This is a genomic window from Cytobacillus oceanisediminis (assembly GCF_022811925.1).
GTDB lineage: Bacteria > Bacillota > Bacilli > Bacillales > Cytobacillaceae > Cytobacillus > Cytobacillus oceanisediminis_D.
Genome location: NZ_CP065511.1, coordinates 2294632 through 2409974 on the forward strand (window position 1 = coordinate 2294632; position 115343 = coordinate 2409974).

Consider the following 115343-nt stretch of genomic DNA (forward strand, 5'->3'; position numbering starts at 1 on the left):
CGAGATGCATTCTTCCAATGGTTTACCGAGGAAGAGAGGGACTTATTAGTGCAATTATGGCAGGAAAATAAACGGATTCCTCAGGAAGTCTTAACTATTGAAACATGGAGGAGATGGATGTGAACGAATCATGGGAAGGGTTCGCCCAGAGGATGCAGCGTTTAAATCCGCTGTTTGAGCTCGGGAGAGGAATGGAAGTCGGAGAGCTGAAGCCTCATATCCAAACGATTCTGATGCAGGTGCTCCTCACCATTTTTTACCGGGAATTGAATGATGATGATCATCGGAGAAAATCGGATATCAAGTATATGGTCGAAGATTCAATCAAGCAAATGAAGCTTTTAGCCGATGAGAAGCAGATTGAACGGATCACAAGCGGGCTTCTGTATCAGGGGAAAGAGGAATACAGCAGGCCGTTTGAAGCCCTGTATTACGATGAAATCAGGCAGTCATGGGAGACGCAGGTTTTCCGCTACGTGACAATGGATGAATTATATACAAACCTGGAGATGGGCGGATCGATCGTCTACAAGCTCACAGATGTCTCACAGGAAATGATTTTCATGAGCAGGGAAATGGCTGAGGAATTCTCGATCACCATTGAACAGCTCTACAGTATGCAGCTGATTAAAAACGGTAATTTCCGCAAAGCTACTCGAAACCTCGATCACCTCATTTCACGGGTCAACCGCTTAATGGCAAAAGAATTCTCCTTTCAAAAAGAAATGATCAACAATCCCAAAATCTTATTGATGGAAGAAGAAATGCAAAGGGCTGATAACCGTGCGGAAATTGAAAAGCAATTTGAAGAAGAGAAGAATCACTTCCGTACCATCAGCAGCATGATTGAGAAGACGAAACGAAGAAATGAGGAAGATGATCTCATTCAAAAAGAATTGATCCTTCTCCAGGAAAAGATTGGCCATACGAGGCAATTGCATGACCGTTTTGCCAAGCTTGTGATTCAAAATATCTCCTATGAAATGAAGCTGAAAGCGGAAAATCCATCCCTGTTTTGGGAAAAGAGCCTCGTTTCATTCAGGGAGCATATTTACGAGAACTGGTTCATGAAAGAAGGGTTTTCTTCCTTCGATAGAGTTGAAAAAGTATTAGGTCCTTTATTTTCGCCAAAAAATGAATTTATTTTGCCTTTGGATTGGATTTGGGGAGAGCAGGAATTTGATGAAACGCAGCTGACAGAGACAATGGAGGAAGAAGTGCAAGAGGAAAGCTTTACCCATCAGAGGGTAACGAACTGGGATTCTGTCATCAAGGCCTGGAGCTATGTTTTTCAATATTTGCAGACATACGGAGAGTTTTCCCTGGCTGATTTAACGACATTGCCGCTCGAGGTTCAGGATTTATGGTTTGAAGAATCAGAAACGATTGATTTATGGATGATGTTTGATAAAAAGCCGCTGAAGGTTCAGGTGCTTCATCGGAAAGAAAAGACGTTAAGCGATGAACGGGAGGTTCTCCTCTATAAACTGATGCAGGAATATCCGCAGTTCCAGGTGTTTGAAGGCTTGAAAATATATACCGAGTTTGATCATCGGGCGGAACCTTTCCTCTGGTATCAAATGAAAATCACTCCGTTTAAAATTTGTGTAAAGGAGGAGAAATGATGAGTGCAGAAAGTATCAAAAAAGCATCCGCTGTTTATTTTACGCTTTTAAAAGACAAAGTCATCGACGAAAACAGCGAGCACTTTCAGGCGTATTTCGATCCTGATGTAAGACAGACGGTTCTGTTATTGGCAGACGAATCCGGGACCTTTATCATTGAATCGCCAAAACGGATTCAGCTCGTCGTGCAGCCGACCGGCTCTGTTTTTGCTACAAATTTTACTCATATGAAGGATCGGCATAAGCAGGTTGAAACGAAGAAACACTTTCACCTGATGAGCGTAGTCATTATGGCATTCCTGGCAAGCATCGACCGAAGCCAGGCGGCTAAAATCCGTACGAAGCGCGAAGGGATTAGCTACTATACCTTGGAACGGCAAGTCAATGATGTCATTATGAATTGGGATAGCATTCTTAAAGCAAAACCGGATTTCGGAGAAGATGAAAAAATTGATATGAAGGACGTCGTGACAACATGGAAATACATGGAGGTCGAAACGGATGATTATGGATCTAAGAAAGCCAATCGCAGAACGCGTATCGGTTTGATTGCAAGCAGCATGCGTCTTTTGGAGACAGAAGGACTCATCGTCATTCTCGATCGGGAGGATATTCCAAAGGCGATTCCGAAACAGGAATTATTTGAGCGAATTGAATATCTGTATCACGATTATGACCGCTATGAAATGTTCAAGGAATTAATGAAGACAGAGGAGGATCAGCATGCCGAAAATCCATCGAATTAGAATTGCCGGCCTCAAATATGATGGCATGCAAAAGCAATACAAGGATACAACATTTAACTTCCATAATGAGGAGACCTCCACAAATGGCCTTATTTCCATGATGAATGGAGGCGGGAAAGGGGTTTTCCTGCAGACCATCTTCCAGATTCTTAAGCCAGGAACGTCTTGGGGAAAGCAGAACAACCGCTATTATCAGCAATTCTTTTTTAATAATAAAGAGCAATTCATTCCTTATACCTTTCATGTTCTCATTCAATGGGAGCTCGACGGGGCTGACCGCAGGCATTTGGTGACGGGCGGAATGTTTTCAGCAGAACAGCGGATTTCCATGAACGAAGAAGGCGGAGAAAGCAAAACGCTTGAACAGGAAGCGAAAATTGTCCCGAATATCACGTTTTATACCAGGGAGTTTGAACGGAAAGAAGAAGCATCACTTGATCATATTCCACTTTATGAAGATGGTGAACTGGCTGAAACAGAAGGCCTGAAGGATTATTTAAAATGGAATGGATATGATGTCTACCGGGATACAAAGAAGCACTACCGCATTCTTGATACATACGGCATTAACCGCAAAGACTGGGATATTATGAAAGACATTAACAAGGATGAAGGCGGTGTTGGAAAATTCTTTGAAGGCGCTGAAGATGATCACTCCCTGTTCCAAAAGCGTATTATTCCTACAGTCAGTCAGGTCCTGCACAGGACGGAGCATCAGAAGAACGATCTGGTGGAGATTTTTAAGAGTCAGGCAAGTATTGCAAAGGACCTGCCTGTTTTGCTAAAAAGAGAGCAGGCTCATAAAGAGTTCCTGGAAGATATTCTTCCATTTGAAGAGAGTCTGGCAAAGGGCATCGAGCATAAAGAAATTGTTGAGGACAGCATTAAGGTCGGGAGACAGCTGCTTGGTGCTTTGGAGCATTTGAAGAAAACGGAAGAAGAAACACTCATTGAGCTGGAAAAGGAAATCGAAAAATTATTAGGCAGGCAAGTGGAACTGCGCTTTCAGAAAGATAACCTTGAGTACGCAAAAGCTCACCGGGAAGTGCTGGATTGGGAGAAGAAACTAGGGGAAGAACAGAAGAAGCATACGATCCTGCAGGAAACGGTGAAAGAAAAGCAGGAGCGAAAAGATGAGCTGGCTGTTCAGCTTTTATTGAAAGAATGGCATGAAGGGGAACAGAGCATCCGCGCTCTTTCCCAGCAGATTGTGAAGCTTGAGCAAAACAGCGGCTTAGAGCAAGTGAATCAAAGAATGGATGAAATCAAAAAAGAAGCGGCGCACCAGTGGGAAAAATCCACCGCGGCTATTAGGGAAGCCGTTCAGCATTATTCCGGATATCAGAAGTTTTTAAAGAAAAAAGCAAACGACCTGTCTAAGCAGGATAAACAAAAGACCCAGGAGATTGCCCAGCTCCGTACGGAAATTGATTTTCTTTATACTCAAATTCATGAATTTGAATCAAAAGAAGAACATCTTATCAAAGAATTCGGTGATCGCTTAACCTACGATATACAGGGCTTTATCGAAAATCTTAACAAACAGATTGAAACCAAAAAAGCTGCTCTCGAGGATTTGCAGGCAAAAGAGAAACAATCCAATGATAAGCAAAATCAGCTTGCATCTTCACATGGCACGCTCGCTCAATCCATTCAGTATTCTGAAGAAAAGTGTGAAGAGTTAAAGATGAAAAGCGAAGAGCAGCAGCGAAAAGAAGTGAAGCTGTACGATAAGCTGCAAGGTGTGCTGGATGATGTCACAGCGCAGTTTTCGAACGCTCTTTTATCCAAATATGCCCTGCAGGTGGATGGGCTGCTCGTTCAAAATCGTGAGCAAGGGGAAGACATTAAAAAAGCGCTCTGGGAAACGCAGCTGGACTATGCCTTGAATGATGAGCATTTCTGGATTGCGAATAATGATGTGAAGGAACTGAAGGAATGGATTGATGAGAAAACAGGCATAGATGTGTTTTACGGCTCACAATTTCTCCAATCCTTAAAACCGGATGAAATCGTGAGCCACATGCTTTCTCATCCGCTCTTGCCATACGGCTTAGTTGTCAGCAGGCCGCAATGGGAAAAAATGAATAAGCAGGTCCTTGCCGGAAGAATGTTTAAGAGCCCGGTTCCGATTTTTATGCGGGAAGAAATGACGGGCGAAAATCAGCAGAATTCCTTTGTGATGATCACCGGTACGGAGAAGGAACTGCTAACAGATAAAAATCAGTTCACGAACTGGAAAATTAAGATTGCGAAACAAATAGAAGAAAAGAAAGATACACTTCTAGAAATTGAAAAAACGGAGAGCTCTCTCCGCCGTATTTTAAAAGAAATCGACCGTTTCCTTTCCCATGACCTTGCCGGTGATATCGAAAGAGCACTGCTTCAGGAAAAGGAAGCCCTGCTTTCCAAGAAAACGGAATTGCAGGCCATCATCGTGCAGGAGGAAAAAGAAAAAGAACGGCAGCTGGGACTTAGAGAACAGCTGGAAAAGACGAAGGTAAAGATTGAGAAGCTATTAAAAGATGTGGAAACATTAGAGAACTTTAACCATGAAAAGTCGCTGCACCAGGAAAATAAACGGGTAAAGCAGGAAAAAGAGAAACAAAAGGAAGCTTTCGAAAGTGTACAGAAAGAGCTTGGAAACGAGCATCAGACCATCGTTGGCCTGCAGGAAAAGTGGAGCCAAACCTATTTGGAATGGAAGCTATCAGCCGAGCAAAATATTAAGGAGATCAGCTTCTTTATAGAAGGTGCGGTTTTTCCAGCCGCTGAGAAAGCAGAAGCTTCTGAAGAGGTTCCGCGATTATCACCGCATATGTTAGAAGAAATTAATGGAAGCATTGAGGAGCTCAAACAGCTGCAAAAATCAAAAGAAGAACAAGCCAGTGAATTGCTGGCGATTCAGGCGACAAGAGAATCGGAGCAAAAGCAGCAAAAGAAGCTGGAGAAAAAACTTCTTGCTCTTAATGAAGAGTGGAAAGATGCGTCTGTACCGGATGAACCAATGAGTATTTTGGAAAATATGGTACAGACAGCTGCAAAGGAAGCAAAGGCAGCAGAGAAAGAAGAGCGTGAGCAGGGAACAGCTGTAACTGTAGCCGATACATCCTTAAAGCATGCGAAGGCGCAGCGTGATAAAACTGCTAAAAAAGTGGCCAAGCATGATAAACAGCCTGAAGAATGGGCAGAGCTTGATCTGGAAGTGAAGACGGTTGAGATCGCTGACCAGACCAAACAGACGAATGCAGAAATAAAGAAAACGGAAGAGCGCAAAAAAGAGACCGAACAAAACATTGCTGAGTTTGAAAACAATCAATTGCATCTATCCGTAATCCTTAAAGAGGAAGCAGCAGCTTTTGCGGATGAAGATATTGAAAAAATAAAGAGTCAAGGAAAGCAAAGCATCATTTCCTGGAGTGAAAAACATCAGGGTATTCAGGATGAAGGCCAGGAGAAGCACGCAAAAATTGAACAATCCCTGCGCAATTTAAAGCTTAATATTGAAGGCAAGGATTGGGAAATCCGCTTTAAGAATGAAGTCTTAACTACGCTTGATCATATGGATACCAGGCATTATGCGCATATTCAAAGTGTAGTCCAAAACATGAAGCGCTTTTCACAGAGCGGCTTAGAGCAGCTGGAACGCGATAAAGAACGGGCAGAAAAAGCGCAGAACTTCTGGGCCAGCCGAGCGAGCATGAAGGTGATGAGCATTTCAGAAGCGATTCGCTCGATGATTGCGAAAATGAAGCTGAAGAATGAACGGGGTTCTTTCCCGCTTGTCCAGCTCAAAGAAGACATCCTGCCTAAAAAAGCGGAAGATGTTGAACCTTTACTGAAACAGCATTTTGTTTCAGCCATTAACAAAATTACAAAGCGATTCGAGATGATTGATGACAATAATCTGGAGCTTGATCAGGAAATTAAACAGCTTATCAGTGATGAGCAGATTTTATTTGTCTCTCTCAGAAATCGTTACCCGGAACTGTTGGTTTATAACATGCGTACTGATAATGCCTTCATGTACGGAAAACCGCAGCGTGAGCATTATTCAACCTGGCAGACGATCAACCAGGGTTCAAAGACTAAATCTGATGGCAGCGGCGGTCAAAAGCTATCTGCCCGCATGGTCATGATGATGATGCTTCTTTCTGTTAAGAGTGAAACCGATCAAAGCTGGGTTCCGTTAGTCTGTGATAATCCGTTTGGACAAGCGGCTTCTGCCCATGTGCTTGACCCGATTTTCGCTGTAGCCGATAAGCTGAAGTTCCAATTCATCGTCGTCACTCCGCCTGAATTGGTGAAAACAGAGATCAGCCAGAGGTTCGATGCGTACTATAAATTGGATTTCATCCGGGAAAAAGGGAAAGAGATTGTGTCGGATACGATTGTACCTGCGTTTCGAATTTATCAGGGAGAGGAAGCTGTTCATTAGATTAAAAGAATTAAAGTATTGCCATTTAACAAAAACTATGCAATACTTGGTTGAAAATATATATTTTATACAAATTCTTATCCAGAGAGGTGGAGGGACTGGCCCTGCGAAGCCTCAGCAACCCCTGATTATGTCAGGAAGGTGCTAATTCCAACAGAGTTGACACTCTGGGAGATAAGAGGTCGTTTTTGATAGCAAAGGCCTCTTAAAATAAGAGGCCTTTTTTTGATGCTCCTTTATGATTTGAGCTTGGGTTAGATTAGAACGAAGAAAGAGGAGGAATGGCAAAATGGAAAACGGCGTTATACAGGTACCGGAAGCATATTCGAGGATATTACAGGAATCTGATTTGCTCGGCTTCGGGCAGTCATGTGATAGAAAAACAGGATTTTTACTGAAGGGGCTGGCTGCTTCAAAACCAGGAGGCAGTTTTTTGGAGCTGGGAACAGGTACGGGAGCGTCTGCTTCATGGATCATTGATGGGATGGATGAAGGCAGTAAGCTTACGACCGTTGACATAGATTCGACAGTGCAATCGATCGCGAGAAAGTACCTCGCGAATGACAGCAGAATCACATTTTGCTGTGAGGACGGAGCAGCTTTTATACAAAACCTGTCGGAGGGGTTCGATTTTATTTTTGCAGATACGTGGCCGGGGAAATTCGAGCTTCTGGACAAAACCTTGGATCATTTGAATATCGGCGGTTTTTATGTGATTCATGATGTGTTTCCGCAGCAGAAATTGCCAGAAGAATTTAGGATCAAAGCCACTAAACTTCTAAAAACTCTGCGGGACAGACCTGACCTTGACATAACAGAATTGGATTGGTCTACCGGGCTGATACTTGCAGTTAAAACAGCGGTTTGATAGATGAAATTATTCATTGAAACTAAGGGGGATCGTTCCATGAATAGTATTAAAAATCAGGTTGAACATCTACTTCATGAGGATGAAAACATTATTGAATGTTTAACCTGTTCATTAGTTGCCCATTACTGTTTAGCACCGCATGCAGGCTTCTTTGCGGCAACGAACAAAAGACTGCTATTCTATGGAATCCCGGTATCAGATACAAACAAGGAATTAGTTGAAGAATTTGCGTATAGCAATATTACTTCCATTGAAGAAAAAAGGGGAATCACCGGGAAGCATATTCATATGTACTATAATCAAGACTTTTATAAATTCCAGCAAATCCAGGGGATGAATATGTTTGATTTTTTGGTGGCTGTTAAGGAAAAGATGTGCATGTTTACCACTTCAGCAAAAGAGCGTTATCCTGTAAGATAAGTGCTCTTTTGAATGATTGAATATATGGCTTCCTTATTTGCTTAGATAACTTTTCCATGCATTGGCGATTAAATGGACTCCTCTCTGAATGTCGATCATGGAAGGGGCGCCATATCCAAGCATCACTTGATTGTTTGGCTTGTGAAGATGATACATAGGTGAAACAGCATCGATTTCAACTCCCGCCGACTTTGCCAGTTCAATTGCTTTAGATTCATTCAATCCTTTGGGTAATGTCACGATGATATGCAAGCCCGCTGTATCTCCAATTATGTCAAAGAGTTCTCTTAAATGTTTTGACAGGCTTTCTATTAAACAGCTCCGCTTGGCTCGATATAACGTTCTCATTTTTGCTATATGAGATGTATAAAGTCCTTCTTCCATAAATTTTGCAGCAGCTCGCTGATCGATTCTTGAAACAGTCGACTTTTGATAAGCATTAAATTTTTCAAAGTCTTGCTGCAGTGCTGCTGGCAGAATCAGATAGCTAATCCGAAGTGATGGCAGCAATGTTTTTGAAAAGGTGCCGAAGTACAGAACCCTCCCGGTTGAATCCAGATGGGATAATGCTGGTATTGGTGCCCCTTTGTAGCGAAATTCAGAATCATAGTCATCCTCGATAATGTAAGCATCCTGTTTGATTGCCCAATTTAACAGTTCAACCCTTCTGGCAATAGACATAATTGTACCGGTAGGATATTGATGAGCAGGTGTGGTATATAATAATTTTACAGGCTCATCAGAATCAGGCATACAGCATCCTTCCTCATCCACAGAAATCGGATAACATGGTAGCTGTAATTGCTCAAAAATAGATTTAGCCCGAATAAAACCTGGGTCTTCTATTCCGATGGCTTCCCGTTTAAAAAACAAACATACATTTAGTAACTGCTGCTGAAATCCGTTGAAAATATACACTTGCTCCGGCTGGCAGGCCAGCCTTCTAGCTTGCTGTAAGTATAGTGCAATTTGGACACGCAAAGAATATTCGCCCTGCCATGGTGCATTGCTGGCATTAGATTCATTAAGCTCTTTTCTGTATAATCGGTTCCAATGTTTATAGGGGAAGGCGGAGGCATCGATCTGCCCATTTTTAAAATTAATGAGAAACTCATTCTGAACTTTTTTCTCCAAGTCCGTTGTATTAATCTGACTATAGTGCCATTCATCCTGAATTTCAGAAACAAAATAGCCTCTGCGTTCTGCTGAATAACAATACCCTTCACTCTGCAACTGTTCATAAGCCATCTGAACAGTTATGATGCTTACGTTTAATTGTTCAGCCAGCCGCCGCTTTGCAGGAAGTCTTGCATGAGCTGACAATTTATTATCTAAAATCGCCAGCCGAATTTGTTCATAAATTTCTTTGTACTTTATTCCATTTTCCGAAAGCAGAATTTGAAATTCCATCGAATCATTCCCTGGTATTATAATAAAATTCATTTTTGGTTATTTTTATCATACCAGAATTAGGTTTTAATTGATTCAAGGAGAGTGATAGCATGCAAAAATTAGAAAACAATGTTGTACAGTTAATTCCCATGGAACTTGAGCATGTTGAAGGAATTTATGAAGCAGCTCAGGATAAACGCATATGGGAGCATATGTCTGTTGATTTAACTGAGAAAAGCCGGGTCATTTATTATGTCAAAGATGCCATAAAAAAACGGGAGCAAGGCACCGATTTTGCTTTTGTCATTGTCCATAAAAAAACAGGGAAGATCATCGGCGCTACCTGGTTTCTCGATATTTCAACCCAGCATAAACATCTTGAAATCGGCTCCACTTGGATGAACCCTATTTATTGGCGCACGAATATTAATACAAACTGTAAATATTTATTGTTAACATATTGTTTTGAAGAGCTTTCCCTTAACCGTGTACAAATCAAAACGGGACATGAAAATGTCCGCTCACAAAAAGCAATAGAACGAATCGGTGCGGTAAAAGAAGGCGTTCTTCGAAATCATATGATACGAAAAGAGGGGACCATTCGTCATACTGTCCTGTATAGTGTCATAAAGGAAGATTGGGGAAAAGTAAAAAGACATTTCGAGGAGCACTTGCTTTTATAGGTTTTGTGGAGCATCTCAGGCAAGAAGTTTATAATGATTAATAAAACTGCTGGAAGGGTGTAGATTCAAATGAATGCTGGTTCTTTTTTTCCTGATAATATTAAAAAGGCGCTTCAGAATACTCCCCCTGGTGATTGGATTCCGGAGATTCCAGATGAGTGTATACGCCTGCATTGCGGCTATCCAGCACCTGCCCTTGTGCCTGATGAAGAGGTAAAGGCAGCTGTTAACAGTCTATTAGAGGAAGAACATGATTTGCCGCTCCATTATATAGGAAGTCCCAAGATTTTAAAACTCAAGCAACAGGTTTTAAAGAGATTGAAAGAGCGGGGGATATCTGTTACGGAAAAAGAGCTTTTGATAACTTCGGGTGCCTGTCAGGCGATCGATTTGATTGCCCGCATTCTCCTTGATGAGGAGTCAATCGTGGCAATAGAATCTCCCACTTATATGGAGGCTTTAGAAATTTTCCAGAATTACACAAAACATATATTTAGTATTCCTGTAGACAAGCACGGACTTCAAACAGATGTATTGGAAGAGATTCTAGAGGAAAGAAAGCAAAAAGGGCTCGCTCAGCCGCGTTTTCTCTACACAATCCCAACGTTTCAAAATCCTACAGGGACGACGATGACAGGAGAGCGCCGGCAGCATGTATTGGAGCTTGCAGACATATATAATTTCCTAATTGTAGAGGATGATGCTTATGGAGAATTATCATTTAATAAAAGACTCCCCACTCTAAAAGCAATGGATCAAAACTCCCGAGTTCTGCATGTCGGTTCGTTATCCAAGATAGTGGCCCCTGGCATGCGTATAGGATGGATAGCGGGAGCAAGTGAAATGATCCATGCATGCGCCTGGTTTAAAAAAGATCTGAACCATCCGTTTGCTCAATCTGCCATGGCTGTTTATTTTGTAAACACGGATTTTAATAATAAACTAGAAACCTTGAGAGATACATACCGGTCCAAATGCGATGTTCTGACCTCCGCACTGGAACAGTACCTTCCTGAATCAGCTTCCTGGTATGTGCCCGAAGGCGGGTACTTCGTGTGGATGAAAATTCCCGGTGCCGATACATCGGAACTGCTGACACATGCCCTTGCAGAGGGGGTATCTTTTATTCCTGGCAAATACTTTTTCATGGATCAGGCAGCTGGAACGGAATTTCTTCGCCTTTCCTTCAGTTATGCTGATGAGAAGGAAATAACAGAGGGGATTCGCAGGCTGGGGAGAGTCGCAGAGGCCTATCTTTGAATGAAAATATTTCTATGGAACTTGTAAAAATGAAGAGGAATAAAGTAAACAAAGCCTAATTTTCTCAGTATTGTATGCGGGAAATTAGGCTTTTTCTTTAGAATACCGGTAAGTGATCGCTTTATTTTTTAATAAATTATAGTCTTACCTGAACCTCAGTACCGTCCTTAGCTTTGATATCTACTAGCACGATTCCCTTATAATTTTTCAGTTCCTTGACGATAGGCATTAGCGTTTTTTTGTCTATTAGCGGAAAGGTGAAGTCCAGTTTTTTCCTTTCAAAGTGCTCTTTTGTCCATTTGTTTGCATTTTGCTGAATAAATTTTGAAGATAATAATGAAATAAAAATGGTTAATATAACATATGGAATTGGTATGGTTAACCGAAGGTCTTTTGCTTTCACTTTTACATGCAGCATAAGCAGTTCACTAATCAATGATGATCGAAACGGTATCTCCGTTTGCCGATTTAATATCAACAATTTGGCCATCTAATTCGTTTTCGATTGCTTCTATAATAAGGCTTATGTCTATATCTTTAACGTATTTTTCTGATTGGGGGATACTCGCTGCTATGCTGTGTCCAGCCATTAATACTGCCTTGACAAGTTTTATTGGCAAATTGACCGTGACGTTATCATTTTCGGCTGATACAACTCGAATTTTTAATGTTTTATCTAAATACTTGGCCGGTTTTTCTAATACCTTATTACCTGTCGCTTCTTTCTCTTTTAATACTTCGATCAGTTCTGAACCCTTATCGGCATCAATTTTCCCTTCTTGAACCATTGTTAACACTCTTGTAATTTCCTCTTTCATGATAAATTCCTCCTTATTCCTCTTTTAATAGCTTTATGGCTTCTTCTGGTGTGATTTCGCCATTTTCCAACATGGTGACAACTTTTTTCTCGTCTGCTTCATTTTTCTTCTTCTGCACATATCCGAGGGATGAAATGATGTCTGTTAGCTTGCCTCGAACCGTTGGATACGAAATACCCAGTTCCTTTTCAACTTCTTTGATATTCCCTCTGCATGTTAAAAATACTTCCACAAAATGAAGCTGATCCTTTGATAATGATGCCAGCTTAGATAATTCAAACTCATTTTCAATCGTCGTGTGACAATGAGAGCAATGCAGCTTCGTAATTTTCAATGTTTTACTGCAGACAGGACAATCTGTGATTAATTTATAAGCCATAATGAAATTCCTTCCTTTTATTTGATTTGATTATATAACAAAAAATTAAAAATATAAATAATTAAATTTAAATATTTTTAATAAAAAAATAAACAATTTTAATTGGATGTTTAATATTATTGATTAATAGGTGAAATTGCAGAGGTTTTATGAAAAGAGCCTAATAAAAGGGAAAATAAAATATTAATAGAAAGTAATCAGTGATGCACTTAAATATTTTCGCGCTGAAGGAGTGATTTTTCAATGCATTTTCGAAAAGCAAATGAAGAAGATTTACAAGCTATTGTCCGCTTGCTTGCCGATGATGAATTAGGAGCAAAGCGTGAGAGGTATGAAGAACCTCTGCCGGATTGTTATTATAAAGCATTTAAGACAATTGAAGCACAGTCGGGAAATCAGATCATTTTAGCTGTAGACGGTCAGACGGTGATTGGCTGCCTTCAGTTAACGATCATTCCTGGTTTAGCACGACAAGGGATGAAGCGCGCACAAATTGAAGGGGTCCGGGTCGATCAGCGCTGCCGAGGAAATGGAGTAGGGGAAGCCTTGTTTAAAGAGGCAATTGCAATAGCAAAGTCTGAAGAGTGTGGTCTTGTTCAATTGACGACTGACAAGCAGCGTAATGATGCTCATCGTTTTTATAATAAGCTGGGATTTTTAGCGAGTCATGAAGGGATGAAATTAATCTTTTAATTTGATAGCTTTATTCCACGGGCGCGATTTTTGGATCAGATAGAATACCAGCTAAATACTGCAAAATAATATTGAAGGAAGGCTGAATAATTTTTCATTATATGGAAATTATATAGTTGAATTCAAAAAGGAGGAATGATGTGGAAACCAGTATGAGTGTTGAAGAAGTATTAACCGGGATCTCTGAACTGTTGGAAAAAGAAGGGCAGCCGCCCCGAAAGAAGCAAGTAAAGAAATCAAATCCAGAGCTAATGAAAAATGCATTGTATTATTTTCCGAGCTGGGAAAATGCAGTAGAGCAGTCTATAGGATCTTAACCTCAAAGAGTACATAACATATCTGCTTTTTAAATTGGAGTGTCTTCGTAAGTGTTTGTCCAATTTAAAAGGAAATACTGAAACCACAGAAGATGCCTGCCTGATGGAAAAGTGCAGGCATCTTCTGTGGTTTTATAGATAGAATGAATTTTTCATTAGATGGGTAAGTCTAATGGGGTTTTAAAATACCCTGTCGCCATTAAAGATCGAATTCTTTACAATAACATAATCAACATGACGGATGGCATCCAGCTTGTTGCCGCCTGCGTAAGATATGGAGGACTGGAGATCCTGCTCCATTTCTTTCAGCGTATCTGCTAATGATCCTTTGTGCTCGACTAAAATTCTCTTGCCTTCAACATTTTTCTTTTCGCCTTTTTGAAATTCAGAGGCTGAGCCAAAGTATTCTTTATAAAGCTTTCCATCTTTCTCATTCTCAATGGTTTTTCCAGGTGACTCCTCATGTCCTGCAAACAAGGAACCAATCATCACCATTGTTGCACCAAATCGAATCGATTTGGCAATGTCACCATGGGTGCGAAGACCTCCATCTGCTATGATCGGTTTGCTTGCTGCCTTTGCACACCAGCGAAGTGCAGCTAATTGCCAGCCGCCCGTTCCAAATCCTGTCTTAATTTTTGTGATGCAAACCTTACCAGGTCCAATGCCAACTTTTGTGGCATCAGCACCAGCATTCTCTAATTCTCTGACTGCTTCCGGGGTTCCGACATTGCCAGCAATCACAAAGCTTTGAGGAAGGTGTTTCTTTATATGCTGAATCATTTGGATAACAGCATTGGAATGGCCATGAGCTATATCAATGGTAATGTATTCCGGTGCCAGCTTTTCATCAGCTATTTGCTGTATAAACTCATACTCGCTTTCTTTGACGCCAACACTGATCGAAGAGTATAATCCACGTGCCTTCATATCGTTCATAAAAGAAATTCGCTTCTCTGGTTCGAATCGATGCATGATATAAAAATACCCGTTCTCTGCTAAGTATATGGCAATTTTCTCATCTACAATCGTCTGCATGTTGGCAGGCACAACAGGCAGTTTAAACGCACGATCCCCCAGGAATACCGTTGTATCACATTCAGATCGGCTATTGACGATACTTTTTGCGGGAATTAATTGAATATCTTCATAATCGAATACATTTTCCATTGTAATCCTCCTATTGAAAACAAAGCTGAATACGTACGGCCATTGCAATGATAGGTTTTTCAGTTTCCATCCATCTTATACAAGCTAAGAAACCATCATTAAAAAAGAGCTTAGAAAATTCCTAAGCTCAATGGATAATAGGGGGTCGAATTGTGAGGGTTCGACCAATTTAATTTTATACAATTCTGTTTATTATTTCAACTTATTAAAGTAAAAACGCATAAAAGTGATAATCCATTAAAAACTTTCGCTCATTTTAGAAGTTCAACATAAGGGCTATCAGAATATTTTTTATTAATCTTGCATTTAAGAAAAAATTAGTTACGATATTAATCGTAATAATTACGATTTAAAAATGCTTCCAGCCTTCCCAGCTAAGCCGGAAAATTTAATATCGAGATATACATATTAAAGAAATAAAGAATTAGTTATATTTTTTAAATCGTAATGATTTTGATTTGTGAAGCGGGGTGAAAAAATTTCTTTTAATGCAATATAAATGCACAGTCCACTGCGAGGCAGTGAGAAAAATAAAATCAAGGGGGAAGGTCATCATTGAATAAGAAATTTTACATTAGCTTATTAATAGTTTTATTGACGCTGCTTACAGCTTGCTCAGCAGAAAACGCCAATTCATCTGCAGAAGGCAATAGTGGAGAAAAAAAGAAAGAGGTAACGTTCCTCTCCAATTTTCCAAGTGAAACACTTGATCCGCATCTGAATTATACAGCTGTCAGGGCAGGGATAACTGAGACACTTGTGAGAGTCAATCAGGACCAGGAGCTTGAAGGCTGGCTTGCGGAAAGCTGGGATACAAGTGATGGGGGACAGACATGGACCTTTCAAATTAGAAAGAATGTCACTTTTCAAAATGGTAAGAAAGTAGATGCAGAAGCTGTAAAAGCTTCTTTAGAACGAAACATACAAGTGAGCGAGGCTATGAAAACGGCATTGAAAATCAAATCAATGGAAGCGGACGGACAGACCTTGGCCATCACAACCGAGCAGAAATTGCCGCAATTTCCATCCGAGCTTGTCCATCCCAACACGGCAATAGTAGATAGCACACTTGAGAATATGGAACAAGAACCAATAGGAACAGGTCCTTTTAAAGTCGTATCATTTGAGCCGAACAGCAAGCTGGATCTGGAGAGATATGGAGAGTATTGGGACGGGGAGGTTAAGCTTGACCGGGCAACGATGACATTCAACGAGGATGCCAATGCACGGACAACAGCACTTCAGTCAGGAGATGCAGATATTGTTTACCGTCCGGCTATAGAAAGCCTTGAGGTTCTCAAAAGTGATCAATCTATCAAAACGAATGTGGTTTCCAGTCTGCGCACGCATCTTCTCATGTACAACTCTGGTAAAGAAACCTTTAAGGATCCTAATGTAAGAAAAGCTTTTGATGCTTTGATTGACCGTCAAGCGGTTGCGAATGAGATAATGGCGGGGCAAGCGACAGTGGCCCAAGGACCTTTCCTTGCAGACTCTCCATTCTCGCCAGATTATGAAAAAAAGCAATTTAGCATTGAAAAGGCCAAAAAATATCTAGAAGAAGCAGGATATGAGAAAAAAGAAGGAAAGATGGTAAAGAACGGCAAGCAGCTTACTCTTAAACTCATGACCTATTCCTATCGTCCTGAATTGCCGTTAATCTCCCAAGTGCTGCAATCCAATGCAAAAGAATTGGGAATCGCGATTGAAATTCAGCAGGTTGAAAATATAGACGAGTATTTGGCAGAGAAGACAGACTGGGATCTAGCCACCTACAGTCTTATTACTGCGCCAAGAGGAGATGCGAGCTATTTCCTTAATTCAGCGTATATGGCAGGAGGAGCAATCAATCCAGGGCAAATTCATAATGATGAGCTTGCAAAGCTTATAGAAGAGTTGAACCAAACATCTGATAAAGAAAGACGGAATGAAGTATCAAAAGAAGCAATCCAAATCATTGATCAGGAAAAACTGCATTCCTTTCTCGTTCATCCAAATAATTTTGTTGCTTATAAGGATCATGTCCTGAATTGGCAGACCAGTAAAAGTGAGTACTACGCTTTAACCAAGGATTTAGATGTGAGGACAAAATGAAACAGACTGGCAAAAGACTGTTTGAGCTTGTCATTTTCCTGTTTGTATTATCCTTTATCAGTTTTGTCTTCATGAAAGCAGCTCCGGGGGATCCTGTAAGATACATGCTGAATATAGATGATGTTTCCATTACAGATGACCGGATTGAAGAGCTTAGAAATGAGCTGGGCTTTAATGACCCCATTTACGTTCAGTATTGGAATTGGCTGATCCGGTTCTTTCAGTTTGATCTGGGGGAATCTTATATGACAAAACAGCCGGTACTGAATGAATTGATGAATAAAGTTCCTGACACACTTGCGTTAACCTTTTCGTCGATGGCGGTCATGATGCTGATCGCTGCACCGATTGGAACGCTAGCTGCACTCTATAAGAATAAATGGATTGACCATCTCAGCAGGATTTTTGCTTTAATAGGTGCTTCAGTCCCCAGCTTCTGGCTGGGATTGCTTTTCATGCAGCTGTTTTCAGTTAAATTGGGAATTCTTCCGGCTATGGGTAAGGGTACTTTTCTTCATTTGCTGATGCCTTCCTTAACATTGGGCATTGCGATGGCTGCTGTTTATGTACGGCTGTTGAGGTCCAGTCTGCTGGAAAGTCTCGGACAGGACTTTATCAGGTCAGCGAAGGCACGGGGGCTTTCGCAAGCGAGGATTTTTTTCTTCCATGCTTTTCGGCACTGCCTTACACCGGTTATTACCATTTTTGGGGTAAGTCTTGGGAGTCTGCTGGGAGGAACAGTCATTATCGAAGTTCTTTTTGCATACCCGGGGGTTGGCAAGCTGGTTGTAGAAGCAATCGTAAGGAGAGATTATCCTGTCATCCAGGGATATATTCTTTTTATGGGACTTTTTGTTGTCATGATCAATCTGCTGGTTGATTTTTCGTATCGATACCTGAATCCGGAAATCCGATTGAGGGGCGGTGACAGGCGATGACCAAACGATTGAGAATCACAAAGCCAGGGATGTTATTGATGGTTCCTCTTCTTATTGTCATCATTATTGCACCTATTATCGCTCCTTTTGATCCGAATCAGGTCAATATGGGTGATCGGTTAAAACCTATGAGTATAGACCATTTTTTTGGGACTGATCATTTAGGGAGAGATGTTTTTTCCCGGATACTGGCGGGTGCTCAAACAACAGTCGGCATGAGTTTTCTGGTCCTGGCCATTTCACTGCTTATAGGTGTTCCCATCGGGCTGGTATCTGGATTTGCCGGAGGAAAAATAGACCGTCTACTCATGAGGGTGGTCGATGCATTTATGGCATTCCCCGATTATATTGCCGCAATTATTTTGAGCGGGCTGCTGGGACCGGGTATGTTCAATTTGATCTTTGCCATTGTGATGGTGAAATGGGTCGGATATGCCCGATTAGCCAGGAGCACTGTGCTGACGGAAAAGCAAAAGGATTATATATTAATAGCTAAAGTGAATGGCGTTGGCTCTATGAATATATTGCGGAAGCATATGATCCCTCATGTGTTAGGGAATGTGATGGTACTCGCGACCCTGGATGCCGGAAAAATCATCTTAATGATTGCTTCTCTTTCCTATATAGGGCTAGGGGCTCAGCCTCCGACTCCTGAGTGGGGGGCGATGCTGAATGAAGCGAAGGCATTCTTTTATAATGCTCCGCAATTAATGCTCATTCCAGGTTTATCAATCATGCTGATTGTTCTAATCTTTAATTTAGCTGGTGATTATTTGAGAGATCATTATGATGTGAAAAATCAGAATGGAGGCAGATGATGTCGGTTCTACGGATTTCTAATCTAGCCATAAAACATGGGGAAGAATATTTGGTGCGAAATATTGGTCTCTCTATCCAAGAAGGAGATTGGCTGGCGCTTATCGGTGAGAGCGGAAGCGGGAAAAGCATAACAGCTTCTTCTATTGGGGGCCTTCTCCCGCGAGACCTCAGCATTTCATCAGGCAGCATCCATATTGGGGACGTAAATCTCGCTGACTTAAAGGAAAAAGAACGGCGGACCTATCGCGGGAAAGTCATTTCCTATATATTTCAAGATTATCAGGGAGCTTTCACTCCATTTATGACCATAGGTGCTCAATTCGATGAAATGCTGAAAACGCATACGAAGGATTCCAAACAACAAAGAAAAGTAAGGGTCCTGGAATCATTAAGAAACGTAAATCTTCCTGAAGAAAGAGTGTATAAAAGCTACCCATTTCAGCTGAGCGGAGGGCAGCTGCAAAGGGCTGCCATCGCCATGGCGACGATATTGAAGCCGAAATTGCTTATTGCAGATGAACCGACCACCGCTCTTGACAGCATTACCGCAGCCCATGTTCTTCAGCTGCTTGCTGATCTGCAAAAGCAAACAAACTGCGCAGTTTTATTTATTACACATGATTTGCGGCATGTAAGGAAATTCGCCAATAAGATGGCCGTCATGCGAAAGGGCCGGATTGTGGAATCGGGGAAAAAAACGGAGGTACTCAAGCATCCGCAGCATGTCTATACGAAAGAATTGATAGCTGCAGTACTTTCTTTGAAGACGACGAAAGAACGATTGGCAACCATATAAATTAGGGGGGATTAAATGAGTATAGTTGGACCAGACGTGCTGGTGGCGAAGAATATAATAAAGCAGTATTCGTCTGGACAGAAAGCGGTCGATCAAGTATCTTTTATTTTAAAAAAAGACGAATGTCTGGGCATTGTCGGGGAGAGCGGGAGCGGGAAAAGCACATTGGCCAGGTGTCTCCTTGCATTGGAAAAAGTGGATCAGGGTGAAATCTGGTTTAAGGATAAGACCTTGCATACGGCTAGTAAGGAGGATCTTCGCTCAATTAGAAGGGGAATCCAGGCTGTCTTTCAAAATCCTGCAGCCTCACTAAATCCGAAACTGAGAATCATCGATTCGCTGATGGAGCCATTGGATTTTCAAAAGAGTATCCAGCCGTCGTTTTTAAAAGGAATTCGGCATCATCGTGAAAAGGCAGCAGAGCATTTGCTTGAGATGGTAAAGCTTCCATCCAAGTATCTTACCATTTATCCCCATGAATTAAGCGGGGGCGAAAAGCAGAGGGTTACGATCGCCCGGGCGATAAGCATTGAGCCTTCGCTTATCATTCTTGATGAACCCACAGCGAGCCTTGATGTTTCAATTCAAGCTAAAATCTTGGATTTATTAAAAGCTCTTCAGCAGCAAATAGGCGTTTCCTATCTATTCATTTCGCATGATTTGGCTGCAGTGAACTTCATGAGCGACCGGATCATGGTGATGAAGCAAGGGAAAATAGTAGATGAATTCAGCAATTATGATTTATTTTCAGAGAAAAGGGATTCTTATACAAAGGAATTGCTTAATGTATTTGAAGGGTAAGGGGGATTAACATGAATCATAAGGCATATCTCGCTTTGGCTATTCCACTCATTTTATCAACCATTACCACGCCATTATTGGGAGCCGTTGACACAGCGGTGGTGGGCCAGATGGAGGATCCTTCATACCTTGCTGCAGTTGCAGTAGGAACGATTATTTTTAATACAATGTATTGGCTGTTTGGATTTTTGCGGGTCAGCACATCCGGATTTGCCGCCCAGGCTCATGGAGCAAAGGACGCGGAAGGAGGAATGCTGGCAATCGCCCGCCCATTCCTTATCGCTATTATAGCAGGAACGGTTTTGATTGCCCTCCAGTGGCCGATTATGCAGGTGTTCCTGCCGGTGTTAAGCCCGGATCAGCATGTACAGTCACTCGCGGATGATTATTTGCAGATTCGGATTTGGGGTGCGCCGTTTGCTCTCCTCAACTATGTCATTCTTGGCTGGCTGATGGGAATGTCTATGATCAAAATCTCTCTTTTTTTGCAAGTGTTGATGAATCTTATGAACATTGTGCTGGATATCCTCTTTGTATTTGGTTTTTCCTGGGGTGTTTCCGGTGTGGCAGCAGCGACTTTACTGTCAGAAATAACGGCTTTTACCATCGGATTGGTGATTGTTTGGAAAGCTTCTCCATTCAAAGGGACATTTCCATCCTTTCATAACGTGATTGACCCGTCGTCCTTCAAGAAAATGATGAAGGTGAACAGGGATTTGTTTATCCGGACGGTTTGTTTGTTAACCGTTTTTAATTTATTTACTTCCAAAGGCGCTTCCTTTGGAACGGAAACCTTGGCTGCAAATGCCATCCTGATCCAAATCCATTACGTCATGGCATATTTTTATGACGGCTTTGCCAATGCTTCCAGTATCATGACAGGAAAGGCAATTGGGTCAATGGATAAATCTCTGTATCAGCAGACACTCAAGTTATCCATGCAGTGGGCAATATATTCCTCTATTATAATAGCTAGTGTCTACTATTTGCTTAATGATTACATCCTCCGGTTATTTACTACTATTCCAAGGATTATTGAAACGGCTCAAAGCTATGAAATTTGGTTAATCGTGTTTCCCCTTGCCGCAAGTTTTGGAATTGTTCTCTTTGGAGTTTTCACCGGTGCAACCGAAGCCGCGCCCATTCGTGATTCCATGCTTCTTGCCTTATCCATCTTTTTAATTGTTTATTTTCTGGTGGTGCCTGTCGCCGGAAACCATGGATTATGGCTTTCCTTCATTATTTTTAGTGCAGGGCGTTCTGTGTTTTTAGCTATATTTGTACCACGGTTAACAAGAAAATTGTTTCCAGGTAAAATGCCTGCCTCCGATTGCGTTATCACGTAAAAGGGGGGCAGGCATTTTTTGCATTGTGTTTAAAACATCCCATTCTCATTAGGCGATTCCTCTGGTATAGGCTGCCCTACATCCCAAAGTTCAGCAATCATGCCGTCTCGAAACCGAAAGATATGTACAACTGCACCTCCAAGATCCTCGCGGTTTTGCTTCACATGGGAATGAACGGCAACTGTTTCATTCTCTTGAATCGCGAGTTTGACTTCAAGTATTTTGTTGGGGTTTTGCGCTGCATTCTCTTCCATCGCGAGCATGAGTGAATCGGCATCGCCTCTGAAATAGGGGTTATGGTGTGAAAAATCTGTGCTGATGTAACGCTGGTAAGCTTCACGGACTTGGCCTGATGCTACGAGCTGCAGAAACGAAACGGCTTTTTCTTTCAGTGATAGGTTTGACGTCGATTGTTGCTCTGTGCTCATTTGAATCATCCTCTCATATTTTAGGTATTATTAATTTTATTTGAAGTATAAGATATAGTTAAAATTATGACAATTACAAAATAAAAATATTAATGTGCAATGCGGATTTTTAATTAGTTAACAATTCATTTATGATATATTTTAGAAAAAGTTACGAAGGAGGCAGTTAGCTTGAGTATCCATTTTGAAGTGAAAAGATTCATTCAGGTATCTGCATCAAATGCCTACAAAGGTTTAATCGATCTTGATTCGGCAAAGGACTGGATGCATGGTCTAGTTGGAATAGAGCGGGAGGATAGCGGGCCATTAAAAGTGGGGAGTCAGTGGAAAGAGACAAGGAAAATGTTTGGAAAAGAAGCTGCTGAACATTTTGAAGTTGTCGAACTCGAGGAGCCCAATAAAATTGTGCTTCGCTGCGATGGAACAAAAGGAACAACAGGCAAAGGAGAATTTATATTTACATACATAATCGCTTCAGAAGGTGATGATTCAGTAGTTACTTTACTCGGTGAGATTAAGGGACTCACAGGCTTTTCAAAATTGTTTGGAAAGATGATGGCTGGAGCCTTTAAGAAAGCCTGTGCGAAAGACTTGGATGCTTTAATAAACTATTTAGAAAAGTGAAAGTAATAATTAAAAGGAGTAGTATGTTATGTCAATCATTGATAAATTAAAGCTTAATAAATATAATAATTTGGCTGTGCTCAACCAGCCAAGTGACTATGCTGTATTTAATGAATACAAAACCACTTTATCAGGTGAGCATGATGCAATCTTCATCTTTGTGGAAACCCTTGATGAAATGACAGAGTTTATCCGAAAAGTGATCACTGAGGAGCAGCTGCTCGAAAAAGGATATTTATTTTTCGCTTATCCTAAAAAAGGGAATAAACGGTATGATACATACGTTCATAGGGATGATATTTTTCCGGCAATGAAAGTGGGAGAAGATGGGTATGTGGAAAATAGCGATGTGAAATTCTCGCGGATGGTGAGTATGGATGATGTCTTTACGGTTGTTGGATTGAAGCGTGAAAAGAAGAAGGAGAAAAAATCATCCGCTCCTAGTCAATGTGTGGCTGATTACGAAAATAACGTGAATGATATTGAAAAGATTTTAGCAGACTACCCCAATGAATTGAAATTTTATCTGGAACTGACACCGGGTTATCAAAGAGATTGGGCGCGTTATATCTTTTCTGTTAAGCAGCAGAAAACCCGTGAGAAGCGAGAAGCGCAGATGGTGGAAATCTTAGCACAAGGGTATAAATCGGTTGATTTGTTTAGGCAGAAGAAGAAATAATAAAGGGATAGATACATTAAAAAAACAATACAGCAAAGCAAAGGGACAATTCTAAGTTAGAATTGTCCCTTTGCTTATTTATGTAATTTTCAATGTCATTGTGCATACATTTTTGAATTAACGTTTTATACAGCAATTGCGTTTTCAGTTTTTAGAAAGGTACTTGATATATAAGGAACTAAAATAAAAACTTATTACTTGAATTTTTAGTCAATTCTGAATAATATATATTCATAATTGACTAGGGGATATAAATGAGTCTATTAAAAAGTCCAGAATTGCTTGTTGAACACATTATTAATCATTCATTTGATGAAATTTTTGTGACAGATGCATCAGGAAATGTTCTGTTTGCAAGTTCTAGTTTTAAAAATTTATTTGGAATTCAAGCGGAGGAAATAATTAATCAGAATGTTTTTGTTTTAGAAGAAAAAGGCATCCTTTCTCCTTCGGTTACCGGAAAAGTTTTGAAAACAAAAAACAGAGAAACGATTATTCAAGAAACAAGGCTTGGCCGAAAGCTAGTAGTCTCAGCTTATCCAGTTGTCGGCCCAAATGGTGAGATGCATGGCGCCCTAAGTTTCTCAAGAGATATTACTGAGCTCGATTATTTAAAAAGAACGAATGAACAAGTTGCAAAAACGATTCAACTCTATGAGAAAGAGCTGGAAATAATGAGAAATAAACAAAATCATTTAAGACCAACAAAAAATAAAAAAATGGAACAGGTCTATAACATTGTAAATAAGGTATCTACACTTGATGTCACTGTCCTTTTGGAAGGAGAATCGGGAGTAGGGAAAAATCATTTTGCCCAGATTATACATCAGACTTCAGATAGAAAAGAGCATCCCTTTATTGAAGTGAATTGCGGAGCCATACCAGAATCTTTAATAGAATCAGAGTTATTTGGCTATGAAGAAGGGGCATTTACCGGAGCCAAAAAAGGCGGGAGAAAGGGCTACTTCGAATCAGCGGCCAAGGGCACGATTTTTCTTGATGAAATCGCAGAATTGCCAATAAATTTGCAAGTAAAGCTGTTGTCAGTTCTCCAAAATAGATCCATTCAGCGTGTAGGAGGCAACTCAAAAATAAATCTGGATTGCAGAATTATTTGTGCCTCTAATCAGGACCTTCAAAGTTTGATTAAGCAAAAAAAGTTTCGAGAAGATTTATATTACAGAATTAATGTTATAAAAGTCTTCATACCTCCTTTAAGGGAAAGGCGTGAGGACATTGCTCCATTGGTTTATGATTTGGCTGAGGAATTCAATGAAAAGTACCGAATGAATAAACAGTTCACTCCACAAATGATGACGTGGATTTGCAGACAAGAGTGGCCTGGTAACATCCGAGAGCTTAGAAATTTCATAGAAAGGACCTTAATTACTTCGAATAATAACCATATTGATTTAGACCAAATTGGTATTGATCTGCCATTGGGAGGAGAACTGACATTAGATCAGTACATGGAAATGATCGAAGAGGAACTAATTGTACGTATGTACAAGAAGTTTCCCAGCAGTGTAAAGTTGGCAAAAAGATTAGGGATTAGTCAATCAAAGGCAAATAGAAAAATAAATAAATATGTGAAAAAAGCCTAGTCACGAATGACTAGATATTTTTCTGAAAACGGTCTTCCTGGCGTTGGCATGAAAGTTGCATTACTAATAACTAGGCAGTATATCTTTATTCCTAGGAGGATCGCTTATGTCTAATCCATATGAAAAACAAGTTTTAAACCTTCCATTCACAGGTATTTGCTCTTTCGGAAAATATCCAATCTGTACCAACCTTGATGATCTATCTGCAGATGTTGCTGTGATTGGTGTCCCTTATGATATGGGGACTCAATGGAAATCAGGTACAAGAATGGGCCCGCGGGGAATTAGGGAAGGCTCTACGTTATATAGTTTTGGGCTAGAAGGGGCATATGATATCGAAAAGGACATTATGTATTTGGGACCAGATTGCAAAGTTGTCGATTGCGGAGATGTAGATATGGTTCATGGTGATTTGGAACAATGCTTCGATAACGTCGAAAAATCGATTCGGAAAATAGTTTCTAAAGGGACTATGCCGGTTGTCTTAGGCGGTGACCACTCTATAAGCATTCCTGTAGGCAGAGCATTGGACTCACTTGGCCCCGTCCACATAATTCATATTGATGCGCACATGGACTGGGCAGATCACAGATCAGGGCAAAGATATGGGCATGGAAGTTCACTTCGGAGATTAGCGGAAATGGATCACGTCGATAAAATTTTTCAGTTAGGGATCCGTGGTATTAGCAGCAGCAAGAAAGAAGATGTTGATGCAGCAAGAGAATATGGAAGTGTGATCCTTTCACCAAGACAGATGCGCAAAATGGGCATTGACTCGATAATAGACTTAATTCCAAAAGGTGAAAATTATTATGTGACCATTGATATAGATGGTCTTGATCCATCACTTGCACCAGGGACAGGCACACCATCGCCTGGAGGTTTATTTTACGATGAAGTGAATGAGCTAATAGAGGGAGTTGCGAAAAGAGGAAATGTAATCGGTTTTGATTTAGTAGAGGTATCCCCGCCTTACGACCCTACAGGGATAACTAGTCAAGTAGGTGCAAGAATAGTTCTTGATTTTATTAGTTTTATCTTAAAAGAGAGAGAAAAAAGCGGCAAGTCAGCAGTACAGTTAAGCAGGACCAATTAATTTTGGGATAGAAGGAGGAGGTTTACCTCCTCCGGAAAAATACTCTCGGAGGTGACTTGCTTGAGTGAAAATACTGTCATGGTTGATAGGAAAAAGGTATATGAGGACATTGAATGTGCCCAACACATAGATATTCCAGACCGTGATGACCCTAGCTATGTAGATTATATTACACTTGATAAGAAACAGTTTAAAATTGGTTTATTGAAGTCTGTTTTCTTTACATCAATCGCTTTATTAGTTTTTTTTGTCCCATTAAGTATTAATGGAAAAACGGATATTTTATTCGGCTATATTTATAATTATTTTGTTAATCTATTGGGAAATGCAGGATTATGGATTGTAACAATATTAATGGCTGTTAATACATTAGGTAGTTTTTACGGTAAATTTGTCGCTAAAAAGAATTCCTTTTTTTATCATTACTATGGTCATGACACAGTTTTCCATCCATTTTTATATCTGTTAGGAGCTATTTATACTGTTATCTACACTTTACACATAAATTTTGAGCAGTTTACAGGACCTGAATGGATAGTAGGCAGCGGTACAGGAGGAACCGTAATTCCAAGTATCGTTTTAGGGGTTCTGTGGATCATTATTGTTGGAGCATTTTTCATGCCTTTTCTGCTCAATTATGGAGGGATAGATTTTGTAGGATCTATCCTTGAACCAATTATGCGGCCGATTTTCAAGGTGCCGGGTAAGAGTGCAATTGATGCAATTGCTTCATTTGTGACTTCCTCATCCATGGCGGTAATCATCACAAGTAAATTATTTAAAATGAATGTCTACACTAAAAAAGAAGCGGCCATAATTGCAACCTCATTCAGTGCTGTGAGCGTAGGGTTTGCTTTACTTGTTATTAATACAGCTGGTTTGGGCGACCATTTCCTAAAAATCTACCTATCATCACTTTTAATTACTTTTATCATTTCATTCTTTATGGTACGGATCCCACCTCTATCTAAAAAAATGTCTGTTTATTCAAGCGGTAAAATACAAACGGATATTGATAGAATGAGTGAAGCTAGATTCGAACGGGGAATTGTCAAGAGGGGTATTGAGCGTGCAGCAAAACGGGCCTACACTGCTCAAAGTATTTATAAAGAAATATTATCTAGTTTAAAAGATGGGTTCCAGGTTATTCCTAAAGTCTTAACATTATTAGCTGCTGCGGGAATTACTGGTTTAATTATTGCTGAATATACGCCCATCTTTCATTGGATTGGACAGATTTTTGTACCGCTATTAAATATATTGGCTGTACCCAATGCACAGGAAATTGCACCATCTATCCCTGTAGGATTTGCTGAGATGTTTCTTCCAGTCTTGCTTATTGCCGATCAAGTAGATGTAATAGAAATTGGGGCAAGATATTTCATAACAGTTCTCTCGATGGTACAGATCATTTTCTTATCTGAAACCGTAGTGGTCATGCTTGCTACTAAACTGCCAATTAGATTTTGGGAACTTGTTGTATGTTTCGTTCAGCGTACATTAATTGCAATTCCGATAGTTGCAATATTCATGCATATATTGTTTTAACAGGGAAATATTGAGAAGATGCCTGCCAAGGGTTACTTAAGTAAATTGATGGCAGGCATCTTTTTAAAGCACTATAACTTATTTAACTCAACTAGAAATACATCTAATTCATCATCAGAAGTAAATTTATATGCATATCCATAGCAGATCGGTTCATTGCCCGTATGTTCCCGTTTTGGGAATTCCCGGAGAGCTGTGCTATGCCGCAGACCTGTTGATTTTTCCTCCAGATCCTTCTTTCCCTCAACAGTTTTTGGGTTTAAAACGATCGTAATTTCCTTGTTTGGAAGTAAATAAATGACTTCATCGTTTACAATATTTTTAAATTCAACAGCTTTTGAGGTTTCTATCATCGTCTTAAATTTGTTTAATCCAAACGTATTATGTATGTTTCCCATATATCATTCACCTTTCGAAATAATTACATGCCTAATAATATTATAAGGTACATATCTTATCAAAACTTTTTAATAGAAAAAGATTGTTTATGAAAAGGATTGCTTCATCCTGATATCCTTTCAAAGGTTTTACGCTTTTCCTTTTTATAGTTGTTTTATAATGCTTTTCACTTCGTTCCGTCTTTAACATTGTATGCTCATTTATTTCACACCGGATGGAAAAAATAGATTTGCGAACTACTAAAATCTGATAGAAATGAACTAGATTTTCATAGGCTCCTGCATCAGAAATATCTTTTGGTAATTTTTTACTATAAAATCGACAGTTGTTTTAATATATAAATAATTCTTATTATTCATCCGAATTAGAACCTCCTATTCTATAATTTAGAGTATCTAAATTATAGGAGGTCCAAAGATTGAAAAAAAAGCTGCTTGCACCCGTATTGTTGTCATCCGCCTTATTGGCGGGTTCGATCCCGGTAAATGTTTTTGCCCAGCCGGCAGATTCGGCAAAGGTCCATCATCTAGAAGCTTCCAATGAGTGGAATGAAAAAGCAAATGTTCCTTTATTTATGAAAGAGCGATTTGCAGAGAAATTCTCTTCCAGCTCTCCTTCCAATGCATTAACTTATTTAAAGAAGCACCAGGATGTAACAGGTATCAAAAACCCTGATAAAAATTTGAAAGTGAAAGATGTACAAAAGGATGACCTCGGTATGACTCACGTCCGTTTTAATCAGACAATCAATGGTGTGGCCGTAGAAGGATCCGAAGTAATTGTTCATTATAATAAGAATAATGAAGTAGTAACCGTTAATGGAAGAGTAAATCAGGCAATTGCCGATGATGCAGTGGACACGGTTGTTTCATTAAGCAGTGATGATGCAATAAAAGAAGCGTTATCCGCTGTCAATGCACCACAAGAACTTACATATGAGCCAGCTTCGGAGCTTGTTGTCTATCCATTTAAAGGGGAAAATCATACAGCTTATAAAGTAAATGTAAACTTCATGGGGAATGAGCCTGGAAACTGGTTTGTGTTTGTAGATGCAAAGACAGGTAATGTTATTGATAAATATAACGGCTTAATGCACGCTGAAGAAAATAAAACACAAAAAGGTTTTGGTAAAGGGGTTCATGGGGACCATAGGGAGCTGCATATTACCCGAGCGAAGGAAGAGGGAGCAGGAACAAAGTTTGCGTTAGCGGATTACTCTCATGAAAATCTTGATGGGATCTTTACATTTGATTCTAAAAATGATTGGGATTCAAATAATGATGCTCTTTATGTCGGGAATTCCGCTGCATTTATAGGGGATTATGACCGAGCTGCAGTAGATGCACATTACAATTCCGAGAGGGTATATGAGTATTTCTTAAATGAGCATGGCCGCAATTCTCTCGATGGGGAAGGAATGGCTATCAATTCTTATGTTCACATGGGCACAGATTACAATAATGCTTTCTGGAACGGCCGTTATATGGCTTATGGCGATGGGGATGGTGAGTTTTTCATTTCTTTATCAGCCGGCCTTGATGTTGCTGCCCACGAAATGACTCATGGAGTAATCTCTCATACTGCTAACCTTGCATACCGAAATCAATCTGGAGCCCTAAACGAATCATTTGCTGATGTTTTTGGTGTACTTGTTGACGATGGAGATTGGGAAATGGGCGAGGACATTATGGCGCCTGCTGCTAAAGCTGACGGAGTAACGAGATTGCGCAGCTTAAGTGATCCTAACAGTGTTGTCGTAAGTAATCCGCAAAGAGCAGCATATGGCAGCGGAGTCTATCCAGCACATATGGATGAATATTACGACATGCCTTTAAATGTCGATAATGGCGGAGTCCATGTAAATTCTTCCATAACAAACCATGCTGCGTACCTAATCGGACTGGAACTTGGCAGGGGGAAGCTGGGAAAAATTTATTACCGTGCTTTAACTGTTTATTTAACCTCTAATTCTGATTTTAGCGATGCACGTCAGGCTATTGTTCAGTCTGCCATTGATCTTTATGGGGAAGGAAGCGGGGAAGAAGCTGCCGCTGCTGCTGGATTTGATGCCGTGGGGATTTACTAGGTTAATATAAGGTGAAAAGGCATTATTCATCCGGGTAATGCCTTTTCACCGATTTTAATCAACCTGTAATCAGGCCATCGCTCATTTTTATTATACGATCGGCAAAAGAAAGCATTTCTTCATCATGTGTAACGATTAGGGTGGTAATGTTTAGCGTTTTCGTTAAATCCCTGATTAGCAGCATAACATCTTTAGATCTTTTTGAATCCAAACTTGCAGTGGGTTCATCTGCGAAGAGCACTTTAGGTTTATGGATGATTGCACGGGCAATTGCAACCCGTTGCTTTTCCCCGCCCGACAATGAAAACGGGTAAGCTTTTTTCCGATGGTCCATTCCAACTAGTTTTAGAACTTTGTCAATTTCTGCTTTTTGTTCATCCTTCTTTAATTTCAACTCAGAAACATCCAGCATTAACATTAGCTGTTCTTCTACTGTGAGAAACGGAACAAGATGAGCAAATTGAAACACGAAACCGAATTTACATGCCCGTATTTTTCGGACTTGCTCCGGACTCATGGTAATCATATTTTTCTCTTCAAATATTACTTCTCCACCTGATGCGGGTTGAAGACCAGCTGCGATTGTAAGAAGTGTACTTTTACCAGAACCTGATGCACCCACTAACGCAGTTATCTCACCTTCTCTCAGAGAAAGGTTAACTCCTTTTAGTATCTCTTCCTTCACTTCACCATTAGAAAATGTTTTTCTCACTTCATCAATTGTAAATACAGACATATTAAACCTCTCCTTGCTGAATCGCCTGTAATGGTTCTACTTTTTTTATTTGTATACCTGATAGAGTAGCTCCAATAAAACCTATAATCAAGAAGACCAATGACAATAGCCCTGTTGTATTAGGGGTTAGACTAAAAGGCATTCCTTTAGGGGCAATCATATTAAAAACTTGACTAAATGTAATAGAGAGTAACAGTGCAATGATTGTAATAAAAAGCATTTGTGTCCACATCATTTTAAACAATGAACTTGTTTTTACACCAATAGCTTTTAAAATACCGTATAAACCAATTTTTTGAACGTTCATCATGTAGAAAAAGATAGCAAACAGCATTCCGCTAATTACTACTAAAAACCACACAATCATATTTAAAGACATTTGTTCTGCATTATAACTCGGAATGGTATTGAGAAAATCTTTCTTTGAGAATGATTGTAAATCAGGAAAATTTAGTGTCAGATCCTCTCCGGGTATGAAAATTAATTGCATTTCTTCTACTCGGTAAATTTCCTTGTAATCTTTCAAATTTATATAAGCAACAGGGGCATGGCTATATTTCTTTTGATCCACAAAGCCTTTTACAACAAACTTGCCGCTGTATTGATTATTAGTTAAAGTATCTCCAACCTTGATGCCTTCTTCTTCCAATGAGCGATCAAGCACAATTTCCCCGCTTTTAACACTTTCAAAAAGCTTTGAGCCTGTGGATGCAACAAAGGCGACGCTTCGCTGCTTATCCGTTTCATCATTCAAAAAGCCCATTTGTATGGAAAGCGCTGCAGCATCCATATGTTTGTTTAATATTTCATCCTGGATACTGCTGTCTATTCTTGACAAGTTATAGGTTTCCTCAGCTTCTTCATTCATATAGAATACACCGTTTGGTAAGTCTTTAATTAATGCAGCATTATCTTGTGATAATCCATTTGCCAAACCTGAAATAATAAAAGTTAACAAACTGACTAGAAAAATGATTGAACCTAATATTAAAAACCTAATTTTATTTCTTTTGATTTCTTTCCATGCAATGTTCATTAAATCTCCTCCAATCTCCTTTGACATCCTTAGTCTATAATTCTTATATGAACGGAAAATGAACAACAAGTTACAAATTGCAGGGAGCGGGGCAGGAGACATTTTCGAATAGGGGTCCCATAGAGATGAGCGGAAGGTGAAGAAGAGTATACAAAAAAGTGTCAGACATGATCAGTGGGGGGCCATGGAAAATTCCTGACACAATGAATGACTTTATTAACGAATAGGCAATTCAACAACAAATGCAGTGCCTTCTTTTTCTTTACTATTCACATGTATATGACCATCATGCAGTTTAACAATGGTGGCAGCGATTGAAAGCCCAAGCCCTGTCCCCTCAACTGAACGCGTGCGTGCGATATCTGCCCGGTAAAAGCGGTCAAATATTCTATCTATTTCTTTCTTGTTCAAGCCTATTCCTGTATCTGCAAAGGTGACAAAAACTGATCCTCTTCTTTCTTCAATCGATATTTCAATACTGCCAGCGGGATTATTATACTTAATGGCATTCGTTAATAAATTATCCCAAACCGTATTCAGTAAAGAGGGGTCACCCGTAATTTCTGTATCTGGGAAGGAGCAGTCAAGCATAATGCCTTTTTCATTTACAACCCATTGATAATTTCGAATCAATTCCTTAATTTGCTGGGCAACATTAAATGTTTTTTTGTTCATAATATCTTCATTGCGATCTAATGAGGCAAGAAGCAATAATTGTTTTGTCAATGTCGAAAGCCTGCTAATTTCACCGTTTATGACAGAGATATATTTTGTTTTTTCTTTATAACCAAGAGATTCCTGTGACAATAGATTGGTGTACCCTTTTATATTAGATAAAGGTGATTGAATGTCATGAGAAATGTTTGAAATGAATTCCTTTCTCATCTCATCCAACTGTTCCAATTTACGCGACATGTGTAAAAAACTATTCGAAAGTTCTCCTAGTTCATCATTCCGACCAATATCAAGCTGAACCTGAAAGTTTCCTTTCGAAAGTGACTTTGTGGCCATTGTCAATCTAGATATCGGCTTCACTAAATATTTTGTACTGACAACGACCATCAAGATGCTTAAAACAATCATTAATATGAGCAGCCAGCCAAATAGAATATGCATCTCATTAAAAAGGAGCTTAATATCAGGCCGAATAAAAAGAGCATAGTTTATGCCGTTATGCGTTAAAGGGACACCTATCGTATTCTTTAATTCATTTGCAAAAAAGCCTGTCACAAAAGTTTCCTGCGGAAAATGGATAATACCATGATAAATATCACCATTTAATACCTGCTCTTTAGTGGAAGAATAGAGGGTATTATCCCTGAATTTTGCGCCAAAATAGCTTTCTCTTCCAGAATCGTCTGCCAAGTATATTTGATATCCAATTGCAGAAAGATTCTCTAAGTACTCCTTCAGGCTGATATCCGGATGTTCTTCAGCAAACGCAGCTATTTCCAGTGCAATTTCTGTGTTTTTTTTATCATTTATAGGTTTTAATTTCTGCTGATAATAAGTATTGGAGATTAAAAACGCCAAGATTCCGCTTAAAATCATGATTCCAGTAGTAATCACTACAAATTTTACATAAAGAGACTTCATCAGCGTTTTGCCTCCAATAAATATCCAATCCCGCGCACAGTCTTAATGTTAAAATCATCTGTCAATTTCGAAAATCGTTCCCTTAATCTTTTTACATGAACATCTACAGTTCGTTCATCCCCCTCATAATCCAAACCCCAGATCTGTTCAATCAGCTGTTCCCGGGAAAACACCTGCATAGGATTTGAAATGAAAACATATAAAAGTTCGAACTCCTTCAAGGGTAAAAATATAGTTCGATCCCCAATTTGAACTTCATAGCTTTTTTTGTTTATCGTCGTATTTCCTGTACGAATGATTGATTCATCATGTTGTTTATTATACCGCCGCAGCAAAGCCTGGATTCTAAAAAGTAATTCTTTTGGTTCAAAAGGCTTGACTATATAATCATCTGTCCCGGATTGAAACCCTTTTTCCTTATCTTCAATTTGATTTTTAGCAGTTAAAAGGACGACAGGAATATCATACTCATACCGGATGTTTCTCGTTAAGGCAAAACCATCCATATATGGCATCATCACATCCACAACTGCTAAATCAATCTTATTATTGCTTAAGATGCTTAAAGCTTTTATCCCATCCTGAGCTTCGTATACTTTATATCCTGCTTCAGATAAATGAACATCAACAAGCTTTAAAATATTGATATCATCATCGACAATTAGAATATTAATCATTTTAAAATACTCCTTATGCAATTAATAGCATTCACTGACAGAAAATACCATCACTCTTACCGATGTGCTAATTTTTAGACCTATATACCACTTTCTCCCGATTATCCAAAGCATAACCGATAACTGCCGCCAAAAGTGCCGGGATAGTCCAGCCAAGACCATTTCCGTGCAAAGGAAGGAGAGTCAAATAAGGTTTTAAAACGTTAACCTGAATATTAAAGGTATCCAGCACCTGGAAAATCGCAAAAAATGCTGAAGCTGAAACGGAGAATATGTACATTTTTTTACTTTCTCCAAAAAAGTACTGGAATAGAGATAGGATCACTAGCACGATTGATACTGGGTAGATAAGAACAAGTAATGGTGCTGCAACCTGGAGAATCATTTCCAGGCCAAAATTTGTGAATAGTAAACCAATTATTACGAAAATGAATACAAAGTTTTTATAAGAATATCTCGGGAAAATCCCATTAAAAAAGCGGGAACAGGCACTAATAAGACCTGCACAAGTGGTTAAGCATGCAAGGATAACAATGACTCCGAATAACACATTCCCGCCATATCCAAATAATTGCTGAGAAGCTAATACTAATATTTTAGCTCCATTTTCAAGCGGCTGGTTATGCGGCAGTACTCGTCCAATCCAGCCAAGGGATAGATAAACATGATTATGCCACCTGCAGCAATAAGGCCAGCATAAATGGTTCCATGAATTATATCCTTTTTCTTTGTTACTCCTTTATCTTTTAATCCATTGATGATGACAATCCCAAAGGCAAGAGCAGCGACTGCATCCATTGTGAAATATCCTTCCAAAAATCCTTTAAGAAAAGGATTGGCTTGGAACTTTTCAGAGACTGGTGCATCTGTATAAGTAAATGTAAAAAAGGCGCGAATAAATAGAATGGCCAGACGCCAAGTAATGCAGGTGTAAGGAACTGGCCAATATGGTCAATGATCCTTTTAGGATTGATGCTAAGTAAATAGGTTAAGCCAAAGAAAACAACTGAGAACAAGAATAAAGACAGCCGGACTTCGGCACTGTACACCTGCATAAAGCCTAACTCATAAGCAACATTCGATGCACGCGGAATGCCATAAAAGGCGCCGATGGACATATAAATAACGATTGCAAAAGCAAGACCAAAGACGGGGTGAACACGTTGCCCAATAGATAAAAGACCATTATTGGATAGCAATATAGAAATAATTGTAAGAAAATGCAAGAAGACAGCAGTTAAAATGAAACCACCGATCGCAGCAATAAAATGGATGCCTGATTCCTGGCCGAGCTGAGGCGGGAAAATTAAATTTCCTGCACCGAAAAATAAAGAAAAGAGCATAAATCCTGAAAATATGATATTTTTTCTACTCATTTTAAAATCCCTCCTATAGATTAACGAAAACACCATACAAAACATCACTAAATTAAATTCGGTGTCCTTTTCTTCTGTTTTTTTGCATAAAAAAACCCGCCCCTAAATAGGGACGAGTCTGTGCTCGCGTTACCACCCTTATTCCAAAAGTTTCTTAAAAAGAGACAATCCGGCTCTCAGTCAACGTACTGTCATACGTGTTCCATGTAACGGTGGAAATCCGTCAAAGCTTACTTCATTTCAGCTTTACATCTCGGAGATGATCTTCAGATAAAATCTGTTCATCGGTTTCCACCCAACTCCGACTCTCTGCAGAACAGGTTTTTATCTTACTCTTTCCCGTCATAGACTTTAATATTTAAGACTAATTTATTGGAATAATTTAGGCCTGTCAATAAATTTTGTGAATATAAAAATATTTAGTTAATTCCGGATTTCCTTCAGCTGCTAATGATTCGGATTATGTTAGTTGTCTCCTTCTTCTAGTGATCATTTAATTTCTGTAGTTTTCAAAAAATTTAAAATGAGTTGAAAAAGTATTTGACAAATAATTTTATTACTGATAATTTTAAAATTAATAAATTTTGGAAAATAAAAAATTGATGACGAGAAGAGTAAGTTAAGTGCCCTGATCCCAAGAGAGTCGGCATATGGTGCAAGCCGATGTTCAGAACTTAACCGAAAATCATCTCCGAGATGCAATGCTGAACTTTTTTTCAGTAAGTATTGCCGGGTGGTCCCCCGTTACTAAGGAACACGTATGATTGTACGTTGATTGAGTGCCGTTATGTGGATCTTTCTATCCGCAAACGGAACTAGGGTGGTATCGCGAGCAAACTCGTCCCTATTATAGGGGCGGGTTTTTTTATTTTTCCAAAAATATGTATTGGTTTGACTTCCACCACCTAATCGAAACTATTCACATCCGCAGATACTTGGTGGAATTTTAAAATTTAATTCTGAAAAGAAGGTGGTTGAGTTGGATTCAAAACAGGCAATGGTAAATCTAGATCCTGAAAAGCTATTACTGACCGGGGCAGACCTTTTTGTTCAAGCGCTGAAACAGGAAGGTGTAGAAATATTGTTTGGTTATCCTGGCGGGGCGGTTTTGGGTATTTATGATGCTTTATACAGGTCACCGATTAAGCATGTTCTTGCCCGGCATGAACAAGGTGCAATCCACGCGGCTGAAGGATATGCCCGTGTTTCAGGAAAACCAGGTGTTGTGGTGGCTACATCAGGGCCAGGTGCAACGAATATAGTGACAGGCATTGCGGATGCCATGATGGATTCATTGCCGCTCGTTATTTTCACAGGCCAGGTTGCCTCTCACGTAATTGGAACGGATGCCTTTCAAGAAGCCGATGTTGTTGGAATGACGGCACCTATCACCAAACATAATTATCAGGTGAAAAAGGCAGAGGATCTTCCTAGAATCGTGAAAGAAGCCTTTCATATTGCGACAACCGGAAGACCTGGCCCTGTACTAGTAGATATACCCAAGGATTTAACAGCTCAGCACACTGCTGCATCCCTTGAGGCTGAGATCAATCTGCCCGGGTATGGCCCAACCGCCAGACCTGGTCCATTACAGTTAAAAAAATTGCTTGCAGCACTGAGTGAGTCCAATAAACCTGTCATCTTAGCAGGAGCAGGCATTTTGCATGCAAATGCTTCTGAAGAATTGCTTAAATTTTCTGAGTGTTATCAAGTACCTGTAGTCCATACTCTTTTAGGACTTGGCGGATTCCCGGCACAGCATCCTTTATTTTTAGGGATGGCAGGCATGCATGGCTGTTATACCTCGAACATGGCCATTTATGAATGTGATTTATTAATCAATATAGGTGCCCGCTTTGATGATCGGCTAACAGGTAATTTGAATTCTTTTGCACCAAAAGCAAAGATTGCCCATATAGACATTGATCCATCCGAAATCGGGAAAAATGTCGAGACTCATTTTCCGATTGCAGGTGATGCAAAAGCAGTTATACAGATGATGATGAGTCAAAAAGTGAAAGGGCCAGTTACAATGCCCTGGCTAAAGCGTTTAGAACAAAATAAAAAGGATTATCCATACTGGTATACCGATTCGGAGGAGTTCCTTGCGCCCCAGCAATTAATAGAATTCGTACACAGATATACAAATGGCAATGCGATTGTCACTACGGATGTCGGCCAGCATCAAATGTGGGCGGCACAATATTACTCCTTCTCTCTTCCAAACCGCTGGGTTACCTCCGGCGGATTAGGCACAATGGGACTTGGATTTCCGGCTGCCATTGGCGCGCAGCTCGCAGAACCTGATGCAACCGTAGTTTCGTTGGTTGGGGATGGCGGCTTTCAAATGACACTCCAGGAATTAATCTTACTCAAGGAGTGGGGGCTACCAGTAAAAGTGATTATCGTAAATAACGGATCGCTTGGAATGGTCCGCCAGTGGCAAGAAACCTTTTATGATAAGCGATTTTCACAATCCGTCTTTTCCCAGCAGCCAGATTTCCTAAAACTAGCCGAATCTTATGGGATAAAAGCTTATAGAGTGAGCACGAGGGAGGAAGCGGAAAGGATATTTCCCGAAGCTCTAACAGACCGGGAACCAGTACTGCTTGATTGCTGCGTGAATCCTGCTGAAAACGTCTATCCTATGGTAGCACCAGGGAAAGGGTTACATGAGATGATTGGGGTGAAACCATGAAAAAGCGGATGATCTCGGTAATCGTCTATAATCAAAATGCTATTTTAACTCGTCTAATGGGCTTGTTTACAAAGCATCAATTCCAAATTGAAAGTCTTGCAGCAGCAGAATACAAAGAGCTGAAAGAATTTACTAAAGTATCAATAATCGTAGAGGCGGAGGATGATCATAAATTCCTGCAGCTGGTGAAGCAAATAAATAAACAGATTGATGTCCTTTCTGCAACAGATATAACAGACCAAAATGTCATTTCCAGAGAACTGGCATTGATAAAGAAGGTACTGGTATAAGAACGTACGTATCATTTAATTATCGAAAAGAGGAGAGATTAGATATGGTAAAAGTTTATTATAATGCTGATATAAATGTGGAAGTTTTAAATGGGAAGACGGTTGCCGTCATTGGTTATGGTTCACAGGGTCATGCACATGCTTTAAATTTACAGGATAGCGGGCATAAAGTAGTAGTCGGATTACGGCCAGGAAAATCATGGGTTTCAGCTGAGGAGGACGGATTCCGCGTGTTACCTGTCAAGGAAGCGGGTGAAGATGCCGATGTGATCATGGTTTTATTACCCGATGAGATACAGCCATCTGTTTTTGAAAGGGATATTAAGCCTTCCTTATCTGCGGGAAAAGCACTTGCTTTTGCCCACGGGTTTAATATTCACTTTCACCAGATTGTTCCGCCTGAAAATGTGGATGTATTTTTAGTGGCACCTAAAGGACCAGGGCACTTAGTCCGGAGAACCTATGTAGAAGGAGCAGGTGTTCCAGCCCTAATCGGTGTTCACCAAGACGTAACAGGCCTGGCAAAAGAGCTTGCATTAGCTTATGCAAAAGGGATCAGCGCGGCTAGAGCCGGTGTGCTGGAAACGAATTTTCAGGAAGAAACCGAAACGGACCTATTCGGTGAACAGGCAGTTCTTTGCGGCGGCTTGACATCACTGGTAAAAGCGGGATTTGAAACACTTGTTGAGGCTGGATACCAAAAGGAAGTTGCCTAGTTTGAGTGTATGCATGAGCTTAAATTAATTGTTGATCTTATGTATGAGCAAGGGTTGGAAGGAATGAGATATTCCATTTCGGACACAGCACAATGGGGAGATTTTGTATCCGGTCCAAGAGTGATTAATGCTGAAACAAAGGCACGGATGAAAGAAGTATTAGAGGATATTCAAACGGGTAAATTTTCAAAGGGGTGGATTTTAGAAAATCAAGCAAACCGGGCTGAGTTTAATGCGATTAATAACCGAGAAAAGCAGCATCCGATTGAAGTTGTTGGCAAAAGCCTGAGAAAAATGATGCCATTTGTTAAGCAAGAGTTAAAAAGGGAAGTATCAGGAAGTTTGAATAAATAATAAGAATATAAAATTTATTCGAGGTGAGCCCATTGAGGATTTATTAAAGAGTGTTAAAATTGGCGAGGCAATGGAAACATTGATAAAGTGCATCAAACTCCTTTAAAGCAAAGTACAACATTAAATTACTTAACGAATGTTAATTTCTATTTATTACCATACAATAAAAGATTTTAAATACGAAAGGATGGTCCTAAAAAGTCATCATAATACTTTCTAGGACCATCCTGTATATGATTATTTAACGCCTACTGCATCAAACGATTTATTTACGGAATCTACTTCAGCAGAGTCAGCACCATATAAGTCTGCAGCAGCCTGTACTAAAGCAGCGCGAGCTTGGCTAAATGTAGAAGAAGCTGTTAAGTAAACCGTATTAGCACGATAGTAGATTTGACCGACTTTATCATTATCAATACCCGGAACTGTAACGCCGTAATGAGTGCCGCCTTTCGCTAATAGATACGCAGCTTTATTGATGATCCCGCTATTAATGTGCACTCCACCGTTGTCCTCAGAATCCGTATAACGTTTTGAGTAGTGGTCAGGATCTCCATTCTTTGTTGGATCACTCATAGAAAGAAGAGGATCGTTAGGGATATTAGGTGTATAAATGTCTTCTACCATAATAGTTACATTAGGATGAATGTAACTATTATTACAGCAATGTTAATTCTTAGTGGGTAAAGGGGTGTGCTGAATCATGTGTAAGGAGGATCTAATTGAAATTGCTCGCAGAAAAATGATTAAAAGTATAAGGGAAAATGGATTCTTGAGTAAAAAGACCATTCAACTCAGTCAGGAATTGGACGTGTATTTATGGGAGCAACAAAAGCAAAAGATAGGTATGGAGTTTCTGAAGAAAAAGTAATTTTTGTGTAGATGTAAGGGCAGTGCAAAGCGTATCATTTAGAAGGTTCTAATATCGAGAGTTTAAATATATCAAAAACAAACATCTTAAATCACACTTTCGAAGCCGAAATTGATTCTTTGCCAAAGGAAAAAGAAATAATTGTTGCCTGCACAACGGGAAATTCCGCTGCTGGGTGTGCAGCCATCCTTACTGAAATTGTTTTAGAGGGTGGGATTACAGCTTGGAAGGAGTTTATAAAATATGAATAAATGATAAAAGCTATTGACTTAAAATAATTATTGGTGCTATAGTCTATTTAAATTCAAAAAATTCCGGCGATTGCTGCAGGAAGTTACAGCCTAGAGGTGTGTTTTGTGGTTAGATTAAAGGATATTGCGGAGTATGTTGGAGTTTCTATTTCTACTGTTTCCAGAGTCATTCAGAATGACCAGACACGGAATGTTAACCAGGAAACGAGAAATAAAATCTGGCAGGCTGTCAAAGAGCTGGGGTATACACCCAATCAGCATGCAAGAAATCTGGTTAGCAACAGACAAAATAAAAGTGATGCCAGAACAATGAAAATTGGCTGGGTTGCCAATCCTACACAGGCTGAAATAAATCCATACTTTTCTAATATCTATACTGGTATTCGTGATACTTTAACAGAAAATGATTATACATTAATAAGTATTACGAAGGATGAGATTGAAAATGAGGCACTTCTTCTCAAGACAATTCATGATCTCGGGATTGAAGGACTGCTGCTGATCGACAGTATTGATGAGAGCTTAGTTGATTACATACAGAAAACGATCCCTGTTGTGGGACTTGACTTCTACTATTCCGATAAAGATATTGCCATTATAGATTATAACCGTGTGGCCGCATTGGAAAAAGTTGTACAGCATTTAGTGAATCTGGGTCATCGTGATATTGGGTTTATCGGCGGGGGAATTAATGAAGCCTTCCAGGACTTAAATGAAGAATTACGATTTAAAGGTTATCAATCTGCTATGAAAGAAGCAGACCTTTCTATTCGAGATGAATGGGTTATCAATACCAGATGGAAAATGGAAAACAGTTATGAGGGAATGAATCAGCTCATTAAAAGCAGTTCTGGAGACTTGCCGACAGCTATGGTTTGTGCAAGTGATTTAATGGCTCTGGCTGCAATGAGAGCAGTTATAGAAAATCAGCTGAGAATCCCCGAAGATATTGCTTTCTTTGGAGTGGATAATATTGAAATGGGGAAATATTCATCACCGCCGCTTTCAACAGTAGAAATCCCCAAATATGAAATGGGAAAAATGGCCGCGAAAACGATTATGGAAATGGTAGAGGAAAAAGTAGTTCTGCCAATCAAAATTATTTTACCATTTGAGTTAGTTATTCGTGAATCATCTTCTAAAAAACGGACCTAAGCGGTTCTTTTTTTAAAAACGTTTGGAAAACGTTTGGATTAATTACGGAAATTTTCCGGATTTATTTGGCTCAATAGAGAGGAGAAATTAACATGAAGACAATGACAGCGCTCCTTATAGGAGCTGGAGACAGAGGGGCGAGAGCATATGCACCATATGCGCTGGATTATCCGCATGAATTAAAGATTGTTGCTGTTGCAGAACCGAATAAGGAAAGGAGAGGGAGAATACAGCAAGAACATCAAATTCCAAATGAAAATTGCTATGAGTCATGGGAAGAGATCTCACAGCTGGACAAACAAATTGCTGATATTGCCATTATCTGCACCCTGGATAGAAATCACTTCAAAGTGACCATGAGAGCTTTAGAGCAAGGGTATCATGTCCTCCTGGAAAAACCAATGTCACCAGACCCCTTAGAATGTATATTAATGGAACAGCAAGCCAAAACATATAACCGGCAGCTGACCATCTGCCATGTGCTCAGGTATACCGACTTTTGGAAAGCTATTAAAAAGGTAATTTCCAGAGGGGGGATCGGTGATGTTGTATCTCTTCAATTAAATGAAAATGTTGAAGTTATGCATATGTCACACAGCTTTGTAAGAGGTAATTGGAATAACAAAGAAAAATCAAGTCCAATGATCCTTCAGAAGTCCTGTCATGACATGGATATCATTTCATATGTACTGGGAAAACCATGTAAAAGACTAAGTTCGTATGGATCCCTGATGCATTTTAAAGCGGAAAATGCCCCGGTAGGAGCCCCGCTGCGATGCTTGGATGGATGTCCTGCCGAGCTTGAGTGTCCATTCCATGCAGGACGGTATTATCTCGGTGAAGGAAGAGGCTGGGCAAAAAAATTCACAGAAGACTATACAAATGAAGGCATAATTGAAGCTTTGAATAAAACCCCTTATGGAAAGTGTGTATATCGTTCAGATAATAATGTTGTTGACCATCAGGTTGTCAATATGGAATTTGAGGAAGGAGCAACCGCTACCTTCAGCATGTGCGGTTTTACAAGAGAACAAACTCGAATCGTTCAAATAATGGGATCCAAAGGTGAAATCCGCGGAAACATGGTAGAAAATAAAATCTCAATTTTTGATTTCCTAACCAGGCAGGAAACAGTGATTAATTTTGATCAGCCAGTAGGCGGGCATGGCGGTGGAGACCGCGGAATTATGAGACTATTCCTGGAAGAAGTCCGGAATGGCAATAAAGAGGACAGTGTTTCTTCTGTTTCCGCATCTGTAAGAAGTCATCTAATGGCATTTGCGGCCGAAGAGTCACGGTTAAACCAGGGTCAGTCTATCAATATAGATGAATATTATCATGGTTTAGTTGGGAATATTCAAGTTTAAAAGTTTGTAAACACAGCTCTTTAAGCAGTGTTGCAATATATTTGACCAGCTAAGATTATATCTTAATGCAAAAACATGAGTGTTTGGAAAACGTTATCCAAGGAGGTGGTAAACGTTATAAATAACTCATCGTCCATAACATTTTTATTCATCTAGAGATAAACCCCTTATGTTTTGAGTTAGACAAACAAATAACTTTAGGAAAGAAGGGAAATGGGATGAAGAAATGGATCATCATGCTATTAACCGTTGTATTAGGTGTGATTGGCCTATCAGGCTGCAGTGATAGTGATACAGCATCCGGCGGAGATAAAGATGGCAAGGTTGAGATTACGTATGGATTCTGGGATAAAAAGCAGGTTCCTGCGATTGAAGAAATTATTAAGTTATTTAATGAAAAATATCCGGATATTCAAGTGAAAACAGAAATCACACCTTATGGCCAATACTTTCAAAAGCTCGAAACAGCGGCAACGGGCGGTGCTTTGCCAGATGTTTTATGGATGAATGGTGCACACGTTGTTCAGTATGCCAAAGGGAAGGTCATTCTTCCATTAAGTGAAATGGCGGAAAAGGACAACTATAGCTTAGATAATTATCCGGAATCATTGATTGATCTGTACACGGTAGATGGAAATATTTATGGGATTCCAAAAGATTACGATACAACTGGGCTATGGTATAACAAGAAAATCTTTGATGAAGCCGGAGTAGCCTACCCGGATGAAACATGGGATTGGGAAAAATTAAAGGAAGCTGCGAAACAGCTGAATGACCAAGAAAAAGGAATTTGGGGCTATGCGGCATTAATGGGCAATCAAGGCGGATATTATGATTTCATCTGGCAGAATGGCGGCTATATCATTTCTGAGGATGGCAAGTCCGCAGGGTTCGACAAACCTGAAGCAATCGAGGCATTAGAATATAATGTCAGCTTTATTAAAGAAGGACTCTCTCCAACTCAAGCGCAGATGACCGAAACGGCTGCTTCTGAATTATTCTCATCTGGAAAGATAGCGATGATGTTTGATGGTCCTTGGATGGTTCCTGAATATAAGAAAAATCCCGATTTAGATGTAGCGGTGGTTCCACAAGGGAAAAAACGTGCCGTTTCTATTCACGGGCTTTCCAATGTAATATCTTCGAATACAAAACATAAAGAAGAAGCTTGGAAGTTTGTTCAATTCCTTGGTTCCAAAGAAGCAGCAGAAGTTTTTGCCAAAACGGGAACCGTCATTCCGGCATTTAATGGTACACAGGATGCATGGAAAGAATCAGTCCCTAATTTAAATCTTCAGGCATTTATTGATGGAGCCGAATATTCAGTGCCTCTGCCAAGTGTGGAAAACACCGGGGAAATCTGGCAGTACGAAACAGATGTACTAAAAAAGGCCTGGAGTGAGGAAATAAGTATTGAAGAAGCAGCAGAAGAGCTGACAAAGAAAGCAAATGAGGCATTGTCCAAGTAATTACTAATTGAAGAGAAGAATTTTGCTATTCTTCTCTTCCATTTATATAAGGAGGGATGACTTTGAAGGAAGTACCTCTTCAGACAGAAGTAAAATCAGCCAAAAGGATAAAAGTTTCGAGCCTCGCCAAAACAAGGAAGCGTTCAGACTATTTTTGGGCTTATCTTATGATTGCACCTACAATGCTGGGACTGTTTATTTTTTATCTCTGGCCCATTGTTCAGAATTTTTACTTTAGCTTCACCGAATGGGGTGCATTTGGACAGTATGAGTGGACAGGCTTAGACAATTATAAGAGATTGCTTGAGGATGCAACTCTCCTGCAAGCATTTAAAAACACAAGCATCTATATCATTTTTACTGTACCGATTGGAATTTTCCTGTCCATTATTGTGGCTGTTCTTTTAAATCAGAATATCAAAGGTAAATCTATTTACCGGACTTTGTATTTTTTACCAGTCATCACTATGCCAGCAGCCATTGCGATGGTCTGGAAATGGCTGTATAACGCAGACTACGGGATGTTTAATTATTTATTATCCTTGGTCGGAATTGAAGGGCCGCAATGGGTAAGTGATCCTAAAATTGCTTTATATTCGATCATTGCGGTAGCGATTTGGAGCGGTATTGGCTACAATATGGTCATTTTCCTTTCAGGGCTGCAAGGCATTCCAAAGATGTATTATGAGGCAGCAGAAATAGATGGGGCAGGTCCTGTCACCGTGTTTTTTAAAATTACACTGCCACTGCTTTCACCGGTTATTTTCTTTGTGTCCATTATGTCACTGATAGGTGCCTTTCAAGTATTCGACTTGATTTTCATGATGATTGGAAAAAGCAGCACGGCGCTTGAAAGTACACAGTCCATTGTTTATTTGTTCTATCAGCATGCATTTGTACTAAACGATAAAGGATATGCAGCGGCTATTGCAGTTCTTTTATTAGCGGTCATTTTAATAATTACAGCCATCCAGATGGTTCTTCAGAAAAAGTGGGTTCATTATGATTAAAGGGAGTGATGCCGATGGACAGAGCACTTAAGCTTTTTACAAGTAGAACATTCCTTTTCCATTTCATCCTGATTATTGGGGCTGCAGCAATGGTTCTGCCTTTCTTATGGATGATCCTTACCTCGTTAAAGACGTATGCTGAATCGATTCAAGTACCCCCGGTTTTGATTCCCGAAGATTTTCAGTGGGGAAATTATAAAGAGGTATTTGGACTCCTGCCCTTTTTCAAATTTATGTACAATACCGTAATTATTACAGTTCTTCGGACAGCCGGCCAATTGTTCCTATGTTCATTAGCTGCATATGCCTTTGCCAGAATTGAATTTCCGGGGAGAAACATTCTGTTTTTGTTAGCGCTTACTGTTTTAATGGTGCCTGGGCAAGTTTTCCTGTTGCCGCAATATATGATTATGGTGAAATTAGGCTGGCTCAATTCCCTGCAGGCAGTCATTGTACCAGGGTTGTTCAGCGCGTTTGGCACGTTTCTATTGCGGCAGTTTTTCATGGGACTGCCCAAAGAATTGGAGGAGGCAGCCAGACTTGATGGCTGCAACCATTTTCAAATTTATTGGAAGGTGATGCTCCCGCTTGCAAAGCCGGGTTTAATCGCTCTTGGGATCTTTACAACGCTCTGGAGCTGGAATGAATTGATGTGGCCGATGATTGTCAATAGTTCTCCTGAGTCTATGACTCTATCAGTGGGATTATCCTCACTTCAGGGGCAATTTTTGACCAATTACCCAATTCTAATGGCTGGATCTTTCTTAGCCATCCTGCCAATGCTGATATTGTTTATCTTCCTGCAGAAGCAGTTTATTGAAGGTATTGCTGTTACGGGAGGGAAATAAGGGGGCATATTAGCTATTAGATCTTAGAAGCTTAACCGTACAAGCTATCCTCATTTTTTTTATCTCTAGGATGGGTTTTGGAAGCATTTAAATAAAATGTGCTTATGGTTGATAAGACAGTTTGCCTAATCTGTGGAAATAATTACTGTAAAAACATAAACATACAAAAAAGTTTTTGTCGAAAAAGAGTAAAGAAAAAACAATGTTGTTGGGTTGACACGTTAACAGGTAATGGTATAATTTAATTAAATTTTCGAACAATAGGTTTCCTAAAGCATAAACACGGAGGAATTTAGTTAAATGAAACATTTGCAGCACAATAGTATTATTCCGCTTTATCATCAACTTAAAGAGATTTTAAGGGAATCGGTTGACAATGGCAACTGGAATACAGGAGATAAAGTTCCTTCTGAGAATCAATTAATGGATGAGTATGGAGTAAGCAGGAATACAGTAAAAAAAGCGATCGAAGAACTTGTTCAGGATGGGGTTTTGTACAGAATTCAAGGTAAAGGCACGTTTGTATCAAAGCCAAAGTTTCAGCAGCCTCTAATGGGTTTCTATAGTTTTAGCAAAGTGCTTAAAGAACATGGAATGAATCCAAAAGATATTATTTTAGAAATTCGTGAAGTCAAGCCGACTGCAAAAATTAAAGAAGGGCTGCAAATGATAGGTGATGAAGGTGTCATTGAATTAAAGCGGTTGAGATGTGCGAATAATGAACCCATAATTCTTGAATCATCCTTTTTTACGAAAAAAACTGTCCCTGATATGTCCAAATTAAATGAAATTGGTCCAATTTCGTTATATGATTTGCTCGAACAGCAATTCAATGTTGTCATCACACGTGCCAAAGAAGCCTTTGAGCCTGTTTTAATCCGTGCTGATGAAAGCGAGCATCTTCAGACCAAGGAAGGTCTCCCGGCTTTATTGCTGGAAAGGACAGCATTTGATAAAGAGGGAAACCCTGTTGAGTTTTGCCGATCTATTGTACGTGGGGATCGCTGCCGTTTTTATACAGAACTAACATAACTGATTTTAATGACTCATAGTTTCAAGGCTATGAGTTAAATATTCTTTTAACTTGTACCAACAACCCCACTACCCGTTGACTGTTAATAATTAATGCTAAAAATAGCCGAGAAGAACATATAGAAAGGAGAAGGAGTAATGACAGCATTAGTAGCCGACATAGGCGGTACAAAAATTGCTTCTGCCTTGGTTTCTAATAAAGAAAAGTCTTTAAAACATCGAATGCAGGCTGATAGTGTATCACTTGATGCAAATGCGCTATTTGATTGTATAATCGCCATTTTTTTTAAAATCTTGGAAAAGGAGAAAATAAAATCTGATGAAGTTAAGTTCATCGGATTGGGGATTCCAGGCAAGGTGGACTCGGTAAATGGTCTTGCTGTTTATCAAAATAATCTTCCGTGGAGGAATTTTCCACTTAAAAACAAAATCGAAAAATACTTTCCTAATGCAGAAATAGCGATGGATAACGATGTTTATATGGCAGCTTATGGCGAATGGATTGAATGGAAGATGGAAAAGGAAACCTTTGCATATGTAACGGTTAGCACTGGTATTTCCGCATGTCTTTTATCAGAAGGCAAGTTTCTGCGTGGAGCTGGAATTGCTGGCGAAATCGGTCTGACTCTTTTAGAGAATGGTGATGATCTCAAAAGTTTAGAGAATCTTGCATCCGGAACTGCTATTAGGGAAAGTGCGAAGAAATTGTTAAATCCGCAATTAACCTCAGCTGGTGTTATGGATCTTTATTATCGGAAAGACCCTATGGCAGAGAAAATAATTCAGAGAGCTGCAAAGTGCATAGCAAGAGGATTACATCAAATTTTTACTTTAATTGATCCTCATTTAGTGGTGATGGGTGGAGGCGTTATTATTAACCAGCCTGAATTCTTATCTCTTATTAAACAGGAACTAAAACACATGGTGCAAAATCCGCTTCAAAAAGGGATTGAGGAAAGGATTCAGTTAAGCAAGTTAAAAGGTGATGCTGGATTATTTGGATGCCTTTATACAGCTGAGAGACAAAGATTGGAAAAGAATCCATCATAACAAAGTAATAGATAACTAGAACGGAGTGAAAAACTATGAGTTTTGTGAAAAGTTTAAATGATGAAGAAATAAAAGGGGCTAGACACACTGTAAAAGAGATTTGTCAACAACCAGATCTTTGGCTTCAGACAGTTGGAATTTTTGAAAAACAAAAAGTGGAAATTGAGGATTTTATCAGCGAAAAGATACATTCCAACAAGGCACGGATTATTTTTACTGGTGCAGGGACATCTGCATATGTAGGGGATACTTTATCGCCTGTGTTGAGAAAAGAACTCCCTAATCAAATTGACTCAATCTCGACTACCGATATTGTTACCAATCCTTTGAATTATTTTAAGAATGAAGTCCCCACCTTACTTGTCTCCTTTGCTAGAAGCGGAAATAGTCCTGAATCAGTTGCTACATACTTTTTAGCTAAGAAACTGATTAACAATATAAGCCAAATTATCATCACATGCAATCCTGAAGGACAGCTTGCAAAAGAAGCTGGAAAAGATGAGAATACCTTGGTCCTTCTAATGCCAGAAGAATCAAATGACCAGGGCTTTGCAATGACCAGCTCTTTTAGCTGTATGTACATATCCGCTCTCCTGACTTTCCAATTGGATCGATTGGAAGAGTTTAAGAGAAAAATAGAAGTAGTTTCTCAGAATGCAAAAAGAATATTAACCCAGCAATATAAAACGGTTAAGAATCTTGTCAGCCTCAATAAGAAGAGGGTTGTGTATCTTGGTTCGTCATCATTAAAAGGTTTGTCACAGGAGGCAAGCTTAAAGCATCTTGAACTTACATCAGGGAAAATACCAACTTTTCATGAATCGGTTCTTGGATTTAGACATGGTCCCAAGTCACTGGTTGATGACGAAACGCTGATTTTTGTTTTCCTATCCAATGATCCTTATACAAGGAAATACGAGATTGATTTATTAAAAGAGTTAAAGAATGACGGTGGCGGTAAAACTGTTGTGGCGGCTGCAAATACCAATAATGAAGAAATCGAAGAAATATGCGACTGCGCTTTTATTATTCCTCAGCAGGAGAATATTCACCTTGATGATCATCTGGTTGCTTTGAATTACTTAGTTATCGGTCAGTTATTTGCTTTGTTTAACTCCATCCACCTGGGCGTGACACCTGATAACCCTAGCCCAACCGGAATGGTTAATAGGGTAGTTAAAGGAGTTAACATATATAGCTATTAAAAAAATAGGGGGAATACAAAGTGCCAAATATTTTATTGACTCGAATTGATAACCGTCTTGTCCACGGTCAGGTAGGTGTAACCTGGGTTAATCACCTCGGGGCGAACCTAATTATTGTAGCCAATGATGAAGTAGCTGAAGATGAAGTCCAGCAGGATTTAATGGAAATGGTAGTCCCTGAAGCAATCGGTGTCCGTTTTTTCTCGATCCAGACAACTGCAGACATTATTCATGATGCATCTGAAGATCAATATATCTTCTTAGTTGCTAAAACTCCTCAGGATGTTCTGAGGCTAGTTGAAGGAGGTGTTCCGATCGACAAAGTGAATATTGGAAATATGCACTATTCTGAGGGGAAGACACAAATTTACTCGACCGTTTCTGTTGATGATGCTGACAAAGAAGCATTCCGAAAGCTAAAAGAACATGGTGTGAAACTCGAAGTGCGCCGTGTTCCTGATGAAAGGCCAGATAACATTTATAAATTCCTTTAAGGGAAAGGATGGTGTGAAGGATGGATCAGGAAATATTGCTTCAGGCATTGTTGATTGCCATTTGGGCAGGTATTGCCGGCATCGACTTGTTTAACGGTTTGTTTCACATTCACCGCCCCATTGTAACTGGAGTCATCGTTGGGTTAATTCTAGGCGATTTGCCTACTGGTGTGATGACCGGGGCTGCAATTGAATTAGTATGGGCAGGGATGGTACCGCTTGCAGGAGCTCAGCCTCCAAACGTTGTAATCGGTGGAATAATTGGTACAGCATTTGCGATTTTAACTGGGCAGGAGCCTCAGGTTGCGATAGGAGTTGCTGTTCCATTTGCCGTTGCAGTCCAGGCTTGTATCACCTTAATGTTTACGGCCTTTTCACCTGTCATGCATAAAGCTGACAAATATGCCGAAGAAGCAAATACAAAAGGAATCGACAGGATTAATTACCTGGGAATAGCAACTTTATTCGTTTTCTATTTTGTGGTTGCATTCCTTCCAATCTACTTTGGAGCTGATGCAGCCAAGAGTGTAGTCGAATCTCTTCCTGCCTGGATCATTGCAGGTCTCGGTACCGCTGGCGGTATGATGGCAGCCATTGGTTTTGCCATGCTGCTGAAAATTATGCTGAAGAAACAGTATATTGCCTATTTTATAGTTGGATTCATCCTTGTTACTTATTTACAAATGCCGATTATTGCTGTTGCGCTGATCGGTCTGGCAATTGCTATGTATGATTTTTATAAAACATCTGGCGGCCAGGGAGCTGCTATGAGGGGGGCGAGAGGCCGTGGCATCTGAAAATGCAGCGATTGAACCGGAAATTTCTGTTCAGGCAAACAATCCTGAGTTTTATGAAGATTCTTCAGCCGAACAGGTGATTACAAAAAAAGACCTCAACAAAATGGTCTGGCGCTCACTATTGCTTCAGGCATCTTTCAACTATGAAAGAATGCAGGCAGCAGGCTGGCTATACTCTATTCTTCCAGGGCTAAAGAAGATTCACAAAAATAAGCATGACCTTAGTGAATCAATGAAAAGCCATATGGAATTCTTTAATACCCATCCTTTTCTAGTAAACATCATTATGGGAATTGTCCTCGCAATGGAGGAAAGGAAACAAAATCGGAATACCATTCGTGCTATCCGCGTTGCCATGATGGGTCCCCTGGGTGGTATCGGGGATGCCTTGTTTTGGTTAACACTTCTGCCTATTTGTGTTGGTATAGGTGCTTCGCTCGGGGCAGATGGCAATCCAATGGGTGCACTTGTGTTCCTTATTTTATTCAATGTCGTCCATTTTGGACTGCGCTTCGGTCTTATGCGATATGGCTATAATGCTGGAACCAATGCCATCAGCTCATTAAAAGAAAACACGAAGAAAGTGTCTCATGCTGCCTCTATCGTTGGCTTGACAGTGGTAGGCGGGCTTATTGCCTCATTTGTGCAGTTAAAGGCAAATCTGGTCATTCATGCAGGCAAAGCTGAAATTGCCCTGCAGGAAGATTTGCTGGATAAAATCATGCCAAACATGCTGCCGTTAGGCTATACCTTATTAATGTATTACTTGCTAAAAAGAGGCCTGTCCCCTGTTATTTTAATTCTGATTACAGTTGTTATTGGCATTATTGGCAAGATACCATTCCCATTCGGCACTATTCTTTAAACGGGAGTAAGGAGGAAAAATAATGAACGGTTTAATTGTTTCAGGGCATGGTTCCTTTGCTGCAGGCCTTCACTCTTCAGTGAAGTTGATTGCAGGGGAACAGCCACGTGTAGAGTATGTTGATTTTTTAGAATCAGATTCTACATCAGATCTTGAAGTAAAGATAAAAGCAGCATTGGCAAACTTAAAGAGCTGCAATGGGGTACTCGTTCTGTGCGACCTTGTGGGAGGTTCGCCCTTTAAAACGGCTGTTTCTCTAACAAACGACAAACAGGATACTGCTGTTATTGGCGGGGCAAATCTGGCAATGGTTATGGAAACCGCCATCATGAAAGACAATGTCTCCATAGACGAACTAAAAGAAATGGCCATCACTTCAGGAAAAGAAGCGATAAAATGTTTCCAGAAATCAGGGCGTCAAAAGAGAGACGGGGCAGGTATTTAATGGAGGCTATTTTTGCAGACACAATTTATACCCCTAACCGCCGAATACATTCGGGATATGTTGTTTATGAGAATGGATTAATCAAGGATCTAACGAATGAGAAACCAGACTGTCAGATACATGATTTCTCGGGGTTTGCCGTTATCCCTGGGCTCATAGATATTCATATACATGGAATTTCAGGTAAAGACACAATGGATGCAACACCTGAAGCTTTGCAGGAGATTTCCTTATCTCTTGCAAGGCATGGTGTGACTTCTTTTTTGCCCACAACCCTAACGGACGATTTTGAGAAAGTAAAAGCTGCCGTTAGAGAGATTGGCAGACAAATTGGAAATACTGCTGGTGCAGAAATCATTGGTTCCTATGTTGAAGGACCATATATAACCCCTGAGCATAGAGGGGCGCATCCTGTGAAATACATGCGGGAAATAACAATTGAAGAACTCGATGAGTTGATAAAAGCTTCGCAAAATACGATAAAAATTCTAACGCTGGCGCCGGAGAAGACTATGGCTATAGAGGTTATTCCATATCTGAAGGATAAAGGAATCCTTGTCTCGATGGGACATACAAATGCAGACTATGAAACTGCCAATCTGGCTATTGAATACGGAGCAAATATTTCAGTTCATACGTTCAATGGTATGCGCGGATTCAGCCACCGTGATCCGGGAAGTCTTGGAGCATTCCTGACAAATGACAATAATTTTTGTGAGTTAATAGCTGATCTGGAACATGTCCATCCTGCAGGAATTAATCTGCTTTACAAAACCAAAGGAGCAGACAAAATTCTTTTGATTAGTGACTCCATGGTTGCTGCGGATTTACCGGATGGGGAGTATAAACTTGGAAGCCAATCTGTCAGAGTAAGAGAAGGTATTGCCAGAACATTGGAGACTGGATCCCTGGCAGGCAGTACGACAAATTTAATGAGGTGCATAAAAAACACCAAGGAAGTTCTTGGACTGCCGCTTGAGTGTATTTTGCCAATGGCTACAATAAATCAGGCTAAATTGCTCGGTATTGGGGAAGAAACCGGCACAATTGAAATTGGCAAGAAATTGAATGTTGCTGTAATAGATGAAGCATTCAATGTAAAAGCCACCTTTGTTAATGGAAAAGTTGTTTTTATGGAGGAGAAAAGAAAATGGGCAATAATAGAATTGTAAATACAGTTGAAATGTTCCAAAAAGCCTCGGAAGAAAAATACGCGATACCAGCGTTCAATATTCACAATCTTGAAACATTCCAGGTTGTTGTTGATACTGCTGCAGAGTTGAACTCTCCTGTAATCCTTGCAAGCACACCAGGAACAATTTCTTACTCCGGCGGTGACTATTTGGTGTCAATGGGAAGTGCTGCAGCAGAAAGATATGAGATCCCGATCGCACTCCATCTGGACCATTTTGAAAGTTTTGAAGAAATCAAGAAATATATAGATTTCGGTTTTAAGTCTGTGATGATAGATGCTTCCCATCATCCTTTCGATGAAAATGTCAAGATCGTAAAACAAGTGGTCGAGTATGCGCATGAGCATGGGGTTTCTGTCGAGGCTGAATTAGGACGTCTTGGCGGAGTGGAGGACGACCTCGTCGTTGATGAAAAGGATGCAAAATTTACTAATCCAGAACAAGCTAGAGAATTTATGGAATTAACTGGGGTTGACTCTTTAGCGGTTGCTATTGGTACTGCTCATGGCTTATACAAGGGAGAACCCAAAATCGACTTCGAGAGACTGGAAGATATCCATTCTGTGGTTAATATTCCTCTCGTACTTCACGGGGCTTCCGATATCCCAGATGCGATGGTAAAGCGAACAATAAAACTTGGTATTTGCAAGGTAAACATTGCAACAGATCTTAAAATTCCATTCTCCAATGCCGTAAAACAATACTTTATTGAAAATCCTGACGCAAATGACCCTCGAAAATACATGACACCAGGCAAGGAAGCCATGAAGGAAGTAGTGGTTGAAAAAATCCTGATGTGTGGCAGCAATGGAAAAGCCTAGCATTTTAACCGTTACCCTTAACCCCGCTATAGATACTGTCTATCGCCTGGAATACCTTAAGACTGGAAGCAGCACACGTACGAAAAACCCCCTCAAATCCGCTGGGGGGAAAGGACTGAATGTTACAAGGGTTTTGAGCATTCTTGGAGAACGTGTGACCGCAACCGGTTTTTTAGGCGGAAGTAACGGAACCTTTATTCGGAATGAACTGGCAAAGCTGGGTGTGCGTGATGAGTTTGTTCAGATTGCTGGTGAAACAAGGCAATGTCTGGCCTTCATTGACAGCAGAAATAACCAAACAGAAGTTCTTGAGGAAGGGCCTTTTATTTCCAACGTAGAGCAGGAAGAGTTAAGGCAGCGCTTGCGTATCTTAATACCGGAAGCTCAAATCCTAATAGTAAGTGGTTCCCTGCCCTTTGGAGTATCGTCCAGTCTCTATCAATGGATGATAAGGGAAGCTAAAAATCATGGAGTCAAAGTTCTTCTGGATACAAGCGGGGAGGCACTAGCCGAATCCTTGCTTCTTGGCCCCTATTTAATCAAACCTAATCGCGAGGAACTTGAAGGGATTCTTGGCCGTTCTTGCCAGCGAGAAGAAGAAATCTGGAAAGCGATGGAGAAGATCGCTGAGAATGGCATAGAGGTTGTAATTGTTTCAGATGGTGAAAGGGGATCCCTAGTTTATTATAAAGGTGAAAAGCTGAAAGTAATAACTGCAGAAATTCGAGCAGTCAGCGCTGTGGGATCTGGAGATTCTTTCGTTGCAGGTTTTGCCACTGGACTTTCAAAAGGATATTCTCTTAGGGATACTCTGGTCCTGGCTTCTGCTTGCGGTGCAGCAAATGCACTGGAAGAAAGGACTGGATATATAAATCTACAAAACTTGAATACGTTGATTGAACAAATCTCAATAAACTCAACTTGGTCAGGCAGTTTATAAAATTTTTCAAAAGATCGCGGAGGTGCCGGATATTGTTAAGAAAGCGAAATAAACTGAAAAGATTTGCCTCTATATTTCTTTCATTCCTATTGGTCATATCGCTTATTCCAGTCAATGCAGCTGATGCTGAAGAAACTTCAAATACTTCTTCCATCGGCAAAGTTAGCGGGATACAAAAAGAAGGCAGTGATATTTATCTTGATTTCTCTTCTGGACAAGGAATTAAATTAAGCTTTCTGAAAGACAATGTTTTTAGGCTTCACCTGGATCCGAGCAGTGAATTTCCTGAATACCCAACACCAAACAAGCCTGACCATGTGACTAAAATCGTGGATAAAGATAAAAACGACTACCAAAAAGAATATGGAACCGTAAACGTAAAGGTAAAAGAAGATTCCGATTTTTTTAGGATATATACAAAGGTATTGGAACTGAAAATTTCCAAAACGGACTCAAGAATGAGCCTGATCAATAAACATAATAACAAGGTCATCTGGAGTGAAAAGGAGCCGCTTTCTCTTGAAGCGAATAGAGCCGTACAGACGCTAAATGCCAATGATGATGAATATTTCTTTGGTGGAGGCCAGCAAAACGGCTATTACTCCCACAAAAACAACAAAATTAATATCGCCATCGGAGGCGGATGGGATGCAGGTGCAGCATCAAGTCCTGTTCCATTTTACTTGAGCACTGAAGGATATGGAGTGATGCGAAATACGTTTAAACCAGGTGTATATGACTTTTCCAAGACGGCAACGTTCTCCCATCAGGAAAATCGCTTTGACGCTTATTATTTTGTAGAAGATTCCATTCCGGAAATTATCAATGAATATACCGAGCTGACAGGAAAGGCAGCATTAATGCCAGAATATGCCTTTTATTTAGGGCATGCTGATTGTTTTAATGGCACTCATAACGGCCATAAAGATCAGAGGACCCTGCTTGGTAAAGGCTTGGATACGTTAAATCAATATGTCACAAAGGATATGCCGCTCGGATGGTTTTTGCCGAATGATGGCTATGGATGCGGATATGGAGGGTTGGATAATTTAGGGGAATTTGCAGATGAAGCAAATGCCAAGGATGTGGAAGTAGGCCTATGGACACAAAGCAATTTATATCCAGACCCGAACCTGCCTGAGGACAGCCCATTACGCAGGGATCTTGATGGTGAGGTCAAGGCAGGAGTAAGAGCTATTAAAACGGATGTTGCATGGGTTGGACAGGGCTATTCCATGGCTCTTAACGCAACACGTCAGGCTGCAGAAGGAATCGAAAAGCAAGAGAATTCAGGCGGAGCACGCCCGTTTGTGATTAGTCTTGATGGATGGGCTGGCACCCAGCGTTACGCTACCCTTTGGTCTGGTGACCAGTATGGAGGGGAGTGGGAATACATTCGCATGCATATCCCAACTTACATTGGAGCGGGCTTATCCGGCAATCCGAATGTTGGATCGGATATGGATGGCATTTTCGGAGGCGATCCGGACATCCAGACAAGAGATTTCCAATGGAAGGCTTTCTCGCCAATTCAAATTGATATGGATGGATGGGCTTCATCCGGAAGCGATTACAGCAAATCAAAAAATCCATGGAATTATGGCGAACCATATACTTCCATAAACCGCATGTATCTGAAACTAAAAGCGCAAATGATGCCTTATATCTATACGATTGCAGAAGAATCAACCTCCACTTCTATGCCTTCTGTTCGGGGAATGATGCTGGAGTATCCAAAAGATCCATTTACGTATGGCACGGATACACAGTATCAATATATGTGGGGGCCCAATTTGCTGATAGCTCCTGTCTATAATGAAAAGGATCACGCAGCAGGCGTAAGAAACGGAATTTACTTGCCGGATTCTAAACAGGTTTGGATTGATTATTTTACAGGCGAGCAATATCAAGGCGGAGCTGTTCTCAATAATTTTGATGCGCCATTGTGGAAGACGCCAGTATTCGTGAAGAATGGTGCAATCATACCAATGGCTCCTGAAAACAACTCGATTAATGAGCTGGATGGATCTGAAGCTCGAATTTTTGATGTATATCCAGCTGAGAAATCTGAATTTACTCTTTATGAGGATGACGGTAAATCAACTGAATACAAATCTGGGAAGAATACAAAAACCAAGATTTCATCTGTAGTCGCAAATGATAAAGTAAAAATTACCGTTCACAAAGCAAAAGGAAAAGGCTACAAAGGAATGGTCAAGGAAAGAGGAACCGAATTCCTTGTAAATACACGCAAGCAGCCTGAATCTGTAAATGTAAAGGTTGGCGGCAAAAATATCAAATTGCGAAAAGCTTTAACAGAGGAAGAATACAGACGATCGGAAAATGTTTATTTGTACAATGAAAGTCCGGATCTTAATAAATATTCAACGGAAGACTCTGAGTTCGCCAAAACAAAGGTGACCACTGCTCCGAAGTTATTTGTAAAGATTGGGAAAACGGATATAACCAAGAATCAAGTGATGCTTACGGTAAATGGATTTAACAACACGCAAGAGAAAGAAATAAAGGATACAGAAGTACCTGATGTGCCTTCTGGACTCGGAGCCGCAGATGAAAATATTACAGATAAAAGCATAAAACTTAACTGGAATAAAGTTGAAGGTGAAAATCTTTCCTATGACCTTAAAATTAATGGAATAGTATACAAAAATGTTTATTTGGAAAAAGAAGAAACTGAGAAGCCGTTTTTCGAGCACGATGGTCTAAACTTTGACACAGAATACAGATATAGTATCCGGGCAGTTAATACAAAGGGTGCATCAGACTGGAGTGATGAAATAGCTGTAAAAACAAAGCTTGATCGATTCAGAAACGTTCCGAAGAATATGACAGCTAGTGCCTCAAGCAATCAGCCTGGGAGCGAAGCATCTAGAGCTGTAGACGGAGATGAGAAAACACAATGGCATACAGCTTGGGGTACAGGAAACGTTCTTCCTCATACGTTTGAGATTGATATGAAGCTTGCCTATCAATTAGATAAGCTGGAGTATGTGCCTAGACCTGATGCAGGGAATGGAACAATTCTTAAGTATGACCTGGATGTCAGTCTTGATGGTAAGACATACAAAAATGTTATTACCGATGGGACCTTTATTAGGAGCAATGAGACAAAGACCATTCTATTCAATGAACAGGTAACTGCACGGTATATCAAATTAACGATTAAGGATGCAGTAGGGAAATTCGGATCTGCACAGGAATTCAGGCCTTACAAAAAGGATAAAACTGAAGGAATTGTAGTCGGTGAAAACATACCTAATGGTGCCATCGACGAGGAAGACCTGCTTTTCTTTGCCAGTTATATGGGTGTGGACACCACAGATACTTCTTGGGATCAGGTGTCTAAAGTTGATATTAACTATAATGGCGTGATTGATTCTTATGATTTAATGTATGTAGCTGGACAACTTGGTGAGACACAGCTGCAGCCAACTAATCGTCCTGTAGCTGGATTGCTGAGCATTCGGCCTGATAAGCAGCAATTAAAAGCAGGTGAAGAGTTTACAGTCGAAGTTATCGGTGCAGGGCTGAAGGATATTAATGCTTTTAACCTTGAACTTGAAATAGATCCAAATAAGTATGACATCGTTAAAGAGTGTGAGGAAGAAACTGGCTGCGGCGAAAGAATTGTCAATTCTTCTAACACTACCCGGGATATGTTGAATTTTTCAATACTCGCAGGGATTGGCAATGATAAGCAACGAATTATGGCTGCTTTTTCAAATAAAGGCTCTCTAGAGACACTAGAAGGCACATCTACACTGGCCGCCATTAAGCTGAAAGCAAAGAAAGATTTGGAGTTTGATATTCCGATTACTAGATCCTTGCTTGTAAATACGAGTTTTGATGCCATCGATAAAATCGGCCATGTTTTAAAGCCTGGAGAAGAGCCTAGCGAAGTCGAGCAGCCTGAAGAGCCGAAGGAACTGCTTTTGACAGCAAGGGATATCGTCGTATCTGGTGAAGCGGATAAAATGCAGGATGGAGCTGAGGCATTTCCTCGATTGATTGACGGTGAAATAAGTGAATCTTCCCTTGCTGAGTTAAAGTGGAGCATCACGGAAGCCGATGGTATTTCTCTGCCATTAGAAGTTGATTTTAGCTTTAAAAGTCCTACAGTACTTACGAGATTTGAGGTATTCAACAGGCCGTTGTATACCAATGGAAAAATCAAAGTTCTCCGTGCAAAAGCTTATGATGAAGAGGGGAATGAGTACGATTTGGGAGAAAAGGAAGTCCTCTCAACAGATAAATCTGTAACCTACCATTTATCTGAATATACTCAAATTCCAGATGGGAAAAAGCTTGCCAAAGTGAAAATTATTTTTGAAGAATCTCATAGCGGACAGCTTATGCTTTCGGTTTCAGAAGTGCAATTCTGGAAGAGAAACGTCGCCAATTGAGAGCAATTATAAAAGAATTGAAGGAAGCCATGGATAGTTCCATGGCTTTCTTCGTTAGGATCTTAAGAGATCATTTAAAAAGGCATTCATATGTAAAAACGGATTTTTCAGACTAAATAGATAAAGGGGTTTCCATTGTTATCTTGACTGGTAATGATCGATATGTTACTATAAGGTCACATGAAACACGTTACCATTTGGTCACATGTTAATGATGATTATGGAAAGGGTCGATGGAATGGACGATGAATTATCCACCGTTTTTAAAGCATTGGGACATCCGATCCGCAGGGAAATTCTCGATATTCTTAAGATATCGCCAAGAACGACTGGAGAACTAGACGACCATTTTCCTGAAGTCACAAGGTATGCCATTATGAAGCATCTAAATATTTTAGAGGAAGGGAATTTGGTCCTGGTAAGGCGTGAAGGAAAATATAAAAGGCATTTTCTTAATGCGGTACCTCTTCAGGAAGTGCATGAGCGCTGGGTTGACAAATACATGCAATCTACAGCCAGCTCGCTGCTTAATTTAAGGAGGACAGTAAGAGAAAAAGGAGGAGAGAAAACGATGGAATCAACTAAGGATTTTCGCATTGAACAGGAGATCATTCTAGATGCACCACGTGAAGAAGTATTCAGAGCATTAACCGAAAAGGTGGAAGATTGGTGGGAGTTCCGCATAGCTCCAAAAGGAGTAGCTTCCCACTTTACTTTTGAGCCAGTTATAGGCGGCCAATTTATCGAAAAATGGGGCGAAAAAGAAGGTGCAGTGTGGGGGAATGTTTATTATGTGAATGCTCCTGAAGAAATACGGCTGCATGGCCATCTTGGCATGCAGGGAGCGGTAAACAGTGCCTATACGTATCGTCTTCTTGAAAAAGAAGGTGGTACACTGCTTCAGCTTTCCCATACAGCTTCTGGTGTTATTCAGGAGCAATGGGAAGAGGAGCATTCCAAGGGATGGGAATACTTGCTTGGCACCTTATTAAAAAACTACGTAGAAGACAATTAATTTAGGAGGCCGAGATGGTAGATGTTTTTACAGAAATAACAATTAATTGCCCTATTTCACAAGTTGCTGAATATGCCGCTAACCCAGATCATGCTCCTGATTGGTATGTGAATATACAATCTGTTGAATGGAAGACACCAAAACCGCTCCAACTAGGCTCCCAAGTTGCTTTTAAAGCAAAATTTCTTGGCAGGGAGCTTGCTTATGTATATGAAATTGCTGAATTCATTCCTGAAAGGAAAATGGCAATGAAAACTGCAAACGGGCCATTTCCCATGGAAACCATCTATACATGGCAAACTATCGATGAAAACCATACTCAAATGACTTTAAGAAATAAAGGGAACCCAAAAGGCTTTAATAAGATCATGTCTCCATTCATGGCAACCATGATGAGAAGAGCAAACATGAAGGATTTGAAAAAAATCAAAGCCATTCTCGAAAAGTAACTTTTAAAAAAACTTATTGCAGGATCCTATAGACTGATAAGGTGTCTGCCTCAAGCATTCAGAGGCTGGCACCTTATTTTTTATCAATAACAATAAGTATAGAAAAGTGTTACTTGATTGTTATAGGGATTTTGGTTAAGGTAATTACAGATATTAAGGGTCTTTAATGTATTAATAAAGGAGACAGCAAATGAAATATTCAAAAGCCACCAATTATGCATTGCACACAATGGTCTATTTAACTTTAACACCGAAAGGGAGATCCGTTGGCGTTGAACAGCTGGCTAAAATCCAAAATCTTTCGCCGACCTACCTGTCCAAAATTCTTACAAAACTTGTAAAAGCAGGACTGATCGAATCAACTCCTGGTGTTAAAGGCGGATACAGCATTGTAAGTCGTTCTCGTAAAACTTCTTTTTTGGATGTAATTCATGCCATTGAAGGGCACACCACTTTGTTTAATTGTTCTTTGGAGCATGAGGATTTTTCAAATGAAGATTGCCTAATTGAAAAGGTGATGATTGAAGCAGAGAAAAAGATGAAAGATGAGCTGAACAATAAATATATTGCTGATATTGCAAAAGAAATTGAGTTCACAAAGAATCACAAAATGAATTGTAATTAGCCCTGAGAATTTTTTGTTGAATTTATATGAGTTAGGGCAAGGAAATCATAATAGAGTAATAATAAGAGGAAAGGTGCCGATTTATATGTGAATGGTGCCTTTTTAAGTTGTACTTTTTTCAACAAGCATTATAATTATCTTGAAAGCGATTACAAGTTTAAGGAGGATACTATGGGCAGATTAGTTCATTTTGAAGTTCATGTAGATGACATGGAGCGGGCCAAGAAGTTTTATGGCGAGGTATTCGGATGGTCATTTCAGGATTGGAGTGAGTATGCCGGAATGCCTTATTATGGAGCAGTCACTGGAAATGAAGAAGAGCCGGGCATTAACGGTGCTCTGATGCAAAGGCAGGGACCGCCTCCAGAAGCTAATCAAACGTTAAACGGATATGCCTGTACGATGGGTGTGGAGGACTATGATGCAGCTGAAGCCAGAATCCTTGAGAATGGCGGCACTGTCGCATTGCCGAAGTATGCTCTTCCTGGAATGGCATGGCAGGGGTACTATAAGGATACAGAAGGAAATATTTTCGGAATTCACCAGCCGGATGCAAATGCAAAGTAAATTTTTTTGATCTTATAGCATCATATGGATCAATACATAAATGAAAAAAGCCTTCTCAATCGAGAGGGCTTTTTTCACAGAGGAGCCGGTCAAAGGACTTGCTCCTCTATTTTGTTATCAGGCACTGATTTTCACAATCTTGCCTTCCTTGCGTTTCTTTGCATATTCAGCAGTTGCGGTAAATAGAACATCTGAAGACGAGTTAAGGGCCGTTTCACATGAATCCTGAAGAACTCCAATGATGAATCCTACACCTACAACCTGCATCGCGATGTCATTTGGTATTCCGAATAAGCTGGCTGCTAAAGGAATGAGAAGAAGTGATCCGCCTGCAACACCTGAAGCACCTGCGGCAGATACTGCTGCTAATACGCTAAGGATAAGGGCAGTTGCAAAGTCCACTTGAATGCCAAGTGTATGGACAGCTGCAAGAGTCAGAATAGAAATCGTAACAGCTGCACCTGCCATGTTAACCGTGGCGCCCAATGGGATGGATACGGAATAAGTATCTTCATCCAGCCCAAGCTTTTCGCATAAGCTCATATTTACAGGGATGTTTGCTGCTGAGCTGCGCGTAAAGAATGCTGTAATCCCGCTTTCTCTTAGGCATTTAAATACTAGAGGATATGGGTTCCTGCGAATATTTAAGAATACGATAAGCGGATTCACAACAAGAGCAATAAAGAACATGGAACCAAGCAGGATTGCAAGCAGTTTTCCATAATCAAGCAATGCTGAAAGACCATTGGTGACAATCGCATCAAACACGAGACCCATAATCCCGATTGGGGCGAAGCTAATCACCCATTTTACTAGAGTCGAGATGGCATCTGAGAAGTTTGCGAGCATGTTTTTTGTTGTATCAGCAGCTTTTCTTAAAGCCATGCCGAGGAGAATCGCCCAAGCCAGAATACCGATATAGTTGCCGTTGATCAGTGCATTGACCGGGTTGTCCACTACGTTTGTCAGCAGGGTTTTAAGAACTTCTGCTATCCCTCCAGGAGGTGTTACATCCTCAGCTCCGGGAGCAAGTGACAGGGTAACCGGAAAAATGAAGCTCGCAACAACTGCGACAAATCCAGCAAGAAATGTACTTAAACCATAAAGGGCGATAATAGATTTCATATTCGTTTTATGGCCGCTTTTATGCTTGGAAATGGCATGCATTACCAAGAAAAATACCAATATCGGTGCTACAGCTTTTAATGCACCTACAAAAAGAGTGCCGAAGATGGTGATCCATCCCGCTGCTTTAGGAATGGTCAAAGCCAGGGCAATACCTGCAATGATGCCCAGCAGAATTCTTTTTACCAGGCTTATTTGGTTCCACTTGCTGATTGCGTTTTTCATAGAATTCCCTCCGAAGTCATTATTATATAAAAGAGAATAAATGCATTTCACTGTTATTCGACAGTGATATTTGTTAGTTTAACACAAATATTATAAATTGTGCGATAAATTATTATATTGAAATATCTGTTAAATGGCTTTATTTTGGATAGATTGCTGATGCTGTTTGTTTCACTGGTTTATTTTTGTGGAATGATAATAAATAATTCAATACTTTTTTTGCTTGTGGAATAGGAGCCTTTCTATAGCCGCAATCTAAAAATGTACATAAAATCGAAAGATGGGGTACACATCATGACAGGAATTCTATTAGCCCTCATAGCAGCGGTTTCCTGGGGCAGCATTGTATTTGTCAGCAACAAGCTTGGCGGGGATGAGGACAGCCAGACACTGGGTACGACAATAGGAGCCCTGTTATTTGCCATCGCTGTTTATCTTTTCAAGAGGCCGGATTTGTCCAATATTGTTTGGGCAGTCGGCTTCATTTCTGGCTTATTCTGGTCGATCGGGCAGAAAAATCAGTTTGGGGCAGTCCGTTATTTGGGGGTTGCCAAGACAGCTCCAATGTCCACTGGCCTGCAGCTTATAGGAACAACTTTTTTTGGGGTATTCATTTTTAAAGAATGGGAAACAACGATGAGTATTATCATCGGGGTCACCTCTCTGGTCTGCATCATTGTCGGTGCCGTTCTGACTTCTCTGAAACAGGGGGATGACAAGGAACAGGGAAAAAGTCTCAAGAAAGGCCTGCTTGTACTGCTTTTATCGACGGCAGGATTTGTGGGGTATGTCGTATTAATCCGCTGGTTTGAAATTGACGGCTGGTCTGCGATTCTGCCGCAGGCGATTGGGATGGTAACAGGAGCATTCCTCATAACTCTGCGCCGCAAGCCATATAACAAATTTGCTGTCCGGAATATCATTACGGGGCTGATTTGGAGTACGGGGAATCTGGGATTGCTGCTTTCACTGCCGAAGATCGGCGTGGCCACCAGCTTTTCACTCTCTCAGACCGGAATTGTGATATCGACCATTGGCGGGCTTTTCTTTTTAAATGAACGCAAAAGCAAAAAGCAGGTGTTTATGGTTCTCCTTGGCTGTTTGTTTATTATCGCTGGGGGAGTTTTGCTGGGCTTTACGAAAAAATAAAAATAAGGGAGCGGATCTTATGTATCCAAGTCTTGAAGGAAAAGTTGTCGTCATTACCGGCGGAGCGACCGGGCTCGGGAAGGCGATGGCTGAGCGATTCGGTGCTGAAAAAGCGAAGGTAGTCATCAATTATTTCAATGAGGAACAGGAAGTACAGGGGATTATTGAAACAATTGAAAAAGCAGGCGGAAGTGCCTCTGCCATCCAGGGGGATGTTACAAAGGAAGAGGATATTAAAAGAATGATCGCCCATGCAATTAAAACGTTCGGTTCTCTCGACGTCATGATCAATAACGCGGGAATCGAAAATGAAGTCCCATCTGAAGAACTCACCCTGGAGAATTGGAACAAGGTCATTTCGACGAATTTGACGGGACAATTTTTAGGCTGCCGGGAAGCCATTGATTATATGCTGGAAAACAAAATAAAAGGATCGATCATTAATATGTCATCTGTTCATCAGGAAATTCCATGGCCCCATTTTGTTCACTATGCAGCAAGCAAAGGCGGGGTCAAATTGATGACCGAGACTCTTGCTCTTGAATTTGCCCCGCACGGGATCCGGGTGAACTGCATTGCCCCTGGTGCTATTGATACACCGATTAATGCTGAAAAGTTCTCAGATCCTGAATTGAAAAAAGGTGTCCTTGAGCTCATTCCTATGGGCTACATCGGCAAGCCCGAAGAAATCGCAGCTTGTGCAGTGTGGCTGGCTTCCACAGAAGCGAGTTATGTCACCGGACTGACATTATACGCTGACGGGGGCATGACACAATATCCCGGATTCCAGGCGGGAAAAGGATGATGGAAAAAAGCCCTTCTCAATTATGATAGGGGCTTTTGGTTGATACATCTTCGCTTTCGCCGCACGCGGTTAGAAACAAGGCAGACAACAAACCTGCCGCAGCCAATTTTATCAATTTCCTATGTTTCATACTGATCCCTCCAGTTAGTTATCTTGATCTCTACAAGAAAAATAGTAGCATGGAGGGTGCTCAAATTTTTGAGAATGAAAGAAATAAATAAAAAAATCCGGCCACTTAATATGGGCCGGACCTGAAGGGGTAAAGAAAAAGGGCTGTATGATGTTTCGGTACAATTACATTGTAATGCGTAAATGTTAACAAACTATGAACGGGGTGCGGACAAATTATTAAATATCCCCTGTCGCCGTTCGGTTGGTCTCTCCGGCGGGGCAGTTTGCCCAAAGCAATACCAGAGATTACTTATAGAGATTAAAAGATATATATAGCTAAGAATTCCGCCTTTTCGCTGCTATCACTTGAAAAGGCAGGCGCGATATTCCCTGCCTCTCAGTCATTTATTTTCTTTTTTGAGCTTTCATTTTGTTCGCTTCCAGTTCTGCAGCATACTCTTCGTATGTTTTACCCTGCTTCTGGCTTTCGGATTGAATTTTCTTGAACTTGTTATCATTTAGATTCGGCACGTCTACACCTCCCTTTGGACATGAGTATTTTTTTACAAAGGGAAGAACTTTATTCGAACAAATCAATGAGGGAGTTTTTCCTAAAAATGGTTTCATTTCCGTTTCACAGGGTATCATAACACCGGCAGTATTTGTGTTTTGGAAGAACATCCAGTACATAACATTGCAGGTAAATTCGGGTATAGATTCCTAAAGCAGAGGTAAAATATGGTCATAAAATTTAAGGAGGTTCGATTTTGGAAGAGAACAAGGATTTGAATTCTGCAAATGAGCAAGATGTGAAGCGTGAGACGCTGACGACTCGGCAGGGGCATCCTGTTGCTGATAACCAAAACATCCGCACGATTGGCAACCGGGGACCAGCGACCTTGGAGAATTACCATTTCATTGAGAAGATCTCCCATTTTGACAGGGAAGAAGTACCGGAGCGTGTGGTGCACGCAAGAGGAGCCGGGGCATTCGGTTACTTTGAGACTTACGGAAAAGTTGGGGATGAGCCGGTCGAAAAGTATACACGCGCAAAGGTTTTTTCCGGTGCAGGAAAGAGGACTCCCCTAATGGTTCGTTTTTCTACCGTTGCCGGGGCAAAAGATTCACCGGAAACTGCTCGTGATCCGCGCGGCTTTGCAGTAAAAATGTACACCGAGGATGGAAACTGGGATTTAGTCGGCAATAACCTGAAAATCTTCTTTATCCGGGATGCGATGAAATTCCCTGATATGATTCACGCCTTCAAGCCTGATCCGGTTTCAAACGTGTCAAATCCCGAGCGGATGTTTGATTTTGCCTCCAGGACACCTGAGGCCACACACATGATTACATTCCTGTTTTCACCATGGGGAATACCCGCTACATACCGTCACATGCAAGGTTCCGGTGTAAATACGTATAAATGGGTGAATGAAAAAGGGGAAGCGGTACTGGTGAAATATCACTGGGAGCCGAAGCAGGGAATCCGCAACCTGACACAGGAAGAAGCAAGCATTATTCAGGCGAAAAATGTCGGTCATGCCACACAGGATTTATTTGAGTCGATTAAACGGGGAGATTATCCTGAATGGGAGCTATTTGTACAGATTATGGAGGATGATTACCATCCTGAACTGGATTTTGATCCCCTTGATGATACGAAGCTTTGGCCGGAAGATAAGTTCCCTTGGCTTCCTGTTGGCCGTATGGTTCTTGATCGCAATCCAGAAGATTACCATGCAGAGATCGAGCAGGCTGCCTTCGGTACAGGGGTACTTGTTGACGGAATGGATTTTTCCGATGATAAGATGCTGCAGGGCCGGACTTTCTCATATTCCGATACGCAGCGCTATCGCGTAGGGGCGAACTATCTGAAATTGCCGGTGAATGCACCGAAAGCACCTGTGCGCACAAACCAGCAGCGCGGGCAAATGGATACTCGTGACCCGAAAGAGTCTGGAGAAAATCCGCATATTAACTACGAGCCATCGATGAAGGGCGGCTTCAAGGAAGCACCTCAAGAAATGCGCACACCGCATCGGCCAACTTATAATGCGGCAGCCATGAGCGCACCTATCGATCGTCCAAACAATTATGGTCAAGCAGGCCATACCTACCGGAGCTTTGAAGATTGGGAGCGCGATGAACTGATCAAAAACCTATCTGAAGCACTGGCGGTATGTGACAAACGTATTCAGGATGCTATGTTTGAGCATTTCACACAGGCAGATGAAGATTATGGCCGCCGCGTGAAGGAAGGAACCGAGAAAGTCATGAAAGAATTGCTGGCAATGAACGGTGAAGAGCAAGTTCCTGGCCGTGATGCCGGAAGATCTAAATATGGCCAGGGTTCGATCGCTGAGAACCAGGCAGCAAAAGAAGCTGTTGAGAAAAGCCGCGAAACGGATCCATATTAATTATGAAGCTAGGGCTGTCCAGAAGATGGGCAGCTTTTTTTGTCTTCACTTTTTACAATTTTTCAAATGCAGGCAGGTAGGACTTCTTCCCGGTTTTGTAGAATAATCTCCTAAACTATATAGCCAGAGGTGTCGAATGAAACCAATTATAGGGGTTACATCAAATTTAGATGACAAGCAGCTTTCCGTTTCAATGGAAATTATCCATTCTTTATTAAACGCTGGGGCCGTTCCGGTTGTTTTGCCTAATCTGCTGGAAGATGACAAAATTGAAAAATTAGCTGAAGAGCTGGATGGGCTGCTTCTTACTGGTGGAGGGGACATCGATCCGACTCTATTTGGTGAAGAACCCCATCAAAATCTGGGAAGCATCTGTCCGGAAAGAGACACGTTTGAAATCAGCATTATTCAAAAAATGCTGGCTCTTGATAAACCAATTTTAGCCATATGCAGGGGCTGCCAAATCCTCAGTATTGCTGCTGGGGGCGATATGTATCAGGACATCTATTCCCAGATGGGCGTACCCCTTTTACAGCATGTCCAAAAAGCACCCCGATGGCATGCGTCCCACTTTGTGAATGTAAATAGAGATTCTCTTCTGCACAGAGTCACTGGCGCGGAAAACTTTAAGGTAAACAGCTATCATCATCAGGCTGTCCGCAAAATGCCTGAAAACTTTGAGGTATGTGCAGAAGCAAATGATGGAGTCATTGAGGCATTTGAGAGTAACAAGCATAGCTTTGTATTAGGGGTACAGTGGCACCCTGAATGCATGACACAAAAGAATGATGACCCATCCATAGCTATTTTTGAGGCATTTATAAAGGCTTGCAAACATGAAAACTAGAAGGTAAAAAGCCGTCGCATTTTTTAAATTTGCGGCGGCCTTTTCATAGCCCTTCTTCCAAATAAGTCTCCGCACCGGCGATAAACTCCCGGACCGCAAACGATAAGTACTTATCTTTTTTCCAGATCATCCCGAGCTCCAAATTTACAGCAGATTCAGAGATTGGCAGAACCACCAGGTCTTTGCAGTTTATATTTTGACAGATTTTGCTTGGCAGCATTGTGATTCCCAGTTTTCCTTCAACCATTCCCAGCAGGAAGTCCTTTTGCGAGCTTTCACAGACGATATTGGGCTGAAAGCCGCTTTTCGAGCATTCCTCTATAATCAGGTCGTAAAGGGTGAAATCCTTCCGATAGAGAATAAAGGGCTCATTTGACAATTGTGAAAAGTGTACCTCACTTTTTGAAGCCAGCGGATGTTCACGGTGGACAATGAGCATTAAGGGGTCCTTTAGAACATTAATAATTTCAAAGCTGCTGCCTTGTGCAGGCACCGTGCAAATAAGGCCAATATCCAATGTACCATCGTCTACTCCCTTTTTTATCTTTTTGGTGCCGACTTCTGTCAATTTTATTTCGATCAATGGAAACTTCTCTTTATATTGGCTGATGAGCTTCGAAAAAAAAGCGGCTCCTACAATAGGAGGGATGCCGATTTTGATTTCACCGCTCTTCAGTTCCGTCACATCTGTTAACTCCAAAGTCAGGTTTTTAAATGCGTCCAGCACTTTCTTTGCATTGATCAACACCGCTTTTCCCGCATCTGTTAATTCCAGCTGCTTCGATGACCGGTAAAATAGCGGCACTCCTAATTCGCCTTCGAGGTTTTTTATGGCTTTGCTGATGGAGGGCTGGGTGACATGCAAGGTCTGGGACGCTTTTGTGAAGCTTAAGTGCTGAGCTACTTCAGCAAAATATTCTAAATGCCGTATATCCAACGATCTCACTCCTGTCATATAACCAAAAGGCATAATGATTATAGATTATATGTATTTCATTTATGGATACCACTCATTATATAATAATCTACAACAATATAATACTGAAAATTAACAATATTCAATAAGGGGAGATGGTTAAGATGGATTTACAGAAAGAATCTTTATTGCTTCATGAGAAGTTTCAAGGGAAGTTAACAGTCGATGTGAAAATGCCGCTGAACAGCATGAAGGATTTAAGCTTAGCCTATTCCCCCGGAGTGGCAGAGCCGTGCCGGAAAATTCATGACCAGCCTGATAAAGTCTATGATTATACGATAAAAGGCAATTTAATCGCCGTTGTCTCTGATGGAACATCGGTGCTCGGACTTGGCGATATTGGCCCTGAAGCCTCTATGCCCGTCATGGAGGGGAAGGCAGCCCTGTTTAAAGCTTTTGCAGGGATTGATGCCGTTCCGATTTGCCTTGATACGAAGGATCCTGAAGAAATTATTAAAACAGTCAGGCTGCTGCAGCCTTCGTTTGGCGGCATCAACCTGGAAGATATCGCAGCACCCAATTGCTTCTACATTGAAGAACGCCTGAAGCAGGAAATGAATATCCCCGTCTTTCATGATGACCAGCATGGAACAGCAATCGTAACGGCTGCCGGTTTAATAAACGCTCTAAAGCTTGTGGATAAAAAAATGAATGATATAAAAGTCGTAATAAATGGCGCTGGTGCCGCAGGAATCGCGATTATCAAGCTGCTCCTAAATATGGGTGTAAAAGATATCATCATGTGCGATACAAAAGGAGCGATTTATGAAGGAAGGCAGGACCGGATGAACCCTGTCAAAGAGTCTGTGGCGAAGATCACCAATTCAGCCAAACGCCAGGGTCCGCTTGAAGATGTTATCATCGGCGCTGATGTGTTTATCGGGGTATCATCTGCAGGTGCCTTAACAAAGGAAATGGTCCAGACAATGAGTCAGGATTCCATTATTTTCGCCATGGCCAATCCTGTTCCTGAAATCATGCCGGAAGAGGCGAAAGCGGCAGGCGCCAAGGTGGTTGGAACAGGCCGTTCCGATTTGCCGAACCAGGTGAACAATGTCCTGGCATTCCCGGGGATTTTCAGAGGAGCTTTGGACGTAAGGGCTACTGAAATTAATGAAGAAATGAAGATGGCGGCTGTCAAAGCCATCGCTGGATTAATCGACGCTACAGACTTATCATCGGATTATGTAATCCCAGGACCGCTCGACAGCCGAGTTGTCCCGGCTGTAAGGGATGCAGTAGTAAAAGCCGCCCAGGAAACAGGTGCTGCCCGGATCGAAATCATAAAGAGCCAAACAGTAAGCCAATAGACTGAACTTTCCATTTGGAGGCATGTTCAAGAGAAGTTAATCATAGTATCCAAAATATAAAGTTGCTGGTTTTGCCATTGGGATTGATTTTATCACTTTCGTCACTCTGAATTCATTTAAAAAGGAGATTGATACCGATGAAAGTATACGAAGTAATTGAGGCGCAGGAAATGTTCCGTGGTGAAATCATTGAAGACTATTACATTATTTATGAGCAAACAGAAAACAAAGTCTTTGAAAGTCGTAACAATCATCTGTTTCAGCAGGAAAGATTTTTAGAAGAGACAGTTAATGTCTTTAAAGGCAACCCGCATTCCACCCTAAAAAAAGTAAAAACCTATCCCATTCGCCACCTTGCATTTGGAGATATCCGCGAAACAATCAGAAAAGACTTTCCGGGCCTCTTTAAGAACCTGAACAGATCTCTCGCATAATAACAGGCAGCCTCTATTTGCTGGAGGCTGTCTTTTTTTATAAAACCCCATAATGGAAAAATAACCTATCTATCTGTATGATGGTATAACGGTAAAAAGAAAACTTCGGCAAGGCTGTTTTTCAGTAAAATATTTAGGGAATAATCCAGATGTGAACTTTTTAGAGGGGTGGAGCAATGATTCAATTTGACAATGTGTCAAAACAGTATGGGGATGGAACCAAGGCTGTTGATTCAATTAATTTACATATAAAAGAAGGCGAGTTCTTCGTTATTATCGGTCCGAGCGGCTCTGGAAAAACTACCGTTCTGAAAATGATTAATAGACTGATTCCTTTGACTTCAGGAACGATATCCATTAAAGGCAAACGGATAAGTGACTATGACATTCATGAGCTCCGCTGGGATATTGGATATGTCCTCCAGCAGATTGCCCTTTTTCCTCACATGACAATTGGGGAAAACATCGCGATCGTACCGGAGCTAAAGAACTGGGAACAGGGGAAAATCAAAGAACGGATTGATGAGTTATTGGAAATGGTCGGATTGGAGCCTGACATCTACCGCAGCCGAAAGCCGCATGAACTCTCAGGGGGACAGCAGCAAAGAGTGGGTGTAACAAGAGCGCTGGCAGCCAATCCGCCCATCATCCTGATGGACGAGCCTTTTAGTGCGCTGGATCCCCTTAGCAGGGAAAAGCTTCAGGATGACCTAATCCATCTTCAGAAAAAAATAAAGAAAACAATCGTCTTTGTCACACATGATATGAAGGAAGCTTTAAAGCTCGGTGACCGGATTTGCGTCATGAAGGACGGGGAAATCGTCCAAATTGGCACGCCAGAAGAGCTGCTTGCTAATCCGGAGAACGAATTTGTCCGGCAGTTTGTCGGGGAAGAGCAGGGACCGTACATAGAGGGATTCAGCCTTCATGATATCCTCCTGCCGAATTTAGAAACCGAACAGAACGGGGCAATCATTTCCGTCTCGGCTACACTGGAAGAAACGCTTAGCTTATTGGCCGCTCATGAAGAACTTGCTGTGGAAGAGGGCGGAAACATCATTGGAATGGTTAACAGACAGGCTGTTATTCGTAAGCTGGCTGGCAGCACACAGAAAGAGGTGAGGTCATGAACACCTTCAGCTCTGTTTTTAATGAAAGGAAAGGGCAATTATTAAGTGTGCTTATTGAGCATATACAGATTTCGCTTATTGCTTTGTTTTTTGCAGTTCTGATTGCGATTCCGCTAGGGATTTATTTGACAAAAAAACAAAAAATCGCAGAAGGGATCATTGGAGTGACGGCCGTATTGCAGACTGTTCCATCATTAGCCTTGCTTGGCCTTTTGATTCCCATGTTCGGCATTGGGAAAGTTCCGGCGATTATCGCATTAGTCGTATATGCACTTCTTCCCATTCTAAGAAATACATATACAGGCATTAAGGAAGTGGATGATTCCATTATCGAAGCGGCTCGGGCAATGGGAATGAACAGGCGGAAAAGGCTCATGAAGGTCGAGCTTCCTCTCGCCATGCCGGTTATTATGGCCGGTATCCGGACGGCTATGGTGTTAATCGTTGGCACGGCTACTCTTGCTGCATTAATTGGAGCAGGAGGCTTGGGAGAACTGATTCTCCTTGGAATCGACCGGAACAACACGGCCCTGATCGTTCTTGGGGCCATACCTGCTGCCATATTGGCAATCCTTTTTGATATGCTGCTGCGCCGCTTCGAGGATATGTCATTTAAAAGATCACTCACTGCGCTGGGGGTATTCATCGGTGCGATGATATTGGTTATGGCGATTCCTTTACTGACAAATAAATCGGATGAAAATCTTGTCATTGGCGGAAAGCTTGGTTCAGAACCGGAGATCCTTATCAATATGTACAAATTACTGATTGAAAATGAAACGGATCTTAACGTGGAATTACAGCCTGGATTAGGAAAAACGTCTTTTGTCTTCAATGCACTTAAGTCAGGAAGCATCGATGTGTATCCTGAGTTTACCGGTACAGCCATTGCGGAATTTTTAAAAGAGACAGCGGTAAGCACCGACCGTGGAGAGGTTTATGAGCAGGCGAGAAAAGGGATGAAGGATCAATTCAACATGGAGCTGTTAGAACCGATGGCTTACAATAATACGTATGCTTTGGCAGTGCCAGAACAATTGGCTGAGGAATATAGCCTGCAATCTATTTCAGATCTAAAAGCAGTCGAGCAAAACATAAAAGCAGGCTTCACTCTTGAATTCTCGGATCGGGAAGATGGCTATCGGGGCATTCAAAAGCTTTATGGCGTGGATTTTCCAACTGTTTTAACCATGGAGCCTAAGCTGCGCTATGGAGCCATCGAAAAAGGCGAAATCAACCTAGTGGACGCTTATTCTACAGATAGTGAAATCGCAAGGTATAACCTTACTGTCCTGGAGGATGACAAAAATCTGTTTCCTCCTTATCAGGGTGCCCCATTGCTAAGAGCTGAAACAGCCGAAGAACATCCCGAATTGGTCAAAGCCTTAAACAAACTGAGCGGTAAAATCAGTGACGATGAAATGCGTCAAATGAATTATAAAGTCAATGTTGAAGGGGCAAGTGCTGAAGAAACAGCCCTGGAGTATTTGGAGAAGGAGGGGCTTCTGAAGTAGTCCTCGAAAACCGTCTGGAGGAAATCCGGGCGGTTTTTGCATGATGAGATGTTTTAAATCATGCCCAAATATCATACACATTTCTTAATCGCACTTGTGTTTAAGGAGATGATGGTATGCAATATGAGATGGAAAAAGCTAACCTGCTCGCTGAAAATATTAAGGATTTTATTGCGTTCATTAATAAAAATCTCGAAAGAAATATCTTTTATATGGACACAGACAAATTACAGCAAATCAAATTGATTGCTGAAGACTTTAAGTTTCATATCCTCGCAAATGAGCTGTTTAGAATCAATCGCTTTGTCTGGGATCCAAAGTACTCTATTTATTTGGTGAATCGGTTTGTAGAAGGGCTCACCATTATTGATGAATATGTACAAAGAAACTATAACAGCCTGTTTATGGTGTCTGGAAGATTATATACATTGAAGAATCTCAGTTCTTTATTCAGCAATGAGTAAACAGTCAGAGCTGCTCCTATTTTCATGATTCCAAAGAGTTTTAGTATGGAAGGAAATATTGCCTCTCTTCATTTTTCACTATTTGGATTATAATAGTATAAGTTCATTCTTTTATTTTAAACAATTAGGGGTATGAAAATGGAGAAGCACAAGATCTTAAGAATTCTGGAAAAAGAATTAGTGGTTGCCCTTGGATGTACGGAACCTGTTGCAATTGCACTCGCAGCAGCCATGGCAAAGAGCCATGCAAAAGGGGAAATAAAAGAGCTTTGCTTAAAAGCGAGCGGAAACATCATCAAAAATGCAAAATCAGTCGGAATTCCCGGCATGAATTCCTATGGTCTTGATTTCGCAGCGGCAATCGGCGCTGTGGCTGGGGACCCTGCAAGAAAGCTGGAAGTATTAGAGGGAGTGGGGCCTGAAGATGAGCTTCTGGCGCTGAAACTTATTGAAGAAGGAAAAGTTACTTCCCTCCAGGCGGAGACACCGAAAAGGCTTTATATCGAAGCGGTATTAAAAACAGATATGCAGACTTCCAGAGTGGTAATCTCTGATAACCACAGCAATATTACTTTAATTGAGGTTGATGGTGAGATTATCTACCAGGGCGGATGTGAAAATATAGGAATCCAATCTGAAGAAGATGAATTAATTGCACTCACCATTGATGAGATATATGAATGGGTGCTTAGTGTGGAAATCAGCTCCCTATCACTTATAAAAAAGAGTATTGAGCTCAATCGGGTCATTGGAATGGAAGGCCTATCGGGCGAGTATGGCCTAAAGGTAGGGAAAACGATAAAGAGGAATGTGGAAATGGGCATCTTGTCGGATGATATTGCTACTGCGGCAATGTCTTTGGCTGCAGCTGGATCAGATGCGAGAATGGCAGGATCCACACTTCCTGTTATGGCAAACACCGGAAGCGGCAACCAGGGAATCGCAGTCACACTTCCAGTTGTTGCTGCTGCAGAAAGACTTAAGGTTACAGAGGAAAAAATGATTCGGGCAGTTGCACTCAGTCATCTGATAACCATCCATATAAAATCCAAATTTGGCCGGCTTTCGGCTTTATGCGGTGTAACTGCTGCAGGTATGGGGGCAAGTGCAGCCATCGTGTATTTGCTTGATGGACAGCTTCAGCAAATCAAAGCAGCCATTCAAAACACAATCGGGAATGTTTCCGGAATGATCTGTGACGGAGCAAAAGCCGGCTGTGCCATGAAAGTGTCTACCTGTTCCAATGTAGCTGTGCAGTCTGCCCTTCTTGCACTCAACGATCAGGAAATCAAATCAACCGATGGATTTATTCACGATGATGTTGAAAAAAGTATCGAGAGTTTCTGTAAATTAGGAAATGAAGGAACCCGTCATACGGATGAGCTGATTTTGAAATTGATGATGGAGAAATAAACAGCCAAAAGAGGCCCCTTTCTTTAAGAAATGGGCCTTTTTGGTGCGGTAAATGAACATGTGCGAATTACGAAATCATCCCTCGTCGGAACATCTCCGCAATTGCCTGTGTCCGGTTTTGAGCTCCCAGTTTCCTGATAGCTGTTTTAATATACTGGTTGATGGTAACTTCACTGATAAACATGGAATCAGCCATTTCCTTTATGCTTTCCCCCCAGGAAATCCTCTTCATGACCTCCATTTCTCTTCTGCTTAATAGCCGGGCATCTTCTTTTCCTTCCGTTTTTTCAAGGGTTTTTCCTATGTGCTGACCAAATTGGGTATAAGAAGAAAGCTGCTGATCAGAAATTTTTCCATGCTCATCAAATTCGTTTGTGCAAATATAGCCGATGGGAACAGCGCCAAAGCAGATGGGGATAGCCAGGAAGGAGTTGACATTGGAAGTTGTTATGTATTTGATGTTTATTTGCTTTAGGTATTCAATCCCCGAACAATATTTTGCTTTTCTTTCATAGAGGGCGGAGTAAATAAGCGGCAATGAACGAATATCATCCCTGATATCTCTGATATGTATTAATCCGTGGCACGTAATAGCGATGATTCCTTCACCAATAAAACCTAAAGGTGAATACCGGAATAAATAGGCATTTTTAACAGGAAAAATGTTCATATAAACCTCTAGAATTTTATACAGTTTTTCTTCATGACTCTCGATATCTTCTAAATTCTGGATATTACCCAATATGGTAGATTCTATTGCCATATTAACACCTTCCTTATAGGGATATTATATATAGAAAATTGTGAATATTCAATACAAATGAATGATAGTAAGCTTAAGATAGAGTAAAAATATAAGTCCTGGAGAGGAGGCACTTTTTAAAAAGAAAAATGTAATCGCTTTCAATTAAATTAATATCATGAGGAGGAAGAAAGTATGTCATCATTTCAAAAATCGAACTCTCTCACGGATTTTGATGCTGTCGTCGTAGGGGCTGGTTTTTCTGGATTGTATATGCTGCATCGTTTGCGGGAGGCCGGTTTTTCCACCCGGGTATTTGAAGCAGGCGATAATGTCGGTGGGACATGGTATTGGAATCGGTATCCCGGCGCAAGATGCGATGTTGAAAGCATCTACTATAATTACACTTTTTCTGAGGAACTATTGAAAGAATGGAGCTGGTCGGCAAAATACGCCGAACAGCCTGAAATACTAAGCTACATAAATTATGTAGCAGATAAGTTTGATCTGCGGCGTGATGTGCAGTTCAATACAAGGGTGCAATCCGCGCAATTTGACGAAAAGAAAAATAGGTGGGACGTCCAATTAAATAATGGTGAAAAGGTTTCTGCCCAATATTTTATTACAGCTGTAGGGTGCTTGTCAGCGTCCAATGTACCTAAATTTAAAGGGCTGGAAAACTTTAAGGGCGAATGGCATCATACCGGGCACTGGCCGCATGAAGGAGTGAATTTCCAGGGCAAGCGCGTTGGCATCATTGGCACAGGGTCCAGCGGTATCCAGGCAATCCCTGTCATTGCAAAAGAAGCCAAGCACCTGACCGTATTCCAGCGGACCCCGCAGTACAGCAGCCCAGCCAGGAATACGCCGAATGATCCTGAACACATGAAAAATATACGGAAAAATTACAGGGAAATCAGAGCGAAAATGCGCCATTCCATTACCGGCATACCGGAGGAGCCAAGAAACATTTCCGTGTTTGATGAATCTCCTGAAGAACGGCAAAAAGTTTTTGAAGAAGCCTGGCAAAAAGGAGGTCTGCTAAATCTTACTTACACATATAATGACTTGTCCATTACTCCTGAAGCCAATGCCATCGTGGCGGAGTTCATCCGCTCTAAAATCCGCCAGACAGTCATAAAGCCAGAAGTGGCTGAAAAACTCCTTCCAAGGTTCTATTACGGCACCAAACGCACCATCATTGATACAGATTATTTCGAGACCTATAACCGGGATAACGTATCGCTGGTGGATGTTAAAGAAGCGCCGATTCAGGAGATTACCGCAACAGGGGTTAAGACTGCGGATGCTGAATATGAGCTTGACATGATTGTGTTTGCCACAGGATTTGATGCGATGACTGGACCGCTGTTTAAAATCGATATCCGCGGAAAAGACGGCTTCTCCCTTAAGGAAAAATGGGCTGCCGGCTCACATACTCGAACCTATCTAGGCCTAGGCACAGCAGGTTTCCCGAACATGTTCATGCTGACCGGACCTGAGAGTCCATCCGTATTGAGCAATATGATGGTTTCGATTGAGCAGCATGTGGAATGGGTATTTGATTGCATCAGCTATATGCGCGAACAAAACCAGGCTGTCATTGAAGTCAAGGAAGAGGCGGAAAATACATGGAGCAAGCACTGCCGTGAAATCGCCGATCAGACTTTATTTACCAAAACAGACTCCTGGTACATGGGTGCCAATATTGAAGGAAAAGCCCGCGGCTTCCAAATCTATCTTGGCGGTGTTGGAACCTACCGAAAGATTTGTGATGAAGTCGCAGAAAAAGGCTATGAAGGTTTTATCCTGACAGCCTCTGAAAAAAGTGCTGTGAATTAAGTGGGTATAGATAGGGCAGGCATTACTCCTGCCCTGTCTATAAATATATTAATAGGGGGAAAATAATTATGGCATTAGATCCGCAGGCAAAATTTTTATTGGAACAGATGGAGGCAGCAGGAGCTCCGCCGATGAGCCAGCTATCACCGGAGGAAGCCCGCCTTACCATAGATTTCAGCGCTCTGGCAGGAGAACCGGAGGAAGTAGGGAAGATTGAAAATAGAAAAATTGCTGGACCGGGAGGAGAAATACCTGTCCGAATTTATACTCCTAAAGGAGAAGGTCCATTTCCTGCGCTCGTATACTATCACGGCGGCGGCTGGGTAATCGGTGACCTGGAGACAGTAGAGGTTCCTTGCAGGCTATTAACGAATCTGGCAAATTGCGTGGTCATTTCTGTGAATTACAGACTGGCTCCAGAGCATAAATTCCCTGCCGCTGCGGATGATTCGTATGCTGCAGTTAAGTGGGTGGCTGAAAATGCAGCATCCATTGGAGTGGATCCAAGCCGCATTGCCGTCGGCGGCGACAGTGCAGGCGGAAACCTTGCAGCCGTTGTTGCCCTCATGGCTAGAGACAAGGGCGAAATCTCACTTGCCTATCAGATGCTGATCTACCCGGTAACCAACCATTCCTATGCTACAGAATCCTATACTGAAAACGCAGACGGCTATCTGTTAACGAAAGACAGCATGGAATGGTTCTGGAATCATTATTTGCTGAATGAAGAGGATGGAAAAAATCCATATGCCTCTCCACTGCAGGCAAAAGACCTAAGCGGACTGCCGCCGGCATTGGTGTTAACGGGAGAATTTGACCCGCTGCGCGATGAGGGTGAAGCCTATGCTGAGCGTTTAAAAGAAGCCGGCGTCCAGGTTGAAACCAAACGATATGACGGCATGATCCATGGATTCTTTTGGATGCCAGGTGTACTGGAGCAGGGAAGAAAATCAATTGAGCAGGCGGCAGATGCTTTAAAGCGTGTGTTCCAGGACAGTGTCGCTTCGAAATAATAGATATGCAGATTGGACACTTCTGATTGGGGAGTGTCCTTTTTTGTGTTATTTTGTAAATTAATTAATTGCTAGATTTTCTGAAGAGATCATGGCAACTATAAGTGAAATAAATGGTCGCCATGGAGAGTTCATGAAGACGAAAGTTTAAGCGAGGAAAAGAAAACGGTCGCCATAGAGCGTTCATGAAGACGAAAACGGAAGGGAGGAAAGGAAAACGGTCGCCATAGAGTGTTCATGACGACGAAAACAGGAGGGAGGAAAAGAAATTGGTCGCCATGAATCGCACATGACTACAAATAAAGAAGTATGGAAAAGAAAACATTCGATATAAAGCCCCTGAAATAAAAGTTTCCCCCAAACACTGGTCCCCATCGCTCAATTTGGGGTAATCAATTTCCCATTCTTCCATATTTATATTCTTCTCCTGCCTATCAAGATGCTCTTTATCCTATTTTCGAGATAAATACCAGCTGAAAATATTAAATTTAGTAGTAATGTACCTCTTTTATTACCCCAATTTACTGCTCACATCTCTCCCCTTTAAGATGAATATAGTAAGTATTCTTACTTTTCTATCAATTAAAGCGCAGGAGGAAAAATATGAAGTCACGCAATAATCTATTAAAAGGGGCTCTAGCTGCAAGTTTATTATTCACTGCTTCCATTCCATTTAATGTGCTTGCACAGAAGCCGGAGATCACGGTGGACGAAGCGGAAAAAATCTTAAGTGGCCTCTCTAAAGAACAAAGAGATGCTTTAGAACAGCTTGAAATAGGGCCGGGATTTGTTATTTCCCCTGAAGTAAATACAACCACTCCCGAGCTGGTCGAAGTCATTGTGGAATTTAACCAGGCTCCTGCAAAGGTGGAGGTAAAGAAAGAAGCTTTAAAGAACAAAAAACTTTCTCTTTCTTCAGCTAAAGAAAAAGTAGAAAAATCCCACAGTGAATTCAAAGCCCATGTTGGCAAGCTGAAGGCTAAGAAAAGCAGTTCATTGTATGACGCCAGTAAAATTGAAGTGAAACGCGAATACAAGAATGCATTTAATGGGGTTTCCATGACACTGCCGGGTATAGCGGTGGAAGAACTCCTGCAATCAGGCGCAGTAAAAAGGATTTGGAGCAATGCACAGGTCCAGCTGGATCTTCCTTCAGCAGAGCAATCTAAAATGAAGCCGAAGATGGCAGACAGCATTCCGCAAATCGGTGTGGATAAGCTTCACGATGAAGGGGTTACCGGAAAAGGAATCAAGGTTGGAGTACTGGACACAGGAATTGATTATACGCACCCTGACTTAACAGATTCTTATAAAGGGTACCGTGCAGAAAACGGACAAGATCCGAAAGCAGTCGATCCTGCCTCTGTGAAAGGCTGGGATTTTATCAATAATGATGCTGACCCAATGGAAGCGACCTATGATGAATGGAAAGCGGCGAATAGGCCTGAGTATCTAAATGGCTCTGCCTATTATACTTCCCATGGTACGCATGTCTCCGGCACAATTGCTGCGCAAAAAGACAATGCAGTTGATTATGCTGTTAAAGGAGTGGCGCCTGATGTAGATTTATTCGCTTACAGAGTTCTCGGTCCGTATGGTTCAGGTACGACAGATGGAGTGCTGGCAGGCATTGATAAAGCTGTTGAGGATGGCATGGACGTAATTAATTTATCCCTAGGTGCTAGTGTAAATGATCCTTTATATCCTACATCAGTGGCGATTAATAACGCGATGCTTTCAGGTGTCGTTTCCGTTGTCGCAGCCGGAAATGCGGGCCCGACTGAAAAGACGCTTGGATCTCCAGGTACGAGTGCGTTTGGGATTACAGTAGGTGCGAGTGATGCAGCCATTTCCATTCCGGCTTTTAAAGCCAGTGCAGGTGACAAGATTTTTGAATCTATGAAATTACTTGCCAAGAATTTTTCTGATGACTTAAAAATTCTGGAAGGTAAATCGTATCCTGTTGTGTTTACTGGGTTGGGTAAACCAGGAGATTTTACAGGGAAAGAGTTAGCTGGCAGAATTGCATTAATTGAACGCGGAGAGCTGACATTTGAGGAAAAAGTGAAAAATGCCAAAAATGCAGGCGCAGCAGCTGTCATCATTTTTAATAACACTGAAGGTGAAATCCCTGCCTACATAGGAGAAAACACCAAATATATCCCAACGTTCCAGCTTACGAAAGCAGATGGAGACTATTTAAAAGGGAATCCTGATGCATCTCTCACATTTGATCAGCTTGCTGAGGTTAAAACAGAAGGAGATTCTCTTGCAGACTTCAGCTCAAGAGGGCCTGTCAACAGCAATTATGATATAAAACCGGATCTTGTGGCACCAGGGGTCTCCATATTCTCCACTTATCCGGAATTCATGAACCACCCGGAAGAGGGACATGATTATAGCTCTGCCTACGCTAGACTGAATGGAACCTCTATGGCGACTCCTCATATCGCGGGTGTGGCAGCACTTATGCTTCAGCAAAATCCAGACATGGACCCATTCACTGTTAAAACAGCTCTAATGAACACATCTGATGATTTAAAGAGTGATTACTCAGTATATGAAGTGGGGGCTGGCCGGGTAGATGCCTATCAGGCTGTTCATTCGGACATATCTTTCAAAGTAATGGATCAAACCGATCATATAGAAAACGGAGAATACATCCAAGTAGATGAGATTACAGGTTCCATCAGCTACGGCAGCCATTATCTGGACAATGCGGATATCGAGGACAGCCGAAGCATACAAGTGGCGAATAATAGCAAACAGGATCAATCATTCAGAGTAGAAGTGGAATATCATGCAGCCCGGGAAGGCGTGCAGGACGGAATTAAAAATGAAATTAAAGTCACTACCCCTGAATCGCTGACAATTGGAGCAGGGAAAACAGAACAAATTAAGGCTGGAATTGTCATTCCAAAATCGGCTGAAATCGGCCGCTATGAAGGCTATATTCATGTGGTTAATCAGGCAAATCCAAATGACCGCTATCAAATTCCTTTTGCCATAAGAGTGACAGACAAAGGGATTGCCTATGCCGAGCCGCTCTCACCTTCTGTTACAACAGATACGCCATTCCATCAATACTATGCACCAGGTTCTCACTTTGTCTTTAAGTTTAAAAGTCCAATGGAAACGTTCGACCTGATTGTCAAAGATGCCAACACAGGCAAGGCTGTAGGGCTCGTAGGAAGCTATGACGGCAGCCAGGCAGTCCCTGATAAGGAATACCTGATCTTTTTTGGACACAGGGGACTTGTTTATCCATTCACTGGGAATAAGAAGCAGCCAATAGCTGATTATATTCATAAACTGCCAGAGGGCGATTATGTACTTGATCTGATCAGCCGGGATTCCGAAGGGAAAAGTTATCACTACGAGAGTGTCGGTATCGTAGATAATACCCCGCCGGAAGTGGATCTGGATATTGAACCGGGAGTCATCGAAATAAACGATGGGATGCTGACAGATGAAGACGGCCATCACGCACTCTGGGTACATGGAAATGTAACAGATAAAACAGTTGATCTATTGCAATCAAAAGGAAAGAATTTCACCCAAAAAACCAATACTGCTGCATATTATGAAAATGGCAGTCCGTTTATTAGCGGATTTTTAAAGCTGGATGACAATGGCGCAACTAAATTCGGTGTACTGCCGGAAGAATACGAATCCGCTCCGTACCAGTTAAGGCTATTTCCATGGGATATGGCGACAGCCGCAAACATGTTTTCAGGTCCTCAGTATGTATTCATGAAGGAAGGCACCGAACATGCGACCAGCCGATTTGATAAGAGCAGTGTAAAGCTGAATGATGAGATTACCATGACACTTGATTTAAATAATGTGAAGAAATTTATTTCAGGTTCATTTGAGGTGCAGCCTTTCCTCAATTTCTTTGAATTCCAGGAAGTTAAGGTGAATGCAAAGCTTCAAAAATTTGCTGATGAAGAAGGAATTTCTATTGAATTGGATAAACCTGTTGTTACCCAATCAGGAGTAAAGGTCGGAGCATCGCTTTCAAAAGCTGATTTCGAGGGCATCAGCGGGGATATGCCATTCCTTGATGTCACCTTTAAGGTCACAGATGATACAAATTATGCGAGATACTCTTCTATTGGTTTAAAGGAGTTATCTTATAAAAAACAGGGAGAAAGTGGAGAAAAGAAAATTCCGGCATATAGCTTGAACCATTTTGAATTCAATTCCTCACATTCAAGAATAACCGGTAATATAGCACCGGAAGCTTTCTTAACCTCCGGAGGCTGGATTGATAACAAATACGATTTTACCAAGCTTAAGGCAAAGGTCTTCGCCAAAGCTGCAAATGGAAAGATATATGAGGGAACAATGGACAGCAAGGGCCTCTTTGAAGTGATTGTACCAGCAGATAAAAAAGCTTATACCATCTACGTCGAGGTGCCTGGCCATATGGCTGAATATAAGAATGTAATGGCAAGCATCGAAAAAGAGGGAGAGCAGCAAGGCCTGTATGTGAGAATTAACCCTGAAGATAACCTTGCAGGGGATGTTACCCAGGATCAGATTGTTGATATCCGGGATCTGAAAGAAGCTGTTGATCATTATGGCAAGAAAGCCCCTGAAAACCCGCATCTCGATATTAACCAGGATGGGGTGGTCGATGAAACAGATGTCAGATGGATTGAAAAGAATTTCTTGACGAAAGGCTCATTAGCAGGAAAAGGAAATCAGCCGGAAGAAACAATCGGGAAAAAAGGCCTTGCGGATTTCCTGAAAATGATTGGATTGGAGCCAAAAGAAAAATAAGAATTGCACAGAAGGCGGGAGACACGTTCTCCTGCCTGTTTCTATTAACCTATAGTAAATCACTGGTGATTTCACTATAATAATAGAAACTTTAATACCGAGGTGCAGCATGATCATTGGGAAAATAATTAAGTTTTACAGGGAAAGAGAAGGTCTAACTCAGGGTCAGCTGGGGGAAGGGATTTGTTCGGTAACCCATTTGAGTAAAATTGAACGGGGAATTACCGAATACTCCGGAGAAATAACACATCTTCTGGCCAGGAGGCTCGGCATTAAGCCCGAAGAGGAAATACTTCGATATCATCAGCTTGCAAAGAGGCTGAATGAATGGCATGAGAGCATGATCATGCAGCGAATACAGGAATCTGAACAGATAAAAAAGGAACTGCAGGTTGAAAAACTGATTCATATGCCGGATTTTCAGACTCTATATGGCCTGCTTTCAGCCAGGTACTATTTATCTGTGAGTGATTTGGAGTCAGCATCAAAGTTGATTTCGGATCTTAATAAAACTTCCGCTGCCTTTTCACCTCATGATGCGAATCTGTTAAAGCATATTCAGGGCATCTATTATTTTCTTACAGGTCAATACCGTGACTGTATCAGCTGTTTAGCTTCCATTGACAGAGATCAGTATAATTATGAAGAATACTATTACCATTTAGCGATTGCTTACCATTCCATCCATTCAAATATCACAGCCTATTATTATGGCAAAAAGGCTCTTCAATATTTTCAAAGAACCTTAAACATCCTCCGCATTATCGACACAGAAATGCTGCTGATTGTTCAGCTAAATGCCAAGGAACTTCATGATTTTAATGAAACAAAGGAAAAATATGAACAGTTAATTAAGCTATGTGATGCGTGTAATTCAGGTGACCGAAAATCCAAGCTTTATCATAATCTGGCATTTGAATATTTTCGCCGAAAGAAATACAGGGAATCAGCAGGCCTTTATGAAGAAGCACTGAAGCTAACGGCCGAAAATGCTCCTCACTATTTAACTGCTTTAGATGGATACATCCATACCTGTTATAAAGGAAAGCTTCAGGCCGGCAGTGCGCTAATAAAATTAGCTGAAGAAGGCATGGAGAGTGCAAAAGCAGCTGATTCTTATACCTGGATTTATTTTCAGCTTCATCTCCATCTATTGAAAAATGAAGAACAGCAATACTATCAATTTATTGAGGAAACAGCCTTGCCGTACTTTAAAAAAATTGGCTATGGCATTTTAATCGACCATTATGAGAAAAAGCTTTTCCACTTTTATTCAGAAAAAGGGGAGGCTCAAAAAGCGATTGAGCTCGCACGTTCTTTTATACATAAACAGAAAAGCTATTATGATCACGAGTAGACTTTTTTCGAGCTGAAAAAAATGAGACTGCATTGTTATGCTGTCTCATTTTTCATTGACTGTTTATGCATCCTTCTCTGAAACATTTTCGCATTTGTTCCTATATAAACACCAGTCAAAACAAATGCTGCCCCTATTCCATGAGCCATGGTGAACGTTTCACCCAAAAAGACCGTAGCCATGATAACGGCAGATACAGGCATCACATTAATAAAAATGGAGGCCTTGGCCGCACCGACCTCTTTAATTCCGTTGTAATACATCACAAATGAAACCACGGTAACAAAAATGCTCATATGGGCAATCGCAGCCCATGTCGTAATGCTGGCTTGCTGGATATCCATCCACGATGTTTCAGCCGAAGCGAATGGCAATAGAAACAAGGTTCCATAGGCAACTGCATAAGTAGTGGATTCCACTGAGCTGAATTTTTTCAAAACCACTTTCCCTACAACACTATAGATGGCCCAGCTGACCACAGCTCCTAGCAATACGAAGTCAATGGGTTCAAATCCATATTGGAAAAGAGTGAGCAAATGGCCATCTGTAATAATAAACACTACACCTGTCAAAGCAACGGCCATTCCAATGATATGATTTTTTGTGATTTTTTCTTTTAGGAATAATCCTGATAAAAGGACGATCAGCACCGGGTTTGAAGCAATAAATAATGAGCTTTTAATCACTGGCGCATGCTTTGTGGCCAGGAAAAAACAAATATTATACAGGGCAATTCCGGTCAGGCCCAAAAGTGCAAACAATCCATGATCCCTTAAATTCGGTCGTTTCCGGTCTTTCTCCATGATCCGCATGAGCGGAAAAAGCAGGATGGCAGCTCCCAAAAACCGCAAAAAAGCAACTGTTGCAGGTTCAAAGCTTTGAACAGCAAACTTGCCGGCAATAAAAGCGCTGCCCCATATAGCAGTAGCCAAAGTCAGCATTCCATATATAAGCCATAATCTCTTTTTCAAACAACTCGCCTTCATTTCTGTAAAATTTTATAAATAGTATTATAACACCTTTTTCGAAAGGCGAAATAGTTATTTTATTATTAAAGATTTATTAATTTTAACTTTAGGAAAAAAGGACGAGGGGAATATGTTGTTTTTTGTCATACTTTATCAATTTAAAGTGTAAAACAGTTGTTTTTTCTCAATCACTTTACTAATATTTAAAACATAGTCTCTGAAATTAGCGGAAAATTCATTCTTTTTTCTCTGTCGAGGGACAAGCCCATCCCTTATCATTTCTTTAGAGTCCCGAAGAAAGGGGCTAAATAGAAAGGGTGAAATACATATGAAGAAAATGGCAGAGAAAATCGCATTACTGACAGCATTTCTTGTTATGCTGTTCTCCACATTTTCCTTTGCGGCAACTGTACCAGGAGGGCCATCTACAAATGGAAACACCAGTATTAACAGTATGATGTCCTACGAAGATGTAGTGAAAACACTCAACGGCATTGAACAGACAAGCAAGGGGAAAGTGGAAGTTTTTACACTCGACCGCTTCGGAAAATCAGAGCAGGGCAGAAGCATTTATGTCGCCAAGGTTGGAAACGGGGAAAAGAAAATCTGGATACAGGCTCAAATCCATGGCAATGAAAAGCTGGTTACAGAGGCAGCGCTTCAGCTGTTAAAAACTTATGCGGGCAACAATTCCAAAGAGGTACAGACTGTTCTGGAAGAGTCCACACTATACTTCATTCCAATGTACAATCCGGATGGAGCAGAAATGAATACCCGTAGTACAAAGGTTATGGAGACAGGACAATTACTGGATTTGAATCGGGATTGGGCAGCTGAAGGTTTTAAAGCCAAAGAGTCTAAAGTCGTTTATTCTTATTGGGCAGAATTGAAACCTGACTTTGCGATCGATTTGCATCATCAAGGATTAAAACAGGTTTATGGAACAAATGAAGCAACGTCATTTTCACTCGGTATTTCCCTGGCGCCAAATGGACCAACACTGCCTGCATACAAAAACTACAATGATGTGACAAGGCAGATGCTGGCATATGTCTACGATGAAATGAGCGGATACGGCTATACCCATATCGACCGCTACCAGATTGTTGATAGTGAAAAACAAGTAGGCTATGATATCGACATTAAAGGCGGGGTCGTTTCAGCTATGATGATGGGATTGAATTATAATGGTTTGAACCCGGAAAATCACAGCCATCCAGCAGTATTTTTTGAAACAAAAGGCAATTCAAGCGATGGCAGCCTGGGGCAGAAATCGAACGGATATTTAACAAAACAAAACTTTTTAGCTTTAAAATCCTTGGTATATGGCTATGTTACAGGAGAAGTAAATGAAGTGGATCCTGAGAGTTGGAATGACATCCCGTCTTATCCTTTAGCAGGCTATTGGACAGATTATAATGGGATTGTTCCTGCGGGATCATCAGGATTTTAAGTTAATAAAGAAGGAGCTGGTCATGGAGCCAGCTTCTTTTTATCTGTTGTTCTTCTTCACCGCACTCTCTTCAACCATCCCTCTTACATCCTCTGCCATTTTATCAAAAGCCTGATTTACCCGATCCATCAAAACATCCTGGGAAGCGCTGTTTCGATTATCAGTTCCTTCATTAATATCCTTTTTCATTCTGATCACCTCCGTAAAAAATATTTTTTGTATTAGGAAATAAAATATTCTCCAAAAGAACCTAAAAAGGAGATGAACTAAAGCTTGGGCTTCTAGTATGATTGTAGAAAGATATTAAATTATCGGGGATATATCCCCGAAGGTCAGGGTAGGACATAATATATTGGTTAAAAAAATTTACAATTGCTGCATTCTTTGTATACACTAAGAATGATTATCAATTAAGCATTGAAAATATATTCGGAATAAAAATAACGATTACCGGAGAGGAGGGACCAAGATGTGGCCATTTTCATCCAGCAAACAGAACAAAAATGCCGTCGATGCAGCCAGTTATATTTCCATTAAAGAAACGACGGAAGAAGCAAAAATCGAAAAGATGGTAACTAAGCTGGAACATATTTTTTACAGCACATCCAGGGAAATCGTTATTTTGTGCATTGGTTCTGACCGCTCAACAGGAGACTCTCTAGGGCCATTGGCAGGAAAGATTCTCAAGGAAAAAAACATTCCCTATCCAATATATGGGACCTTGCAGGAGCCTGTTCACGCATTGAATATCAAAAAGGTACTTAAAGAAATCAAAGAAACCCATGATGATCCGTTTATATTTGGCATAGATGCCTGCCTCGGAGACGAGCGGCAAATCGGCTATATTTTAATAAGGGAAGGGTCGTTTATTCCGGGAAATGCAGTGAATCGGGCTCTTCCGAGTGTGGGTGATTATCATTTGAAGGCGATTGTTAACACGCTGGATCCATTATCACCTGTTCATTCCTTAAATAGCACAAGATTATATATGGTTTTAAAACTGGCTGAAATCATTGCGGAAATCATTTCACGTGTAGCGGCAAATGACCATACTTCCAGAGGAGTGATTGAAAAAATGAATGTTCCGCAAACATGAATTTGGTAAATCAGCCAAAAAATTGCTGTACCCCGATAGGTAAGTTATAATGAGCGTAAAGATACCAAAGAGAAAGAGGGAAAGGGATGGGGAATAACTGGACGGAAGATAATCTGATCTCGATACGCGAGAGGGTTTATCTGCATATTAAGGATCTTATTTTGGACGGAGAATTTAAAGCGGGAGACCGGCTGGTGGAACGAGAACTTGCTGAGAGATTAAACATCAGCAGGACACCCATTCGTGAAGCGCTGTTCCGCCTGGAATCACAGGGGTTTGTTAAGACAGTCCCAAGAAAAGGCGTAATTGTTGCCGATATTTCCGAAAAGGAAATTATCGAAGTGTTTACCATTTTATCATCACTTGAAGTACTGGCAGCAAAATTGGCTGTTCAAAAGCTGGATAATGAAATGGAAAGCAAATTCACTGACAGCATAAAAAAGGTCGAGGAATACCTGAACAATCCTGAAGAGGATGCTTCTGAATTACATAGGGAGCTCAATCATCTCCTATATAGCTCTGCCAAAAATGTGAAGCTTTATGAGATGCTGAGCGGATTATCCGATTACATTCGCGCATTTGCCAAAATAGGGCATAAAAACCCGGGCAGGGCAAAGCAGTCAATGGAGGAGCATTTAAAAATCATGGAAGCCATCGTCAATAAAGAAATGGAAATGGCTGAATATCTGACGAAAATACATATTGAGAACTCCAAAAAAGCATATATTGAAGCGGTGCAGCAAAGTGAAAAGAAAAATTAAGAAAGAGCAGAAGCCCTTTCTTAATTTTTTTACACTCCAATCACAATTGGCGAAGTTAAATTTTTTAAAACCTTGGCCACACTCATGGCGACAATCGGACTGGATTTTGGATTTTCCTCATAAGGAACATTCGAAACGGATATCTCCACTTCGCCAAAATAACCCTTTGCCTTAATGGTATGTGTGTTCGATTGGATAGTTGGATCAGCATACACTTTTACATTTGTATCTTCAAAGCCGATTCCTGCAAGGCTGAGGGCTGCTGATACATTCACGCTCTGCGGAAAAAGCTTTGATGACTCCCGTGCATTCCCTTCATAAATACAAAATGGTTCAGTCAGCGTATGTAAATCCACTTTTTCTTCCGCTATCGTACCTTTCCAGCTGCGGGGATGCTTTCTTGTGATTAAGGTAATATCTTCAATTTCTCCCAATGCACCTGCTGCAATCCGGTCCAGGCCGGCGATAGCTGCAGAGGGGATAAAAATCTGCCGGTTCTGCTGCTTGGCCGCAGTCTGCAGTTGTTCATAAAAACCGTTTTCTCCCAATGCTCCAACGGAAAGCACCACAAGATGGCTTCCATTTGCCAGCACTTTCTCCCCGAACATATGTAAAGCCTGATGACCCGCTGCCTCTATGATAATATCTAAATCCCCATTAAAAAATTCTGTTTCATCTGACGTAAGAGCAAATGTTTGTTTGTCAGCATGATCTGCACTCTTTTTTCTTCTAACCAGCACAGACTTTAACTCGACGTCGCCGGCATGGCCGGCTTCAATTAATTCTGCAATAGTTTTCCCCAGCGTTCCATAACCGATGATTCCAGCTTTAAGCATATTTATCACTCCTTCATGGGATCACCCCTAAAAATAGGAATCTTTATTTTGGTATACGATATACTTTGTGCAATTTTATTCTAGATTTTAACTTAAATCCATTAATAGAGCAATATATTTTATAGAAAATATTAAAACATCTAAATTTTCAAAATTATTTGCACAATCCTCTTTTTTAGTGTTATTATAGTATACAAGTTAAAAATAGTGAAAAAGGGAGGTGGTCAAAATTCTCATGTACCAGAGGAAGAGAGGCTGATCTTTCGGTAAGAACTTCTGAGGGAGCATAAGGAAATAGTATAGTATGATTCGGATGGCGTACACGCAGATAACAAACACATCGGAGATTATCGCTTTTTTGTTTTTTGCTTAATTTGGTATACAATCCACCAAATGCAGTATGCTTTTTTGGAAAATGTTTCAAAACCTCCTGAATAAGCCAAGTGTTGAGGTAATACATAGTCAGCCGTAGAAAAACAGATCATGCCTCCTGCAATCTGTCTTTTGCAATCTATTTATAAAGAGATTTTTTTATAATGAAAACGGAGGGGAATATATGGAGTTAACATTTGCTCATTGGGTCTATGCAATTGTTACTGTGTCTGTAATCGCAACGATGCTTTTCAGAAGAGGCGTTGTCTTGCCTGTTATCATCGGAACTTTCTTTGTGGCAGTCATCTATAAAGGAAGTCTGATCGCCGGCTTCCAGGCGGTATTTAACGCTAATCTCCTCGCAGCAAAAGAGCTATTCAGTATATTCTTGATCATCTCCCTCATGATCGCGCTTCTTAATTCATTGAAAGACCTGGGAGCTGATAAAAGGCTTATCGGTCCAATTGAGAAGGTAATGATCAATGGGCATGTTTCCTATTTAGTATTAATGGTTACTACTTATGTTATTTCACTCTTTTTCTGGCCGACTCCTGCTGTCCCGCTTATCTGTGCATTGCTGGTCCCGGCAGCGGTCAGGGCTGGCCTGCCTGTAATGACGGCTGCAATGGTTATTGTCATTGCTGGCCAGGGAATGGCGCTTTCTTCAGATTATATCATGCAGGTAGCACCGATGCTAAGTGCCAAAGCAGCTGGAATTGATAAGGCACTGGTTGCTGATAAAACATTAGTTCTTTCCATCATTACTGGTGTAAGCGCATTGGCCTATATTTATTTGGCGCATAGAAAATCTATTGTCAAAAATGGCAATCATGACTCCTCGCTAAACCCTGAGGATTCAGCATTTTTTGGTGTTGCCAATGAACTGGCGGCCACAGCTGAAGAAAGTGCTGAAACCATCCAGAGAAAAAATACATGGGGTAAGGTCTTTGCCGTTTTAGTGCCTTTATCCATGCTAGCTGTTATGCTGTATATGTTCTCAACAAAGTTAACTGGTGGATCCGGATTTGAAGGAACAGATGGAGCTGCCTTTATCGGCGGGGTAGCGACACTTTTATTGGTGCTTGCCACCGTGGCATTTAATCGCATCCATGCCTTGGATAAAATAAGCGAGCATTTAACGGAAGGGTTTGTATTCGCCTTTAGAGCGATGGCCCCGGTTATTCCAATTGCAGGTTTCTTCTTTATGGGAAGTTCAGACTTCACCGGCACCATACTATCTCTCGATGAAAGCGCTGCCAAACCTGCGTTTTTGTTTGATATGATACAGGCAGGCCAGGCTTATATTCCGGAAAATGCCTTTATTGCCGGTTTTGGTCTTTTAATAGTCGGTCTGATCACTGGCTTGGATGGTTCAGGCTTTTCAGGGCTGCCCTTAACAGGTGCCTTATCGGGTGCTTTGGCAAATGGAAGCCATATCGATCCTTCCACATTGGCAGCGATCGGGCAGATGGGTGCCATCTGGGGCGGAGGAACAATTGTTGCCTGGTCTTCCCTTGTGGCAGTAGCAGGATTCCTCCAGCTTTCACCGCTGGAACTGGCCAGGAAAAACTTTATTCCTGTTGTCGCAAGCCTTTTTATCGCCACATTAATTGCTATATTAATCTGGTAAAACAGTAAACTTGAAAAATAAAAGGCTATCCTGCAAAGTTAGAATATACTAACTTAGGGGATAGTCTTTTTTTCAGACAGAATAGGAGGCGCATGATGAAAATAGGTTTAGCAGGGATTGGAAAATTGGGGACTGCCATGATGACTCACTGGCAAAAATCAAACCATCCAATCGGCATTTATCATCCTGACAGGTCAAAGGCAGAACAATTTGCTGAGAAGTTCCCTAACGGACGCCCTTTAACCGATGACGAGCTGAAACAAATGGATATTATTCTGCTTGCTTTGCCGGCCGGAAAGGTGATTTCTTTTATGGAAAGCATGTTTCCTGTGGAGTCTTCTATTGCTTTCATCAACATGGCGACTGCGCTTCCAACGAAAAGTATTAGAGAAAGATTCCCTTCCTGCAAGGTATACGGATTAAAGTATATGGGTCATTCGAGAGATTTAATGGAGAATGGAAATGGATTGTTTATTTCAGAGGACCAACTGCCAGATCCGATAGTGGACCTTATCAAACCATTGGGGGAAATAGTAAAGGACAGTGAAGAAAGATTAGTAGAAGTAAACAAACTGGCTACATTCTTTGCTGTAAAGACAGCCGTCGAAATCGAGAACGATTTTATCAGCAAAGACTATCCGCCAGCTTATATTAAAAGAGCTCTCGCCTCCCTGGCACCTGAAGTCATCCGCTCCTACAGTGAAGGCACCTTGGGGCATTTTGCACAGGAGATTGTGAACGAAATAAAGGAATCCACTAAAAAAAGCTGCTGATTAAGCAATTTGATCAGCAGCTTTTTCTATTAGAGCAGTCTCTTAAGTATAAACAAATAGATCATCACACAAGCAACATAAACTGCGGCGAATGGCATATTCCAGTTGGAGACTTTATAGGAATCGACTTTGATAATGTTGGACATGAGGCCAAGAGTGGCATTATATGGACCCACTAAGAAGGCGGAAACAGCCCCTGAAAGCATGGCAACTGTCAGAATGTGCGGGGAAATCCCGATGGCTGCCGGGTTTACGCCTTCAATCATCAATGCAAGTGAGACGGCTGGATGAAGGCCCAGAAAGGCCAGCCCTAAAGGAATCAAAGGCAAGATGATCAGGAAAACTTCGACCCCGGCCACATTTATAAAAGCTGCAATCCAATTATAAAGGACTTCATTTGCACTCGACAAGTTCATGGCTGAGATAAAAAAGCCTGTTGATAAAAAAATGAAAAATTGATCCTTCATGCTCAAGGCGAAGGAATTGAAATGGTCAGCAAGCTGATCGCCAAATTCTCTCCCTTTTTTTAATATTAGGGACCAGCTGAATGCAAATGGAATAACGATCAAAGAAACAAGAATTAAAAAAGGCAAAGTAAACTGCGTCTCAGCAAGGGATACAAGAACATTAAAAATTGCGATGGCTATCAGGATTTGAAAAACTCTTCCAGGACGGCCGGCATAACCTGCTTCCAGGGCTGCCGCCGTTTCGTGCACAGATTCTTCGCCAGCGTGCGGGAGTTTCGTAGGCTGGGACTGACGGGAACCAATAAACCAATCCATTGCTAAGCCCAATATGCTCAGCGGAATGACATAGGGGAGGATGGATACCCAGCTGACTCCCGTCATCGTAATCACTATCCCCACAATAGGCGTTACAGGCGCCCAGATTAAAGGCATTGCAAACCCCCTGGAAATCGCTCTGCTCATGAATCGTTCCTTGTTCCGCACCGGAAAGCTCCCGAGTGCCGGCCGGATTGAATAATACGTCATGGGAAGAGTGGCAAGATTCATGAAAATGCTAAAAAAGTAAGAAATCCCCGAAGTCATCATATATAAATGACCAGATGTTTTTACCCGTTTTTGAATGATGGCCTGGATGCCTTCCCCGTATCGCCCAAGTTTAATCGGTATGCCCAGGATCGGTATTAACGTAAACATGGTAAGCAAATCAAGCATTGGCCCAAAGGCAAGAATATATTGCTGCCACTCTGAGCCGCTTGTCCAAAGCAGCACAGCACCAAAAGCCAGGAATACGCCCCCGAGAATCTGAACAAATTTTTTCGCAAGCCTAAAGGTCAAAACGACTATGATAAAACACAAGACAGAGAGGAGGGGATCGATATTCCATTGGGGAAGCAAAGTGGACAGCAAATATAAACCAATCACGGTCAAAAATAAAACTCTCAGCATATCAGACACCCTCGCGATCTTTAATAAAGTAAATGGGGAAAACAAATTGTATACCATAATCACGCTTTTTCTTTATTTGTTCAAAAAACAGCCACATTTCTATCGCGATTTTGGTATTTGGTATACAATTTTGTTGTAAATCTCAAAAATTCATAATATAATAATGATAACAGGTTAGAGAAAAAAGGAGGACGCCCCGATGTTCCATTTTCTATTTGGTTCCAAATATGCAATTGAGAAAACAGAAAGAAAATTAGCCCGTTTAAGAAGAACATTAAAATTCTAGTAAAGCCGCCTTTCATTGGCGGTTTTTTCTATAGAATAAGAAAGTTAGAAATTTTGAACGTAGAAAACTGTCTAGCGCAAGCAGCCTACCCCCTCGAGGTGTCGGGGGTGGGCAAGGCGCTTCCGCTTTTCTTATGAACAGCAAACCCGGAAGAAGAGCGGCTTCTTCCGGGTTTAGTAATAACATTTATACTGCTACTTCATCAGATTTTACCAGTTTGGAATGAATGGAGTCTTCACTATTGCCGGATGCTTTTACTATTTCATCCAGTTCTTCTCTGGCTGCTTCCAGCGTTTCAAACCGTTCAAAAAATTTAACACCAATATGATTCACATACTCTTTTCCTTCATACTCTTCATAAAGCTGGATTTTCATATTCTCATCCAAAACTTCCGCGATGGTGTACTTAGCCTTCAGCTTATCGAAGAAATAAAAATGATACGTCTCAACCGGCTTTAGACCCTGGTTTTCAAGAATGGTCTGGAAAGTATCTTTATTTGTTAAAACAATATATTTACCCAATTAAAACACTCCCTTAGTTTTGTTTGAAATTAGTTACAAATGCAGAATTGCTCATATGTAGCTCGATAGCCTACCTCCTTATCGTTGGAATATTGTATACCATTTCTCTTAAGTTTATTTTATACTAAGATTTTGAAATATTCAATAATATATTCTAAATTTTTTAATAATTCGGTGAAAATTAGATCTATTATTCTTTAAAAAAAGGAAGTGATACAGGTGAGTAAAAACGAAAAAGGGGTGACAGCCAATCTGGCAGATTAACGACGAAAAAAATAGAACTTAAGGAAAATGGTAGTTAATCCAGTAAAAGCCAACTGCCTATGTCCGCCAAACACAGAAAAATAAAAAACGAGTTTGCTAATCTTCCCAAAAGGTTGTATACTTTGAAAAAGTATCTAAATTTTTAGAATAAACTGAAAGGGGTAATGTTATGCCGAAGGTTACGCTTCATGTGGATGGGGAGATTGTGGAAAAGCAGGTAAAGGATAATGCTAATTTGGTTGTCCTGGCAGGGATCCGCCAGTTTCCGGAATTAAAATATGGATGCGGCATGGGAAGATGCACAAAATGTACGTGCATTGTATTAAATGGGGGAGATGATCTCGCACCGCCAAATTGGAAGGAAGAAAAAATGCTTGGCGACAAAGTGAAAGAAGGGTACCGGTTAACCTGTCAAATGACCATCCAGAACGACATTGAAATATCACAGGAAAACATTTCTGTAAAGCCTCCCAAGAAGACAACTGCAGCTATTGCGAAATAGTTTTTTATTTTTATTTATTAATGGTATACAAAATACCTAAGACAAGCGGGGTATCAAGAAAATGAATTGTTATGATCTTACCAAGATGACATGGAAGGAAGTCGAGAAATCACTTGAAACAGCAGAGTTTGCCATAATTCCTGTCGGAGCACATGAGCAGCATGGTCCACATATGGCGGAAAGCTGTGATGCGGTGCTTGCGGAGAGAATGGCTATTAAACTGGGGCAGAGAATGTTTCCATATGCTATTGTGACGCCGTCTGTTAACATGGGGGTTTCCGAGCATCATATCCATTTCCCCGGAACAATTACACTTCAGCCTTCTACTTTGATTGCCGTTCTTACAGACATGGTTTCCTCACTGAAACAGCATGGCATCAAGAAGTTTTTATTTTTGAATTCACATGGCGGAAACCAATCTACACTGAATCTGGCCGCCATGACCATCACAAAGGAATTGGAAGTAGAGGTCTACTATGCAAAGACCACCGCATCTGCCAAGGAGTCTATCGGGAAATATGTAAAATCCCCTTTATTTGGCCACAGCTGTGAACGTGAAGTGTCTGAAGCCCTGTATCTTGCACCGGAACTGGTAAGGGAAGACCTCTTGGAAAAAGGAGAAATCAAGCAAGGCGGCAGATGGGAAAGACTCCGGCCGGGTAAAGCTGTCCAGGGATTTTATTTCTATGAAGAAATGACTGGAAACGGCTGTATTGGTGATGGACGGAAAGGGAGCAGGGAAATTGGAGAGCAGATCGTTGAAGAAGCCTTGGATCATCTAGCTGAAGAACTTTCCGAGCTGCTTGATCTGAAAGAGGAGCTGCTTTATTAAATTCTCACAATCTATCAACCGAGAAAAATTAATCTTTAAAAAATTCTAAAAATTATGTTTACAATTCAAAAAGAATAGGTTATGATTTCATTAAGGTATACCAAAGACCAAAAAACAAGATTAAATGTGGTTGTAAATTAGCAACCTATTATTTTTTAATAAGTTTTGGTATACAAAATATCAAGTGCCAATAGGCTACATAAATTTCGAGGAGGAGTTTACACATGCCAGAATTATTATCGAAAGATGAATTTCGCAAAGAATTAGAGGAAGCCATTAAAGGAAACCATAGCCAGAAAGCTCCATTCACTGTAGCTTGGGCTGAAGGAAAACTGGAAAGAAAGCATTTTGCCAGATGGGCTGAAAACCATTACCACTATGTAGGACCTTTTGCTGACTACTTAGCGTACATCTATCACAACACTCCAACCGATCCGAAATTTGAAGCAGCAAAAGATTTCACACTTCAAAATATGTATGAAGAAGAAATTGCGGCCGACCGTCATACAGACTTGCTGATTCGCTTTGCTGAAGCATGTGGAACAACCCGCGAACGAGTGATTGATCCAGAAAACATGGCTCCAACAACATTAGGCCTGCAAAGCTGGTGCTATGCAGTGGCAGCCCGTGAAAACTTCGTCGTAGCAACGGCTGCTCTAGTTGTCGGCCTCGAGTCCCAGGTTCCAGACATTTATCGAAAGCAGACTCCAGCTCTCCGTGCACAATACGGATTCACAGATGAAGAAATCGAATTCTTCGATCTACACATTGTATCTGACGAAATCCATGGAGAACGCGGCTACAAGATTGTTTTAGACCATGCTGATACTCCTGAATTACAGCAGCGCTGCCTTGAAGTAGTCCGCACAGGTGCGAAAATGCGCCGCATGTACATGGATGGCCTATGGAGAGAATATCTTGAGCAGGATCTTGGATCTTTAGTAGAAGCAAAATAATAAGTTTTATCCAGGCCGTCACACTAAATCTTGTCCATCGAGGTCTATGTGGCGGCCCTTTCTATAATTGGAGAAGTTGACGCAGGAAAGGGAGAAATTAACAGAGAGTAAGGTGATAGGTTTGATTACAACAAAGGTAGAAACATTCAATAACTATATTAATGGTGAGTGGCAGGAATCCGCGAGCCAAAAAAATTTTTATAGTGTAAACCCTGCAAACACAGAAGATGTCGTCGGTGTTTTTCAGGCATCTAATGAAACCGATGTGAAAGAGGCAATTGAAGCCGCCAGTAAAGCATTCCCTGGCTGGGCAAAGACAGCTCCATCCAAGCGTGCTGCCATTTTGAACAAGGCCGCAGCACTACTCGAAGAAAATGCGGCCACATATGCAGAAGAACTGACAAGGGAAGAAGGAAAGCATGTCAATGATGCGAAAAATGAAGTGCTGCGCTCTGCACAGACACTTCGCTATTATGCGGTCGAGGGACAAAGCTTCACAGGTGAAACCTTCCCGAATGATGATCCAAATATGAGAGTTTCGACGGAAAGAGAACCGCTTGGAGTTGTAAGTGTGATCACGCCATGGAACTTTCCAATCTCTATTGCTGCGAGAAAAATTGCTCCGGCATTAATTACTGGAAACACAGTTGTGTTCAAGCCTTCTTCAGATACCCCTCTGATTGCCGTTCGGCTTGTTGAAGCGCTGCACGATGCCGGTATACCAAATGGCGTCTTGAACTTTGTTACTGGGAAAGCAGCTGATGTAGGTGATTTATTAGTTACCCATCCTGCTGTCAAGGCTGTCACCTTCACTGGCTCAACAGCTGCAGGAGAGGACATCCACAGCAAATGCTCTTTCACTACCAGAACTCAAATGGAACTTGGCGGAAAAAATCCGCTTTTAGTTATGAAAGATGCTGACCTAGATCTTGCTGCCACATTAACAGTCAATGGCGGATTTTCTTTGACTGGGCAGGCATGCACAGGAACAAGCAGAGTGATTGTGATGAAGGAAGTAAAGGAAGCATTTGTGGAGAAATTGATTGAAAAAACAAGCGCCCTTAAAATTGGCAGCGGTTTTGAAGAAGGAGTTAAGATCGGCCCGCTGGCAAATGAAAAGCAGCTGAAAAATGTCTTGAAGTATATCGAGTTTGGGAAAGAAGACGGTGCGGATCTAGTATATGGCGGTGAGCACCTCACATCAGGTGAATATGAAAAAGGATATTTTGTGCAGCCAGCCATTTTTAATAATGTTAAACCAAATCACCGCATTGCCAAGGAAGAAATCTTTGGCCCCGTCATTGCCGTGATCGAGGCAGATACATATGAAGAAGCCATTGCGATTGCCAATGACGTTGACTATGGATTGTCTGCTTCCATTGTGACAAATAATTTAAAAACAGCCAGCCAATTTACTAAAGACATTCAGGCAGGCACGGTAAAAGTAAACCGGACTACAACCGGCAACTTAATCAATGCACCGTTTGGCGGATTAAAGCAATCCAGCACGGCTACGTTCCGGGAGTCAGGAAGAGTCGGCCTGGAATTTTTCACTCAAGTAAAAACCGTTTATATTGGCTATTAAATCAGAAGGAGAATGATGATGAAAACTGCTCTAAAACTTGAATTGGAAGAAGCAAAATTGATGATTGAAGCAGCGAAGGAAAAATCAGCGGAAATCAATGTGTTTGAAACCATAGCAATTGTCGATGACGGCGGCAGTGTGATTGCACTCGAGCGCATGAATGGAGCAAGAATCACCGGACCTGAAATTGCGATTGCCAAAGCTTACACAGCTGCCGGCCATAAACGCTCCACCCATCTATTCAATAAAGAACCGAACGGGCCTGCCCTTCCAGGCAATGAGGCATTTGGCATCCAGCATATGCTTAATGGCAAATTTGCTGTGTTTGTCGGAGGGTTCCCAATTGTGGTTAATGGTGAAGTCGTTGGCGGAATCGGCATCAGCGGAGGAAATGGCGAGCAGGATACGGCTGTTGGGACCGCTGCCTTAAAAGCCCTTCAATCTTATTTGGAAAAAGACGGCTATGAAGTCGTAACCGAAGCAGATATTAAAAAATAATAGAAAGGGACCTCATTCGTTGTTAATAGATAGCGGAATGAGGTCCTTCTTCAGTCAAAAGCACCTAAATAAGGGGAGGATCGCATGAAGCCTTATCTTGAATTGGCGATTGGATTTGCACGCACCGGTGTGACAGGGTATGGAGGAGGTCCTTCGACAATACCTCTGATTGAATTTGAAGCAGTTAAGAAATATAAATGGATGACGGAGGAGGAATTCGGGGAGATTTTGGCATTAGCCAATACGCTGCCTGGACCGATTGCAACGAAAATGGCTGCCTATATCGGCTACAAAGTTAAAGGCAGCATGGGTGCCGCTGTAGCCATCCTTACGCATATCCTACCTTCCATTATTGCCATGCTAGCTTTGCTTGGCGTTTTATACTCTTTCCGCCAGTCCCCGATTGTAAGCGGAATGGTGCAGGGAGTGACACCTGTCATCGGCTTTATGCTGGCTGAGATGGCCTACCGTTTTTACCAGAAAGGAAGCCAGGGCTTAGGGCTGCCGAAAAACCTTATGCTTGCAGCCGTATCACTGGTATTTGTTCAGTTTTTGGAATGGCATCCCGGTATTTTAATTGCGATCGTCTTAAGCACAGCATTTTATATTGCCCATCGGAAGGAACAGGCGAATAAAAAGGCAACTGAAGAGTACATGCCAGTAAGGGAGAAAAGTTCATGATATATTGGGAGATCTTTTGGGCATTTTTTGTAGCGAATCTATTAGGTTACGGAGGGGGACCCGCAACGATTCCCCTCATTCAAATTGAAGTAGTGAACAACAATGGCTGGATGACACTATCAGAATTTGGGGATGTTCTCGCCATTGCGAATGCGCTGCCGGGTCCCATAGCAACGAAAATGGCCGGATTCATCGGCTATGAATTAGGCGGGGTTTTAGGGGCGGCAGTAGCTTTGGCAGCTACCATCCTTCCATCAGCGCTGGCAGTCATCGTCCTGTTTAAGTTTGTGAATTTATTTAAAGATTCCCCTAAAGTGAAGCTAATGACCAAGTCCGTGCAGCCGATCATTGCTGTCCTTCTGGCTGTCATGGCCTACCAGTTCTTTTTGACAGGCTTTGAAAACAGCGGAATGCTGCATCTTGTGCTGCTTGCAGCTGTTAGCTATTTAACATTGATCAAATTCAAGGTTCATCCTTCGCTTGTTATATTTGGAGCTTTATTTTATGGAGGGATCTTTTTATCTTAGCCTATAAAAATAGGAGATGAAAAAATGGATAAAACATGGGAGGAAAACAACTTAATATCCATACGCGAACATGCGTATTTGTACCTGAAAAAACTCATTTTAGAAGGAGAATACCAGGCAGGAGACAGACTGGTAGAAAGAGAACTTGCAGCCAAGCTCAACATTAGCCGCACACCGATTCGGGAGGCTCTGTTCAGGCTGGAATCTCAAGGTTTCGTAAAAACAGTTCCCAGAAAAGGGGTCGTCATCTCCAATATTTCAGAGCATGAAGTATTGGAGGTATTTACGATTCTCTCTTCCCTGGAAGTGCTTGCTGTAAAACTGGCAGCACAAAGAATGGATTCAGGTACACAAAAAGAACTGGATCTCAAAATTAAGGAACTGATGGAGCTAAGTGAACAGGATGAAGAAAACTTCAACTCCGAACATATTCAAATGAACAGGCTGATTAATAAGGCATCCAAAAGTCCAAAACTATATGAAATCCTATCAGGCTTGATCGATTTTATTCATATGGCCGCCAATATGGGGTATGAAACACCAGGAAGAAGGAAGGACTCCTTAAAAGAACATATCGATATTATGAAGGCACTGCGCGATAAAGATGCCGAAATAGCTGAATACCTGATGCGGATTCATATTGAGAATTCGAAAAAGGCGTACATGGCCTATGTGAACCGAATTAAAAAGAGAGGGACTGTTAAAAACTAATAAATATTTAAAAGTTTAGTATTGTCTGAATATTATTAATATGGTATATTGTATACCAAGAACTAAGAAACGAAATCACAGGGAGGAATTCAATCATGCCAAACATCCATTTTGTCAACAGCAACAAAACTCTGGAAGTGCCTGAGGATTCTAATATATTAAGAATGTCGCTCCGCTATGATGGAGATCTGCCAAATCGCTGCGGCGGCGGAATTTGCGGCACTTGTGTTTTTAAAACAGAAGAAGGAGCAGAATACCTGGACAACGTAAAAATCCAGGAAAGAAGGAAGCTGGGAGAAGAGTGGCTGGAGAAAGGCTACCGTTTAGGCTGCCAGACATTCGTTACAGACGGGGATATCACCATTTCTTGGGACGATGAAGTTACCGATCAGGTGAAAAAGAGAAAGCCGGATAAATTAAAACAAACCGTTATAACAGGAAAATGAGCTTACGAATACTGCATTCTGTAATGGATGAAATCAACGGCATTGGCCCATTACAGAATGTAATAGTATATAGAATCCAATAAAATAGAAGAAGGTGAAATTATGTGGGTTTGCAGCACACATTTAAAAGAAGCCATGCAAATATTAAAAACTCCTCATATTCGAAAAGCTCCATATGAAATCAAATGCTCACTTTGTGAAAATCATGCTTTCGCCAAAGTCTATTATACTCACCGCTCATTTAAATTCACTAAACAACTATATTCTTCATTAAAACAACGTGTTTCCCAGGAGGCATAGCGATGGATGGGGTAAAAAAGGGAATTGAAGAAAGACTGGAAGAGCTGAATATACAGCTCCCTGTATTGGCTGACATCCGAATGCCTTTTGAACCGGGCGTTATCTCAGGCAAAACAGTCTTTTTATCCGGACAAACACCCAGGGTAAATGGCGCACAAAAATATGCAGGTATTGTAGGGGAAGATATCTCGATCGAGGAAGCAAAGGATGCAGCAAGAATTTGTACGCTGAATCTGCTGGCAGCCCTTAAAGGGATCATTGGAGATTTAAATAAAGTAAAAAGAATCATCAAAATGGATGGATACGTTGCCTCAACAAGCAGCTTTAAAAATCATCCTGTAGTCATTAATGCTGCATCAGATTTGCTTCATGACATTTTCGGCAAGGAAAATGGACATGCCCGCAAAGCTGTAGGGCTAGCCTCCCTTCCAGGCGGAGCCCCTGTAGAAATTGAAATGATCGTTGAAATAGAATAACTTCCAAACAAGGGCTGCTCAGGTATTGAGCAGTTTTTCTATTTATGCTTCATAAATAAAATGCTATTATGTTTTCAAAAAGGATAAAGGAGGATGTAAGCCCAAATAAATTTATGTAAGGGTTTTCAAGTTATACAGCTTTAAATCTGCTATATTTAAATAAATATATAAGATAACCTGAGAATAGGTGATTCATATGAAGAGCTTTCTTTCTTCTTTAAAAAAATTCAATACACTCCGGAACCAGATTCTAGCAGTGTTTTTAAGCGTCATGCTGTTTGTCCTGGCATTTGTTTCACTCGTTGTCTATGACCAATTAGGCGGCTTTTTCAGGCAAAATGCAGAACGCCAAATTCAGCAAACCGCTGCAGAAGCTAACGGAAGAATGGAAACGCTTTATAAACAAATTGATACTCTGACTAATCAGCTCATGACCAATAGTACTGTTCAGCAGATGCTGCTAAAGATGCTTGAAGGAGAAAGCATGGATTACGGAAAATTGGAATCCCTGATAAAAATCATCAATAATACATATGCCTACTCAGATGGAATATCATCAATTGAACTGTATAATGCAGAAGGCAAAAGGATTTTCCCATTCGATGGGAAAAATATTTTTAAAGTCATTGATTCAAAGTGGGTAAAAGCCGCTGACAAGGAAAAGGGGAAGCTTGTTTGGACAGGGAAGGATCCTGGGAACAGCAGCTATTCTGCCGCCATACGGAGAGTCAGTCTGATGGATCGCTGGTTTACGAATGGCGGTTATCTTGTCGTCCGTATTTCCAACAGTTATTTTCAGGTACAAGGGAATAATGAAGAAAACGGACAGAATGATTATATGATGCTTCTCGATCGCGACTTAACGCCAATTACCTATGATTACGGACTCGACATAAAAAGCATTATCCAGCAAGAGGAAAAATCGATTATGATCCAGGATCAGGAATATATGGCTGTTACCGAAAAGTCAGCTGTGACAGGCTGGACTTTTGTCATCCTGAAGCCGATGAGTTTTCTGCTGCAGGGCGTTTCGAAAGTTCGTGCTGTAATCATTTTAGCAGTTTCCATTGGATTCTTTTTATTTGTCATTTCCTCCATAGTGCTCGCCACCATGATCACCAAACCGATTAAGAAACTGACTAATACGATGAAAAATGCCAAAATGGATGAATTAAAACTGAATCCTGAGAGTAATTCCTCGTTTGAATTTATTGAATTAAATAACACCTACAATAAAATGGTTGAAAGGACCAACCACTTAATACAAGTTGTCTATGAAAAAGAATTGCTGCGGTCCCGAACTGAGCTGAAGGCACTGCAGGCTCAAATTGATCCGCATTTTCTTTACAACACTCTAAATGCACTGTACTGGTCCCTGGAGGAGAAAAAGGAAGAGGAATTGGCTGAGATTGTTATTTCAATGTCGGAACTTTTCCGATATACAATCGGGAATCGCAGCTCAGCTGAATGGGTTACTATACATGATGAACTTGATCATATTGAACGGTATATGCGCCTAATGAAAATGCGGCTTGGAGAAAGATTATTATGGAAAGTTGCTGCACCGCCCAAGCTCCTGGGTGTGAGAATACCAAAATTGATTATCCAGCCATTAGTTGAAAATGCTATACAGCATGGAATTGAAAATAAGAGAATACAAGGAACTGTCCTTATCAAATTAGAAGAATCAGCCGGAGGGGACTCGATCAAAATCACGGTGCAGGATAACGGCCCGGGAATTGATCAGACTGAGCTTCATCAGTTAAACGAGGAGATAAAAAAAGAGAATGTTTCTTCATTTAAAGGAATTGGGATGGCGCTGACAAACGTTAACAAAAGGCTCAGCCTTTATTATGATGCCTATTCCCTTGTAGGTCTTCATCTGGAAAGTGAGTTGGGTTCAGGCACTAAAGTTGTGTTCGAGATACCTGCGGGGGAGGGAATTAAAGATGAATACAAAGATAATCTTAATAGTGGATGATGAAGAGACAACAAGACAGGGGCTGAAAAAGACACTGGAAGGATGGTCAGCAGGGAGATTTGAGATTATAAGCGCAGCTGATGGACATGAAGCTTTAGAGTTATTTAAGAGGACCAAAGTGAACCTGCTTATTACAGATATATGCATGCCAGAAATGAATGGATTGGCGCTGCTGAAACACATTAGAAATCAAGGATACAAGCCTGCTGTCATGATTATTTCAGGCTATCCTCATTTTGAATTTGCCCAGGAAGCCATCCGGCTGGGTGTTCTCAACTATCTGGTCAAACCACTGCGGAAGGAAAGTCTTATAAAGGCAATTGAAGAGGCTCTTGAAACGGAAGAACATATGGTCAGGGCAGATTATTTGGAGAAAGTCGCAGATCAGGGCCTGTTAGAGCTGGAAGCAAAAAAAGAGTATGTAAATTCATCTGTCAAACAAGCCATTGCTTATGTAAACAAAAACCTTCCGGAACAAATTTCTCTCAAAGAAGTCGCTGATGCAGTGCATCTGAATGCCAGTTATTTTAGTGCGATGTTTAAAGAGCAGACCAGCATTACCTTTAGTGAATATTTGACAAGAAAAAGGCTGCAATTGGCGAAAAAGCTGCTCATAACCACGGATTTGCCAATAGATGAAGTGGCCCGGCAGGCTGGGTATCAAACAGCCAAGTACTTTATTAAGCTTTTTAAAGACTCGGAAGGTGTGACCCCAAGCAAATACCGGAAACTGACCGAACTTGATGAAACTCCCATCTAAAAATAGTGGAATTTTTCCCAATCGCGGTTACCTTACCGCGATTTTTTAGTGGTGTTATCATTAGAATTGTTAGAATAATTAAGAAATAGGGGGTTGGAAAATGTTTAAGAAAGCGCATTCATTTTTACTTATTGCAGTGCTGATCCTGGCAGCAGCGCTCGCAGGATGCAGCGGAAACACCGATACGGCCAGTGGTGAAAACGGTTCCAAAAAAACCATTAAATTCATGCACTTATGGCCGGCAGGAAGCTCCAAGCAGCAAAATCAGATTGTTACAGATATTATTGAACAATATGAAGCCGAGCATGAAGATGTGAAAATTGAAGTTGAAGTTCTGGAAAATGAGCAGTACAAAAATAAAATCAAGGTTCTTTCATCTTCAAATGAATTGCCGGATGTAGGGTTTACCTGGGCAGCGGGATATATGACTCCATTTGTGAAGGGCAATCTATTTGCAGAGCTTGATGATGTATTAAATGATGGTTTGAAGGATTCTTTTGTCAGCGGGACTACGGAAGCTTACGCTCTCGATGGAAAAACCTATGGTTTGCCTCTTGAGCTGAACATTGCACCTATATACTACAATAAAGAAATTTTTAAGAAATATAATCTTGATGTTCCCCAAACTTACAGCGAGTTTGAAAATGCTGTTAAGACATTGGCAGACAACGGTGTTGCCCCGATTGCACTTGGAAATAAAGACCGCTGGACAGGATCTTTGTGGTACATGTACCTGGCAGACCGATTTGGCGGGGCTGAAGTTCTTAATAAAGCCATTGACCGCTCCGGTTCGTTCGAAGATCCGGCACTGGTATCAGCTGCTGAAGAAATTCAAAACCTTGTCAAAGAGAACGCATTTAATAAAGGCTATAATGGACTTTCAAATGACGAAGGAAAGGCTGAGTTCCTGAACGGCAATGCGGCAATGTATCTGATGGGAACCTGGGAGCTCCCTAATTTTACAACGAATGAAGAAATCCCGCAGGATTTCAGGGATAGCGTTGGATTCTTTAAATTCCCGACCGTTGACGGCGGCAAAGGAAATATCGACAGCTGGGTGGGCGGCCCGGGAGTAGGGTTATTCGTTGCTGAGAATTCAAAGGTTAAAGATGAATCAAAAGAATTTGTAAAGTTCTTTGTTAAAAAGTGGGGAGAGCAATCTGTTGAAAAAGCGGGTGTAATTCCTGCCACGAAGGTCGATACCGGTAAAGTGGATCTTCCAGACCTGTATATTGATGTCTTAAACGAGTTAAATAAAGCCAGCAGCTTAACCTTATTTGCTGATGTCCAAATGAGTGCTTCGGTTGCAGAAACACATTTAAACCTTATCCAATCACTGTTCGGCAATGAAGTAAAACCAGCTGATTATGCCAAACAGCATGAAGAGGCTCTTAAGGCTGAGGAAGGGAATTAACAGCATTCCCGGAAAAGGATATATCTGCTGATGGGGTATATCCTTTCCAATTCTAACAGGGAGGAGCTTAAATGAAATGAATAAAGTGCTGTCCAATAAAAAAGTCATTGCACTGTACATCACACCTGCCCTTTTCCTGGTCCTTGCGCTGATCTATGTGCCGATTGTGCAGACAGGCTACTATGGTTTAATGAAATGGAATGGCATTGGAGAAATGGATTTTATCGGCTTAAAGAATTACACGGTACTGATGAAAGATGCACTCTTTTGGAAAAGTGCATTGCATTCCTTTTTGCTGGCCCTGTTTTCAGCATTAAGTCTGATCGGTTACTTGTTCATTTCCATTATCCTCGCCGGTAAAATCAAAGGTGCAGATTTATTGAGGAAGATATACCTGATCCCCATGCTGCTGGCGTCAGTTGCAATTGCACAGCTTTGGATGAAGATATATCACCCTTCAAATGGCATGCTGAACACAGTGTTAATGGCTATCGGCATAGAAGATCCGCCTGCATGGCTTGCGGACGCCAATCTCGCACTCTATGCCATCATTATACCAATTATATGGCAATACGCAGGTTTTTACATTCTCATTTATTATGCAGCATTAAAAAATATTCCTGAATCACTTGTTGAAGCAGCAAGAATTGATGGGGCTTCTCCCTGGCAGATTGCCCTTAAAATAAAGCTTCCTTTGATTATGAATGTAATTAAAGTAACGATTGTTCTTGCAGTCGTAGGCTCGCTGAAATACTTTGACCTGATCTATGTCATGACCGGGGGCGGTCCGAATGGAGCAAGCGAAGTAATGGCGTCTTATATGTATCAAAAAGCATTTAAGGGTTTTGACTTTGGATATGCAAGTGCCATCGGATTTTTCCTGCTGGTCATTTGTCTTATTGTTACCTACATCATCCGCAGATTTACAGCTGCAAATGAAGATATCTATTAACGAAAGGGAGGAGAATGTATGGAAACAGTAAAACCTGATGGCACTCCACGCATAGGAAAAGGACTGGACACAAAGCTTGTCTCAAAACCGATCATAAACCGTATAGCTTATGGCATCATGTATGTGTTCCTAGTTCTTGTCGCCGTGTTTCAGATTTTCCCGATTATCTGGCTCTTTCTTTTTTCCCTGAAAAACAACCAGGAAGTCTTCAATATGTCTCCATTTTCATTGCCTGAAAACCCTAAATGGGAAAATTACGCAAAGGTTTGGACGGAAGGAAACATCAGCCTCTATTTTTTAAATAGTGTAACGTACACCCTTTCAGCCGTCATGCTGACTGTTGTTTTAGCCAGCATGGTTACCTTTGCCATTACGAGAATGCATTGGAAAGGCAGCAGGCTGGTGCTGGGACTGTTTATGGTCGGTTTAATGATACCGGTCCATTCAACATTGATCCCTTTATTCAGCACTTTTACCAATATCAATCTGATTGATAATCCGCTATCCATTATTCTAACTTACACAGCTTTTAACCTGCCGATCACCATTATGATTTTGCTGGGCTTTTATGAAGCTTTGCCAAGGGAGGTAGAAGAAGCAGCAGTCATGGATGGTGCATCCATCCATCATATTTTCTTTAAAATAACTCTGCCAATGACGATGCCGGTAATGGCAACGGCTGCGATTATTAATATGATCTACAACTGGAATGAATTTGTTTTTGTGAATACATTTATCAGTTCGAATAGCTTTAAGACACTCACTGTTGGTATCCAGAATTTCATTGGCCAGTATACTACGGATTGGGGGGCTATCGGTGCCACACTGGTCATCAGCATCCTGCCAATATTAATTGCCTTTCTGATATTAAGCAATCGCATCGTTGAGGGGATAGCATCTGGCTCGGTTAAAGGATAATGATCTAAAGCAGAGGAGGTGATAAACATGCAAAATACACTGGGCAAGCTATTTACAATATGTGAATGGATCATGAAGCTTGCTTATGTTAACTTGCTCTGGTTTTTTTTTACGGCGGCAGGGCTAATCGTTTTTGGCTTCATGCCGGCAACCGTATCCCTCTTCACCATCGTCCGCAAGTGGCAGATGAAACAGGCAGAAGTGCCTGTTTGGGATACTTTCCTATCAATCTATAAAAAGGAATTCACTAAATCTAATTTGCTTGGTTTCATACTTGTAATCTGCGCGGGGTTCATTCTTTTGGATTTACATTTTGTAAATGGATTAGAAGGGAGTCTGCAGCTGCTATTTTTCGTACCGCTGCTGATTACATCTGCTCTCTATTTCATTACTCTGATGTATCTTTTTCCGGTGTATGTACATTTCGAATTAAAAGTAACCGAATATATAAAAAATTCATGTCTACTTGGGATCCTGAACCTGCATCTTACCCTAATTTTTGCAGCATCTGCCGGATCCATCATTTTTCTGCTGTTGTACAGTCCTGCATTTATTCCCTTCTTTAGCGCGGTTTCCATTACATGGATTCTGATGTATGGGGGAATGTACAGTTTTAGGAAAATTGAAGCGAGGGAAAAGCACCGGCAGCTTGAACCGATCAGGCATTCGGGCTTAAGCAGACATATTTAAGGAACAAATAAAAAGAAAGGTGTGGTCAAATGGCACTCATACGCAATCCGATTTTAACAGGATTTAATCCTGATCCGAGCATTTGCCGGGTGGGAGAAGATTATTATATTGCTGTTTCCACTTTTGAGTGGTTTCCCGGTGTTGGAATCTATCATTCTAAGGATCTGAAGAATTGGCGTCTGGCTGCAAGGCCATTAAACCGGATAAGCCAGCTGAATATGACAGGAAATCCGGATTCAGGCGGGGTTTGGGCACCTGCTTTATCCTATCATGATGGCCAGTTCTGGCTTATTTATACGGATGTAAAAGTGGTGGATGGCCAGTGGAAGGATTGCCATAATTACCTTTCAGTATGTGAAAGCGTAGAAGGGGAATGGTCTGATCCTGTATATTTAAATAGTTCAGGATTTGACCCTTCTATGTTCCATGATGAGGAAGGAAAAAAATATTTGGTCAACATGGTGTGGGATCACCGTGCCGGCCATCACAATTTTTACGGAATCGCTTTGCAGGAATATGACGCACAGAAGCAAAAGCTGACAGGGAAAGCGGAGATCATCTTCAAGGGGACCGATATCAAACTGACAGAAGCTCCGCATTTGTATAAAATCAATGGCTATTACTATTTGCTGACTGCTGAAGGCGGGACTAAATATGACCATCAGGCCACCATTGCGAGATCAAAGAATATAAGGGGGCCATATGAAGTGCACCCTGAAAATCCGCTCATTTCATCTTTCGGGTCACCGAGGAACCCTCTGCAAAAGGCCGGTCACGCCTCATTGGTACAAACCCACACAGATGAATGGTTTCTTGTCCATCTTACAGGACGTCCCTTATCAAGAGAGGGGCATCCCTTACTCGACCCGCGCGGATATTGTCCTCTTGGAAGGGAGACGGCCATACAAAGGCTGGAATGGAAGAATGAATGGCCTTATGTGACTGGCGGGAACGAGCCTTCCCTTGAAATAGAAGGGCCAAAGATTAAGGAAGCAAAGTGGGGAAGAGATTTTCCGGAAAAAGACGATTTTGATAGTGAAACCCTAAACCTGCATTTCCAGAATTTAAGGATTCCACTTGGGGAGCATATTGTTTCATTGAATGATAACCCGGGCCATCTTCGATTATATGGGAAAGAAAGCTTAACATCCAAATTTACACAGGCCTTCATTGCGAGGAGATGGCAGCACTTTTCTTTTACTGCTGAAACAAAGGTGGCATTTGAGCCCGAAACCTTCCAGCAATCTGCCGGCCTCGTCAATTATTATAATACTGAAAACTGGACGTCCTGCCAGGTCAGCTGGAATGAAGATAAAGGACGAATCCTTGAATTGGTGTCATGCGATAATTTTACTTTCTCCCAGCCTTTAAAAGGGAATGAAATAGAAATCCCGGCAGAAGTGAAATATGTTTACCTACGTGTTAATGTCCATATCCATGAATATAATTATTCTTATTCATTCGACGGTGAGAACTGGACAGAACTTGCAGTTCCTTTCCAATCCCATAAATTATCGGATGATTACATAAAGGGCGGCGGTTTTTTTACAGGTGCATTCGTCGGCATGCAATGTCAGGACACTTCCGGCCAAAATCAATTTGCCGATTTTGATTATTTTGTTTATAAAGGCGAATCTAAATCATAAAATTGGGCTGCTCAGGTATTGAGCAGTTTTTTTCTATATAATAGAGAAAAAGGATTCTCTTCACTTAGACAGAATTAATGTACAAAAGAATCATAGGGAGGATTTTATGCAAACATTAGAAAAACTTAATTGCAGGTTTTGGTATCAAACTCCTGTGTCAGAAACAGACCGTCCCATTTTAGGGGCTATGGTCGGGGATCGAATGACTCTGATGATTGATGCAGGCAATTCTAAGGCTCATGCCCAATTATTTTTAAGAGAGCTGGAGAAGCAGCGAATACCTTCACCAAGAATGGTGGTGCTGACTCATTGGCACTGGGATCATATTTTCGGCCTTCCTTCACTGGATATTCCATCTGTTGCTTCCAGCCTCACGAAAGCGGAAATGGAAAAACTAATTCCTTTTCGATGGACAGATGATGCATTGGATGAACGTGTTAAAAGCGGAGTCGAAATAGAATTTTGCGCAAGCGCCATAAAAAAAGAGTATGGTAAAGATCGAAGCATTAAAATTAAACTTCCAGATATCACGTTCGAGAATAAGCTTGAAATAGATCTCGGAGGTGTGACTTGCCAACTGCAGCAAGTAGGCGGGGACCATTCGCCAGATTCGGTGGTGGTATATATAAAGGAAGAAAAAATATTATTTCTGGGAGATGCGATTTACGCGAATCTTTACGCAAGTAAATGGAATTACACGGCAGACCGCGTGCTTCAGCTAATGGATGCACTGGATCAGTTTGAGGCAGATACATATATTTTGTCTCATGGAACGGCCATATCAAAGTCAGAGTACCAGGAGGAAGCGGCCTTGCTGCGGAAGGCTGCACAGCTTACAAAAGAATTCGAAGGGCAGATGGAAGAAATGAAGAATGCCTATCAATCCTATGTCAATCGTGAACTGAATGACAATGAGCTTGAAATGATACAGTACTTTGCAAATGGTTATGAACTGCAAAAAACTTCTGCAGTTTAATTTGTAAATCAAAATATCCTTTTTAAGGGAGGCTGTCATGAATAAATACTCTGTTAATCTTTCAACTGTTTTTACAGAAGTTCCTTTTTTGGAGCGGTTCAAAAAAGCCCGTGAAGCTGGTTTTTCTTATGTGGAGTGCCAGTTTCCATATACATATACAATAGAAGAAATCAAAAAAGAGCTTAAGCAAAATCAGTTATCGTTGGGCTTAATTAACCTGCCGCCAGGTCAATGGGAAAAAGGGGACCGTGGACTGGCGGCAGACCCGGAGCGCATAGAAGAATTTAGAAAATCAGTTGAAACGGGAATCCGTTATGCAAATGGCCTTGGAGTTAAAAAGATACATTGCATGGCTGGGATACACCAAGATAATAATCGGGAAGTTTTTGTTGAAAATCTCTTTTATGCGGGCACTGCAATGTCTAAGCACGAGATTACCTTATTAATTGAGCCTATCAATCCATTCGACATGCCTGGCTATTTCTTAAGTGATCTCCAGCAGGCAGCCGACATTATCCATCGTGTCGGTTTGCCGAATGTGAAGCTTCAATTCGACTTTTACCATATCGAAAGAATTCATGGCCATTCTCTTTTCATGTATCAAAAATACGCTGAGCTTGTTTCGCATGTGCAAATTGCAGACCATCCGGGCAGACAGCAGCCAGGGACAGGCGAAATAAATTATACCGATATCCTTCAATACTTGAGTAAACACTACCGAGGCTTGATAGGTTTTGAATATAATCCACAAGGCAGAAGTGAAGAGAGTTTTGCTTGGATGAAAGGGGTGACATCATGAAGATTGGATTTATTGGTACAGGAGTAATGGGTTCGCGGATGGCTAAGCGTCTCCTGGACAATAGCTTTCACGTCATGGTTCATAATCGGACAATTGAAAAAGCACAGCCCCTTATTGAGCTGGGAGCCTTTTATTCGGAAACGATCAGCTACCTGGCCAGCCAATGTCAAGTCGTGTGTACATGTCTTTCTATGCCAGACGATGTGCTGAACGTCTATACAGGTAAGGAGGGGATTATTCATAGTGCCCAGCCCGGAACGATATGCATTGACTTTACATCAGTAGGGGCCGACACGAGTAAAACAATCTTTGAGATGACAGATGCAAAAAAGATCAGTTATCTGGATTGTCCGGTTAGCGGCGGTCCAGAAGGAGCAGAAAGCGGGACATTAACGATCATGGCAGGCGGCGAGAAAGTGGCTTTTCAAAAAGTTAAGCCGGTACTGGAGGTGCTCGGTGACACCATAGAGTATCTGGGACCTTCGGGTTCAGGCAGCATTGCCAAGCTGATTAATCAGTATCTTGTTGCTGTTCACTCGCTGGCTGCATCAGAGGCAATGGTAACAGGATCTGCTTATGGACTGGACTCCGAACTGCTCTTGAAAGTGCTGAAGGCAAGCTATGGCGACAGCAGAATCCTGCGCAGGCATATGGAACAATACGTATTCGACCGCCATTTCACACCAGGAGGGGCAGTGAAATATGTTAACAAGGATGTCCGGCTCGCCAACCAGCTTTTACAGGATGCCGGCCTAAGCCAATTTACAGGTCAGATGGCTGAAAAAGCATTCCAGGCAGCAGCTGAGCAAGGCCTTAGCGATCAGGATATGTCGGCAGTCATAAAGCCGCTGGAGGAAGAGGCAGGAATTATTGTGAAGAGGAAGAAGTAATCAGCGGAGACAGGAAGGCTGCTGGTTATTAGCATTCATTTGATATGTATAGCAGAAAACCAGTGTGAAGCAAACTGAATGCTGGGATATACCAAAATTCAGGCCGATATAATTTATATCCCAACGATAAAAACCGAAACTTTATGGATAAACCTTCTTCCGACCTCCTCTAAAGGAGCTATTCCTATTAAAATATCAGTATTTTCTGCTATAATGAAAATCTGAAAAAATAATAGAGAAACCGGGAGAGCAGCAATGAAACGCAAAAAAAGCAAAAAGCGTACAAAACGCAGATCAAATATAGCATTCCTGTTATTTTTTTTGGT

107 protein-coding genes, 2 pseudogenes, 1 riboswitch and 2 other annotated features (2 of these 112 only partly in view) are annotated in these 115343 nt (G+C 41.1%); of the genes and pseudogenes, 87 read left to right on the forward strand and 22 right to left on the reverse strand.

Annotated features, from left to right (window positions below):
* From IRB79_RS11720 to IRB79_RS11745, 6 genes are all read left to right on the forward strand, one after another.
* Nucleotides 1–123 carry the final stretch of a Wadjet anti-phage system protein JetD domain-containing protein gene (locus tag IRB79_RS11720; protein WP_243508580.1) on the forward strand. The gene continues 951 nt to the left of window position 1, outside the view, so 123 of the gene's 1074 nt are visible here — the last part of the coding sequence; the start codon falls outside the window, past its left edge; its stop codon occupies nt 121–123.
* Nucleotides 114–1625 carry a hypothetical protein gene (locus tag IRB79_RS11725; protein ID WP_243508581.1) on the forward strand — a complete coding sequence of 504 codons (1512 nt, stop codon included), beginning with the start codon at nt 114–116 and terminating at the stop codon, nt 1623–1625. The genes IRB79_RS11720 and IRB79_RS11725 overlap by 10 nt, the downstream gene beginning before the upstream one ends.
* A complete protein-coding gene (locus IRB79_RS11730; protein ID WP_243508582.1) occupies nt 1622–2371 on the forward strand; it encodes a DUF6063 family protein in 750 nt (249 codons plus the stop codon). The genes IRB79_RS11725 and IRB79_RS11730 overlap by 4 nt, the downstream gene beginning before the upstream one ends.
* Nucleotides 2349–6809, forward strand: a complete 4461-nt coding sequence (locus IRB79_RS11735) for a coiled-coil domain-containing protein (protein ID WP_243508583.1) — start codon at nt 2349–2351, stop codon at nt 6807–6809. The genes IRB79_RS11730 and IRB79_RS11735 overlap by 23 nt, the downstream gene beginning before the upstream one ends.
* A 74-nt stretch (nt 6810–6883) precedes the next feature.
* Nucleotides 6884–6990: riboswitch (SAM riboswitch) on the forward strand.
* 108 nt (nt 6991–7098) lie between these two features.
* Complete coding sequence (locus tag IRB79_RS11740; protein ID WP_243508584.1) at nt 7099–7677, forward strand: O-methyltransferase; 579 nt, start codon at nt 7099–7101, stop codon at nt 7675–7677.
* A gap of 39 nt (nt 7678–7716) precedes the next feature.
* Nucleotides 7717–8100: a PH domain-containing protein gene (locus IRB79_RS11745; RefSeq protein ID WP_243508585.1), complete on the forward strand. Its 384-nt coding sequence runs from the start codon at nt 7717–7719 to the stop codon at nt 8098–8100.
* A 33-nt stretch (nt 8101–8133) separates the two neighbouring features.
* Here IRB79_RS11745 and IRB79_RS11750 read toward each other — a convergent pair whose 3' ends face one another.
* Nucleotides 8134–9510: a MocR-like pyridoxine biosynthesis transcription factor PdxR gene (locus IRB79_RS11750; RefSeq protein WP_243508586.1), complete on the reverse strand. Its 1377-nt coding sequence runs from the start codon at nt 9508–9510 to the stop codon at nt 8134–8136.
* A 92-nt stretch (nt 9511–9602) separates the two neighbouring features.
* Here IRB79_RS11750 and IRB79_RS11755 point away from each other — a divergent pair, with 92 nt between their 5' ends.
* Nucleotides 9603–10175 carry a GNAT family N-acetyltransferase gene (locus tag IRB79_RS11755; RefSeq protein WP_243508587.1) on the forward strand — a complete coding sequence of 191 codons (573 nt, stop codon included), beginning with the start codon at nt 9603–9605 and terminating at the stop codon, nt 10173–10175.
* 69 nt (nt 10176–10244) lie between these two features.
* Entirely contained in the window at nt 10245–11435 is a 1191-nt protein-coding gene (locus tag IRB79_RS11760; RefSeq protein ID WP_243508588.1) for an aminotransferase-like domain-containing protein, read from the forward strand.
* A 136-nt stretch (nt 11436–11571) separates the two neighbouring features.
* On the opposite strand, the gene IRB79_RS11765 is transcribed toward IRB79_RS11760, so the two are convergent.
* From IRB79_RS11765 to IRB79_RS11775, 3 genes are read right to left on the reverse strand one after another with little or no spacing between them, the layout of a single operon-like run.
* Complete coding sequence (locus IRB79_RS11765) at nt 11572–11853, reverse strand: hypothetical protein (protein WP_243508589.1); 282 nt, start codon at nt 11851–11853, stop codon at nt 11572–11574.
* Between the two features lie 10 nt (nt 11854–11863).
* Nucleotides 11864–12253, reverse strand: a complete 390-nt coding sequence (locus IRB79_RS11770) for an SHOCT-like domain-containing protein (protein ID WP_243508590.1) — start codon at nt 12251–12253, stop codon at nt 11864–11866.
* Nucleotides 12254–12266: 13 nt separating this feature from the next.
* On the reverse strand, nt 12267–12632 hold the full coding sequence (locus IRB79_RS11775; RefSeq protein WP_197207249.1) for a DUF2089 domain-containing protein: 366 nt from the start codon (nt 12630–12632) through the stop codon (nt 12267–12269).
* Nucleotides 12633–12875: 243 nt separating this feature from the next.
* Between IRB79_RS11775 and IRB79_RS11780 the strand changes: the two genes are divergently transcribed.
* Together IRB79_RS11780 and IRB79_RS11785 are read left to right on the forward strand one after the other, a co-directional pair.
* On the forward strand, nt 12876–13325 hold the full coding sequence (locus tag IRB79_RS11780) for a GNAT family N-acetyltransferase (protein ID WP_243508591.1): 450 nt from the start codon (nt 12876–12878) through the stop codon (nt 13323–13325).
* Between the two features lie 140 nt (nt 13326–13465).
* Nucleotides 13466–13642, forward strand: coding sequence for a hypothetical protein (locus IRB79_RS11785; RefSeq protein ID WP_019381986.1), 177 nt, complete (start codon nt 13466–13468; stop codon nt 13640–13642).
* Nucleotides 13643–13822: 180 nt separating this feature from the next.
* Here IRB79_RS11785 and guaC read toward each other — a convergent pair whose 3' ends face one another.
* Nucleotides 13823–14812: a GMP reductase gene (guaC, locus tag IRB79_RS11790; protein ID WP_243508592.1), complete on the reverse strand. Its 990-nt coding sequence runs from the start codon at nt 14810–14812 to the stop codon at nt 13823–13825.
* Nucleotides 14813–15367: 555 nt separating this feature from the next.
* Here guaC and nikA point away from each other — a divergent pair.
* From nikA to IRB79_RS11820, 6 genes are read left to right on the forward strand one after another with little or no spacing between them, the layout of a single operon-like run.
* A complete protein-coding gene (gene nikA / locus IRB79_RS11795) occupies nt 15368–16906 on the forward strand; it encodes a nickel ABC transporter substrate-binding protein (RefSeq protein WP_243508593.1) in 1539 nt (512 codons plus the stop codon).
* Nucleotides 16903–17844 (forward strand): nickel ABC transporter permease, encoded by a 942-nt coding sequence (nikB, locus tag IRB79_RS11800; RefSeq protein ID WP_243508594.1) that lies wholly within the window; start codon nt 16903–16905, stop codon nt 17842–17844. The genes nikA and nikB overlap by 4 nt, the downstream gene beginning before the upstream one ends.
* A 29-nt stretch (nt 17845–17873) precedes the next feature.
* A complete protein-coding gene (gene nikC, locus IRB79_RS11805) occupies nt 17874–18662 on the forward strand; it encodes a nickel transporter permease (protein WP_243509360.1) in 789 nt (262 codons plus the stop codon).
* Nucleotides 18659–19459: an ABC transporter ATP-binding protein gene (locus tag IRB79_RS11810; protein WP_243508595.1), complete on the forward strand. Its 801-nt coding sequence runs from the start codon at nt 18659–18661 to the stop codon at nt 19457–19459. Before nikC ends, IRB79_RS11810 begins: the two co-directional genes overlap by 4 nt.
* A 15-nt stretch (nt 19460–19474) precedes the next feature.
* The gene (locus IRB79_RS11815; RefSeq protein ID WP_243508596.1) at nt 19475–20260 is read left to right on the forward strand and encodes an ABC transporter ATP-binding protein; all 786 of its coding nucleotides are present in this window, start codon (nt 19475–19477) and stop codon (nt 20258–20260) included.
* Nucleotides 20261–20271: 11 nt separating this feature from the next.
* On the forward strand, nt 20272–21606 hold the full coding sequence (locus IRB79_RS11820; protein ID WP_243508597.1) for an MATE family efflux transporter: 1335 nt from the start codon (nt 20272–20274) through the stop codon (nt 21604–21606).
* 29 nt (nt 21607–21635) lie between these two features.
* Here IRB79_RS11820 and IRB79_RS11825 read toward each other — a convergent pair whose 3' ends face one another.
* On the reverse strand, nt 21636–22034 hold the full coding sequence (locus IRB79_RS11825; protein ID WP_243508598.1) for a nuclear transport factor 2 family protein: 399 nt from the start codon (nt 22032–22034) through the stop codon (nt 21636–21638).
* Nucleotides 22035–22205: 171 nt separating this feature from the next.
* Here IRB79_RS11825 and IRB79_RS11830 point away from each other — a divergent pair, with 171 nt between their 5' ends.
* From IRB79_RS11830 to IRB79_RS11850, 5 genes are all read left to right on the forward strand, one after another.
* The gene (locus IRB79_RS11830) at nt 22206–22658 is read left to right on the forward strand and encodes an SRPBCC family protein (RefSeq protein ID WP_243508599.1); all 453 of its coding nucleotides are present in this window, start codon (nt 22206–22208) and stop codon (nt 22656–22658) included.
* 28 nt (nt 22659–22686) lie between these two features.
* Nucleotides 22687–23337, forward strand: a complete 651-nt coding sequence (locus IRB79_RS11835) for a YdeI/OmpD-associated family protein (protein WP_243508600.1) — start codon at nt 22687–22689, stop codon at nt 23335–23337.
* A 254-nt stretch (nt 23338–23591) separates the two neighbouring features.
* Nucleotides 23592–24941, forward strand: a complete 1350-nt coding sequence (locus tag IRB79_RS11840) for a sigma-54 interaction domain-containing protein (protein WP_243508601.1) — start codon at nt 23592–23594, stop codon at nt 24939–24941.
* A 106-nt stretch (nt 24942–25047) separates the two neighbouring features.
* Nucleotides 25048–26037: an agmatinase gene (gene speB, locus IRB79_RS11845; RefSeq protein ID WP_243508602.1), complete on the forward strand. Its 990-nt coding sequence runs from the start codon at nt 25048–25050 to the stop codon at nt 26035–26037.
* Nucleotides 26038–26097: 60 nt separating this feature from the next.
* On the forward strand, nt 26098–27585 hold the full coding sequence (locus tag IRB79_RS11850; RefSeq protein WP_243508603.1) for a YjiH family protein: 1488 nt from the start codon (nt 26098–26100) through the stop codon (nt 27583–27585).
* 71 nt (nt 27586–27656) lie between these two features.
* On the opposite strand, the gene IRB79_RS11855 is transcribed toward IRB79_RS11850, so the two are convergent.
* A complete protein-coding gene (locus IRB79_RS11855) occupies nt 27657–27983 on the reverse strand; it encodes a hypothetical protein (protein ID WP_243508604.1) in 327 nt (108 codons plus the stop codon).
* A gap of 419 nt (nt 27984–28402) precedes the next feature.
* Here IRB79_RS11855 and IRB79_RS11860 point away from each other — a divergent pair, with 419 nt between their 5' ends.
* Nucleotides 28403–30070, forward strand: coding sequence for a M4 family metallopeptidase (locus tag IRB79_RS11860; RefSeq protein ID WP_243508605.1), 1668 nt, complete (start codon nt 28403–28405; stop codon nt 30068–30070).
* Between the two features lie 58 nt (nt 30071–30128).
* Here IRB79_RS11860 and IRB79_RS11865 read toward each other — a convergent pair whose 3' ends face one another.
* The 5 genes and pseudogenes from IRB79_RS11865 to brnQ all read right to left on the reverse strand — a co-directional run bounded on the left by IRB79_RS11865 (nt 30129) and on the right by brnQ (nt 35536).
* Nucleotides 30129–30806, reverse strand: a complete 678-nt coding sequence (locus IRB79_RS11865) for an ABC transporter ATP-binding protein (RefSeq protein WP_243508606.1) — start codon at nt 30804–30806, stop codon at nt 30129–30131.
* A 1-nt stretch (nt 30807) separates the two neighbouring features.
* Nucleotides 30808–31842, reverse strand: a complete 1035-nt coding sequence (locus IRB79_RS11870; RefSeq protein WP_243508607.1) for an ABC transporter permease — start codon at nt 31840–31842, stop codon at nt 30808–30810.
* A 216-nt stretch (nt 31843–32058) separates the two neighbouring features.
* A complete protein-coding gene (locus IRB79_RS11875; RefSeq protein ID WP_243508608.1) occupies nt 32059–33438 on the reverse strand; it encodes a sensor histidine kinase in 1380 nt (459 codons plus the stop codon).
* Nucleotides 33438–34115 carry a response regulator transcription factor gene (locus IRB79_RS11880; RefSeq protein ID WP_243508609.1) on the reverse strand — a complete coding sequence of 226 codons (678 nt, stop codon included), beginning with the start codon at nt 34113–34115 and terminating at the stop codon, nt 33438–33440. Before IRB79_RS11880 ends, IRB79_RS11875 begins: the two co-directional genes overlap by 1 nt.
* A gap of 67 nt (nt 34116–34182) precedes the next feature.
* A pseudogene (brnQ, locus tag IRB79_RS28210) lies at nt 34183–35536 on the reverse strand (branched-chain amino acid transport system II carrier protein).
* A 60-nt stretch (nt 35537–35596) separates the two neighbouring features.
* Nucleotides 35597–35846: a binding site (T-box leader), on the reverse strand.
* A 238-nt stretch (nt 35847–36084) separates the two neighbouring features.
* Nucleotides 36085–36340, forward strand: a binding site (T-box leader).
* A gap of 148 nt (nt 36341–36488) precedes the next feature.
* Between brnQ and ilvB the strand changes: the two are divergent.
* The 3 genes and pseudogenes from ilvB to ilvC all read left to right on the forward strand — a co-directional run bounded on the left by ilvB (nt 36489) and on the right by ilvC (nt 39549).
* Nucleotides 36489–38189 carry an acetolactate synthase large subunit gene (gene ilvB / locus IRB79_RS11900; protein WP_243509369.1) on the forward strand — a complete coding sequence of 567 codons (1701 nt, stop codon included), beginning with the start codon at nt 36489–36491 and terminating at the stop codon, nt 38187–38189.
* Entirely contained in the window at nt 38186–38479 is a 294-nt protein-coding gene (gene ilvN, locus IRB79_RS11905) for an acetolactate synthase small subunit (RefSeq protein WP_243508610.1), read from the forward strand. The genes ilvB and ilvN overlap by 4 nt, the downstream gene beginning before the upstream one ends.
* Before the next feature lie 44 nt (nt 38480–38523).
* Nucleotides 38524–39549, forward strand: a pseudogene (ilvC, locus tag IRB79_RS11910) (ketol-acid reductoisomerase).
* A 237-nt stretch (nt 39550–39786) separates the two neighbouring features.
* Here ilvC and IRB79_RS11915 read toward each other — a convergent pair.
* Nucleotides 39787–40197, reverse strand: coding sequence for a peptidase M4 family protein (locus IRB79_RS11915; RefSeq protein ID WP_431833432.1), 411 nt, complete (start codon nt 40195–40197; stop codon nt 39787–39789).
* 94 nt (nt 40198–40291) lie between these two features.
* Between IRB79_RS11915 and IRB79_RS28215 the strand changes: the two genes are divergently transcribed.
* From IRB79_RS28215 to IRB79_RS12015, 22 genes are all read left to right on the forward strand, one after another.
* Nucleotides 40292–40420 (forward strand): aspartyl-phosphate phosphatase Spo0E family protein, encoded by a 129-nt coding sequence (locus tag IRB79_RS28215; protein WP_431833433.1) that lies wholly within the window; start codon nt 40292–40294, stop codon nt 40418–40420.
* Between the two features lie 119 nt (nt 40421–40539).
* Nucleotides 40540–40671 (forward strand): rhodanese-like domain-containing protein, encoded by a 132-nt coding sequence (locus IRB79_RS28160; RefSeq protein WP_347815353.1) that lies wholly within the window; start codon nt 40540–40542, stop codon nt 40669–40671.
* A gap of 105 nt (nt 40672–40776) precedes the next feature.
* Nucleotides 40777–41826 carry a LacI family DNA-binding transcriptional regulator gene (locus tag IRB79_RS11920; protein ID WP_243508611.1) on the forward strand — a complete coding sequence of 350 codons (1050 nt, stop codon included), beginning with the start codon at nt 40777–40779 and terminating at the stop codon, nt 41824–41826.
* 92 nt (nt 41827–41918) lie between these two features.
* A complete protein-coding gene (locus IRB79_RS11925; protein WP_243508612.1) occupies nt 41919–43193 on the forward strand; it encodes a Gfo/Idh/MocA family protein in 1275 nt (424 codons plus the stop codon).
* Between the two features lie 218 nt (nt 43194–43411).
* Nucleotides 43412–44662: an ABC transporter substrate-binding protein gene (locus tag IRB79_RS11930; protein ID WP_243508613.1), complete on the forward strand. Its 1251-nt coding sequence runs from the start codon at nt 43412–43414 to the stop codon at nt 44660–44662.
* Between the two features lie 56 nt (nt 44663–44718).
* On the forward strand, nt 44719–45672 hold the full coding sequence (locus tag IRB79_RS11935; protein ID WP_404324006.1) for a carbohydrate ABC transporter permease: 954 nt from the start codon (nt 44719–44721) through the stop codon (nt 45670–45672).
* Between the two features lie 14 nt (nt 45673–45686).
* A complete protein-coding gene (locus IRB79_RS11940; RefSeq protein ID WP_243508614.1) occupies nt 45687–46520 on the forward strand; it encodes a carbohydrate ABC transporter permease in 834 nt (277 codons plus the stop codon).
* Between the two features lie 300 nt (nt 46521–46820).
* The gene (locus IRB79_RS11945) at nt 46821–47552 is read left to right on the forward strand and encodes a GntR family transcriptional regulator (protein WP_243508615.1); all 732 of its coding nucleotides are present in this window, start codon (nt 46821–46823) and stop codon (nt 47550–47552) included.
* 138 nt (nt 47553–47690) lie between these two features.
* Nucleotides 47691–48602 carry an ROK family protein gene (locus IRB79_RS11950; protein ID WP_243508616.1) on the forward strand — a complete coding sequence of 304 codons (912 nt, stop codon included), beginning with the start codon at nt 47691–47693 and terminating at the stop codon, nt 48600–48602.
* A gap of 35 nt (nt 48603–48637) precedes the next feature.
* Nucleotides 48638–49807 carry an SIS domain-containing protein gene (locus IRB79_RS11955; protein WP_243508617.1) on the forward strand — a complete coding sequence of 390 codons (1170 nt, stop codon included), beginning with the start codon at nt 48638–48640 and terminating at the stop codon, nt 49805–49807.
* Between the two features lie 20 nt (nt 49808–49827).
* Nucleotides 49828–50301: a PTS N-acetylgalactosamine transporter subunit IIB gene (gene agaV, locus IRB79_RS11960; RefSeq protein WP_243508618.1), complete on the forward strand. Its 474-nt coding sequence runs from the start codon at nt 49828–49830 to the stop codon at nt 50299–50301.
* Between the two features lie 20 nt (nt 50302–50321).
* Nucleotides 50322–51098: a PTS N-acetylgalactosamine transporter subunit IIC gene (agaW, locus tag IRB79_RS11965; protein WP_163141513.1), complete on the forward strand. Its 777-nt coding sequence runs from the start codon at nt 50322–50324 to the stop codon at nt 51096–51098.
* Complete coding sequence (locus IRB79_RS11970; protein ID WP_243508619.1) at nt 51088–51963, forward strand: PTS system mannose/fructose/sorbose family transporter subunit IID; 876 nt, start codon at nt 51088–51090, stop codon at nt 51961–51963. The genes agaW and IRB79_RS11970 overlap by 11 nt, the downstream gene beginning before the upstream one ends.
* 22 nt (nt 51964–51985) lie before the next feature.
* Nucleotides 51986–52408 (forward strand): PTS galactosamine/N-acetylgalactosamine transporter subunit IIA, encoded by a 423-nt coding sequence (gene agaF, locus IRB79_RS11975; RefSeq protein WP_243508620.1) that lies wholly within the window; start codon nt 51986–51988, stop codon nt 52406–52408.
* Complete coding sequence (nagA, locus tag IRB79_RS11980) at nt 52408–53580, forward strand: N-acetylglucosamine-6-phosphate deacetylase (RefSeq protein WP_243508621.1); 1173 nt, start codon at nt 52408–52410, stop codon at nt 53578–53580. The genes agaF and nagA overlap by 1 nt, the downstream gene beginning before the upstream one ends.
* Nucleotides 53559–54422: a tagatose bisphosphate family class II aldolase gene (locus tag IRB79_RS11985; RefSeq protein WP_243508622.1), complete on the forward strand. Its 864-nt coding sequence runs from the start codon at nt 53559–53561 to the stop codon at nt 54420–54422. The genes nagA and IRB79_RS11985 overlap by 22 nt, the downstream gene beginning before the upstream one ends.
* A complete protein-coding gene (gene pfkB, locus IRB79_RS11990) occupies nt 54409–55362 on the forward strand; it encodes a 1-phosphofructokinase (protein ID WP_243508623.1) in 954 nt (317 codons plus the stop codon). The genes IRB79_RS11985 and pfkB overlap by 14 nt, the downstream gene beginning before the upstream one ends.
* 32 nt (nt 55363–55394) lie before the next feature.
* Nucleotides 55395–59786, forward strand: a complete 4392-nt coding sequence (locus tag IRB79_RS11995) for a TIM-barrel domain-containing protein (RefSeq protein WP_243508624.1) — start codon at nt 55395–55397, stop codon at nt 59784–59786.
* Nucleotides 59787–60024: 238 nt separating this feature from the next.
* Entirely contained in the window at nt 60025–60801 is a 777-nt protein-coding gene (locus IRB79_RS12000; protein ID WP_243508625.1) for an SRPBCC domain-containing protein, read from the forward strand.
* 14 nt (nt 60802–60815) lie between these two features.
* Nucleotides 60816–61250 carry an SRPBCC family protein gene (locus IRB79_RS12005; protein WP_243508626.1) on the forward strand — a complete coding sequence of 145 codons (435 nt, stop codon included), beginning with the start codon at nt 60816–60818 and terminating at the stop codon, nt 61248–61250.
* A gap of 190 nt (nt 61251–61440) precedes the next feature.
* On the forward strand, nt 61441–61875 hold the full coding sequence (locus tag IRB79_RS12010) for an Rrf2 family transcriptional regulator (protein ID WP_243508627.1): 435 nt from the start codon (nt 61441–61443) through the stop codon (nt 61873–61875).
* Between the two features lie 171 nt (nt 61876–62046).
* On the forward strand, nt 62047–62442 hold the full coding sequence (locus tag IRB79_RS12015; RefSeq protein WP_243508628.1) for a VOC family protein: 396 nt from the start codon (nt 62047–62049) through the stop codon (nt 62440–62442).
* Nucleotides 62443–62559: 117 nt separating this feature from the next.
* Here IRB79_RS12015 and sstT read toward each other — a convergent pair whose 3' ends face one another.
* Complete coding sequence (gene sstT / locus IRB79_RS12020; RefSeq protein ID WP_243508629.1) at nt 62560–63792, reverse strand: serine/threonine transporter SstT; 1233 nt, start codon at nt 63790–63792, stop codon at nt 62560–62562.
* A 294-nt stretch (nt 63793–64086) separates the two neighbouring features.
* On the opposite strand from sstT, the gene IRB79_RS12025 reads away from it, so the two are divergent.
* Nucleotides 64087–64941, forward strand: coding sequence for a GRP family sugar transporter (locus IRB79_RS12025; RefSeq protein ID WP_243508630.1), 855 nt, complete (start codon nt 64087–64089; stop codon nt 64939–64941).
* Between the two features lie 19 nt (nt 64942–64960).
* Nucleotides 64961–65746 (forward strand): glucose-1-dehydrogenase, encoded by a 786-nt coding sequence (locus IRB79_RS12030; protein WP_243508631.1) that lies wholly within the window; start codon nt 64961–64963, stop codon nt 65744–65746.
* Nucleotides 65747–66262: 516 nt separating this feature from the next.
* Here the strand turns inward: IRB79_RS12030 and IRB79_RS28030 are convergent.
* Nucleotides 66263–66388 (reverse strand): hypothetical protein, encoded by a 126-nt coding sequence (locus IRB79_RS28030; RefSeq protein WP_258549827.1) that lies wholly within the window; start codon nt 66386–66388, stop codon nt 66263–66265.
* A gap of 236 nt (nt 66389–66624) precedes the next feature.
* On the opposite strand from IRB79_RS28030, the gene IRB79_RS12035 reads away from it, so the two are divergent.
* Together IRB79_RS12035 and IRB79_RS12040 are read left to right on the forward strand one after the other, a co-directional pair.
* On the forward strand, nt 66625–68274 hold the full coding sequence (locus IRB79_RS12035) for a catalase (RefSeq protein WP_243508632.1): 1650 nt from the start codon (nt 66625–66627) through the stop codon (nt 68272–68274).
* Nucleotides 68275–68410: 136 nt separating this feature from the next.
* Nucleotides 68411–69121, forward strand: coding sequence for a gamma-glutamyl-gamma-aminobutyrate hydrolase family protein (locus IRB79_RS12040; RefSeq protein ID WP_243508633.1), 711 nt, complete (start codon nt 68411–68413; stop codon nt 69119–69121).
* A gap of 43 nt (nt 69122–69164) precedes the next feature.
* On the opposite strand, the gene IRB79_RS12045 is transcribed toward IRB79_RS12040, so the two are convergent.
* Nucleotides 69165–70058 carry a LysR family transcriptional regulator gene (locus IRB79_RS12045; protein WP_243508634.1) on the reverse strand — a complete coding sequence of 298 codons (894 nt, stop codon included), beginning with the start codon at nt 70056–70058 and terminating at the stop codon, nt 69165–69167.
* Nucleotides 70059–70201: 143 nt separating this feature from the next.
* On the opposite strand from IRB79_RS12045, the gene IRB79_RS12050 reads away from it, so the two are divergent.
* The 6 genes from IRB79_RS12050 (at nt 70202) to IRB79_RS12075 (ending at nt 76362) form a co-directional block, all read left to right on the forward strand.
* The gene (locus IRB79_RS12050) at nt 70202–71407 is read left to right on the forward strand and encodes an NADP-dependent malic enzyme (protein WP_243508635.1); all 1206 of its coding nucleotides are present in this window, start codon (nt 70202–70204) and stop codon (nt 71405–71407) included.
* Nucleotides 71408–71544: 137 nt separating this feature from the next.
* On the forward strand, nt 71545–71841 hold the full coding sequence (locus IRB79_RS12055; protein ID WP_243508636.1) for a hypothetical protein: 297 nt from the start codon (nt 71545–71547) through the stop codon (nt 71839–71841).
* A 176-nt stretch (nt 71842–72017) separates the two neighbouring features.
* Nucleotides 72018–72971: an ABC transporter ATP-binding protein gene (locus tag IRB79_RS12060; protein ID WP_243508637.1), complete on the forward strand. Its 954-nt coding sequence runs from the start codon at nt 72018–72020 to the stop codon at nt 72969–72971.
* Nucleotides 72968–74485 (forward strand): osmoprotectant update ABC transporter permease/substrate-binding subunit OpuFB, encoded by a 1518-nt coding sequence (gene opuFB, locus IRB79_RS12065; protein WP_243508638.1) that lies wholly within the window; start codon nt 72968–72970, stop codon nt 74483–74485. The genes IRB79_RS12060 and opuFB overlap by 4 nt, the downstream gene beginning before the upstream one ends.
* Nucleotides 74486–74601: 116 nt before the next feature.
* Complete coding sequence (locus IRB79_RS12070) at nt 74602–74949, forward strand: hypothetical protein (RefSeq protein WP_243508639.1); 348 nt, start codon at nt 74602–74604, stop codon at nt 74947–74949.
* Between the two features lie 138 nt (nt 74950–75087).
* A complete protein-coding gene (locus IRB79_RS12075) occupies nt 75088–76362 on the forward strand; it encodes an L-cysteine desulfidase family protein (protein ID WP_243508640.1) in 1275 nt (424 codons plus the stop codon).
* Between the two features lie 67 nt (nt 76363–76429).
* Here the strand turns inward: IRB79_RS12075 and IRB79_RS12080 are convergent, their stop codons facing one another.
* Nucleotides 76430–77125 carry a response regulator transcription factor gene (locus IRB79_RS12080; RefSeq protein WP_243508641.1) on the reverse strand — a complete coding sequence of 232 codons (696 nt, stop codon included), beginning with the start codon at nt 77123–77125 and terminating at the stop codon, nt 76430–76432.
* 174 nt (nt 77126–77299) lie between these two features.
* Here IRB79_RS12080 and IRB79_RS12085 point away from each other — a divergent pair, with 174 nt between their 5' ends.
* From IRB79_RS12085 to IRB79_RS12105, 4 genes are all read left to right on the forward strand, one after another.
* Nucleotides 77300–78946, forward strand: a complete 1647-nt coding sequence (locus IRB79_RS12085; RefSeq protein ID WP_243508642.1) for a flavin-containing monooxygenase — start codon at nt 77300–77302, stop codon at nt 78944–78946.
* A 68-nt stretch (nt 78947–79014) separates the two neighbouring features.
* Nucleotides 79015–79959 (forward strand): alpha/beta hydrolase, encoded by a 945-nt coding sequence (locus tag IRB79_RS12090; protein WP_243508643.1) that lies wholly within the window; start codon nt 79015–79017, stop codon nt 79957–79959.
* Between the two features lie 603 nt (nt 79960–80562).
* Nucleotides 80563–84747 carry a S8 family serine peptidase gene (locus IRB79_RS12100; protein WP_279401058.1) on the forward strand — a complete coding sequence of 1395 codons (4185 nt, stop codon included), beginning with the start codon at nt 80563–80565 and terminating at the stop codon, nt 84745–84747.
* A gap of 109 nt (nt 84748–84856) precedes the next feature.
* Entirely contained in the window at nt 84857–86104 is a 1248-nt protein-coding gene (locus IRB79_RS12105) for a helix-turn-helix domain-containing protein (protein WP_243508644.1), read from the forward strand.
* Nucleotides 86105–86139: 35 nt separating this feature from the next.
* Here IRB79_RS12105 and IRB79_RS12110 read toward each other — a convergent pair whose 3' ends face one another.
* Nucleotides 86140–87045, reverse strand: coding sequence for a DMT family transporter (locus IRB79_RS12110; RefSeq protein ID WP_243509374.1), 906 nt, complete (start codon nt 87043–87045; stop codon nt 86140–86142).
* 355 nt (nt 87046–87400) lie between these two features.
* On the opposite strand from IRB79_RS12110, the gene IRB79_RS12115 reads away from it, so the two are divergent.
* Nucleotides 87401–88525 (forward strand): M14 family zinc carboxypeptidase, encoded by a 1125-nt coding sequence (locus IRB79_RS12115; protein WP_243508645.1) that lies wholly within the window; start codon nt 87401–87403, stop codon nt 88523–88525.
* Between the two features lie 39 nt (nt 88526–88564).
* Here IRB79_RS12115 and IRB79_RS12120 read toward each other — a convergent pair whose 3' ends face one another.
* A complete protein-coding gene (locus tag IRB79_RS12120; protein ID WP_221878814.1) occupies nt 88565–88714 on the reverse strand; it encodes a hypothetical protein in 150 nt (49 codons plus the stop codon).
* 280 nt (nt 88715–88994) lie between these two features.
* Here IRB79_RS12120 and yyaC point away from each other — a divergent pair, with 280 nt between their 5' ends.
* Both yyaC and IRB79_RS12130 read left to right on the forward strand, forming a co-directional pair.
* Nucleotides 88995–89621 carry a spore protease YyaC gene (yyaC, locus tag IRB79_RS12125; protein WP_243508646.1) on the forward strand — a complete coding sequence of 209 codons (627 nt, stop codon included), beginning with the start codon at nt 88995–88997 and terminating at the stop codon, nt 89619–89621.
* 86 nt (nt 89622–89707) lie between these two features.
* Nucleotides 89708–90382, forward strand: coding sequence for a GntR family transcriptional regulator (locus IRB79_RS12130; RefSeq protein WP_243508647.1), 675 nt, complete (start codon nt 89708–89710; stop codon nt 90380–90382).
* Between the two features lie 29 nt (nt 90383–90411).
* On the opposite strand, the gene nadX is transcribed toward IRB79_RS12130, so the two are convergent.
* The gene (nadX, locus tag IRB79_RS12135) at nt 90412–91218 is read right to left on the reverse strand and encodes an aspartate dehydrogenase (RefSeq protein WP_243508648.1); all 807 of its coding nucleotides are present in this window, start codon (nt 91216–91218) and stop codon (nt 90412–90414) included.
* Nucleotides 91219–91774: 556 nt separating this feature from the next.
* Here nadX and IRB79_RS12140 point away from each other — a divergent pair.
* Together IRB79_RS12140 and IRB79_RS12145 are read left to right on the forward strand one after the other, a co-directional pair.
* Complete coding sequence (locus tag IRB79_RS12140; protein ID WP_243508651.1) at nt 91775–93220, forward strand: hypothetical protein; 1446 nt, start codon at nt 91775–91777, stop codon at nt 93218–93220.
* Nucleotides 93221–93312: 92 nt separating this feature from the next.
* Nucleotides 93313–93993 carry an NAD(P)-binding domain-containing protein gene (locus tag IRB79_RS12145; RefSeq protein ID WP_243508653.1) on the forward strand — a complete coding sequence of 227 codons (681 nt, stop codon included), beginning with the start codon at nt 93313–93315 and terminating at the stop codon, nt 93991–93993.
* A gap of 29 nt (nt 93994–94022) precedes the next feature.
* On the opposite strand, the gene IRB79_RS12150 is transcribed toward IRB79_RS12145, so the two are convergent.
* Nucleotides 94023–95405, reverse strand: a complete 1383-nt coding sequence (locus tag IRB79_RS12150; RefSeq protein ID WP_243508655.1) for a hypothetical protein — start codon at nt 95403–95405, stop codon at nt 94023–94025.
* 472 nt (nt 95406–95877) lie between these two features.
* Nucleotides 95878–96213 carry a hypothetical protein gene (locus IRB79_RS12155; protein ID WP_243508657.1) on the reverse strand — a complete coding sequence of 112 codons (336 nt, stop codon included), beginning with the start codon at nt 96211–96213 and terminating at the stop codon, nt 95878–95880.
* Between the two features lie 433 nt (nt 96214–96646).
* Between IRB79_RS12155 and IRB79_RS12160 the strand changes: the two genes are divergently transcribed.
* The 21 genes from IRB79_RS12160 to IRB79_RS12260 form a co-directional block, all read left to right on the forward strand.
* Nucleotides 96647–96979, forward strand: a complete 333-nt coding sequence (locus IRB79_RS12160) for a 2Fe-2S iron-sulfur cluster-binding protein (RefSeq protein ID WP_243508659.1) — start codon at nt 96647–96649, stop codon at nt 96977–96979.
* A 61-nt stretch (nt 96980–97040) separates the two neighbouring features.
* Nucleotides 97041–97811, forward strand: coding sequence for a creatininase family protein (locus IRB79_RS12165; RefSeq protein ID WP_243508661.1), 771 nt, complete (start codon nt 97041–97043; stop codon nt 97809–97811).
* A gap of 224 nt (nt 97812–98035) precedes the next feature.
* Nucleotides 98036–98767, forward strand: coding sequence for an iron-containing redox enzyme family protein (locus IRB79_RS12170; protein ID WP_053436120.1), 732 nt, complete (start codon nt 98036–98038; stop codon nt 98765–98767).
* Between the two features lie 121 nt (nt 98768–98888).
* Entirely contained in the window at nt 98889–100352 is a 1464-nt protein-coding gene (locus IRB79_RS12175; RefSeq protein WP_243508663.1) for an aldehyde dehydrogenase family protein, read from the forward strand.
* Between the two features lie 18 nt (nt 100353–100370).
* Complete coding sequence (locus IRB79_RS12180; RefSeq protein ID WP_206836914.1) at nt 100371–100850, forward strand: GlcG/HbpS family heme-binding protein; 480 nt, start codon at nt 100371–100373, stop codon at nt 100848–100850.
* Between the two features lie 84 nt (nt 100851–100934).
* Nucleotides 100935–101531: a chromate transporter gene (locus IRB79_RS12185; protein WP_009330444.1), complete on the forward strand. Its 597-nt coding sequence runs from the start codon at nt 100935–100937 to the stop codon at nt 101529–101531.
* Complete coding sequence (locus IRB79_RS12190; protein ID WP_243508665.1) at nt 101528–102058, forward strand: chromate transporter; 531 nt, start codon at nt 101528–101530, stop codon at nt 102056–102058. The genes IRB79_RS12185 and IRB79_RS12190 overlap by 4 nt, the downstream gene beginning before the upstream one ends.
* A 24-nt stretch (nt 102059–102082) precedes the next feature.
* Nucleotides 102083–102769 (forward strand): GntR family transcriptional regulator, encoded by a 687-nt coding sequence (locus tag IRB79_RS12195; RefSeq protein ID WP_243508666.1) that lies wholly within the window; start codon nt 102083–102085, stop codon nt 102767–102769.
* A 95-nt stretch (nt 102770–102864) separates the two neighbouring features.
* Nucleotides 102865–103215, forward strand: coding sequence for a 2Fe-2S iron-sulfur cluster-binding protein (locus IRB79_RS12200; protein WP_243508668.1), 351 nt, complete (start codon nt 102865–102867; stop codon nt 103213–103215).
* A 302-nt stretch (nt 103216–103517) separates the two neighbouring features.
* The gene (locus tag IRB79_RS12205) at nt 103518–103991 is read left to right on the forward strand and encodes a RidA family protein (protein WP_243508670.1); all 474 of its coding nucleotides are present in this window, start codon (nt 103518–103520) and stop codon (nt 103989–103991) included.
* Between the two features lie 196 nt (nt 103992–104187).
* Nucleotides 104188–105972: a sensor histidine kinase gene (locus IRB79_RS12210; protein WP_243508672.1), complete on the forward strand. Its 1785-nt coding sequence runs from the start codon at nt 104188–104190 to the stop codon at nt 105970–105972.
* The gene (locus IRB79_RS12215; protein WP_243508674.1) at nt 105941–106732 is read left to right on the forward strand and encodes a response regulator transcription factor; all 792 of its coding nucleotides are present in this window, start codon (nt 105941–105943) and stop codon (nt 106730–106732) included. Before IRB79_RS12210 ends, IRB79_RS12215 begins: the two co-directional genes overlap by 32 nt.
* 100 nt (nt 106733–106832) lie before the next feature.
* Complete coding sequence (locus tag IRB79_RS12220) at nt 106833–108146, forward strand: extracellular solute-binding protein (protein WP_243508675.1); 1314 nt, start codon at nt 106833–106835, stop codon at nt 108144–108146.
* 76 nt (nt 108147–108222) lie between these two features.
* The gene (locus tag IRB79_RS12225; protein WP_243508677.1) at nt 108223–109098 is read left to right on the forward strand and encodes a carbohydrate ABC transporter permease; all 876 of its coding nucleotides are present in this window, start codon (nt 108223–108225) and stop codon (nt 109096–109098) included.
* 18 nt (nt 109099–109116) lie between these two features.
* Nucleotides 109117–110016, forward strand: coding sequence for a carbohydrate ABC transporter permease (locus IRB79_RS12230; RefSeq protein ID WP_243508679.1), 900 nt, complete (start codon nt 109117–109119; stop codon nt 110014–110016).
* Nucleotides 110017–110043: 27 nt separating this feature from the next.
* Nucleotides 110044–110706, forward strand: coding sequence for a YesL family protein (locus IRB79_RS12235; RefSeq protein WP_243508680.1), 663 nt, complete (start codon nt 110044–110046; stop codon nt 110704–110706).
* A gap of 29 nt (nt 110707–110735) precedes the next feature.
* Nucleotides 110736–112352, forward strand: coding sequence for a glycoside hydrolase family 43 protein (locus IRB79_RS12240; RefSeq protein ID WP_243508683.1), 1617 nt, complete (start codon nt 110736–110738; stop codon nt 112350–112352).
* A gap of 106 nt (nt 112353–112458) precedes the next feature.
* A complete protein-coding gene (locus IRB79_RS12245; RefSeq protein WP_243508685.1) occupies nt 112459–113328 on the forward strand; it encodes an MBL fold metallo-hydrolase in 870 nt (289 codons plus the stop codon).
* Nucleotides 113329–113365: 37 nt separating this feature from the next.
* Nucleotides 113366–114127, forward strand: coding sequence for a hydroxypyruvate isomerase family protein (locus IRB79_RS12250; protein ID WP_243508687.1), 762 nt, complete (start codon nt 113366–113368; stop codon nt 114125–114127).
* On the forward strand, nt 114124–115017 hold the full coding sequence (locus IRB79_RS12255; RefSeq protein WP_048008832.1) for an NAD(P)-dependent oxidoreductase: 894 nt from the start codon (nt 114124–114126) through the stop codon (nt 115015–115017). The genes IRB79_RS12250 and IRB79_RS12255 overlap by 4 nt, the downstream gene beginning before the upstream one ends.
* Before the next feature lie 255 nt (nt 115018–115272).
* A protein-coding gene (locus IRB79_RS12260; RefSeq protein WP_243508689.1) for a lysozyme family protein crosses the window boundary here: on the forward strand, nt 115273–115343 show its start. It continues 604 nt past the right edge of the window; only the first 71 of its 675 coding nucleotides appear in the window; the start codon lies at nt 115273–115275; the stop codon falls past the right edge of the window.

Bases quoted from the DNA above. Each gene is read 5' to 3' on its own strand.
- IRB79_RS11725 (WP_243508581.1), top strand. From the start codon at position 114: ATGGATGTGAACGAATCATGGGAAGGGTTCGCCCAGAGGATGCAGCGT.
- IRB79_RS11730 (WP_243508582.1), top strand. From the start codon at position 1,622: ATGATGAGTGCAGAAAGTATCAAAAAAGCATCCGCTGTTTATTTTACG.
- IRB79_RS11735 (WP_243508583.1), top strand. From the start codon at position 2,349: ATGCCGAAAATCCATCGAATTAGAATTGCCGGCCTCAAATATGATGGC.
- IRB79_RS11740 (WP_243508584.1), top strand. From the start codon at position 7,099: ATGGAAAACGGCGTTATACAGGTACCGGAAGCATATTCGAGGATATTA.
- IRB79_RS11745 (WP_243508585.1), top strand. From the start codon at position 7,717: ATGAATAGTATTAAAAATCAGGTTGAACATCTACTTCATGAGGATGAA.
- IRB79_RS11750 (WP_243508586.1), bottom strand. From the start codon at position 9,510: ATGGAATTTCAAATTCTGCTTTCGGAAAATGGAATAAAGTACAAAGAA.
- IRB79_RS11755 (WP_243508587.1), top strand. From the start codon at position 9,603: ATGCAAAAATTAGAAAACAATGTTGTACAGTTAATTCCCATGGAACTT.
- IRB79_RS11760 (WP_243508588.1), top strand. From the start codon at position 10,245: ATGAATGCTGGTTCTTTTTTTCCTGATAATATTAAAAAGGCGCTTCAG.
- IRB79_RS11765 (WP_243508589.1), bottom strand. From the start codon at position 11,853: ATGCTGCATGTAAAAGTGAAAGCAAAAGACCTTCGGTTAACCATACCA.
- IRB79_RS11770 (WP_243508590.1), bottom strand. From the start codon at position 12,253: ATGAAAGAGGAAATTACAAGAGTGTTAACAATGGTTCAAGAAGGGAAA.
- IRB79_RS11775 (WP_197207249.1), bottom strand. From the start codon at position 12,632: ATGGCTTATAAATTAATCACAGATTGTCCTGTCTGCAGTAAAACATTG.
- IRB79_RS11780 (WP_243508591.1), top strand. From the start codon at position 12,876: ATGCATTTTCGAAAAGCAAATGAAGAAGATTTACAAGCTATTGTCCGC.
- guaC (WP_243508592.1), bottom strand. From the start codon at position 14,812: ATGGAAAATGTATTCGATTATGAAGATATTCAATTAATTCCCGCAAAA.
- nikB (WP_243508594.1), top strand. From the start codon at position 16,903: ATGAAACAGACTGGCAAAAGACTGTTTGAGCTTGTCATTTTCCTGTTT.
- nikC (WP_243509360.1), top strand. From the start codon at position 17,874: ATGTTATTGATGGTTCCTCTTCTTATTGTCATCATTATTGCACCTATT.
- IRB79_RS11810 (WP_243508595.1), top strand. From the start codon at position 18,659: ATGATGTCGGTTCTACGGATTTCTAATCTAGCCATAAAACATGGGGAA.
- IRB79_RS11815 (WP_243508596.1), top strand. From the start codon at position 19,475: ATGAGTATAGTTGGACCAGACGTGCTGGTGGCGAAGAATATAATAAAG.
- IRB79_RS11820 (WP_243508597.1), top strand. From the start codon at position 20,272: ATGAATCATAAGGCATATCTCGCTTTGGCTATTCCACTCATTTTATCA.
- IRB79_RS11825 (WP_243508598.1), bottom strand. From the start codon at position 22,034: ATGAGCACAGAGCAACAATCGACGTCAAACCTATCACTGAAAGAAAAA.
- IRB79_RS11835 (WP_243508600.1), top strand. From the start codon at position 22,687: ATGTCAATCATTGATAAATTAAAGCTTAATAAATATAATAATTTGGCT.
- IRB79_RS11840 (WP_243508601.1), top strand. From the start codon at position 23,592: ATGAGTCTATTAAAAAGTCCAGAATTGCTTGTTGAACACATTATTAAT.
- speB (WP_243508602.1), top strand. From the start codon at position 25,048: ATGTCTAATCCATATGAAAAACAAGTTTTAAACCTTCCATTCACAGGT.
- IRB79_RS11855 (WP_243508604.1), bottom strand. From the start codon at position 27,983: ATGGGAAACATACATAATACGTTTGGATTAAACAAATTTAAGACGATG.
- IRB79_RS11865 (WP_243508606.1), bottom strand. From the start codon at position 30,806: ATGTCTGTATTTACAATTGATGAAGTGAGAAAAACATTTTCTAATGGT.
- IRB79_RS11870 (WP_243508607.1), bottom strand. From the start codon at position 31,842: ATGAACATTGCATGGAAAGAAATCAAAAGAAATAAAATTAGGTTTTTA.
- IRB79_RS11875 (WP_243508608.1), bottom strand. From the start codon at position 33,438: ATGAAGTCTCTTTATGTAAAATTTGTAGTGATTACTACTGGAATCATG.
- IRB79_RS11880 (WP_243508609.1), bottom strand. From the start codon at position 34,115: ATGATTAATATTCTAATTGTCGATGATGATATCAATATTTTAAAGCTT.
- ilvB (WP_243509369.1), top strand. From the start codon at position 36,489: ATGGTAAATCTAGATCCTGAAAAGCTATTACTGACCGGGGCAGACCTT.
- ilvN (WP_243508610.1), top strand. From the start codon at position 38,186: ATGAAAAAGCGGATGATCTCGGTAATCGTCTATAATCAAAATGCTATT.
- IRB79_RS28215 (WP_431833433.1), top strand. From the start codon at position 40,292: ATGATTAAAAGTATAAGGGAAAATGGATTCTTGAGTAAAAAGACCATT.
- IRB79_RS11925 (WP_243508612.1), top strand. From the start codon at position 41,919: ATGAAGACAATGACAGCGCTCCTTATAGGAGCTGGAGACAGAGGGGCG.
- IRB79_RS11930 (WP_243508613.1), top strand. From the start codon at position 43,412: ATGAAGAAATGGATCATCATGCTATTAACCGTTGTATTAGGTGTGATT.
- IRB79_RS11935 (WP_404324006.1), top strand. From the start codon at position 44,719: ATGACTTTGAAGGAAGTACCTCTTCAGACAGAAGTAAAATCAGCCAAA.
- IRB79_RS11940 (WP_243508614.1), top strand. From the start codon at position 45,687: ATGGACAGAGCACTTAAGCTTTTTACAAGTAGAACATTCCTTTTCCAT.
- IRB79_RS11945 (WP_243508615.1), top strand. From the start codon at position 46,821: ATGAAACATTTGCAGCACAATAGTATTATTCCGCTTTATCATCAACTT.
- IRB79_RS11950 (WP_243508616.1), top strand. From the start codon at position 47,691: ATGACAGCATTAGTAGCCGACATAGGCGGTACAAAAATTGCTTCTGCC.
- IRB79_RS11955 (WP_243508617.1), top strand. From the start codon at position 48,638: ATGAGTTTTGTGAAAAGTTTAAATGATGAAGAAATAAAAGGGGCTAGA.
- agaW (WP_163141513.1), top strand. From the start codon at position 50,322: ATGGATCAGGAAATATTGCTTCAGGCATTGTTGATTGCCATTTGGGCA.
- agaF (WP_243508620.1), top strand. From the start codon at position 51,986: ATGAACGGTTTAATTGTTTCAGGGCATGGTTCCTTTGCTGCAGGCCTT.
- nagA (WP_243508621.1), top strand. From the start codon at position 52,408: ATGGAGGCTATTTTTGCAGACACAATTTATACCCCTAACCGCCGAATA.
- IRB79_RS11985 (WP_243508622.1), top strand. From the start codon at position 53,559: ATGGGCAATAATAGAATTGTAAATACAGTTGAAATGTTCCAAAAAGCC.
- pfkB (WP_243508623.1), top strand. From the start codon at position 54,409: ATGGAAAAGCCTAGCATTTTAACCGTTACCCTTAACCCCGCTATAGAT.
- IRB79_RS12000 (WP_243508625.1), top strand. From the start codon at position 60,025: ATGGACGATGAATTATCCACCGTTTTTAAAGCATTGGGACATCCGATC.
- IRB79_RS12005 (WP_243508626.1), top strand. From the start codon at position 60,816: ATGGTAGATGTTTTTACAGAAATAACAATTAATTGCCCTATTTCACAA.
- IRB79_RS12010 (WP_243508627.1), top strand. From the start codon at position 61,441: ATGAAATATTCAAAAGCCACCAATTATGCATTGCACACAATGGTCTAT.
- IRB79_RS12015 (WP_243508628.1), top strand. From the start codon at position 62,047: ATGGGCAGATTAGTTCATTTTGAAGTTCATGTAGATGACATGGAGCGG.
- sstT (WP_243508629.1), bottom strand. From the start codon at position 63,792: ATGAAAAACGCAATCAGCAAGTGGAACCAAATAAGCCTGGTAAAAAGA.
- IRB79_RS12025 (WP_243508630.1), top strand. From the start codon at position 64,087: ATGACAGGAATTCTATTAGCCCTCATAGCAGCGGTTTCCTGGGGCAGC.
- IRB79_RS12030 (WP_243508631.1), top strand. From the start codon at position 64,961: ATGTATCCAAGTCTTGAAGGAAAAGTTGTCGTCATTACCGGCGGAGCG.
- IRB79_RS12040 (WP_243508633.1), top strand. From the start codon at position 68,411: ATGAAACCAATTATAGGGGTTACATCAAATTTAGATGACAAGCAGCTT.
- IRB79_RS12050 (WP_243508635.1), top strand. From the start codon at position 70,202: ATGGATTTACAGAAAGAATCTTTATTGCTTCATGAGAAGTTTCAAGGG.
- IRB79_RS12055 (WP_243508636.1), top strand. From the start codon at position 71,545: ATGAAAGTATACGAAGTAATTGAGGCGCAGGAAATGTTCCGTGGTGAA.
- IRB79_RS12060 (WP_243508637.1), top strand. From the start codon at position 72,018: ATGATTCAATTTGACAATGTGTCAAAACAGTATGGGGATGGAACCAAG.
- opuFB (WP_243508638.1), top strand. From the start codon at position 72,968: ATGAACACCTTCAGCTCTGTTTTTAATGAAAGGAAAGGGCAATTATTA.
- IRB79_RS12070 (WP_243508639.1), top strand. From the start codon at position 74,602: ATGCAATATGAGATGGAAAAAGCTAACCTGCTCGCTGAAAATATTAAG.
- IRB79_RS12075 (WP_243508640.1), top strand. From the start codon at position 75,088: ATGGAGAAGCACAAGATCTTAAGAATTCTGGAAAAAGAATTAGTGGTT.
- IRB79_RS12080 (WP_243508641.1), bottom strand. From the start codon at position 77,125: ATGGCAATAGAATCTACCATATTGGGTAATATCCAGAATTTAGAAGAT.
- IRB79_RS12085 (WP_243508642.1), top strand. From the start codon at position 77,300: ATGTCATCATTTCAAAAATCGAACTCTCTCACGGATTTTGATGCTGTC.
- IRB79_RS12090 (WP_243508643.1), top strand. From the start codon at position 79,015: ATGGCATTAGATCCGCAGGCAAAATTTTTATTGGAACAGATGGAGGCA.
- IRB79_RS12100 (WP_279401058.1), top strand. From the start codon at position 80,563: ATGAAGTCACGCAATAATCTATTAAAAGGGGCTCTAGCTGCAAGTTTA.
- IRB79_RS12105 (WP_243508644.1), top strand. From the start codon at position 84,857: ATGATCATTGGGAAAATAATTAAGTTTTACAGGGAAAGAGAAGGTCTA.
- IRB79_RS12110 (WP_243509374.1), bottom strand. From the start codon at position 87,045: ATGCTGACTTTGGCTACTGCTATATGGGGCAGCGCTTTTATTGCCGGC.
- IRB79_RS12115 (WP_243508645.1), top strand. From the start codon at position 87,401: ATGAAGAAAATGGCAGAGAAAATCGCATTACTGACAGCATTTCTTGTT.
- IRB79_RS12120 (WP_221878814.1), bottom strand. From the start codon at position 88,714: ATGAAAAAGGATATTAATGAAGGAACTGATAATCGAAACAGCGCTTCC.
- yyaC (WP_243508646.1), top strand. From the start codon at position 88,995: ATGTGGCCATTTTCATCCAGCAAACAGAACAAAAATGCCGTCGATGCA.
- IRB79_RS12130 (WP_243508647.1), top strand. From the start codon at position 89,708: ATGGGGAATAACTGGACGGAAGATAATCTGATCTCGATACGCGAGAGG.
- nadX (WP_243508648.1), bottom strand. From the start codon at position 91,218: ATGCTTAAAGCTGGAATCATCGGTTATGGAACGCTGGGGAAAACTATT.
- IRB79_RS12140 (WP_243508651.1), top strand. From the start codon at position 91,775: ATGGAGTTAACATTTGCTCATTGGGTCTATGCAATTGTTACTGTGTCT.
- IRB79_RS12145 (WP_243508653.1), top strand. From the start codon at position 93,313: ATGATGAAAATAGGTTTAGCAGGGATTGGAAAATTGGGGACTGCCATG.
- IRB79_RS12150 (WP_243508655.1), bottom strand. From the start codon at position 95,405: ATGCTGAGAGTTTTATTTTTGACCGTGATTGGTTTATATTTGCTGTCC.
- IRB79_RS12160 (WP_243508659.1), top strand. From the start codon at position 96,647: ATGCCGAAGGTTACGCTTCATGTGGATGGGGAGATTGTGGAAAAGCAG.
- IRB79_RS12165 (WP_243508661.1), top strand. From the start codon at position 97,041: ATGAATTGTTATGATCTTACCAAGATGACATGGAAGGAAGTCGAGAAA.
- IRB79_RS12170 (WP_053436120.1), top strand. From the start codon at position 98,036: ATGCCAGAATTATTATCGAAAGATGAATTTCGCAAAGAATTAGAGGAA.
- IRB79_RS12180 (WP_206836914.1), top strand. From the start codon at position 100,371: ATGAAAACTGCTCTAAAACTTGAATTGGAAGAAGCAAAATTGATGATT.
- IRB79_RS12185 (WP_009330444.1), top strand. From the start codon at position 100,935: ATGAAGCCTTATCTTGAATTGGCGATTGGATTTGCACGCACCGGTGTG.
- IRB79_RS12190 (WP_243508665.1), top strand. From the start codon at position 101,528: ATGATATATTGGGAGATCTTTTGGGCATTTTTTGTAGCGAATCTATTA.
- IRB79_RS12195 (WP_243508666.1), top strand. From the start codon at position 102,083: ATGGATAAAACATGGGAGGAAAACAACTTAATATCCATACGCGAACAT.
- IRB79_RS12200 (WP_243508668.1), top strand. From the start codon at position 102,865: ATGCCAAACATCCATTTTGTCAACAGCAACAAAACTCTGGAAGTGCCT.
- IRB79_RS12205 (WP_243508670.1), top strand. From the start codon at position 103,518: ATGGATGGGGTAAAAAAGGGAATTGAAGAAAGACTGGAAGAGCTGAAT.
- IRB79_RS12210 (WP_243508672.1), top strand. From the start codon at position 104,188: ATGAAGAGCTTTCTTTCTTCTTTAAAAAAATTCAATACACTCCGGAAC.
- IRB79_RS12215 (WP_243508674.1), top strand. From the start codon at position 105,941: ATGAATACAAAGATAATCTTAATAGTGGATGATGAAGAGACAACAAGA.
- IRB79_RS12220 (WP_243508675.1), top strand. From the start codon at position 106,833: ATGTTTAAGAAAGCGCATTCATTTTTACTTATTGCAGTGCTGATCCTG.
- IRB79_RS12225 (WP_243508677.1), top strand. From the start codon at position 108,223: ATGAATAAAGTGCTGTCCAATAAAAAAGTCATTGCACTGTACATCACA.
- IRB79_RS12230 (WP_243508679.1), top strand. From the start codon at position 109,117: ATGGAAACAGTAAAACCTGATGGCACTCCACGCATAGGAAAAGGACTG.
- IRB79_RS12235 (WP_243508680.1), top strand. From the start codon at position 110,044: ATGCAAAATACACTGGGCAAGCTATTTACAATATGTGAATGGATCATG.
- IRB79_RS12240 (WP_243508683.1), top strand. From the start codon at position 110,736: ATGGCACTCATACGCAATCCGATTTTAACAGGATTTAATCCTGATCCG.
- IRB79_RS12245 (WP_243508685.1), top strand. From the start codon at position 112,459: ATGCAAACATTAGAAAAACTTAATTGCAGGTTTTGGTATCAAACTCCT.
- IRB79_RS12250 (WP_243508687.1), top strand. From the start codon at position 113,366: ATGAATAAATACTCTGTTAATCTTTCAACTGTTTTTACAGAAGTTCCT.
- IRB79_RS12255 (WP_048008832.1), top strand. From the start codon at position 114,124: ATGAAGATTGGATTTATTGGTACAGGAGTAATGGGTTCGCGGATGGCT.